Origin of the sequence: Microvirga aerophila (assembly GCF_003332305.1) — a bacterium.
GTDB lineage: Bacteria > Pseudomonadota > Alphaproteobacteria > Rhizobiales > Beijerinckiaceae > Microvirga > Microvirga aerophila.
On record NZ_QOIO01000017.1, the window covers coordinates 1 to 111,061 of the forward strand.

105 protein-coding genes, 3 pseudogenes and 1 riboswitch are annotated in these 111,061 nt (G+C 65.2%); of the genes and pseudogenes, 47 read left to right on the forward strand and 61 right to left on the reverse strand.

Annotation, left to right across the window (positions count from 1 at the left end; translation table 11 throughout):
- On the reverse strand, window positions 1-241 hold a 241-nt coding region (locus DRB19_RS11145; RefSeq protein WP_245439419.1), incomplete at its 3' end, for an IS630 transposase-related protein.
- A 77-nt stretch (window positions 242-318) separates the two neighbouring features.
- Between DRB19_RS11145 and DRB19_RS31085 the strand changes: the two are divergent.
- Window positions 319-540, forward strand: a pseudogene (locus DRB19_RS31085) (amidohydrolase); the annotation flags it as partial.
- A gap of 139 nt (window positions 541-679) precedes the next feature.
- Here DRB19_RS31085 and DRB19_RS11155 read toward each other — a convergent pair.
- From DRB19_RS11155 to DRB19_RS11175, 5 genes are all read right to left on the reverse strand, one after another.
- A complete protein-coding gene (locus DRB19_RS11155) occupies window positions 680-1,933 on the reverse strand; it encodes a DUF305 domain-containing protein (protein ID WP_174799930.1) in 1,254 nt (417 codons plus the stop codon).
- 81 nt (window positions 1,934-2,014) lie between these two features.
- Window positions 2,015-2,413, reverse strand: a complete 399-nt coding sequence (locus DRB19_RS11160; RefSeq protein ID WP_114186119.1) for a response regulator — start codon at window positions 2,411-2,413, stop codon at window positions 2,015-2,017.
- A gap of 104 nt (window positions 2,414-2,517) precedes the next feature.
- The gene (gene fixJ, locus DRB19_RS11165) at window positions 2,518-3,147 is read right to left on the reverse strand and encodes a response regulator FixJ (RefSeq protein WP_114186120.1); all 630 of its coding nucleotides are present in this window, start codon (window positions 3,145-3,147) and stop codon (window positions 2,518-2,520) included.
- Window positions 3,137-4,663, reverse strand: a complete 1,527-nt coding sequence (locus DRB19_RS11170; protein ID WP_114186121.1) for a PAS domain-containing sensor histidine kinase — start codon at window positions 4,661-4,663, stop codon at window positions 3,137-3,139. Before DRB19_RS11170 ends, fixJ begins: the two co-directional genes overlap by 11 nt.
- Window positions 4,664-5,465: 802 nt before the next feature.
- A protein-coding gene (locus DRB19_RS11175) for an IS5 family transposase (RefSeq protein WP_373867350.1) occupies window positions 5,466-6,235 on the reverse strand; the annotation gives its coding sequence in 2 pieces (ribosomal slippage) (window positions 5,466-5,917 and window positions 5,917-6,235; 771 coding nt in all).
- A gap of 926 nt (window positions 6,236-7,161) precedes the next feature.
- Between DRB19_RS11175 and DRB19_RS11180 the strand changes: the two genes are divergently transcribed.
- Window positions 7,162-7,572: a hypothetical protein gene (locus DRB19_RS11180; protein ID WP_114186122.1), complete on the forward strand. Its 411-nt coding sequence runs from the start codon at window positions 7,162-7,164 to the stop codon at window positions 7,570-7,572.
- 906 nt (window positions 7,573-8,478) lie between these two features.
- Here the strand turns inward: DRB19_RS11180 and DRB19_RS11185 are convergent.
- The 6 genes from DRB19_RS11185 to DRB19_RS11210 form a co-directional block, all read right to left on the reverse strand.
- A complete protein-coding gene (locus tag DRB19_RS11185) occupies window positions 8,479-9,552 on the reverse strand; it encodes an ATP-binding protein (RefSeq protein WP_114186123.1) in 1,074 nt (357 codons plus the stop codon).
- 18 nt (window positions 9,553-9,570) lie between these two features.
- Complete coding sequence (locus tag DRB19_RS11190; RefSeq protein ID WP_162815652.1) at window positions 9,571-11,340, reverse strand: DDE-type integrase/transposase/recombinase; 1,770 nt, start codon at window positions 11,338-11,340, stop codon at window positions 9,571-9,573.
- A 627-nt stretch (window positions 11,341-11,967) separates the two neighbouring features.
- Window positions 11,968-12,705, reverse strand: a complete 738-nt coding sequence (locus DRB19_RS11195) for a TnsA endonuclease N-terminal domain-containing protein (RefSeq protein WP_162815653.1) — start codon at window positions 12,703-12,705, stop codon at window positions 11,968-11,970.
- Window positions 12,706-14,319: 1,614 nt separating this feature from the next.
- Window positions 14,320-15,339, reverse strand: coding sequence for a hypothetical protein (locus DRB19_RS11200; RefSeq protein WP_114186126.1), 1,020 nt, complete (start codon window positions 15,337-15,339; stop codon window positions 14,320-14,322).
- Window positions 15,336-16,424, reverse strand: coding sequence for a hypothetical protein (locus tag DRB19_RS11205; protein ID WP_114186127.1), 1,089 nt, complete (start codon window positions 16,422-16,424; stop codon window positions 15,336-15,338). Before DRB19_RS11205 ends, DRB19_RS11200 begins: the two co-directional genes overlap by 4 nt.
- Window positions 16,425-16,689: 265 nt before the next feature.
- A complete protein-coding gene (locus tag DRB19_RS11210; protein ID WP_162815654.1) occupies window positions 16,690-17,547 on the reverse strand; it encodes an AAA family ATPase in 858 nt (285 codons plus the stop codon).
- A 416-nt stretch (window positions 17,548-17,963) separates the two neighbouring features.
- On the opposite strand from DRB19_RS11210, the gene DRB19_RS11215 reads away from it, so the two are divergent.
- A complete protein-coding gene (locus DRB19_RS11215) occupies window positions 17,964-18,290 on the forward strand; it encodes a hypothetical protein (RefSeq protein ID WP_147021703.1) in 327 nt (108 codons plus the stop codon).
- 18 nt (window positions 18,291-18,308) lie between these two features.
- Here DRB19_RS11215 and DRB19_RS11220 read toward each other — a convergent pair whose 3' ends face one another.
- Entirely contained in the window at window positions 18,309-18,656 is a 348-nt protein-coding gene (locus DRB19_RS11220; RefSeq protein WP_114186130.1) for a DUF6634 family protein, read from the reverse strand.
- Window positions 18,657-18,820: 164 nt separating this feature from the next.
- Complete coding sequence (locus tag DRB19_RS11225) at window positions 18,821-19,150, reverse strand: DUF6634 family protein (RefSeq protein ID WP_162815655.1); 330 nt, start codon at window positions 19,148-19,150, stop codon at window positions 18,821-18,823.
- A gap of 174 nt (window positions 19,151-19,324) precedes the next feature.
- Between DRB19_RS11225 and DRB19_RS29885 the strand changes: the two genes are divergently transcribed.
- A complete protein-coding gene (locus tag DRB19_RS29885) occupies window positions 19,325-19,567 on the forward strand; it encodes a helix-turn-helix domain-containing protein (protein WP_162815656.1) in 243 nt (80 codons plus the stop codon).
- Window positions 19,568-19,829: 262 nt separating this feature from the next.
- Here the strand turns inward: DRB19_RS29885 and DRB19_RS31480 are convergent, their stop codons facing one another.
- The 8 genes from DRB19_RS31480 to DRB19_RS11260 all read right to left on the reverse strand — a co-directional run bounded on the left by DRB19_RS31480 (window position 19,830) and on the right by DRB19_RS11260 (window position 23,645).
- Window positions 19,830-19,958: a hypothetical protein gene (locus DRB19_RS31480; RefSeq protein WP_276330606.1), complete on the reverse strand. Its 129-nt coding sequence runs from the start codon at window positions 19,956-19,958 to the stop codon at window positions 19,830-19,832.
- 157 nt (window positions 19,959-20,115) lie between these two features.
- Window positions 20,116-20,499, reverse strand: a complete 384-nt coding sequence (locus DRB19_RS11240) for a GGDEF domain-containing protein (protein ID WP_245439421.1) — start codon at window positions 20,497-20,499, stop codon at window positions 20,116-20,118.
- Window positions 20,500-20,503: 4 nt separating this feature from the next.
- Window positions 20,504-20,710 (reverse strand): hypothetical protein, encoded by a 207-nt coding sequence (locus DRB19_RS11245; RefSeq protein WP_114186135.1) that lies wholly within the window; start codon window positions 20,708-20,710, stop codon window positions 20,504-20,506.
- Window positions 20,711-20,759: 49 nt separating this feature from the next.
- On the reverse strand, window positions 20,760-21,614 hold the full coding sequence (locus tag DRB19_RS11250; RefSeq protein WP_114186136.1) for a universal stress protein: 855 nt from the start codon (window positions 21,612-21,614) through the stop codon (window positions 20,760-20,762).
- Between the two features lie 87 nt (window positions 21,615-21,701).
- The gene (locus DRB19_RS29890; RefSeq protein ID WP_162815657.1) at window positions 21,702-21,872 is read right to left on the reverse strand and encodes a hypothetical protein; all 171 of its coding nucleotides are present in this window, start codon (window positions 21,870-21,872) and stop codon (window positions 21,702-21,704) included.
- A 192-nt stretch (window positions 21,873-22,064) separates the two neighbouring features.
- Window positions 22,065-22,376 (reverse strand): GreA/GreB family elongation factor, encoded by a 312-nt coding sequence (locus tag DRB19_RS29895; RefSeq protein WP_147021705.1) that lies wholly within the window; start codon window positions 22,374-22,376, stop codon window positions 22,065-22,067.
- 14 nt (window positions 22,377-22,390) lie between these two features.
- Window positions 22,391-22,945 carry a GreA/GreB family elongation factor gene (locus DRB19_RS11255; protein WP_114186203.1) on the reverse strand — a complete coding sequence of 185 codons (555 nt, stop codon included), beginning with the start codon at window positions 22,943-22,945 and terminating at the stop codon, window positions 22,391-22,393.
- A gap of 460 nt (window positions 22,946-23,405) precedes the next feature.
- Window positions 23,406-23,645, reverse strand: a complete 240-nt coding sequence (locus DRB19_RS11260) for a hypothetical protein (RefSeq protein WP_114186137.1) — start codon at window positions 23,643-23,645, stop codon at window positions 23,406-23,408.
- 307 nt (window positions 23,646-23,952) lie between these two features.
- On the opposite strand from DRB19_RS11260, the gene DRB19_RS11265 reads away from it, so the two are divergent.
- Window positions 23,953-24,894 (forward strand): LysR substrate-binding domain-containing protein, encoded by a 942-nt coding sequence (locus tag DRB19_RS11265; RefSeq protein WP_245439423.1) that lies wholly within the window; start codon window positions 23,953-23,955, stop codon window positions 24,892-24,894.
- 89 nt (window positions 24,895-24,983) lie between these two features.
- Here DRB19_RS11265 and DRB19_RS11270 read toward each other — a convergent pair.
- Window positions 24,984-26,435, reverse strand: a pseudogene (locus tag DRB19_RS11270) (homospermidine synthase).
- Between the two features lie 956 nt (window positions 26,436-27,391).
- Here DRB19_RS11270 and DRB19_RS11280 point away from each other — a divergent pair.
- From DRB19_RS11280 to DRB19_RS11295, 4 genes are all read left to right on the forward strand, one after another.
- Entirely contained in the window at window positions 27,392-27,997 is a 606-nt protein-coding gene (locus DRB19_RS11280) for a hypothetical protein (protein WP_114186139.1), read from the forward strand.
- Between the two features lie 17 nt (window positions 27,998-28,014).
- Window positions 28,015-28,464 (forward strand): DUF421 domain-containing protein, encoded by a 450-nt coding sequence (locus DRB19_RS11285; RefSeq protein WP_114186140.1) that lies wholly within the window; start codon window positions 28,015-28,017, stop codon window positions 28,462-28,464.
- 152 nt (window positions 28,465-28,616) lie between these two features.
- Window positions 28,617-29,390, forward strand: coding sequence for an ankyrin repeat domain-containing protein (locus DRB19_RS11290; RefSeq protein WP_245439425.1), 774 nt, complete (start codon window positions 28,617-28,619; stop codon window positions 29,388-29,390).
- A gap of 261 nt (window positions 29,391-29,651) precedes the next feature.
- Entirely contained in the window at window positions 29,652-30,584 is a 933-nt protein-coding gene (locus DRB19_RS11295) for a LysR family transcriptional regulator (RefSeq protein ID WP_114186141.1), read from the forward strand.
- Between the two features lie 49 nt (window positions 30,585-30,633).
- On the opposite strand, the gene ctaD (DRB19_RS11300) is transcribed toward DRB19_RS11295, so the two are convergent.
- Window positions 30,634-32,259 carry a cytochrome c oxidase subunit I gene (gene ctaD / locus DRB19_RS11300; RefSeq protein WP_245439427.1) on the reverse strand — a complete coding sequence of 542 codons (1,626 nt, stop codon included), beginning with the start codon at window positions 32,257-32,259 and terminating at the stop codon, window positions 30,634-30,636.
- Between the two features lie 460 nt (window positions 32,260-32,719).
- Between ctaD (DRB19_RS11300) and DRB19_RS11305 the strand changes: the two genes are divergently transcribed.
- The 11 genes from DRB19_RS11305 to DRB19_RS11350 all read left to right on the forward strand — a co-directional run bounded on the left by DRB19_RS11305 (window position 32,720) and on the right by DRB19_RS11350 (window position 41,491).
- Window positions 32,720-33,016, forward strand: a complete 297-nt coding sequence (locus DRB19_RS11305) for a hypothetical protein (protein WP_174799931.1) — start codon at window positions 32,720-32,722, stop codon at window positions 33,014-33,016.
- Between the two features lie 99 nt (window positions 33,017-33,115).
- Window positions 33,116-33,262, forward strand: coding sequence for a hypothetical protein (locus tag DRB19_RS31090; RefSeq protein ID WP_245439429.1), 147 nt, complete (start codon window positions 33,116-33,118; stop codon window positions 33,260-33,262).
- Window positions 33,259-33,450: a carboxymuconolactone decarboxylase family protein gene (locus DRB19_RS31095; protein ID WP_245439430.1), complete on the forward strand. Its 192-nt coding sequence runs from the start codon at window positions 33,259-33,261 to the stop codon at window positions 33,448-33,450. The genes DRB19_RS31090 and DRB19_RS31095 overlap by 4 nt, the downstream gene beginning before the upstream one ends.
- Window positions 33,451-33,605: 155 nt before the next feature.
- The gene (locus DRB19_RS11315; RefSeq protein ID WP_114186142.1) at window positions 33,606-34,298 is read left to right on the forward strand and encodes a CBS domain-containing protein; all 693 of its coding nucleotides are present in this window, start codon (window positions 33,606-33,608) and stop codon (window positions 34,296-34,298) included.
- 100 nt (window positions 34,299-34,398) lie between these two features.
- Window positions 34,399-36,885: a vitamin K epoxide reductase family protein gene (locus DRB19_RS11320; protein ID WP_114186143.1), complete on the forward strand. Its 2,487-nt coding sequence runs from the start codon at window positions 34,399-34,401 to the stop codon at window positions 36,883-36,885.
- A gap of 114 nt (window positions 36,886-36,999) precedes the next feature.
- Window positions 37,000-37,419 (forward strand): DUF5602 domain-containing protein, encoded by a 420-nt coding sequence (locus DRB19_RS11325; protein ID WP_114186144.1) that lies wholly within the window; start codon window positions 37,000-37,002, stop codon window positions 37,417-37,419.
- Window positions 37,419-37,946, forward strand: coding sequence for a plastocyanin/azurin family copper-binding protein (locus DRB19_RS11330; RefSeq protein ID WP_114186145.1), 528 nt, complete (start codon window positions 37,419-37,421; stop codon window positions 37,944-37,946). Before DRB19_RS11325 ends, DRB19_RS11330 begins: the two co-directional genes overlap by 1 nt.
- An 89-nt stretch (window positions 37,947-38,035) precedes the next feature.
- Window positions 38,036-39,838 (forward strand): family 1 glycosylhydrolase, encoded by a 1,803-nt coding sequence (locus tag DRB19_RS11335; RefSeq protein WP_245439432.1) that lies wholly within the window; start codon window positions 38,036-38,038, stop codon window positions 39,836-39,838.
- A complete protein-coding gene (locus tag DRB19_RS11340; protein WP_114186146.1) occupies window positions 39,831-40,379 on the forward strand; it encodes a hypothetical protein in 549 nt (182 codons plus the stop codon). Before DRB19_RS11335 ends, DRB19_RS11340 begins: the two co-directional genes overlap by 8 nt.
- Before the next feature lie 84 nt (window positions 40,380-40,463).
- Window positions 40,464-40,904: a PAS domain-containing protein gene (locus DRB19_RS11345; RefSeq protein ID WP_114186147.1), complete on the forward strand. Its 441-nt coding sequence runs from the start codon at window positions 40,464-40,466 to the stop codon at window positions 40,902-40,904.
- Window positions 40,905-40,909: 5 nt separating this feature from the next.
- Window positions 40,910-41,491: a DUF488 domain-containing protein gene (locus DRB19_RS11350; RefSeq protein ID WP_114186148.1), complete on the forward strand. Its 582-nt coding sequence runs from the start codon at window positions 40,910-40,912 to the stop codon at window positions 41,489-41,491.
- On the opposite strand, the gene DRB19_RS11355 is transcribed toward DRB19_RS11350, so the two are convergent.
- Window positions 41,425-41,910 (reverse strand): nucleoside deaminase, encoded by a 486-nt coding sequence (locus DRB19_RS11355; protein ID WP_114186149.1) that lies wholly within the window; start codon window positions 41,908-41,910, stop codon window positions 41,425-41,427. The two genes, DRB19_RS11350 and DRB19_RS11355, sit on opposite strands and share 67 nt — an antisense overlap.
- A 14-nt stretch (window positions 41,911-41,924) precedes the next feature.
- Between DRB19_RS11355 and DRB19_RS30590 the strand changes: the two genes are divergently transcribed.
- Window positions 41,925-42,092, forward strand: a complete 168-nt coding sequence (locus tag DRB19_RS30590; RefSeq protein ID WP_170148919.1) for a hypothetical protein — start codon at window positions 41,925-41,927, stop codon at window positions 42,090-42,092.
- Here the strand turns inward: DRB19_RS30590 and DRB19_RS11360 are convergent.
- Window positions 42,070-42,879 (reverse strand): pseudouridine synthase, encoded by an 810-nt coding sequence (locus DRB19_RS11360; protein ID WP_114186150.1) that lies wholly within the window; start codon window positions 42,877-42,879, stop codon window positions 42,070-42,072. The two genes, DRB19_RS30590 and DRB19_RS11360, sit on opposite strands and share 23 nt — an antisense overlap.
- An 18-nt stretch (window positions 42,880-42,897) precedes the next feature.
- The gene (locus DRB19_RS11365) at window positions 42,898-44,160 is read right to left on the reverse strand and encodes a Glu/Leu/Phe/Val family dehydrogenase (protein WP_210207465.1); all 1,263 of its coding nucleotides are present in this window, start codon (window positions 44,158-44,160) and stop codon (window positions 42,898-42,900) included.
- 445 nt (window positions 44,161-44,605) lie between these two features.
- On the opposite strand from DRB19_RS11365, the gene DRB19_RS11370 reads away from it, so the two are divergent.
- On the forward strand, window positions 44,606-45,052 hold the full coding sequence (locus tag DRB19_RS11370; protein ID WP_114186208.1) for a GreA/GreB family elongation factor: 447 nt from the start codon (window positions 44,606-44,608) through the stop codon (window positions 45,050-45,052).
- Window positions 45,053-45,069: 17 nt separating this feature from the next.
- Window positions 45,070-45,504, forward strand: coding sequence for a GreA/GreB family elongation factor (locus tag DRB19_RS11375; RefSeq protein ID WP_114186152.1), 435 nt, complete (start codon window positions 45,070-45,072; stop codon window positions 45,502-45,504).
- A 383-nt stretch (window positions 45,505-45,887) separates the two neighbouring features.
- Here the strand turns inward: DRB19_RS11375 and rnk are convergent, their stop codons facing one another.
- Together rnk and DRB19_RS11390 are read right to left on the reverse strand one after the other, a co-directional pair.
- Window positions 45,888-46,316 carry a nucleoside diphosphate kinase regulator gene (gene rnk / locus DRB19_RS11380; RefSeq protein WP_114186153.1) on the reverse strand — a complete coding sequence of 143 codons (429 nt, stop codon included), beginning with the start codon at window positions 46,314-46,316 and terminating at the stop codon, window positions 45,888-45,890.
- A gap of 583 nt (window positions 46,317-46,899) precedes the next feature.
- Window positions 46,900-47,424: a PTS sugar transporter subunit IIA gene (locus tag DRB19_RS11390; protein ID WP_162815658.1), complete on the reverse strand. Its 525-nt coding sequence runs from the start codon at window positions 47,422-47,424 to the stop codon at window positions 46,900-46,902.
- A 520-nt stretch (window positions 47,425-47,944) separates the two neighbouring features.
- Between DRB19_RS11390 and DRB19_RS11395 the strand changes: the two genes are divergently transcribed.
- From DRB19_RS11395 to DRB19_RS11430, 7 genes are all read left to right on the forward strand, one after another.
- Window positions 47,945-48,172, forward strand: coding sequence for a hypothetical protein (locus DRB19_RS11395; RefSeq protein ID WP_114186156.1), 228 nt, complete (start codon window positions 47,945-47,947; stop codon window positions 48,170-48,172).
- A gap of 395 nt (window positions 48,173-48,567) precedes the next feature.
- Window positions 48,568-49,467 carry a CBS domain-containing protein gene (locus DRB19_RS11400; RefSeq protein WP_114186157.1) on the forward strand — a complete coding sequence of 300 codons (900 nt, stop codon included), beginning with the start codon at window positions 48,568-48,570 and terminating at the stop codon, window positions 49,465-49,467.
- 370 nt (window positions 49,468-49,837) lie between these two features.
- Window positions 49,838-50,203, forward strand: coding sequence for an HPF/RaiA family ribosome-associated protein (locus tag DRB19_RS11410; RefSeq protein WP_114186159.1), 366 nt, complete (start codon window positions 49,838-49,840; stop codon window positions 50,201-50,203).
- A 227-nt stretch (window positions 50,204-50,430) separates the two neighbouring features.
- Complete coding sequence (locus DRB19_RS11415; RefSeq protein ID WP_245439434.1) at window positions 50,431-51,132, forward strand: L,D-transpeptidase; 702 nt, start codon at window positions 50,431-50,433, stop codon at window positions 51,130-51,132.
- A gap of 50 nt (window positions 51,133-51,182) precedes the next feature.
- A riboswitch (glycine riboswitch) is annotated at window positions 51,183-51,271 on the forward strand.
- Between the two features lie 473 nt (window positions 51,272-51,744).
- Window positions 51,745-54,162, forward strand: a complete 2,418-nt coding sequence (locus tag DRB19_RS11420) for a penicillin-binding protein 1A (protein WP_114186160.1) — start codon at window positions 51,745-51,747, stop codon at window positions 54,160-54,162.
- A gap of 34 nt (window positions 54,163-54,196) precedes the next feature.
- Window positions 54,197-54,841 (forward strand): trimeric intracellular cation channel family protein, encoded by a 645-nt coding sequence (locus DRB19_RS11425; protein WP_114186161.1) that lies wholly within the window; start codon window positions 54,197-54,199, stop codon window positions 54,839-54,841.
- A 215-nt stretch (window positions 54,842-55,056) separates the two neighbouring features.
- Window positions 55,057-55,455, forward strand: a complete 399-nt coding sequence (locus DRB19_RS11430) for a DUF305 domain-containing protein (RefSeq protein ID WP_245439435.1) — start codon at window positions 55,057-55,059, stop codon at window positions 55,453-55,455.
- A 70-nt stretch (window positions 55,456-55,525) separates the two neighbouring features.
- Here DRB19_RS11430 and DRB19_RS11435 read toward each other — a convergent pair whose 3' ends face one another.
- Entirely contained in the window at window positions 55,526-55,942 is a 417-nt protein-coding gene (locus DRB19_RS11435) for a DUF3830 family protein (protein ID WP_114186162.1), read from the reverse strand.
- Between the two features lie 107 nt (window positions 55,943-56,049).
- Here DRB19_RS11435 and DRB19_RS11440 point away from each other — a divergent pair, with 107 nt between their 5' ends.
- Complete coding sequence (locus tag DRB19_RS11440) at window positions 56,050-56,931, forward strand: YihY/virulence factor BrkB family protein (RefSeq protein ID WP_162815659.1); 882 nt, start codon at window positions 56,050-56,052, stop codon at window positions 56,929-56,931.
- A 16-nt stretch (window positions 56,932-56,947) separates the two neighbouring features.
- On the opposite strand, the gene DRB19_RS11445 is transcribed toward DRB19_RS11440, so the two are convergent.
- On the reverse strand, window positions 56,948-57,205 hold the full coding sequence (locus tag DRB19_RS11445) for a hypothetical protein (RefSeq protein WP_147021706.1): 258 nt from the start codon (window positions 57,203-57,205) through the stop codon (window positions 56,948-56,950).
- A 127-nt stretch (window positions 57,206-57,332) separates the two neighbouring features.
- Between DRB19_RS11445 and DRB19_RS11450 the strand changes: the two genes are divergently transcribed.
- Window positions 57,333-58,367, forward strand: coding sequence for a YihY/virulence factor BrkB family protein (locus DRB19_RS11450; RefSeq protein ID WP_114186165.1), 1,035 nt, complete (start codon window positions 57,333-57,335; stop codon window positions 58,365-58,367).
- 57 nt (window positions 58,368-58,424) lie between these two features.
- Here the strand turns inward: DRB19_RS11450 and cls are convergent, their stop codons facing one another.
- From cls to DRB19_RS11465, 3 genes are read right to left on the reverse strand one after another with little or no spacing between them, the layout of a single operon-like run.
- Entirely contained in the window at window positions 58,425-59,906 is a 1,482-nt protein-coding gene (gene cls / locus DRB19_RS11455) for a cardiolipin synthase (protein WP_114186166.1), read from the reverse strand.
- Between the two features lie 37 nt (window positions 59,907-59,943).
- Entirely contained in the window at window positions 59,944-63,084 is a 3,141-nt protein-coding gene (locus DRB19_RS11460) for an efflux RND transporter permease subunit (RefSeq protein WP_114186167.1), read from the reverse strand.
- A gap of 25 nt (window positions 63,085-63,109) precedes the next feature.
- The gene (locus DRB19_RS11465; RefSeq protein ID WP_114186168.1) at window positions 63,110-64,297 is read right to left on the reverse strand and encodes an efflux RND transporter periplasmic adaptor subunit; all 1,188 of its coding nucleotides are present in this window, start codon (window positions 64,295-64,297) and stop codon (window positions 63,110-63,112) included.
- A gap of 240 nt (window positions 64,298-64,537) precedes the next feature.
- Between DRB19_RS11465 and DRB19_RS11470 the strand changes: the two genes are divergently transcribed.
- The 3 genes from DRB19_RS11470 (at window position 64,538) to DRB19_RS11480 (ending at window position 68,031) form a co-directional block, all read left to right on the forward strand.
- Window positions 64,538-65,152 carry a DedA family protein gene (locus DRB19_RS11470; RefSeq protein WP_114186169.1) on the forward strand — a complete coding sequence of 205 codons (615 nt, stop codon included), beginning with the start codon at window positions 64,538-64,540 and terminating at the stop codon, window positions 65,150-65,152.
- Window positions 65,153-65,288: 136 nt separating this feature from the next.
- Window positions 65,289-67,274, forward strand: coding sequence for a beta-glucuronidase (uidA, locus tag DRB19_RS11475; protein WP_114186170.1), 1,986 nt, complete (start codon window positions 65,289-65,291; stop codon window positions 67,272-67,274).
- A gap of 256 nt (window positions 67,275-67,530) precedes the next feature.
- Window positions 67,531-68,031 carry a PRC-barrel domain-containing protein gene (locus DRB19_RS11480; protein ID WP_245439437.1) on the forward strand — a complete coding sequence of 167 codons (501 nt, stop codon included), beginning with the start codon at window positions 67,531-67,533 and terminating at the stop codon, window positions 68,029-68,031.
- 219 nt (window positions 68,032-68,250) lie between these two features.
- Here the strand turns inward: DRB19_RS11480 and DRB19_RS11485 are convergent, their stop codons facing one another.
- The 3 genes from DRB19_RS11485 to DRB19_RS11495 all read right to left on the reverse strand — a co-directional run bounded on the left by DRB19_RS11485 (window position 68,251) and on the right by DRB19_RS11495 (window position 72,029).
- Window positions 68,251-69,807: a Do family serine endopeptidase gene (locus tag DRB19_RS11485; RefSeq protein WP_114186172.1), complete on the reverse strand. Its 1,557-nt coding sequence runs from the start codon at window positions 69,805-69,807 to the stop codon at window positions 68,251-68,253.
- 233 nt (window positions 69,808-70,040) lie between these two features.
- Window positions 70,041-71,324, reverse strand: coding sequence for a DUF2254 domain-containing protein (locus tag DRB19_RS11490; RefSeq protein ID WP_114186173.1), 1,284 nt, complete (start codon window positions 71,322-71,324; stop codon window positions 70,041-70,043).
- Window positions 71,325-71,414: 90 nt separating this feature from the next.
- Entirely contained in the window at window positions 71,415-72,029 is a 615-nt protein-coding gene (locus DRB19_RS11495) for a Dps family protein (RefSeq protein ID WP_114186174.1), read from the reverse strand.
- Window positions 72,030-72,204: 175 nt separating this feature from the next.
- On the opposite strand from DRB19_RS11495, the gene DRB19_RS11500 reads away from it, so the two are divergent.
- Together DRB19_RS11500 and DRB19_RS11505 are read left to right on the forward strand one after the other, a co-directional pair.
- Window positions 72,205-73,119 (forward strand): VOC family protein, encoded by a 915-nt coding sequence (locus DRB19_RS11500; RefSeq protein WP_114186175.1) that lies wholly within the window; start codon window positions 72,205-72,207, stop codon window positions 73,117-73,119.
- Between the two features lie 122 nt (window positions 73,120-73,241).
- Window positions 73,242-73,814, forward strand: a complete 573-nt coding sequence (locus DRB19_RS11505) for an NADPH-dependent FMN reductase (protein ID WP_114186176.1) — start codon at window positions 73,242-73,244, stop codon at window positions 73,812-73,814.
- Between the two features lie 49 nt (window positions 73,815-73,863).
- On the opposite strand, the gene DRB19_RS11510 is transcribed toward DRB19_RS11505, so the two are convergent.
- From DRB19_RS11510 to DRB19_RS11570, 13 genes are all read right to left on the reverse strand, one after another.
- On the reverse strand, window positions 73,864-75,663 hold the full coding sequence (locus tag DRB19_RS11510) for a SulP family inorganic anion transporter (RefSeq protein ID WP_114186177.1): 1,800 nt from the start codon (window positions 75,661-75,663) through the stop codon (window positions 73,864-73,866).
- 63 nt (window positions 75,664-75,726) lie between these two features.
- Window positions 75,727-76,302: a DUF421 domain-containing protein gene (locus tag DRB19_RS11515; protein ID WP_114186178.1), complete on the reverse strand. Its 576-nt coding sequence runs from the start codon at window positions 76,300-76,302 to the stop codon at window positions 75,727-75,729.
- A complete protein-coding gene (locus tag DRB19_RS11520) occupies window positions 76,299-78,023 on the reverse strand; it encodes a sulfatase-like hydrolase/transferase (protein WP_210207466.1) in 1,725 nt (574 codons plus the stop codon). The genes DRB19_RS11515 and DRB19_RS11520 overlap by 4 nt, the downstream gene beginning before the upstream one ends.
- An 18-nt stretch (window positions 78,024-78,041) precedes the next feature.
- Entirely contained in the window at window positions 78,042-78,938 is an 897-nt protein-coding gene (locus tag DRB19_RS11525; RefSeq protein ID WP_114186180.1) for a bile acid:sodium symporter family protein, read from the reverse strand.
- Window positions 78,939-79,059: 121 nt separating this feature from the next.
- A complete protein-coding gene (locus tag DRB19_RS11530) occupies window positions 79,060-79,995 on the reverse strand; it encodes a formylglycine-generating enzyme family protein (protein ID WP_245439439.1) in 936 nt (311 codons plus the stop codon).
- The gene (locus tag DRB19_RS11535; RefSeq protein ID WP_114186181.1) at window positions 79,992-80,930 is read right to left on the reverse strand and encodes a cytochrome c oxidase assembly protein; all 939 of its coding nucleotides are present in this window, start codon (window positions 80,928-80,930) and stop codon (window positions 79,992-79,994) included. The genes DRB19_RS11530 and DRB19_RS11535 overlap by 4 nt, the downstream gene beginning before the upstream one ends.
- Complete coding sequence (locus DRB19_RS11540; protein ID WP_114186182.1) at window positions 80,921-81,316, reverse strand: hypothetical protein; 396 nt, start codon at window positions 81,314-81,316, stop codon at window positions 80,921-80,923. The genes DRB19_RS11535 and DRB19_RS11540 overlap by 10 nt, the downstream gene beginning before the upstream one ends.
- Complete coding sequence (gene ctaD, locus DRB19_RS11545) at window positions 81,303-83,873, reverse strand: cytochrome c oxidase subunit I (protein ID WP_114186183.1); 2,571 nt, start codon at window positions 83,871-83,873, stop codon at window positions 81,303-81,305. Before ctaD (DRB19_RS11545) ends, DRB19_RS11540 begins: the two co-directional genes overlap by 14 nt.
- Window positions 83,870-84,850, reverse strand: coding sequence for a cytochrome c oxidase subunit II (coxB, locus tag DRB19_RS11550; RefSeq protein WP_114186184.1), 981 nt, complete (start codon window positions 84,848-84,850; stop codon window positions 83,870-83,872). The genes ctaD (DRB19_RS11545) and coxB overlap by 4 nt, the downstream gene beginning before the upstream one ends.
- Window positions 84,840-85,247: a c-type cytochrome gene (locus tag DRB19_RS11555; protein ID WP_114186185.1), complete on the reverse strand. Its 408-nt coding sequence runs from the start codon at window positions 85,245-85,247 to the stop codon at window positions 84,840-84,842. The genes coxB and DRB19_RS11555 overlap by 11 nt, the downstream gene beginning before the upstream one ends.
- The gene (locus tag DRB19_RS11560; RefSeq protein ID WP_114186186.1) at window positions 85,244-86,719 is read right to left on the reverse strand and encodes a c-type cytochrome; all 1,476 of its coding nucleotides are present in this window, start codon (window positions 86,717-86,719) and stop codon (window positions 85,244-85,246) included. The genes DRB19_RS11555 and DRB19_RS11560 overlap by 4 nt, the downstream gene beginning before the upstream one ends.
- Before the next feature lie 33 nt (window positions 86,720-86,752).
- Window positions 86,753-88,408 (reverse strand): GMC family oxidoreductase, encoded by a 1,656-nt coding sequence (locus DRB19_RS11565; protein WP_114186187.1) that lies wholly within the window; start codon window positions 88,406-88,408, stop codon window positions 86,753-86,755.
- Between the two features lie 10 nt (window positions 88,409-88,418).
- Window positions 88,419-88,937, reverse strand: a complete 519-nt coding sequence (locus tag DRB19_RS11570; RefSeq protein WP_114186188.1) for a sugar dehydrogenase complex small subunit — start codon at window positions 88,935-88,937, stop codon at window positions 88,419-88,421.
- A 440-nt stretch (window positions 88,938-89,377) separates the two neighbouring features.
- On the opposite strand from DRB19_RS11570, the gene DRB19_RS11575 reads away from it, so the two are divergent.
- The gene (locus tag DRB19_RS11575; protein ID WP_308494273.1) at window positions 89,378-90,778 is read left to right on the forward strand and encodes an amidohydrolase; all 1,401 of its coding nucleotides are present in this window, start codon (window positions 89,378-89,380) and stop codon (window positions 90,776-90,778) included.
- A 55-nt stretch (window positions 90,779-90,833) separates the two neighbouring features.
- A complete protein-coding gene (locus DRB19_RS11580; RefSeq protein WP_245439441.1) occupies window positions 90,834-92,231 on the forward strand; it encodes a PQQ-dependent sugar dehydrogenase in 1,398 nt (465 codons plus the stop codon).
- A 46-nt stretch (window positions 92,232-92,277) separates the two neighbouring features.
- On the opposite strand, the gene DRB19_RS11585 is transcribed toward DRB19_RS11580, so the two are convergent.
- Both DRB19_RS11585 and DRB19_RS11590 read right to left on the reverse strand, forming a co-directional pair.
- Window positions 92,278-93,585 (reverse strand): porin, encoded by a 1,308-nt coding sequence (locus DRB19_RS11585; protein ID WP_114186190.1) that lies wholly within the window; start codon window positions 93,583-93,585, stop codon window positions 92,278-92,280.
- A gap of 228 nt (window positions 93,586-93,813) precedes the next feature.
- The gene (locus DRB19_RS11590; protein ID WP_114186191.1) at window positions 93,814-94,764 is read right to left on the reverse strand and encodes an ABC transporter ATP-binding protein; all 951 of its coding nucleotides are present in this window, start codon (window positions 94,762-94,764) and stop codon (window positions 93,814-93,816) included.
- A 340-nt stretch (window positions 94,765-95,104) separates the two neighbouring features.
- On the opposite strand from DRB19_RS11590, the gene DRB19_RS30750 reads away from it, so the two are divergent.
- Both DRB19_RS30750 and DRB19_RS11595 read left to right on the forward strand, forming a co-directional pair.
- Window positions 95,105-95,434, forward strand: coding sequence for a hypothetical protein (locus DRB19_RS30750; protein ID WP_210207467.1), 330 nt, complete (start codon window positions 95,105-95,107; stop codon window positions 95,432-95,434).
- Window positions 95,435-95,494: 60 nt separating this feature from the next.
- Window positions 95,495-96,667, forward strand: coding sequence for a hypothetical protein (locus tag DRB19_RS11595; protein WP_210207468.1), 1,173 nt, complete (start codon window positions 95,495-95,497; stop codon window positions 96,665-96,667).
- A gap of 92 nt (window positions 96,668-96,759) precedes the next feature.
- Here DRB19_RS11595 and DRB19_RS11600 read toward each other — a convergent pair whose 3' ends face one another.
- The 6 genes from DRB19_RS11600 to DRB19_RS11625 all read right to left on the reverse strand — a co-directional run bounded on the left by DRB19_RS11600 (window position 96,760) and on the right by DRB19_RS11625 (window position 102,357).
- Window positions 96,760-97,869, reverse strand: coding sequence for a S1C family serine protease (locus DRB19_RS11600; RefSeq protein ID WP_114186192.1), 1,110 nt, complete (start codon window positions 97,867-97,869; stop codon window positions 96,760-96,762).
- A 70-nt stretch (window positions 97,870-97,939) separates the two neighbouring features.
- On the reverse strand, window positions 97,940-98,605 hold the full coding sequence (locus DRB19_RS11605) for a TetR/AcrR family transcriptional regulator (RefSeq protein WP_162815660.1): 666 nt from the start codon (window positions 98,603-98,605) through the stop codon (window positions 97,940-97,942).
- A gap of 49 nt (window positions 98,606-98,654) precedes the next feature.
- Window positions 98,655-99,092 (reverse strand): DUF1269 domain-containing protein, encoded by a 438-nt coding sequence (locus DRB19_RS11610; RefSeq protein ID WP_114186194.1) that lies wholly within the window; start codon window positions 99,090-99,092, stop codon window positions 98,655-98,657.
- Window positions 99,093-99,168: 76 nt separating this feature from the next.
- The gene (ftsH, locus tag DRB19_RS11615) at window positions 99,169-101,106 is read right to left on the reverse strand and encodes an ATP-dependent zinc metalloprotease FtsH (RefSeq protein ID WP_114186195.1); all 1,938 of its coding nucleotides are present in this window, start codon (window positions 101,104-101,106) and stop codon (window positions 99,169-99,171) included.
- Window positions 101,107-101,191: 85 nt separating this feature from the next.
- Complete coding sequence (locus DRB19_RS11620; protein ID WP_162815661.1) at window positions 101,192-101,758, reverse strand: HdeD family acid-resistance protein; 567 nt, start codon at window positions 101,756-101,758, stop codon at window positions 101,192-101,194.
- A gap of 59 nt (window positions 101,759-101,817) precedes the next feature.
- Window positions 101,818-102,357: an SDR family NAD(P)-dependent oxidoreductase gene (locus DRB19_RS11625; protein ID WP_210207469.1), complete on the reverse strand. Its 540-nt coding sequence runs from the start codon at window positions 102,355-102,357 to the stop codon at window positions 101,818-101,820.
- Here DRB19_RS11625 and DRB19_RS11630 point away from each other — a divergent pair.
- From DRB19_RS11630 to DRB19_RS29900, 4 genes are all read left to right on the forward strand, one after another.
- Window positions 102,356-102,925: a TetR/AcrR family transcriptional regulator gene (locus DRB19_RS11630; RefSeq protein WP_114186197.1), complete on the forward strand. Its 570-nt coding sequence runs from the start codon at window positions 102,356-102,358 to the stop codon at window positions 102,923-102,925. The genes DRB19_RS11625 and DRB19_RS11630 overlap by 2 nt on opposite strands.
- A gap of 248 nt (window positions 102,926-103,173) precedes the next feature.
- Window positions 103,174-104,223, forward strand: coding sequence for a phosphate ABC transporter substrate-binding protein PstS (pstS, locus tag DRB19_RS11635; RefSeq protein ID WP_114186198.1), 1,050 nt, complete (start codon window positions 103,174-103,176; stop codon window positions 104,221-104,223).
- Between the two features lie 39 nt (window positions 104,224-104,262).
- On the forward strand, window positions 104,263-105,390 hold the full coding sequence (locus tag DRB19_RS11640; protein ID WP_162815662.1) for an AI-2E family transporter: 1,128 nt from the start codon (window positions 104,263-104,265) through the stop codon (window positions 105,388-105,390).
- Between the two features lie 306 nt (window positions 105,391-105,696).
- Window positions 105,697-105,861: a hypothetical protein gene (locus DRB19_RS29900; protein WP_162815663.1), complete on the forward strand. Its 165-nt coding sequence runs from the start codon at window positions 105,697-105,699 to the stop codon at window positions 105,859-105,861.
- A gap of 335 nt (window positions 105,862-106,196) precedes the next feature.
- Here the strand turns inward: DRB19_RS29900 and DRB19_RS11645 are convergent, their stop codons facing one another.
- Window positions 106,197-107,336 carry an AI-2E family transporter gene (locus tag DRB19_RS11645; protein WP_162815664.1) on the reverse strand — a complete coding sequence of 380 codons (1,140 nt, stop codon included), beginning with the start codon at window positions 107,334-107,336 and terminating at the stop codon, window positions 106,197-106,199.
- Between the two features lie 265 nt (window positions 107,337-107,601).
- Here DRB19_RS11645 and DRB19_RS11650 point away from each other — a divergent pair, with 265 nt between their 5' ends.
- Together DRB19_RS11650 and DRB19_RS11655 are read left to right on the forward strand one after the other, a co-directional pair.
- Window positions 107,602-108,174 (forward strand): NADPH-dependent FMN reductase, encoded by a 573-nt coding sequence (locus tag DRB19_RS11650; protein WP_114186201.1) that lies wholly within the window; start codon window positions 107,602-107,604, stop codon window positions 108,172-108,174.
- 411 nt (window positions 108,175-108,585) lie between these two features.
- Window positions 108,586-109,434: a YsnF/AvaK domain-containing protein gene (locus tag DRB19_RS11655; RefSeq protein WP_114186213.1), complete on the forward strand. Its 849-nt coding sequence runs from the start codon at window positions 108,586-108,588 to the stop codon at window positions 109,432-109,434.
- Window positions 109,435-109,494: 60 nt separating this feature from the next.
- Here the strand turns inward: DRB19_RS11655 and DRB19_RS11660 are convergent, their stop codons facing one another.
- Window positions 109,495-109,983 carry a YsnF/AvaK domain-containing protein gene (locus DRB19_RS11660; RefSeq protein WP_114186202.1) on the reverse strand — a complete coding sequence of 163 codons (489 nt, stop codon included), beginning with the start codon at window positions 109,981-109,983 and terminating at the stop codon, window positions 109,495-109,497.
- 571 nt (window positions 109,984-110,554) lie between these two features.
- A pseudogene (locus DRB19_RS11665) lies at window positions 110,555-110,908 on the reverse strand (haloacid dehalogenase); the annotation flags it as partial.
- Between the last annotated feature and the right edge of the window lie 153 nt (window positions 110,909-111,061).

Sequence of the window (111,061 nt, forward strand, 5' to 3'; positions counted from 1 at the left end):
TGGCGGGGTGTGCCTCGACGGCTTGGATCAGGAAGGTCTCATAAGGCACCAGTTTGCCACCTCCCGGCGGACGGCCTTGGCGGGCGGGCGCCGGCGAGCCGAACCGCCGCTGGCGCTGCATCAGCTTGATGGCACAGCTGTCCCTGACGCCAAAGTGGCGGGCCGCCGTCCGGCAGGAATGGCCCGCCTCGACGAAGGCTGCAACCCGCATACGAAGATCGAGAGAATAGCAGTGACCCATGATCCACCTCCCGTCCGACGAAGTGAATCACAGATCACATCAACCCAGAACCCTAAGAGTCGAATTTCCAGTCCGATGCTTTAGAAGACGAACGTGTCCACTATGACCGTGGCAATCTCCCTTTCCGCGCTTCGGAAGATTTCGGGCGCATCGGCGCAACTGCGCCGTCGGCGATGTTTTTCCTCGGTGCGGGGGAAAATCATGCAAGCCTGCACAATCCCGGTTATGACTTCCCGGACGAATTGATCGGCATCGGCGCCCGCGTGTTCATGCGAACCCTACGAAACCTGTTGGGATGACGCATCTTCGGCAATGCGCGAGTGGGTCAAGCGAGTTCCTGCCGTTGTCAAGCGTTCACGCATACGAGTAAATCGAAAAAGCGAGCAGCTAGGCTGCTCGCTTTTTCGCTGTCGGATTAAAGGTCGTACTCGCTGGTCCCTAGTGGTGACTGTGCGATCCGGTCCTGTTCGAGCCAACCGCTCCTCCGCTTTCACCCGGGGCTGCTGGGCCATGGGGATGCTCGGGATCGTGAGAATGGGTGCTGATCTCACTGGTCGGCGAAGCGTACTCCCCGTTGGCTCCATAGATGGTGCCGTGTAGCCCCCAGTATCCGGATACGAGCACCACCAAAGCCACGGCGAGACCAGCAGGTACCGTCACGAGATTGCCGATCTTCGGCATGGCGCCGCGAAACTTCACCATGGACGCGGCTCTTGCATCGCGGCAGGGGTCGGCAGCGATCAGGAACAACACCGCCATGATCAGGGCATGTCCCACGAGGTCGATACGTCCGAACGGATAGACAGCGGTGAAGAAGATCACGAGCAGGGACACAGCCGAGAGGCGGCGTACGAGCGGCGTCCAGAGCAGGCCGAACCCGAGGGTGAACTCCGAGACGCCTGCCATCGGGATGAACACGTCCCGCGGCATTCCGAAGGTCAGGAAGGGCTTTTCCTCGACAAGCGGATAGAACCAGTTCGGGTAGGCGAACTTCTCGAGGCTCGACCACATGAGCGCAATGGCGACACCCCAGCGCAGGACAAGGAACCGGCGAGCACGCCACTTTGGATTGTCGGTGGAGGCCAGAACGAGGTAGCCGGCAACGCCGACGCCGAGCGCGAGATAGTCGAGAAGGTGGAAGAGATCGTAGTCACGCAGCGCCACCACCCACAGGGCAATGATGCCCCCTGCGGCGATCGGCATGGTCCGACGGGAGAAGACACAGGCGGCGATGAGCAGCTGCGCCCAGGAAATCACCTCGGAATTCGTCTTCAGGTCCGGGGTCAGGTAAACGCCGCCCACGGCGAAAATTGCGACGAAGAACGCCCCGAACGTCACTCGCATGAAATCATCGGAACGGCTCCAGAGAGGAGATGTCGCCTTGTCGAGAACGCTCAGGGCGCCTTGGCCGACAGGTCTGCGCTCAAGCATGACCGTTGCGATGAAAAAGCCCAGCACGAGGAGGATGCCGGTCCAGAACCACGGGTTTGTCAACGTTGCGGCGACCGGCTGGGGGGCCGCGCCGACGATGTAGGGGGCGAACCACTTCACATGAGCCTCAGCCGGCGCAGAGCTGGCCAGAGCTCCGCCAGCCAGGGTTATAAGACCCATCGCGGCGCGCCCGAGTGGAAATCTTTTGCTTTTCTGTGGCTCACGCGGCGCACGGCCGATCGTGGCGAGCGGGGTATGCATCGTATCCTCGTCGTCTGCTGATGTTCTTGACGGGGTGAGGAATACGCCGGGCCAGACGACGGGGACATTCAGATCATCCCCCTAAGGGGTTTCCCGGAGGTCCGCCGGCACGGTCGCCAGGGCGAGGTGGATGCTGTCCAGGAGACGACCGTCCTGGAGTGGCTTTTCAAGCACGGTCTGAAAGGCAGGGCATGGAGCCTTCCCGCGCAAACGGTGGTTGGCTCGGGACGTGATGAGAATAGCCGGATAGCGGATTTGGCGCTGCCGAAGCTGTCGGACGAGTTCGATCCCGTCCATTCCAGCCACGGCGTCGTCAATCACCAGGCATCCGTGCCGGGGCAAATCCGCCTCCGCCAGGATCTCGGCCGCCCCCTTGTAGAGGCGCACGGACAGGCCTTCGAGCTCAAGGGCGAATTTCAATGAATTTCGGACCGCGTCATCGTCATCCACGACAAGGACGGGCCCAGCATGTTGGGACATGGTAGCGGCCTCATGGGCATCCGGGGTTATGGCGTCACACAGACACTTCGCCTTTTGCCCTAATATGCATGTGGCCCCCGTGGCCCCCAACTCCGGGAATGTCCTTAAGAAGCCCCTGTCCCGTTCACACCCTCAACCAGCAGGGCCATACGGACCAGCTCGGACAGGCTCCTCGCCTGCATCTTCGACATGACGTTCGCCCGATAGATTTCCACGGTGCGTGGGCTGATCCCGAGATCGAACGCGATCACCTTATTGGCCTTGCCGGCAACCAACCCGTCGAGAACTTGGCGCTCGCGCTCGGACAGAGAGTCTAGACGGGCCTGCGCCTGTAAGAGTTCCGGCGTCTGGTGCAGGTTCCTGTCCTGCCGGAGCAAGGCGGAGCGCACCGCCGCCAGGAAGACCTCGTCTTTAAACGGCTTCTCGATGAAATCGACCGCGCCCTCCTTCATGGCCTCAACAGCCATGGGCACATCCGCATGACCGGTCATCACGATCACCGGAAGGATGCTTCCGCGCGCCTTGAGCCGGCGCAGGAACTCCATGCCGTCGATGCCGGGCATGCGCACATCAGTGACGATGCAACCCGCTTCGACGTCCTTCACCTCGTCGAGGAAAGCAGTGGCGGATTCGTGCAGGCGAACAGCAAGCCCATCGGACGCCAGAAGGAACGCCAACGACTTTCGCACAGCGACGTCATCGTCAACCACATGAACGACCGCATCATTCGGCATGCGCCATCTCCTCTCTGTTGACGGCCCTGAGGGTGAACCGGAACGTGGTTCCCTCCCCTGGCGGCGAAACCGCCTGGATCTTGCCGCCGTGGGACTCCACGATGGTTCGGCAGATGGATAACCCGACTCCCATGCCGTGTTTCTTGGTGGTCATGAAGGGCTGGAACAGGTGAGCTGCTATCTCCGGCGCGATGCCCGGCCCGGTATCCCGTACGCTCACTTCCACCAGCCCGTCCTCCACAGCCTTGGTCGCCACCACAAGTTCCCGGCGCGGCTGGTCCTGCATCGCCTCGATGGCATTGCGGATCAGGTTGAGAAGCACCTGCTGGACCTGAATGCGATCGGCGAGAACGAAAGCTGCGACGGGATCGAAATCGAAAGCCACCCGAATGCCGCGCTCCTTGGCGCCCACAAGAGCAAGCGCGCTCGCCTCTTCGATGAGCTTCGGCAGGCTTTCAATGTGGCGCTCGCTTTCACCACGAGCAACAAACTCGCGCAGATGTCGGATGACCTGCCCAGCGCGCAGGGCCTGATCGGCGGCCTCGTTGACCGCCTCGCGCAGCATCGGGACGGTTTCCCCCTCCATGCGCTCGAGAATGCGGCGGCATCCCTTGAGGTAGTTGGAGATAGCCGTCAGCGGCTGGTTGATTTCGTGCGCAAGTGTCGAGGCCATTTCACCCAGCGCCGTAAACCGCGACATGTGAACCAGTTCGGACTGAAGTTCCTGCAGTCGGGTTTCTGTCTGCTGCCGCTCCGTCAGGTCGCGAATAAAACCAGTGAAGTAGCGCTCGCCGCTGGAATGCATCTCGCCAACGGCCAGCTCCATAGGAAAAGTTGACCCGTCCTTGCGCTGGCCCACCACCACGCGGCCGATGCCGATGATCCTGCGTTCGCCGGTCCTGAGATAGCGCTGCATGTAGGCGTCATGCTGGTCCCGGTAGGGATTGGGCATCAGAATCTTCACGTTCTCGCCGATCACCTCGTTGGGCTCATAGCCAAACAGACGCATGGCGGTCGTACTGAAGGACTGGATCCGCGCCTGCTCGTCGATCACCACCATGGCGTCCGGCACGGTCTCCAGAATGGATCGAAGATGCGCCTCGCGGGACTTCAGGGCCTCTTCGGCCAGAACCCGCTCCGTCACGTCGCGGATCACCATGGCATAACCATTGGCCTCGCCGGCGTGGCCGGCAAACGGTGTAATGGTCAGGTGAGCCGTGAAAACCGTACCGTTCTTGCGCACGCAAGAGGTCTGGATCTCATAGCGGCCCGTCCGACACGCTGTGTCCAGTTCCTGCCCGGGCGCATCCTGGCCGGCATAAAGCATGGAAAAGTGACGGCCCACGGCTTCATCCTTGCGCCAGCCATGAATCCGCTCCGCACCCGTATTCCAGCTTGTGATGCGCCCTGCGCTATCGAGGACAAGCAGGGCAATATCCGCGACCGCTTCGACCAAAAGCTCCGCATCGACGGCCTGAGAATCGGGACGGTCTGCCGGATGAGTCGTATCGGTCATCGCATTTCCAGAGACAGCTATGGCTCGCATCATGCCTGTTCAGCGGGAAACAGGTAGGGCGGGACCCATCGGAACGCAATTGCCTATCAAAATTCCCTGGTCCGCGCGAAGATTCAGTCAGGCTGTCGCCGTCGGCCGAAGTGTCATTCACATGTCGGGTTCGAGCAGCACAGGTTGGTGGTCGGAGGCATGAGGCTGGTGATCGTAGCCGATCCTTGGCAACCCTAGATGGACTTCCCGAAAGGGGGCAGCGCGTGGATAGATCCGGCGGCCGGGTCCGAGTAGGCTCAGGACAGAAGGCCGGAAACACCCGAAGGAAGCGAAGCTGCTAATCCCTGTCGGACGCCATCAAGACTGATCCACTCAAGCCTATGAAATCTCAAAACTTTCTCGTGCTAATCTGATTCTTTTAGTGTCGCACGAATACTTAGGAAATACTCTGCCTGCCGCTACAACTGATTCACACCTCCTATCTAATTGAAATTAATGGGGAATCAGACCTGCGAAAGCAAGTCTTTTCAAAAGCATCGTTCCGCAGCCATCGACCATTGTGACGTGAGTGATTAATCGGGCCAGACGCTCAGTCCGAAACGCATCGTAAGTTCGATGAAAATGAGATCGGGACATGCGACGCCCCCAATCTCCTCTATCTCTGCGGATACGGCAGAGAAGTGCATGCCGGTCTAATTCCGGATCTCCCCGCAGAGCATCCGCCGCTTGCTCCGGTTCCGGATTAAATTCTTTAGATACGATCGCGAATAGTGCCATACGGCGCAATCAATCCTGAACCGTCTAGGGCGTGTCATCGCTTAATCCAATCGAGTGTAGCGGCGAGGCAGAGAATGCCCATGAAGGATGAGGCAGTCTTTTCGTAGCGAGTCGCAACGGCTCGCCATTCCTTAAATCTGGCCCAGAGCCGCTCGACAACATTGCGGTTGTTGTAGATCCACTCGGGGCATGCCACCGGCGCCTCATGGCGCTGCGGCGGGATAGCGGGGCGTGCGCCGATACTCCAGATGTGCTCACGAAAGTCATGGCTGGTGTAGTCGCGATCTCCGACCACCCACGTTGGCACACCCGGCAGTTGCTCGAGCAGCGGGATGGCATGGGGCAGTTCACGCGCCTGCCCAGGCGCGATCCGAAACGCGATGGCGCGTCCGAGACCGTCAGCGATCACGCAGGCCTTGGTGCCATAGCCGCCACGAGAGCGGCCAAGGGCTTCACGATCATCTCGCTCAGCTTGAGAGTTCCTTATCGGCGAGCCCCGGCCGCTTTCTGGTGGGCCCGCACGCTCGTACCATCGAGAAACACCATGCCGAGCTTGATCCCACATTCCTGAACAAGATGCAGCAAGCGTTCCCAGACGCCCGATCGTGCCCAGCGGATGAAGATCTGGGCGGCGCGCCACCAGGGGCCCAGCTCCCCCGGGACAGCCCGCCCCTTGGCTCCGTTCTGATGCCGCCACAGGATGGCCGAAAGGGTGCGCCGCAGGTCCTGCGGTGGGGTCTTGCCTTTCGGCCGGCACGCTTCAATCAGGGGCTCCAGAAGAGCCCATTGTCCGTCGCTGAGCATTGCTCCTCCTCATCCTGGAGGAGCAAAACGCAAGCCGATCCAATCAGTTCAAGCGATAACACGCCCTAGCCTGCGACCATGGAAATATCCTGATAGGATGCGAAGGAGTTTTGTGCGCATCTATGCCTCTGCTCCTCCCTCGAGCGGAGCCAACCTCAGCCTCGCTAGAGAGCATAGACAATCAGGTTATGTACCTAGACTTAGTGCGCCCTCTTCCTGCGTTTAGTCCGGCAACATGTCTCCGACGCTAATTCAGTCAGTAACGCTTCCGCCTCTTCTCGACTCCAAACAGCTCTACCACGTTTCGTTGTCCGATACGGCTTCAATCTCGTATGGAAAAAGCGCCGGACACTGCGGACATCGACCCCAGCAGCGTGCGCTATCTCACCGGTCAACATGAATCTGCGACCGAACTCCTCCACGCTTGCGCGCAACGGACGACGAAGGCCGTTCGACAGCCTAACGAACTCAATGAGCCCTTGATCGAGCAATGAATTGATCATTTCAGAACCTACATTGAGATACTCGCATGCTGAGATTGTCGTTATCGTTGACAATTCTGTCGACCCGCCCGGATTCTTGAATGCCGCTGAAGCCAGCATTTCCTCTACTGAATTCTTCTTCACAAGGACTCGACTAACTAAAACGGTGCGTGAATCAAGTACGCCTTCCACCCTGATAGATCCGGCAAGAAGAGCCGCAAGAGCGGGAATCCAAGGCTTCGGAACTTGTCTCATGCCCTTGACGCATTCTGCAAGGGGAGTGCAGCCACGCGGCCGAACGGACACTAACGGCCCAAGACTGGTCAACTTCTGGCAGAACTTTTCCGTCTCCGACCGGCGGAACCAAGTTCCACGTCCAGCCATCACCGCCGCAGGTCCACTCGCCAACCTGAGTTCACCCATCTTTGCAAGTGTCACCAAGACATGTTCCGGGAGCCCAGTCTTTGCAGTAACATCTCGGCGTTCTTCAAGTCCATTTCGCTCTTCGTTCCAAGCCAGAACTTGGTCCGCCTTCAAGAATACAGGCGATCTCATATTGTTTGGTGCGCGCAAGATCTCAAGCTCAGCTACACTGAAGAGGCGCTTCAATACACATGGGTGTATGTTGCAGCGGTCGGCTGCCTGCCGAAGCGTAAGAAACCCAGCATGCTCTCCACGGGATCGACGATCCGGGCCACGCATTACAATGTCGGTAATCGATCCATAGTAGTTCCGTATCGCATCATCGAGGAGCGCACGAACTTGAGGTGGATTGGCTCTATTGAACCGGAACTTGAACAGCGGGCCAATGTCCCTAAAGACGCCATACACCCCCGTGCGCCTGACCTGATCTGAGCGCAATCGATCGCAAAGCGAGTAAAACGATCGCGGCCAGCCCAGTACTACTCGTGCGCCTCTCGCAAGATCTGATGCACTCCATCCCGTGAAATCGTTCGCTTTCACCGTGCGCCGCGAGAAGCCACCAAGTACCTCATCCTTCACTAGGTAAGAAAAGCGGATGCAAAGGTCCAAAAGATCAGTGTTGCTCCAGTCCGACAAACGTTCGGGGACCAAGCAACGAACCGCTGCGCGGACCTCTGGGTCTGGGTCTACGAGGCCGGCAGCGAACGCACAAGGTTCTTGATCCTCCTCCGCGACGCGTTCAGCCGTGAAGTCACGGAGATCGGCTCCGCAGTGCTCGCACAACTCCGGCATGTGAGGATGGCGCCAACCCAAATAGCGTCCGCATTCCGGATTTTGGCATCGATCAACGAGACAGCCCATTGTCCCCCGATCGAACACGAAGGGGCGAAGCTCCCACATCGCGCGGTGATAAGGTCGCAATGCCAGGGCAGCCGGCGATACTCGCCGGCGGCGGCTTTCTCGGTATGACGCGGGCAGGGGTGTGCTGAAGAACTGGATAAAGGGTGTGTCCCTCCCCTCGAATTCAGTGCTTCGGTACATCCGCCTCTCAACCTCCTCAACGGGGATGTCCAGGAGTCGGGCAAGATCCGGAGCGCGATGCTGGTGGATGATCGGCAACGTCTCCGGTCGTAATGTGTTAATCCGAGCGAGTGTTACGGGTCGCTTGCGCTTAGGCACCATATGATGGGCGCACACGCGCGCGAAATGCCCTAGCAGGCTTTCGTCCCGCTCAGGCGACAGGGGAAACGGAAATGGCTTGATCGGATCATTGCGTCCGCTTCCGGTGCCATCACTCGAAGTAAGCGCAGGAAGGTCGAGTTCAGTCCAAACGGACATTTACTGCCTCCGGATGAGTTTGCTGGGACCGTTCCTAAATGGGTTGGTTTTGCAGACATTAAGTGGGATGGCCCATCCCGCCGTGGCGAGCGCGAGATCTTCACGAGTGATAATCTCGCGCTCGGTCTCAGGGTTAGCCGCAACCCGGCGCGCCATCGGCTCGATCGCATGTCGGACGAGCTTCGAGATCACTCCCGTGTTCGAGCCGGTCACGCCCTCCCACGTTTCCATCGATACCTCCGCGAAACACGCCGGGAGATCGTCCGCTAAAAAGCCGGATTTGCCCTTCGTGATGCCTTTGCGCGCGCAGGCGTCGTCGAGTTTGCCAATGTATCCAAGCATCAAGGTTGACCCCTCATCGGTGGATACGTCGGCAGGGTAGATCAGGATTGGCGGGCGACATCGATTGCGGATCTCCCGAGACATACAGAAGGATGCCAGCAGTTCCTCGGTACCAATGGCAATGATGGCGAACTGCGCGCGGTTCGCGACCGACTTGAGCGTTCGCAGCAAATAAACCGTGTGATTGCTGGCGCTCTCGTCTCGCTTCACGATATTGTGCATCTCATCAATGAACACGATGTCAGTCGGGCGGAGCGTTGCAAAGTGTTCCATTCTGGTGCGCTTCTCCTCCACTGTTCCGTCTTCGGGGAAGTTGCATCCAAACCCCTTGAGGAGATCGGAGAAGAATGTCTTGAGCACCGTCCCAGGTCGGAGTTCGGCGTATACCGCTGGGACCGTCTTGTCTGTATGGCCTTCGCGGCGGCGGATGCACTCGACGAAAGTCTGTGCGTTCGTCGTCTTTCCCATTCCGGACTGGGCAATCACTGGCTGGATCAACGCGGGATATTTGGCGAGCCCCTCTCCGGCTGCAACGCCACGCTTGCGCAGATAGAATCTCGCCCTCGCTACCTCGTCCCGCATCGTCTCGAACGTCTGGTGCGCCTCAACGAGTCGAGGGTGCATGAAGCAGATAGTCTCGAAAGTAGCCTGAAGTTCTCCGATTTGGCGCCGCAGTTCGCGCTCCTTCGGTTCCATGATCACATCATCGATATCGATGTCGAGAAAGTCCATTCGGGTTTCCTTCTCTTATTACTCTCTACTTGGACACCCGCCGCGATTAGGCATGAGAGTATTGAGCCCATTCCTGCCATTACGTGCTGGCTCCGAAACTTGCGTATCCTCTGGGGTTGCTCTTGCTGTGCTCCCCCACCCGGGACCAAGATTGTTCATGAAGGCCTCAGGATCTGGGACCTTCAGCAAGGTGTCCCAATCCTTCTGCGGACGTTGGGCTGGGCTATTATCACCGGCTGGGTCGGGCTGATCACACTGCTTAGCCTTGATCGCAGCCTGCACCTTCTTATGCCGTATCGCCGCCTTTTGTGCCTGTGCTGCCTTCTTGCTACGGTGTTGTTTGGGCGGACGGCCCCGGTCTTCCCGCTGGCGATCAAGATCGACTGGGAGGGCCAATGGCCGGGCACGTCCGTCAACGGATGACGGGGCTTCCTCGAACTTGACGATGTTTCGCTGGAGCATACCCAGGTCAGCGAGTTTTTCGCGTAGACGATGCTGGTTCAAACGAGCCTCGACCTGACGCGCGGGGACAGCCTTCTCCATCATCCTGCAAAGTTCATTGCGCGTGCGGGCCCGATCAGCGGGCGAATGGAACGCCTTGTTCGCGGCCTTGTTGGCGGCCTTCATGGCCTCATAGACGTCCTCTGGCAGATCCCGCACGTACTCAGCATGATCGGCAGCAGCGTTGATTGTCACGAACCGGTTGCGCCCTTCGACGTATAGATTGAAGTGGTCAATGTTCTCGGGGTCAATCGTGCCCCACAGGCCGCTGGCCTTCGCACTCCCGGCCTTCCGTTGGCTACAAATTGGCTCACCACGCGCCAGTTCCGGAAGGAGCCAGTTCACGATTGATTGGTCGTGATAGCGGACGCCGTTGCAGACGAGCCCGGCCTTGTCGAGGGTGATGTCTTTCTTAACCCGTCCCAAAGCTGCCTTGAGGTAGGCAATGTTGTCGACCACCGGGATATGGCGTCCTTCCGTCTCCTCACGCCAAGCCTGAAGTGGGGCCTTGCCGATCGCAGGATGCGGTTCCATTTGGTACACATCGCAGATCGCTTTGAAGAGATTGGCCTCGAATTCCTCAGTCGATGCCGTCTTCGTCTTGGACGGGTCATAACCCCAACGGCGCAGAATGTGGGCAGGCAGTGGTACGCTCCCCGCCGACCGGTGGAAGCACAACTTATTGATGGTGTCGAAGATCTTCTCCCCGATCGCTTTGGCCTGGGGATTTCGCTTGCGCGGCCATTCCACGCCAGTTCCTATCAACTTCATCCCTTGTCGGAATGACGGTCCCTTGTGCGCCCATTCATGGTCTACGACAATCCGAGTGGCCTTTCCATACGCCTCCATCCCGTTTTCGAGATGGGCGAACTTGTCCTTAATCCAGTTCTTGGGCTGGTTGATGCGCATGACAAGCTCGGTGGCGGTCGACGTGCACGGCCGTCGATAGGTTACGAAGCATGCCAGGATTATCCGGGTGAAGACATCGATCGCCAAGGTCACCCAGGGGCGGCCTCGAACCAATTTTCGTACTGGATCGTAAATCACCCAAGCGTCTGACTTGGTGTGATCGAAAATGACGATCTCGAGCGGCTTCGTGGCGATCAGGCCTTCACCGACAGCATGCCATCTCTCCACCGCCCTCGCCCCGCCCCACTTGGTCATCCAGGTGTCGTAGCACTCAACTTCCTTGATCTTCTTGCGAATGGCGGTATCGCTCGGGCGCTGGCGCTTTCGAGCCTTCCTATTGGTCCGTTTCCGCCGGGCATCGAGATAGTCGAAGACCACATTGATGCGGTTGACTGCCTGCTCGGGCGTACGGGTGTCGAGCGACCAGTACCAAAGCGCCGCTGTTTTCAGAGCCTTGTGGTATCCGCCGTCCCGGCGTGGCGCCCGCTTTCCCTTCCCCCTCCGATCGATCATTTCCTCGGGCGGGCGGTGTCCCAGGACGCCACGTTCACGCGCCCAGCGCGCGACCGATACGCCACCCGGAATCCAGTAGCTGTACATCCTGAAATCCGGGCGCTGCGACACTTTCCGGACCCAGCGGTCCATGGCAGCCTTGCTTTGCGACGTGTGCTTTGGCTCGGCGTCCCAGGCGTCCAAGTAGGCTTTCCTGACCGCCTCGTCCGGCTTCATAGGGCCCGGCCTCGGGTCCTCGCGTCCCGCTTTGCGAGCACGGTGGCCTTTGCCTTCGAATGGGAGCCGGCGTAATCTTCCCTCCTCGTGCGCCTTCTCGATCGCCTCCCACGACGTCGGCGGCAGTTCAAGACGGTTAGTCCCTTCATGACGCAACACGTACGTTCTTTCTCCAGGGCGCAACTCCTCGACTATCAGGGTTTCGGAAGCGCGCCCGTCCTCACTTGTGAACTCAATTCGGTCACCTGCTTCGAGAATGTGAAAACGCGTCATGGCTTACCTCGCCGGAGGGTTCTCAGGTCGTTCGATCTTCCTGTGAAGCGGCCTATGGCCCGGCCGTGATGACGCGAGTGTCCGGGGAACGAGGGTGACGATGTTGTCGAAGCAGAAGGGCAGGCGTAAGTCGATCTCGACGATGCGTCGCACCATCATTGCCTTTAACAAGGCGAACCCGCGTTGCCACCCGCCCAGCGTCTTGGCGGCCGCACCGAGTGTCGTTGCTCCGCCAACGGCTTCTATGTGCGATCGCACGGCAAGCATATCAGCCAAGGGTACGGCGAGCTTCCCGTCGTCGTGCATATCCCGTATGTTCCGAAAGACGACTTTCGGCAGGTGAATGTCACTTTCCTCAAGGATCTTGAACGTCCAGCCGAGCCCCTCGCAGACATAGCGCGCGAGGTCCAGTTTGAGCTCGTAGCGTGGATCTCTCGCTATTTCCTCCCTGTGCTTCTTGATTTCGGTAATCTGAACACTTCCATCGGCTCGATCCTCGTAGACATCCGGGATGTACTCATACGTTTCGTCATCGACGGCGATCTCGATCCTGAGCGGCTGGGCAAGAAACCACACGACGGCCGTATCGGTTTCGCACACCCACATGTAGTCTCGCTCCAGCCGGCTTTCCCATGGCAGGCTCCAGCCCGACTTAACAGATGGATACTCCCCGGTCCAAACCGTGTTGCGCAATCCGATGATCGTCCGGATTGGGCCGCCGTCATCGGAGACGTAGATCATGGCGAGTTGCCGAAGCATCGAGTTCCAACTCGTGGGACGGTACTGAGACATGACATCCCTCGCTCACGTCGCTGTACAGGCAGAGTATCCGCGAAGAACGAGCGCGGCCTCCATCCAGGTCGGGGTCGGCTAGCGTTGCGTCGGTCGTGAGAGCACGGGGTTGATCAGCGATCGTGCGCGGTGCCCCGCGTTGGACTTAGCAAGATCGCGGACGAGCGACTGTGTGTCGTATTCTGATTGCGTCTTTGGGCCGAGCCACGTATCCGCGGTAAGCCAAGCAGATGATGCGTTGTGGGGCGACGCCATGGTGCAGCTTCTCGAGTTCATCGTCATATAGCCCGCACTGTCGATGAGTGAAACTCGGACGGCTCCTATTGTCCTAGAGATCGGATCTATTCGCGCTTCCACGCATGGTCGAAACACACGCTTCCCAATGCGTAGCAGGAGATCGGACGCTTCTGTAGCGATTTCGTCCTGAAGCACTTGGACTCCTCTGCTCGCGATCTTCACATCTGGGCCGTTGTCCACATCCCAGTTCCTATAGTTTCTGCCAAGTCGCGACCTGCGGGCCGATGAAGCGGCCTCGGGGCAGCGCGTGTTTCCATCACCGGGATTATCGCATCGTTTCTGTCTAGCCGTTGCTAAGAAACCGCCTGAAGTCATCCGATCGATATGAGACATAAAAGGGCTCCAATACAATCGCCTAAGTGGGCCGGAATTTCACACGGTTTTCGTGCTGCCTGTCGCTTAGGTCTCCGTACTCAAGTTTCCAAAGCAATTGCACAGTGTTGCTCAAATAAGGGCCCCGTGGTCCGACTGGGCGCCTGACCACAACTCTTGCGTCACTCTATGGGTAGGCTATTCCTCGGTATCGAGAAAGCGCTTTTGTAGGTTATAGCCACTCATCTGTCCGCAGCGTCCAGTGTACGGCGCGTAGTCAGTGGCTTATAGGCGGTCTATCTGTGCAACCCTGCTTTGAACTATATGCGTGAATAGAAGGACATGATCCTCGCTCTTCGATAAGGAGGAGCTTAAACTTAAAGTTCGCGTTGGCTAATTCTGGATTAAATTCCGGAACCAGTATGTGACCTTGGCAATATGTTCGTAGGCTTGGCCATGGCTAGATTCGGTCTTGCGGAGTCCTTCGGGCCTGTCACGCGTGCAATCCTTGTTTTAGGAATGACAGCCTACAGGAATCCCTTAAGTGCTTCGGGAGTTCTTTTCCGCATATTCGGTGACCAAGCACCTCGATAGTAGTTTTTAGCAGTAAATAACGTTGCGCTCGACGCAACGAGACGCGGCGGAATGCCGCACTCAATGGTAAATGAAGCGCACCTTCATAGACAGGCGAAGGTCGTTGATCAGATCAGATGACAGCAACTAATGAGAACCGCTTAACGAACGGATACTTGGTATCAGATCCCTTTGACGGCACTTACTGATCCGATGCACCCATAGTGTTCCTGAGGAGCTACGCTGGAAACGGGATGGGAAAACGAAATCATGGCTCCCCCGGCGTCTTCCTTTGATGATCCATCCCAGGAAAATAGGGAGCGGCAATGATCGCGAGCGCGATGAGAAGCACCGCCGAATAAGGTGGCCTAACAGACCTTATCACTCCGCTCCGTGGCTCCTTGCACAATCAAGAACGGCGTCCCGCCGCCCTGCCCGAAGGGCTTCCCATGGGGTGTCTCCGTCCATTACGCTGTCCGGTGTCAGGAACCATTCCAGTCGCATCCAGGAAGCCCTGATCGGCATGGCGGAGAGGATCTTGCGCATGTCCAGGATTGTCGTCGGGTTTTTCAACTGAAACGCCGGGTAAACCGTGCGGCCGTCCATGTCGACAGCAATCAGGTCGCCCGCCTCCGTGTACCGCCGCAACTCTGGAAGGCTCACGCCGAGCCAGTCGGCCACCAAATCCTCTTCCAACACGCCGCCGGCCTGTCGGATCAGCCACTGCTTGCGCTCGGCGGCATCACAATGCTTAGTTGAATTATCGCGGTAGCTCTGCCGCAGCAACATCTTCGGTGGCTCCTCTCCGCTTAGGAACCTTACTATCGCCCGACCATGCCACAGGGCAGTCTCGACGGACGACTCAAGACGCTCCGGCCGAGTATGGTCCGACAGCGGCACGAATGCGTCATCGGTTGCTAGCGCGGCGAGCCAGCCCAGCGCCGCCCAAGCGAGCGTGAGATCAATCAGTGTCGGCTCCGGTGACATCTCGGCGGATGCCGCGAGGGCTGTTGCCGCATTGCAGGCGAGTGTGATCATGCTCGCGCGCTGCCCGAGGGCTGCCGCGTAGACGCTGCACCGCAGCTTCCCCTCATGGTCGTCCTCGGGCAGCGCGAGCATGAGCATGTCGATGCTCTGGGCTAGCTTTGCACCGAAAACACTGGAGCCTTCCAAGTCGTTGAGCAGCTCCTGAAATGGAAGGACCGCCCGGCGCTCAGGTGTGTCGAGCCGCTCAAGACGGCCGATCTCGCTCTTGACCCACTCAAGGACGTCCTCACGGATGTTGTTCTCAAAGAAGGGCATGAGGCGCAGCAGTTCGTCGGCAGACGGGATCGCCCGTCCGGCCAGGATGTCGCCCTGGCGGGTGTCGCAGGCACGGATTTCACCCATTCGATCTGTCATGGGCCACTCCTCGTTGGAGGCATACGCATGAACTCGACGAGCATCTGCCCATAGTGTCTCGCGGTATCTTCCGGCGCGTCGAAACGGATAGGTCTCGGTTGGCCCGCCAGCGCTGGGTCACCTGCCGCCACCTCGGCCAGCCAGCCCAGCGCCGTGGCGATCAGTTGATAGTCGGCCTTGGGCGGCGATTCGGCCTCGGCTGGAACCAAAGCAAGTGAGACTGCCGTGCTCGCAATGTCGACTTTGGCCTCCCTCACCCCGAGCGCCGCCCGGTAATAGCTGCACCGAAGCCACCCCTCGTGATAGGCCGTGGGAAACGCGAGCATCAGCCGATCAACGATTGGACGCAAATCCCACTGGGTTGAGGTTCGAATGCTTGCCACCTGTCGCAAGTGCCGGGCGTGATGGATGATCGACGCTTCGCAGTCATTCCAGTCGTCGGGTTTGTATCCGTCACGTTCGATGCCACCCAGCAAGCGCCCGGCGTAATGGCGCATGTCCTCGTGGAGGCTACCTTTGAAGAAGGGCATCCCGCGCAGGAGTTCGACGGCCTCGGGCCATGCCCTTCCCACGAGAATGTCCCTCATGCGTTCCGGAGGATCGTTCGCTTGCGGCGGAATGGAAGCCGGGTGTCGTACGAGGCTATCAGCCTCCACGGGTGCCGCTTGGCGATCGGTACCCGTGTCGGCATCCAGATCAGCCGACCCGCCGGGCGTCCATCGGCTTTCCTCATCCGTCGGGAGCGGATGTGCCCCGAGCCTGCTCAGATACACCCGGCAGCGGCGCTTCTCGGTGAGCGCCCAAGGCGGCAGGGCATCCACCACTTGGAGAACAAGCCCGACCAAGTGCTCGTCAGCCGTGCGGGGATCCCTCGCGCCATCCCGCAACGAACGGAGCGCCATGAGGTATCCTGGACGGTTCCAGCTTGGGTCCGGCTCCTCCGCCTTTCGCCGCAACATGCGCTCCACCCAGATGCACATATCGGCGCGGATGCTGTCCCAGTAGAAGGGCAATCCGGCTTCGAGTTCCAAGGCTTTTGGGAGCCTTCGCCCCGCCCGGATGTCCCTAATGATTCTGCCGTTCATGGAGCCTCCCTTACGACACCCAAGGCCTGATCCCCGTAAACCGCCCCCTGAGGTCCACCGGGACGTTGCGAGCACGACAGTGTCCGAGCGCATGGATAGGCCTCGGACATGATCCAGATGCTGGACGTGCGGCTCACGCGTTCAATCCCGGGGATCAGCAAATGCTCCGAGGCCGCGCCAACCAGGCAGGCTGTCGGGAACCGCGCTTTGCTCCGGATGTCATAACCGGGCCATGCATTTGTCCCCGTGCGCGCCGTGACCGAGGTCAGTGCCTCACGTCCCTGCTCGCCAGAACAACCTCGATCAGCCTTCGCAGCTTGCGCAATGAACCGCCCGGCCATGCCTTCATCACGGCTTCGATTTCGATCCCGTCCAGCGAGCTGCCCCAGCGGCGATCCAATCCTTGCTCGGCCAGGATGTCGGTGATGATCTGGCGGCAGAGGATCGGCAGGTGCTCGGGTCCAGGCTCTGGAAACGGAATCACTCGGCAGCGGTCCCGGAGCGGGGCCGAGAGTCCCTCAAGAGAGTTGGCTGTCATCAGCCATGTGACGTGGGAAAGGTCACATGGCGCCTGTACATAGGGATCGTGAAAGCGGGACGCCGTCTCCCGTTCCAGGAACGCGAGAAGTGCATCATGGACCTGACCGTTGTGGCGGGAGGTCCCGACCTTCTCGATCTCGTCCAGGATCGCACCCGGTCCTGCGGCCTTGTAGCGTGTGATGAGGGCAACCGGGAGAGACGGTTCGCCGGTCGACCATCGACGGGGAGTGCCAGCGAAGGAGCCATCCGAAACCCCGCCGCATGGAATCAGGTCGTGGGGCAGATTGAGAACCCTCATGAGGCGGGTCGTGAAGCGGGACTTGCCGCATCCAGGAGAGCCGACAAGGATAGTCGGGCGGATCTGGACATGGGATCGGAGCGCGACGTCCCGAAGGACGTCGTCGATCACGTCTGCTGCATACGGGAACTCCGCCCTCAACGTTGCGCGAGCCGCTTGGAGATCAGGCATCGGAACCAGGGGCAAGGCCTTTCCGGTGAGTCCCTCGAGCTCCTTCGCGACCTTCTTCCCTTCCCCTGTGTTCGCGTTGCCGACGTGGCTGAAAATGACGGCTGATGTTGACATGGCGACTTCCGAGCGGCCCGTCGGGGGTGAGGCTCCCGGGGCCTTCGCAGGTTCGTTCGCCGGGAGCTTTCCGCTTGCGGTCTCCCCCCATCCGTCATGGCGAGCAGTGTCTGGAGTGCTTGGTGCTCCACGAACTCGGTGAGCAATTGCCCATAGCGGTTGACCAATGTCGCTGGCTCGCCCCGGCATGGCACCCGGATCTCACGTCCAAGATAAGCGTACTCAGGATCGGATGTTGCGTAGAAGAGCCAACCCAGTGCGGCCTTGACCATTTTGAGGGCGGTTGCCCGCTCGTCAGGGTACGACTCCAGCGTAGTGGCCATTAGGACTGTATCGCGGGCGAGTGCGAACACGGCGCGATGGTCACCAAGGTGCGCGAGATAGATCCGACACCGCAGTCGCCAGGAGCGGACGCCGTGTGGCAGACTGGCTTTGGCGTCCTCAAGGACGTCCGTCAGCGCCCTGACTTCGTCCGCTCCGGCACATACGGTGAGTTGCTCCAGACCGTTGATGACTGCGGCGAAGTGGGGGTGGTCTGCCCTACGACGCAATCGAGGCATCAGCCGCTCGGCAAAGGCCTGCATGTCCTGCTGGATGTCGTCGCCAAGGAACGGCATCCCCTCGAGAAGTTCTTGCTCCGTCGGCAGGTGAAGGCCTGCCAGAGCGGCTTTCCGCCTCCGCTCGAAATGCCTCTGGTCACGATCTGGACGGTGACTAGGATCCCGGGATGGCATGTGTGCTGACATGGCGAATGCTGCTTTTCAGGACGGACTGATAGGGGCCAGCGGACTTCCGAGGCGGTACCAGCCCGCGAGGCCCCTTACCCAACCTTGCTGTTCAGCGAAGATCCAAAGATCCGGCATTTCCCTGAGGGTTTCGCCTTTTGGAAGGAACAGATCGTCAGTCGAGTCGGCCATGATCCTCAGGGATGGCGTGGATTTGATCTCGATGCTCCAATTGTTGAGGATAGGAGCCTCAGCCAGCTCCTGGGCAGTGGGTCCACGCCCATCCTGAATTGCTCGGAGAACCGCACTAAGGTGTTCGAGCCCATCGATCAGCCGGGCAACGGCGTCCCGGCCCAAGATCCGATCCTTGAGGATTACGAACATCAAGTCCCTCCTATGGTCTGAAGCGGCGTCTGCCGGAAAAGATGTGCGGGACGGCTGGGGTACAGCCATGCAGTGGGCTCACTCGTCGGGACGATAAATCAGGGTTTCGTGCGCTGAGATGAGTGGCTCCCAGCGGAGCGGGCGCACCCGTCACACCCTGTGTGTCACTTTCGGAGCTTCTCCGGCTGCCCGAGACGGTACCAGCGCTCCAGCGTCAGTACCCAGCCTCGCGGCTCGGCAAGGACCCAGAGATCCGTCGAACAGAAGCCGAGATACTTCTCCGGCAGATTGCCCGCCACACGCCCGAACAGGACTTTTGCGGGTACGAATTCCGTGGCCCAGTTTTCTATGACCGGGGCGCTGGCGAGGTCGTCCTCGGTCGGACCGGCGCCTGCATGGATCGCCCTCAGGTTCGCGGCGAGGCGCTCGAGACGATCGGCCGTCAGGAGCATTCTGTCCATGTCAGTGAATCCATCGCCTTCAAGTTCGAACATGCGACGCCTCCAAGGCTCGATAGAATCGAATCCTTGGGTCTGTATACGTCCGCGACGGCGTCCTGTCTATCGAAATGTCCGTTCAATGGACACGAAGCTGGTCAGATAGGACACGAAATGGCTAGAAAAGGACAATTGTTGACAAGCTCGCGTTGGCGCTGCCGATGTGACAGGATGCTCGCCACGCCCAAGCTCCTCAAAGCAGCCCGTAACCTGCTTGGCCTTACCCTTGATCAAGTTGGAAAAGCCGCTGGCTTGAGTGGCAAGACCGTCGCTCGCGTCGAGGCAGGCGGAAAAAGGACGACCATCGATGCTGCTGAGGCGATCCAAGCCGTGTACGAGAGGAGAGGCGTCCAGTTTCTTCAGGAGACCGGGGAATACGGCGAGGGCCTACGCCTTCCCAAGAAGCCCAAGTGACATTCGCGCGCCCTCTGCTGGATAGTCTCGCGGTCGCCGTCACAAGCACGGGACGGCCTCTTCCGTCAGCGCAGTTCGATCTGCCTGAGGCGAGAGCTCATCCCAGCCGGACTGTTCCCCGACATTCGTTACGATTTCCATTGCCGTAGGCCGGGCCTGCCTGTCACAGGCCCGGCCGACGTGGCCGAGCTTGCGCTCAAGTCTGGCAGGATTGAGGCAATCGGGCTCCGTCCCCGCCATCCACAGTGCTGGAGCGACAGCATCACACCCACTTCCCGGCCCCGAGCAGGCGCATGGAGTTCGCCGTGACCAGCACTGTCGCCCCCGTATCCGACAGGATCGCGGGCCAGAGTCCCGTCAGGCCCAGGTGACGGACCACGGCCGTCGGCATGGACGATCTACGCCATACTGCCCAGGAGCGATCCCGCCCAAAAGGAGGTAGGGCGTTGGTTAGCATGGATTCCAGGCTTGCTGGAGGTGCTTGCGCCATGTGAGAAGCGGATGTCATGGCCGGCATTGCGTCCGTGGCCACTTGGCAATCGGCGTCCTCAGCGCTCTCCGTCGAAACCGACCTTGGTGCGGTTCCGCCCCTCCTCCTTGGCCGCGTACAGCCCCCGGTCCGCCCGGCGCAGGATTGAGCTGCGATCGTCGTCCGGCAGCGCCTCGGTGACACCTGCGCTGAACGTGCAGGGCAGCTCAAGCTCACCGTGCCCCAGAACCGCCGGAGGGAAGCCCTCCCGGATGCGATCGATGATGCGCGGGGCATCGTCGAGACTGACCTCGGGCAGCAGCAGCAGGAACTCCTCCCCACCCATGCGGCCCAGATGATCCTGGGCCCGCACCCTCCCCCGGCAGAACCGCGCGAAATGCTTGAGGACGTCGTCGCCCGCCTCGTGCCCGTGCGCATCGTTGATGGCCAGGCCTGGAAGCACAGGACTAGGCCGAGACCGCCAGAACAGGCGGGAACAACAGGGCGAAAGGATCCTTCCATGAGCCGACAAGCCCGCTCATGGCGGATGCATAGGCGATGAGCAGGAACGACTGCGACGTGAGCAACGAGTTGAGGCGGCTCGACAAGAGATCGCTCTGGAACTTGATCTCACCGCGATAGAACTTCAGCAGTTCACGTTTGTCCTCAGGCATGATTGGCTCTCCTGCGGAATCTGGTGGAACGCCGAGGCCATTGTCCTTGTCATCGAAGCGGCGGGACGGCGAGGATGTCGACGTCGAGGGACCGCAAGACCTCCTCGGTCACGCTCCCGAGCAGCGCCTTGGCGATTCCCGATCGGCCGTGTGTTCCGATGATCAGGATGTCAGGGTTCAGTTGCTCGACAGCCTTGGAGATCACCTCGAACGGCGCGCCCTCCTCGATGTGCATAGACTGTCCTCGATCATCGAGTCCGTTCACCTCCAGGAACGCGGTCAGTTCCTTGGTGGCCCGCAGGCGCTCATCGGCCACGTGCCCGTCGATGGTGTCCTGGCTCAGCCCGGCATAGAACATCTGCCCTTTCGCCAGCGGCTGGAAGGCATGAACGAGCGCAAGCCGGGCGCCACCGAGCAGCCCCAGGACCCTGCTGGTCCTGATGGCGTTCACGGACGGCTCGGACAGGGCAATGGCGGCCATCGCCGTCCGGTAGGGCCGATCCACCTCCCTGTTCACCATCAGGACCGGGAACGGACCCGTGCGGATCACGCGCTCGATGGTCGTCCCGATAAGGATGTCGCGCAGGAGTTGCTTGCGGTGGGCTCCCATGACGACGAGGTCCGCGCCCGTCGATGCGGCCGCGCGCACGATGCCGTCGAACGGGTCGCCCTCAACGACGAGCGCGCGCGACCGGAGCCCACACAGTTCGGGAATCGCACCGGTCTGCTCGCCGAGGATCCGTCCGGCCTCGCGGCTTTCGAGCGCCACCAGGTCCGACGGCTGGTCATCGTCCACGACGTGCACGAGGGTGAGATCGGCGCCGCTGTCCCGCGCCAGCAGGCCCGCTCGCCGCAGGGCCCGTTGTGAGCGGGTCGAGAAGTCCGTCGCTGCGAGGATGTGCATGGGTTCGTCTCCTGTGGGTTCGAATGTCCGGAGCTTTCACGCAACCTCAACCGGGTTCCCGCATCCCGCTTTCCGGATCGGTCTCCCCTACCCGATCTGGTCAATCACTTGCTTCCGGATCTCCTCCCGCGTCAGCGGGCTGGGTTGCGGCGCCCATGCCGGAATCACGGCTGCCTTTGCCTCGGGCGGCCGATGGATGTCCAACCTCTTGGTGGCCGGGATCTTGCTGGCGACCGGGATCTTGTTTCCGTCTTTCATTCTTCTTCTCCTTTGGCGCTTCGGGGCGAGTCCCTGCGGCGTGTTTTCGTTGTGGACTCAGGCGTTGAGGCCGGCCATTCGCTCGGGCTGGAAATGCACCCGTCGCACCCTCCGCCCGTTGGCCCCTGCCATTCCACCGACAGGCCGATGAGGGCCGCACCAACCTGTCTCAAAACCGAGACCCGTCCGGTGTCAGGGGTGCTCCTCGCCCGGATACACCAGCGTGATGCGACGAATCTCGCCCATCACATTGTCCAGGTATTCTATCTTCGAATGCATCGTCACGACATCCGGGCGGATCGCACCGGGTGTCACGATCTCCGCACGCTCGAGTTCTTCCGCCGCATCTCGGCGGCCGTGTCGACTTGGCTGTTCACGCCTGCGGTCGCGATCCACATCAGCCGGTCGTAATCCATGGCAGATATGGTGATAGGGGGCAGGTCCACCTGTTCCATTGCCTTGTCCGATATGACTCTGCGCCTGGCCGCCGTCGCGGCCAGGCATTTTGGCTCCTCTGATCAGGACCGTCCGCAGACGATCACCGAGACCGGATCGCTGGCCGGAAAGGTCTCCATCAGGGCATCATCAAGTCGACGCTCAAGATCCTCCCTCGAATTGCCATGCCCAGCGCCGGACGGATCGGGGCCATTCCGGGCAGGTTCCGCGTCATCCGGCAGAAGCCTGAACTGGACATCCTCCACCACGACCTCGTGCAATGGCCCGTCTTGTCCCGTCCGGAACGGCATGCGGTCGCCCACGCGAAGGCCGAGCAGTGCGATCCCCAAGGGCGTCAGCACCGACAGTTCGGCACCCGGCCAGAGCAGGTCCTGCGGATGGACTAGGACGTGGGCGTTCGGCCGTCCGCCGTCGATCCTGTAGGTGACCTTCGCATTGGTCGAGACCACGTCGTCCGGCAGCGCGTCGGGATGGCAGAGCGAAGCCCGCCGCAGCTCCGACATCAGGAACTCGCGATTGGGCCTGCGCCGATTGTGCTCCATGGCCGCGACGGACATGAGGCGGTTGTAGTCGTGCGTCGCGATGGTGACGCGCGGCAAGTCAATGGCTGTGTTCATGGAATCCTCCTTTGCGGCCCCGACCCGGGTCAGCGGAAGCGCCGCCTTGGGCAAACTGCCGCCCTCACCCGTAATCGGGCTTGCTGAATTCGACTGTGCGGGATGTGTCATGACCCCGAACGACGGCGGCGCGAGGCGCCTGCCCCGGTTCGGGGTTCAGCGGCCTGCGAGGAGGCGGCCTCCGCGGAGGAAGAGGATGTGATGCGAACTAATCATGACAATATCAAAGTAAGCATCAGAAGATGAGATTCAAGCCCGGTGATGCCGAGGGAGCATTCGGGATTGGTTCCTCCCTGTTGATTTCGCCTTTGCCTGGACGAAAGCTCCGATCGCCATCCTCTCATCAGGTGGCCGGAAGCCATGGGGCGCGGATCCGAGAACCCGCGCCCCAATTGCCTCATATGGGAGGGAAATGCGCGCAAGTCGTCGGCGCGCGCATCCCGCTCATGCTTCCCAGCCGTTACTTGACGGCTCCGACAATGCTGCCCGTGTCGGCACAAGCGACCGGCACGCGGGAATTGGTCGTGCTGTCGTACACCGTCCGGCAAGGCACGCCGTCCACGAACATGATCTCGTGGGGAGCCGCATAGGGGAACAGGGAGCCTGGTGTGCCCTGAATCGGGTTGGGCTGCGCTATGACCGGACTGATCGATCCAAGGGCCATGAGACCGGCGCCCGCAAGCATGGCAATACGTTTCATCTCTGCATTTCTCCTTTCTCTGGTGAATCACACCTGTTTAGGCAGGTTGTGATAATGCAATGCGCACTTGGCGATGGTCGACCAAGGCACATCCACACAAAACGTGAGCAACGTAGAAACTCAATACTGCACAAAACCCACGTTGTAGCCCATCGAAGTCTGTTCACGATGGTATTCGATGTCGGCATCGGGTGTGAACCGCGCCGCGTCGTTGCTACTCCCCTGGAGATGGGCATCGGGCCTCCATAGGACAAATCGATTGTTTCAATGGTCCCGATAGGCTATGCCGATCTGGTGGACAGCGGGTATGTCGATGAACCTTCGCGATCTCCGCTACATCCTGGCCATCGCCGAGCACGGCCATTTCGGTCGGGCGGCCAAGGCCTGCCACGTCAGCCAGCCGACGCTCAGCGGTCAGGTGCGCCGCCTCGAGGATTACCTTGGCGTTGCGATCTTCGAGCGGCGGACGCGCAGCGTCGTGCCAACGGAGGTCGGCCGACGCATCCTCGATCATGCCCGGCAGGCCCTCGCCCATGCCGATGCCATCGAGGGCGAGGCGCGCGCGGCGCGCGACCCCTTCGCGGGTCCGTTGCGCCTCGGGGTCATTCCGACGGTCGGTCCCTATCTCATGCCGCTCGTGTTGAGGCCCCTGCGCGCCCGGCACCCGATGCTTTCGGTCGAGCTGTGGGAGGATGTCACCGACGATCTCATCGAGCGCCTGCGCGACGGCACCCTCGACGGCATCCTCGTGGGGACGGAGGTGCCGGGGGCCGACCTCGCCTCGGTTCCCCTCTTCGAGGAACCCTTCCTGGCGGTGCTTCCGGCCACGCACCCTCTCGCGCATGCGGGACGGCTCGAAGGACGCGATCTCGCTCCTGACATGCTGGTCCTGGCCGACCCGCACTGCCTGCGCGATCAGACGCTTGCTGCCTGCGGAGGCCATGACGCGCGTGCCCGCGCCCTGCGGGCCGCAAGCCTGGAGACGCTCGTCAACATGGTGGCGGCCGAGTACGGCACGATGGTGATCCCGATGCTCGCGGCCCGCGTGTCCGCGGTGCGCGACGTGGTCGTCCGGCCGCTCGTCGGCGGGGTCGGCCGCACCGTTCGCCTCGTTAGCCGCAAGAGCTTCCAGCGCGGCCCCGCCCTCGATGCGGTGGCGGACGTGATCCGCGAAGCCGCGAACAACGCCATGGTCGAGTTCCTGGATGTGCTCTCCGCGCGCCCTGGCTCCGAGGGCAACGCATCCTGAATGGGCTTCCGTCGCCGGCTTTCATGTCGACATGATCCGGCACAGCCACCTGCCGGATCACGCCTTGGCATGCAGACGTGGAACGACCGCTAGCCGACGAGGACGTTCCGGAACTGCCACGGGTCGGAGGCGTCGATGTCCTCGGGGAAGAAGCCGGGGCGGTTGGCGAGCGGCGTCCAGTCCGTGTAGACGCCGACGACCGACCCCAGGTAGGGCATCTGCACCTCGAGGCAGCGGCGGAAGTCGATGTCGTCCGCTTCCACGATCCCGGCATTGGGGTTCTCCAGCGCCCACACCATGCCGGCGAGCACCGCGGACGTCACCTGGAGGCCGGTGGCATTCTGGTAAGGCGCGAGCTTGCGCGTCTCCTCGATGGAGAGCTGCGAGCCGTACCAATAGGCGTTCTTGCCGTGGCCGTAGAGCAGCACGCCGAGTTCGTCGATGCCGTCGATGATCTCGTCCTCCGTCAGGATGTGGTGCTTCCCTTGGAACTGTCCGGCATTGCCGAACATCTCGTGCATCGAGAGCACGGCGTCGTTCGCCGGGTGATAGGCGTAGTGGCACGTCGGGCGGTAGGTGACCTTTTCGCCCTCGCGCACGGTGAAGTAGTCCGCGATCGAGATCGACTCGTTGTGGGTGACGAGGAAGCCGTATTGCGGGCCAGGCGTGGGGCACCAGGTGCGCACCCGCGTGTTTGCGCCGGGCTGGAGCAGGTAGATCGCGGCGCCGCAGCCCAGGTCATGTGTGCGGCCGTTCTCCGGCATCCAGGTCTCGTGCGTGCCCCAGCCGAGTTAGGCCGGCTGCAAGCCCTCCGAGACGAAGCCCTCCACGGACCAGGTGTTGACGAAGGTGCCCATGGGCTTCGGGTGTTCGGCGCGCTGGGTGTCGCGCTCGGCGATGTGGATGCCCTTCACGCCCACGCGCTGCATGAGGCGCGCCCAGTCCTCGCGCGACTTCGGCTCCTCGTGTTCGAGGCCGATCTCCTTGGCGACATTGAGGAGCGCCTGCTTCACGAACCAGGACACCATGCCGGGATTGGCGCCGCAGCAGTTCACCGCCGTGGGGCCGCCCGGCGACCTGCGGCAGGCCTCGAGGATGATCTCACGCAGGGCGTAATTGGTGCGTGCCTCCGGCCCTGCGCTCCTGTCGAAGTAGAAGCCGGCCCAGGGCTCCGCCACGGTGTCGACGTAGAGCGCACCGAGCTCGCGGCAGAGTTCCATGATGTCGCGCGAGGAGGTGTCCACCGAGACGTTCACGCAGAAGCCCTGCCCGCAGCCTTCCGTCAGGAGCGGCGTGAGGATCTCGCGGTAATTGTCCGGCGTCAGCGCCTTGTTGATGAGGGTCACGCCGCGCACGTCGAGCATGCCGCGGTCCGTGTCGACGGGATCGATGACCGTGAAGCGGTTCCTGTCGAACTCGAAGTGCCGTTCGATCAGGGGCAGCATGCCCTTGCCGATCGAGCCGAAGCCGATCATCACGATCGGGCCGGTGATGCGGCCATGGATGGGCGAGTGGTCATTCCTGGTTTCGGTTGTGTCCATGGGGGTTCACTTGGCCACGCGAGAGGTGGCGGAAAGGTTTCAGTGGGGATGGCCACGACAGTGGGCATCGACGGATGGAGTTGTCTGGAGGTGACCCATTCACGCGCGCCTGACGGCCGGATTGAGGCTGGTTGGTCGACCCGCCGTTGCCCAATCCCGATGCAACCTCGAACCCCTGATCGGCAACATGCCCGCTGGACCCGACCGCGCCGCAAGCTTGGTTGCCGGACAGGTCAGGTGGAGGTGTCGGTTGGCCTGAGCACGGTCAGGTGCCGCTGCGAACCGGACGCCGGAGCGATCGATGCTGCTGGATGGGACGGGCAGGCGCCCTTGGTCCCCGAGCTCGGATGCGTGTTGAGCTCGGGGCTAATTGCCCGCGATCAGATTCCCTGCTCGGTGCAGGCCGCGACAGAATGGTACGAAGCTCAGCATGATGGATGGTTCATGCTCAACTTTGGCCCCGGTGTCAAATGACCGGAGTTCAGCGATGCGATCCCATTCCGATGTGGTCAACCGCCTTTCGAGATCATTTCCTTGAGACAATCGGCAAACCCGCGCGTGTGAGAATCCAGGTGCCCATCGGCCAAATGGTAACCTTGCTTCCTGCACTCCAGATGCCTTGGGAGCCCGCAATCCCCATAGCCTGGAACCTGGGTGGCGGACTGCGGCCAAACGCCGATCCTTCCCCGTCCGAGTTGAACTCCAGGAGCTGGGCTCCATGTTGATGGGATCATGTTCGAACCTTTGTCGCAGAAACGATACCTGACCCGCGCCGGGAGCCTCCAAACGGGCTCATAACCCGGCTGGGGAGGTGTGCCTCATAGGCCCTCCCAGCCGGGCGGACATGCTCTCTCCAACACCATGATCAATCCGGTGCCTGCCCGCAGTCCGGCGGCCCCTGTCATCCCTGGTGGGTCCCGCCGCTCAGCGCCGCGCGGGAGGCCATGTGAGGTCAGATGGACATTCCACAGGATGAACTGGCCGCCACGGCCAGCGACGACGCGCGGGCAAGCGCTCCAAGCCGAAATCCCAAGCCCGGGAACGGGCGCCATCAACCAGGTGAAGCCCCTCGTCGCATCGAGGTCGACGAGGACATGGCCTGGCAGCGGCGGACGTGGGCCATCCAAAGGATCGGTTGGTTCGCCCTGGGCGTCCTCGTCCTGGCCGCGCTGACCGGCGTCTTCGGCTATGGCGCGCTGAGCTGGCAGCAGGCGAGTGATCCGGCTGGCCTCGTGCGCATCGACTACGAACGCTTCCAGCGCCAAGGCTCCGAATTCACCCTGCGGGTGGACATTGAGCCCGAAGCGACAACTGGCGATGCCGTCCCACTTCGCGTGAGCGGCAGCTTCCTCGATGCGGTCGAAGTAAAGGGGATCGTTCCCGAGCCACGGGGGGCCAAGAGCCTCGGCGCCGACGTCGAGTACGTCATCCCGGTAGCGCAGCCGAGGCAAGGAGCCACGATCCGTTTCGCGCTGAAGATGCGGGAGGTCGGCTCCCACACGGCCGAGATCGGCCTGACCGGGCGCGAGCCGGCCCGCTTCACCCAGTTCGTCTACCCTTAGCCCGTGGAGCCACGATCATGGACTCGGTATTCAGAGCCGCCTTTATCTATTTCTTCCTGCTGATCGTGTTCCGCATCGCAGGCCGCCGCACGCTGTCCGAGATGACGACGTTCGACTTCGTCCTGCTGCTGATCATCGGCGAGGCGACCGAGCCGGTGCTGCTCGGCGAGGACCCGTCGGTCGTGCACGCCGCCCTCGTGATCATCACGCTGCTGTTCATCAACATCGCCATGTCGCTGATCAAGAGCCGCTGGAAGACCATGGAGAAGCTCATGGACGGCGTGCCGACGATCATCGTCGAGCATGGCCGCCTCATGCAGGAGCGCATGCGCACGGCGCGCGTGAGCCGGGACGACGTGATGGAGGCCGCGCGCCGCATGCACGGCATCGAGCGGCTGGATCAGATCAAGTACGCCATCGTCGAGGTCAGCGGCGGCATCACCATCGTGCCCCAGGCGAATGGGTAGGTCCGCCATGAGATCGATGTACAGGATCCTCTATCGCCCGCTGCCACGGGCGTTGCGGCGACGGCCTCCGACCACCGCTGAGGACGTCAGGAAGGCCGTGCGATGGCATGCCGGCCTGGCGATCGTCGTCGCCGGTTTCGCACTGGCGCTCTATGTCCATTACCTATAGCGGGACTCGCCTGAAGTCCGGCGTCCGCCGGGGCGGTCCCAACACGCGGAAGGGGAAAATGGTGCGGGTCATGGCCAGTCTTTTCACGCTCGTCGGCTTCGTGGGAGCCCTGTCCGGGGCCGCAGCCATCGCGCAGACGCCGCCTGCTCCGGCCGAGCTCTCGGCCTACCGTGGCCTGCACGCGGCCGCAGCCCGAGGCTCGGACGAGGACATCCGGCGCCTGGCCCAGGCGGGCGCCGACCTCAACACCCGCGACGGCAACGGGCGCACGCCGCTGCATGTGGCGGCGTTCCAGGGGCACGGGGCGGCAGCCCGGGTTCTGATATCCCTCGGGGCGGACCCCGCCCTGCTCGACAACCAGCGCTATGACGCCGTGACCATCGCGGCGGTCAGGGACGACGTGCCGACGCTGAAGGCGCTGCTCGCCGCCGGCGCCAGCGCGAAGCTGGTCACCAGCGTCTACGACGGCACGGCGCTGATCGCCGCGGCCCATCTCGGCCACGACGGCATTGTCCGCGAGCTCATCCGCGCCGGCGCGCCGCTCGACCACGTCAACAACCTGGGCTGGACTGCCCTGATCGAGGCGGTGGTCCTCGGGGATGGCGGCCACCGCCACACGCAAACCGTGCGCGTCCTCCTCGAAGCGGGCGCCGATCCCCGGATTTCCGACAGAAACGGGGCGACGCCCCTTCAGCTCGCGCAGGCCCGCGGGTACACGGGCATGGTGTCCCTGTTGCAAAGGCCCCTACCTCGGTAGAGCCGTGGACTTCCCTGCCGAAGGCCATATCCTTGCCGGATCATGTTGAGCTTGCCGACATTCAGACGCGGCTTGCATCGCGCAGGTAACCTGATCGCGGGCACTTAGCCCCGGGCTCATTCGGCCGCAGCCGCAGCCGAGCTCGGGGCCTCTACAAGCAACCGGAGTTTCTCCGGACTTCCCGGCCGTCCCGACGGCCGATGCTGCGGCGGCTGCCCCACATCAATCCCGTGCATCTCCAGGCCCGTGAAGGATGCCACCATGGACATCGAACTCGCCCGCACATTTCTGGCCATCGTCGAGGCCGGAAGCTTCGTCCGCGCCGCGGAGCGGCTGAACGTGACGCAAACCACCGTCAGCGCCCGCGTCCGTTCGCTTGAGGACCAGCTCCGGCGCCCGGTCTTCCTGCGCAACAAGGCAGGGGTGACCCTGACCGCGGCCGGAGAGCAGTTTCTGCGGTTCGCGCCGACCCTGGTGCAGGTTTGGGAGCGGGCCCGCCATCAGGTCGCGCTTCCGGTCGGGCGTCGGGCGGTCCTCGCCGCGGGCGGTGAGCTGGCGCTCTGGAACCCGCTTCTCCTGAACTGGATGGTGTGGATGAGGCGGAGCGCCCCCGACATTGCCCTCCAGACCCAGGTCGGCCTGTCGGATGACATGTTGCGCCAGGTTGCCAACGGGGTGCTCGACCTGGCGGTGGTGTACTCGCCCCGCCAATGGCCGGGGCTGAAGGCTGAGATGCTCATGGAGGAGAGGCTCGTCCTGGTCACGACCGATCCATCAACAGCCGGCGTGTCCGATCCGGATTACGTGTATGTCGATTGGGGCGCGGACTTCGCGGCCCATCATGGCCTGAATTACCCGCAGTTCTCCAACCCCGGCCTGTCCATCGGCCTGGGGCCGCTCGGGCTGGACTACATCGTGCATGTCGGTGGAACCGGCTACTTCCGGAAACGCGTGGCCCAGCCCTATCTGGCCGACGGCCGATTGCATGTGGTTCCGCATACGCCGGAATTCACGCTTTGCGCTTACGCGGTCCACTCGGAGAACGCCGAGAGCGAGGATCTGGAGACCGCGCTTGAGGGGCTGCGTGAGGCCGCCCGCGCGGACGAGGCGCCGAGCCCAAACCATCGGGTACAGGCGGAACCGAGAGCGGGAAGGTCTGGCGTCGGTCTTGGGGCATCCGTCCCCGCGGAATGAATGCGGAGCCGCCGCATCTCATTGACCGTAAGGGTGGTGCCCACGCCTGTCAGTGATGGGTGTCGATCACCCGAGGCAGCGTGTTGAACTGATGGAATGGCGGCGGTGAGGACAGGGTCCATTCCAGCGTCGTCGCACCAACGCCCCAAGGGTTGTCGCCGGTCTGCTCCTTGCGCCTGAATGCATCGATCACGCCATACATGGAGACGAACAGGCCGGCGAAGAAGATGTAGGCGCCGATGGAGGACACCATGTTCCAGCCTGCGAACGCGTCCGGGTAGTCCGCGTAGCGGCGCGGCATGCCGGAGAGGCCGAGGAAGTGCTGCGGGAAGAACAGCACGTTGGAGCCGATGAAGGCGATCCAGAAGTGCAGCTTGCCGATGCGCTCCGAATAGATATAGCCGGTGATCTTCGGAAACCAGTAGTAGATGCCGGCAAAGATCCCGAACACGGCACCGAGCGACAGCACGTAGTGGAAGTGCGCCACCACGTAGTAGGTGTCGTGCATGTAGCGGTCGATGGGAGCGTTCGCGAGCACGACGCCAGTGACGCCGCCCACCGTGAACACGAAGATGAAGCCTACCGCCCACTGCATGGCCGCCGTGAAGCGGATGGAGCCGCCCCACATGGTGGCGATCCACGAGAAGATCTTCACGCCGGTCGGCACCGCGATCACCATGGTGGCGAACACGAAATAGGCCTGGGTCTGAAGCGAGAGGCCGACCGTGTACATGTGGTGCGCCCACACCACGCTGCCGACCACGCCAATGGCCGCCATGGCGTAGGCCATGCCGAGATAACCGAAGATCGGCTTCTTGGAGAAGGTGGAGATGATGTGGCTGACGATGCCGAAGGCCGGCAGGATCATGATGTACACTTCGGGGTGGCCGAAGAACCAGAACAGGTGCTGGTACAGAATCGGATCGCCGCCGCCCGAGGGGTCGAAGAAGGTCGTGCCGAAGTTGCGGTCCGTGAGCAGCATCGTGATCGCACCCGCGAGCACGGGAAGGGTGATCAGGAGCAGGAACGCGGTCACCAGCATGGCCCAGGCGAACAGCGGCATCTTGTGCAGCGTCATGCCCGGAGCGCGCATGTTGAGGATCGTGGTGATGAAGTTGATCGCACCCAAAATCGAGCCGGCACCGGCAAGATGCAGGGCAAGGATGCCGAAATCAAACGCCGGGCCAGGGTGGCCGACCGTCGAAAGCGGCGGGTAGGCGGTCCAGCCGCCGCCGAAGCCGAGTGAGCCCGGGGCGCCCTCGGAGAACAAGGACAGAATCATCAGGCCGAAGGCCGCCACGAGCAGCCAGAACGAGATGTTGTTCATCCGCGGGAAGGCCATGTCGGGCGCGCCGATCATCAGCGGCACGAACCAGTTGCCGAACCCACCGATCAGGACCGGCATGATGACGAAGAACACCATGATGAGGCCGTGGCCCGTCACGAAGACGTTGTAGGCCTGCGGGTTGGAGAAGAACTGGAGGCCGGGTTCCTGGAGTTCCAGGCGCATGCCGATGGACAGCAGGCCGCCGATGATGCCGGCCACGAAGCCGAAGATCAGGTAGAGGCTTCCGATGTCCTTGTGGTTCGTCGAGTAGAACCACCGACGCCAGAACGTCGGTTGATCGCCATGTCCGCCAGCGTGCAGCATGCTCTGGCCAACCCTGTCATCCATGCCTTCGGCCTCCAACCGACCAAACGATCAGGCAATGACCAAGTTCTGGCAAACGCATTTTCCTGCTGGATATCAGCAAAGGTTTTGCATGATGTTGCGCCAGACGGACGAAGGCCTACGGCCCGCATCGCAGGAACATGAACTCCAAAGATCTTAATCATACAGAGCAAACAATTTCGTTTGCCTGCCTCCCAGGCAAGGAAGAGGATCGTTGCACCACCCTGCTGGATCGCCCCTTACCGGGATGAGTACCACCCGGGGACCGGTACAGCCGCACGAGACGATGGAGGATGATGATGAAGCCCGCCAGAACACCACCGTCTGCGGCCGTCTCCGCCGACAACACGCACGAACGATGGCTGACCGTCAGCCTCCTCGCTGGCTTGCTGGCCCTGCTCGCCTGGTGCGTCATTGCACTTTAGGCACGGGGCGGGATCACCAAAACCGGAGGGCTTTGAACATGTGCCACTACAATCTGTTCCGCCATGCCGACCGCACTGAACTCATCTGCGCCGTTCCGGAGGTGCGGCCCGTGCCTGCCTTCATCACGGGGCCGCCATGGAGCTTCGTCGGGCGTGTGGGGGACCATGCCGACGTCTCGTCGGGATTCGATCATCAGTCGGCTGAGGTGAGCGTCAACTACAACGGTTTCTACCTCTTCCAACTGATCAACGCTTCGGATCTCAAGGCCTGGGTCGATCGGAACCACAAGGAACGGCCAAGGGAGATCCAGCCGCTCCGGATGGTTGCCGGCTGAATCGAGGCAGAGCGGTGATCGACTGCGGGAGCCCTGCGGTGCCACGGCTCATCTGCCGCTAGTCTTCGGCAAGGCACCTTACTCTAGCAGGAGGCCAATATGGTTGGTCAGCTTTATCCGGAACCATCGGCCGAGCTGGCACACAGGCGCCAGGAGCTTGCGCCCGACATGCAGGCAGCATTCGACGTGTTCGGCCGCCAAGTGTTCACCCCCCCGGTGCCCTGGACACCAAGACGAAGCAGTTGATTGCCGTTGCCGTTGCCCATGTCACCCAGTGCCGTTACTGCATACACGGGCACACAAAGGCCGCTCAGCGGGCCGGGGCCACGGCGCAGGAGCTGATGGAGGCGGTCTGGGTGGCCGCCGAGATGCGGGCCGGCGGAGCCTTTGCCCACGCCAGCCTCATGATCGCTTCCTTGTCCGAAGATCGGTAGGCAGTCAAAGTGCAAAGAAAGTGATTTGAACCTGCAAATCTATTCGTTTGTCACGCACCCTGTCTGCCCATACCGTCTTTCCTGTCGACCGATGGCGCCGACGATCGGCATACCTGCACAGGCCTCTCGTCAGCGCGCACCCAGAGGAGTCCGGGATGCTCACCGCCGCGGATGTCATGACAACTGGAGTCATCACGGTCACGCCCGAGACGGCAATCCATGAGATCGCCAAGTTGCTCTGCGACCACCATATCAGCGGCGTTCCGGTGATCGGAGACGAAGAACAACTTCTCGGCATCGTCAGCGAAGGCGATCTGATCGGGCATGCCCGATTGGCCGGGGAACAGCGCCGATCCTGGTGGCAGACTTTCCTCAGCGGTCCCATGGCGCTGGCTCAGCACTACGCAAAATCACATGGTCGGGCGGCCAGCGACGTCATGACGGAAAATGTGGTCACGGTGGTGGAGACCACGTCGGTTGCCGACACGGCCCGCGCCCTGGAGCAACACCGGATCAAGCGTGTCCCGGTGTTGCGGGACGGGAAGTTCGTCGGCATCGTGACCAGAAGCAACCTGCTCCAGGTGCTGGCAACCACCGACGTGTCGAAGCCGATGAACGTTGCCGACCGCATCATCCGCGAGCGGCTGAACGACGAACTTGAGGACCAGCCCTGGGCATGCCTCCCGTCGATGAACATCGTCGTCGAGAATGGCGTCGTTCACCTGTTCGGCATTGTGCAATCGGAGGAGGAGCGACACGCAATCCGCCTCGCGGCAGAAAACCAGGCCGGCGTGAAGGCGGTGGAGGATCACCTCTCGATCGTGCCTGCGACCGCCTACGTCTTTTGAGCAGCCGAGTGGCTGCCGGAGTGAAACCACGAGGTCACGCAAGCCAGAGTGATGAATCGGCGATGATGAAGGATCTTCAGCGTTGCATGGCAGCCATTTATTGACCTCGTCCGCGGATCAGAGGCCCATCGTCCTCATCACAGGCGCAACCGGCAATCTGGGCCGCTCGCTGGGCAGGGTGTTCGGCCGCGACTATCGGACCGTGGGTCTCGACCGTGTCGCCGAGGGGTCTGACTTCCCGGTCATCCCGGTCGACTTCACGTCCGACGCATCAATGGAGTTGGCGTTCCGCAAGTTCCGCGACGCCTTCGGGGTGCGCATCGCCAGCGTCATCCACCTCGTCGCCTATTTTGACTTCACCGGCGAGGATCACCCCCTCTACCAGTCCGTCACGGTCGAGGGCACCCGCCGCCTGCTGCGCGCCCTGCAAGGATTCGAAGTCGAGCAGTTCATCTATGCGAGCACGATGCTGGTGCACGCGCCGTGCCGTCCCGGCGAGCGGATCGACGAACGGCAGCCGATTGATCCGCGCTGGGCCTACCCCAGGTCAAAGGCCGCGGCCGAAGACGTGATCCGGAGGGAGCACGGGCCGATCCCCTATGTCATCCTGAGGCTGGCCGGCGTCTATGACGGGCACACGACGGTGCCCACGATGGCCCAGCAGATGGCGCGGGTCTACGAACGGAACTTCCAGAGCCACTTCTACTCCGGCAGCACGCTCGTGGGCCAGTCCATGCTCCACCGGGCGGACATGCTCGATGCCTTCCGTCGTACGGTGGACCGTCGCGCCGCATTGCCGCCCAGCGCCGAGATCCTGATCGGCGAACCTGATGCCATGGGGTACGAGGCGCTCCAGGACGAGCTCGGCCGCCTGCTTCACGGGGAGGACAACTGGCCGACGCTGCGCCTGCCAAAGGTCGTCGCCGCCGCCGGAGCCTGGGCGCAGGACGAGCTGGAGCCGGTCATCCCTGACCTGATCGACGGAGGCGAGGAGCCGTTCATCAAGCCCTTCATGATCGCCATGGCCGATGATCACTATGCCCTCGACATCGGACGGGCCCGCGAGCTCCTCGGATGGGAACCCCGGCACCGGCTGAAGGACGAATTGCCAGGGCTTGCCGCGGCCCTCAAGGCGGACCCGGCCGGATGGTACAAGGCGAACGGGGTCACACCCCCGGCCTGGCTGAGCGAGGCAGCCGATCTCGGCAGGAACCCGGAGGAGCTGAGCACCCGGCACACCGCCAAGATCGAGTCCGAGCATCGCGCCAACCGCTGGGCCCATTTCGCCAACATGGGACTCGGCACCTGGCTCATCACCCAGCCGGTGCTGATCGACGTCCCGGAGCCGCTCCTGCGCTGGAGCGAATTCCTTCTCGGCTGTGCCCTCGTCGTGTTCGCGGCGGCGGCCCTGTCCTGGCGGGCGCAGTGGGCCCGTTGGATTTGTGCGGGCATTGGCGCAGCCGTGATGGCGATGCCCTTCCTGTTCTCGACACAAAGTGCCGCCGCCTATCTCTCCGACACGCTTGTCGGCTTCCTGATCTTCGGCTTTGCCGTTTGCACGAAGCCCGAACCCGGCTCCTCAGCCGTCGCCGCGCTCACCGGGCCTGTCGTGCCGCCGGGCTGGAGCTACAACCCATCCAGTTGGGTGCAGCGCCTGCCGATCATCATCCTGGCGCTCGTCGGCCTCTATGTCTCGCGCTACCTGGCGGCCTACCAGCTCGGTCACGTCCCCGATGTCTGGGATCCCTTCTTCTCCGGTTCGCCTTCCGATCCCCAGAACGGAACGGAGGAGATCATCACCTCCCCGCTCTCGACGGCATGGCCGGTGTCCGATGCCGCGCTGGGCGGCTACACCTACCTGCTGGAGATCCTCACCGGTCTGGTCGGCTCGCGATGCCGCTGGCGCACCATGCCCTGGCTGGTGATCCTCTTCGGCCTGATGATCGCGCCCCTGGGTGTCATCTCGATTGTGTTCATCATCATCCAGCCGATCGTCATCGGGACCTGGAGCATCATCGCCCTGATCGGCGCCGCCGCGATCCTAGTCCAGATCCCCTATTCGCTCGACGAAATGATCGCGACGTTCCAGTTCATGCGCCGCCGGATGAAGAGGGGCCGGAACGCGCTGCGCGTGTTCCTCCTGGGCGACACCGACGACATGGACGAGACGCGTGTTTCCGATCCGAAGGCCGACGAATTCGACAGGCCACCCGGCGCCGTGATCAAGGACATGGTGGGCGGCGGGGTCAGCCTGCCGTGGAACCTTGCCCTCTCGGGGCTGGTCGGCTTGTCCCTGCTGTTCACGCGGGTCACGCTCGGGGCAGAAGGCGGCATGGCGAACTCCGATCATCTGATCGGCTCGCTCGTCCTGACGGTGATCTCCCTTGCCGCGGCTGAAGTCGCAAGGCCGTTGCGGTTTCTCAACATCCCGCTTGGGCTCGCGCTGTTTGCCACCCCGTTCATCTACGGGGCAAGCATGACGGCAACCGTCGCCAGCGTCGCGTGCGGGGCCGCCCTTGTGGCACTCAGCATCCGCCGTGGCCCGATCCGGCAGCAGTACGGATCCTGGAGCCGATTGGTGGTGTAGCGGAATGACGAGCCCGGCGGCGCGGTTGCCTCTGCCGGGAACCTTTTGGGGCTGCTCCCATCCAATCGGCACGCATGGACGGGAAATGTATCCCGCGCGTCAACGGAGGATGCCATGAGGATTGTTGTTGCCACCCTCGCTATTGCTGCCGCATTCGCCATGCCGGCGCTGGCCGCCGACCAGGTCGAGAAGGCGCCGCCGACAGGCGCCTACAAGAAGGTTAGCGACCTCGTGAAGCTGCCCGACTTCCTGCCGGGACTTGGCCAGCTCTATGTGGATCCCAAGACCCTGCCGGCAGGCCCGTTCCTGGCCTATAACCGCGACGGACGGCTCGTCAGCACCGTCTACATGCTGCCCGTCGAAGACCTCACCAACAAGGACAAGCGTTTCGACGATCTCGCCGCGCCCGGCGGCAAGGTCAACCATGTGGACGTCTACTTCAACGCCGGTCATCCGGGCGTGGAGAAGCCTCACGCCCACGTCGTGCTCTGGCACGTGCCCAGGGCCGATGAGACCCGGGTGGCGGCGAAGTGATGGTCTCGCGCAGGTACATCCTGCGGATCGGCGGGGGACTCCTCGCCGGTCTCCTCCTGCCCCGGCTCCCGCTCGCCGCAGAGGCGGTCGAGATCCGGATGCAGGGCAACGCGGATGGCTCGCATGTCTGGTTCGATCCGGTCGGCCTGCGCGTCGAAACGGGTCAAACGATCCGCTGGATCAACCTGGATCCTGGGAACTCCCATACGGCGACGGCCTACCACCCGAAGAACTTCGAGCGTCCCTTGCGCATCCCTGGAGGGGCCGAGCCCTGGGACTCGGACTACCTGCTGCCGAACGAGACCTTCTCGATCACCCTTGCCGTGGAGGGCGTCTACGACTTCTACTGCGTCCCGCACGAGCATGCCGGCATGGTCGGGCGGATCATCGTCGGCCAACCTGGCAGATTCCCCGCTGCCGACCTGTCGGTACAAGCGACCGGCGGGGAGCCCATTCCTGAGATTGCTCTCCGCGCTTTCCCGTCCGTCGACGAGATCATGCGCCAAGGCGTCGTCAGGCCCGCATAGATGCCGCCTCCGACAGCGGCGGGAACATTCCGGGCTCCCGCCCGTCCAATGATCAGCCACCGAGGCCCGCAGGCCTAGATGAGGGCGCTATGATCCGCTCGGTTGCCTACTCAAAGGCGGTTCTCGCCGGCATGGCGGGCGCCATCGCCTGGGAGGTCGTCGCCCGGCTGCTGATCCGGGCCGGCGTGCCCTACTTTGACCTTGTCATGACGCTCGGGACCCTGGTTCTTCCCAACGCGAGCCCATGGGCATCCTGGCTGGCCGGCATGTCGGTCCACCTGATGGTCGGCGCGATCTGGGCCGTTTTCTATGCCTACTTCTTCTGGTCCGTCCTGCCGCTGCGCCCGGTCCTCCAAGGGCTCGTGTTCGCCTTCGTCCCGATGCCGCTTGCGATCCTCATCATGCATCCGCAGTTCGATCTGATGCACCCGCTCGTGCAAAGCGGCGAGTTGCCCTCATCAGGGCTGTTTGGGTTGGGCGGCGGAATGCACGAGCCGCTCTCCATCGCCGCTGGCCACCTGACCTGGGGCGCCGTGCTCGGCCTGCTCTATACCCGGCCTGTCGGCTACCCGGTGAACCGGCGACCAGCCCTGAATGCCCGGCTTGGCAGGTCACACCTCCCTGTCAGTTCGTCCCCTGCTCCGGTCGAGCACAGGTTCATGTTCGCGACCGGCATCGAGTGCAGTTACCCCACCCTGGACGGCGGGCGCTGGCGCATGGATCAGATGGCGGCCTGCGGTCACTATCGCCACTGGCGCACCGACCTCCAGCTCGTGCGGGATGTGGGCCTGCGCTATCTGCGCTACGGCCCTCCCCTGCACCTGATCCATCGCGGCCCCGGCCAGTATGACTGGACATTCCTGGATGAGGTCTCCGCCGAGATGCAGCGGCTCGGCATCGTGCCAATCATGGACCTGTGCCACTTCGGCCTGCCCGACTGGCTCCAGAACTTCCAGAACCCGGAGGTGCCGCAGGCGCTCGCTGACTACGCCAGAGCTTTTGCCCGGCGCTATCCATGGGTGCGCTTCTACACCCCCGTGAACGAGATGTATGTCTGCGCCAAGCTCAGCGCTCTCGAGGGGCTGTGGAACGAACAGTGCCGGGACGAGCGCGCCTTCGTCACGGCTGTGCGCCACCTCGCCAAGGCCAGCGTGCTGATGATGCAAGCGATTGCGCAAGAGCGCCCGGATGCCGTGTTCGTCAACAGCGAGAGCGGCGAGTTCTATCAGCCCTGCTGCCCCGATCCCGCGATCCGTCACATCGCCGCGTTCGAGAACGAGCGGCGCTTCCTGCCGCTGGATCTCCTCTATGCCCGTCCCGTGCACGAGGACACGCGCGCCTACCTCCGCCACCATGGCATGCCCGATGAGGAATACGCCTGGTTCATGCAGCAGGACATGTGCCGGCGGTCGATCCTCGGGGTCGACTACTACGAATGGAACGAGAAGCTCATCGACAGCGACGGTCATGCGCAAGCCCTGGGCGAGCTGTTCGGATGGTACGCCGTTGCCGGCCAATACTACCAGCGCTATCGGCGGCCGATGATGCACACCGAGACCAATCGCATGGATGCGCGCGACGGGCCGCGCTGGCTCTGGCGGCAGTGGCACAACGTGCAACTCATCCGCCAGACAGACGTGCCAGTGGTAGGCTTCACCTGGTACTCGCTCACCGATCAGGTCGACTGGGACATCGCGCAGCGGGAGCCGCTCGGCAACGTCAATCCGGTCGGCCTGTTCGACCTCAACCGGGATCCGCGGATGGTCGGCTTGGCCTATCAGCACCTCGTGCGCCTCTTCGGCGCGGATCTCGAGGGGGCTCCATCCGTCGAGGCGGTGCTGGAAGAAGCCTCGAAGATCATGGACCGGACAGCGAGGAGGCTCCATGCTTAGGATGCTCCAAGCCCATGGGCTCGATGCCGGCCCAACCCAACGGCCGCTTCTGGCGGGTGCCATCGCTGGTGGGATCGCCACGGCTCCGGCCCTCGCGGTCCTCGCCGGGTTCCAGTCCCTCGATGCGCCTGCCCGGGCAATCGGCGCAACGGCATTCGCGGCGGCCCTCGCCTACGCCGGCCTGATGCTCGTCGGCGGAAGCCTGTACGGCTGGCTGTTCCAGCGCGCCGCCAACGATGTGCGGGGCGGTTGGCTCTTCGGGATGGCCTATGGCTTCGTCCTCTGGATGCTGGGGCCGGTCCCGCTGCTGCAATGGCTGCCGGACCAGCCGATCCTGCGCGGCTACCCCGCTGCCGGACTGCTGCTGGCCGAACTGCTCTGGGGCCTTGCCGTGGGGCTGGTGTTCCCACGGGTCCACCGCCATCTCCACGTGGACCTGGAGAACCGCTCACGCTTGGCGTCCCTCTGCCCGGGACCGGAGGCGGCGGCCCAGACGCAGGTGCTTCGGACGCTCCAGCCACCTGGGCGCCAGTCGCACTGAAAGAACCTATGGGCCGCAACAGGAGCTTGGCCATGCAAACGGCAGCGGTCGCGACAACGGGATTGGACAGCAAGGGAGGCCTGAATGGACATGTCCCGGCTCGTGGCTGACGCCATTCTCTCCGCTGCCGCCGATGCCGTGGTGGCGACGGACCCCGACGGGATTATCCGGGTGTGGAACCCCGGTGCCGAGCGGATCTTCGGCCATCGCGCCGCCGAGGCGCTCGGGCAGTCGCTCGATCTCATCATCCCCGAGCGCCTGCGTGCGCGGCATTGGGAGGGGTTCCGCCGCGTGATGGCCTCCGGCGAGAGCCTCTTCGGCGCGGGCGACCTCCTGTCGGTGCCGGGCCTCCGCAAGGACGGGCAGCGCATCTCTTTGGAGTTCACCATCGTGCCGCTCAAGGACGAGCAAGGACAGATGCACGGCCTCGCCGCAGTCATGCGCGACGTGACCAGCCGCTTTGAGGAGATCAGAGGCCTCAAGCAAAAGCTGGCGGAAGCAACCGTACCCCCGAGCCCCCACTGACCAGCATGGCAAACCCGTTCTACACCATCGGGCACTCGACACGCTCCATTCCGGAGTTCGTCGAGCTTCTGCGCGAGGCGAACGTCCGCCTCGTGGTGGATGTCCGGACCATTCCGCGCTCCCGGACGAACCCGCAGTTCAACCGCGATGCCCTACCGGAGAGCCTTGCCAGCTATCAGATCGGGTACGAACACATTGCCGAGCTCGGCGGGCTGCGCGGCAGGCAGCGCTCAGCCGAGCCCTCTCCCAACGGCTTCTGGGAGAACACGAGCTTCCGGAACTATGCCGACTACGCCCTTACGGGCCGCTTCCGGGAGGGGATCGATCGCCTGACCGACCTCGGCGGCTGGAGCGTCACGGCGATCATGTGCGCCGAAGCGGTGTGGTGGCGCTGCCACCGCCGGATTATCGCCGACTACCTGCTCGCCTCCGGCCGCGCCGTGTTCCACATCCTCGGGCCAGGCAAGATCGAGCCGGCGTCGATGACACCCGTAGCCCGTTTGACGACTGCTGGGATTGTCTACGCGGGCCTGCCGGAGCCGGACCCACCGAGAGGCGCCGGGGTGGCGTCCCGCCACAAGTCGTAAAGATCGTCCTCCTCAGGACGGACGGGCACATAGGCGATCCTGACCGACTGCTCCGTTAGCGGCTTTGCCAGTTCGGCATAAATGGCCGCCGTCGACAGGCCATACGGCTCGCCATCCTGGTTGGAATAGGCGTGGGTCACTTCGCGGATGCCCGCAAGATACACAGCCGAAAGGCACATCGGGCAGGGATGACCGCTGGCGTAGATCACACAGCCGTCGAGGCGCGGGCTGCCGAGTGCCCGGCTCGCGGCGCGGATCGCGTGGAGCTCGGCATGGGTGGTCGGGTCCTGCGTCATACGGATTTCGTTGACGCCCGTGGCGATGATGGCACCGTCCTTGACGAGGACCGCGCCGAATGGGCGGCCGCCCCTGTTGGATTCCCCCGGCCCCCATCCTAATTCTAGGGAATCCTGGCACATAGCTGAGGGTGCTCATGAACCCGACTGAATCCCACTGGAACTATGAAGCCGTCCAAGCCCTGATTGCCCTGGTCAAGGAGGGCGTGCCCGCCTCGCTGATCAGCCTCAAGTTGAAGCGCCCGATCAGCGAGGTCCGGGCCAAGATCGACGATCTGGGGCTTACGCCTCCCCCAGAGACCTAAGCAGGCCCGGCACGGCGCGAGCCGGCACATCCAGCATCGCCTTCTCGCTCGGCGCGAGATGCCGGGCCGCGCCCCTTGGCAGATCCCCCAACCGCACCCCGCCCACTTCGATGCGCACGAGGCGGAGCACGTTCGCTCCGACCGCACCGAGCAGGCGTCGGATCTGGCGGTTCCTGCCTTCGCTCAGGACCACCTCAAGCCATGCATTGCGGGTACCAACACGGAGCAGGCTCGCTGATTTGGCAATCAGGCGCTCTCCGTCGAGCACCATGCCCGCCTCGAGCCGCTCCAGCATGCCCTCGTCCGGCAAGCGGTCGACCTGGACGTGGTAGACCTTCTCGACGTTCGACGCGGGATCCAGCACGCGCTGCGCCCAGCGCGTGTCGTTGGTCAGGAGCAGCAGGCCCTCGCTCGCCTTGTCGAGGCGGCCCACGGGCGCGACGAACGGAAGGTCGAGTCCTTCCAGACAGTCATAGACCGTCGCCCGCTCCTCTGGATCGTCCCGGGTCGTGACCAGGCCGCGCGGCTTGTTGAGCATCAGGTACACCTTGCGCTCGGACATGATCGGCTCGCCATCGACGGTGATGCGGGCGCGTCCAGGATCGACGCGGGCCGCCACGGTGCGGATCGCCCGGCCGTCGACGCGCACGCGCCCCTCGGCAATCAGGGCCTCGGCTTGCGTGCGGGAGCAGAACCCGAGCTTCGACAGGGCGCGCGGCAGGCTGACCACGGCGCCGTTTTGACGCCGCGGCCCACCCGCACCCCGCAATCGGGGCGGTGGTTTCATGATGGTTCGTCCCGGACGTCAGCTCGCGAAGAACTGCTGCGTGCCGTGCGCCTCGATGGCGCACGCGAGCCGCGAGAGCGCATGCACGTAGGCGGCGCTGCGCAGGGTGATTCCCTTGTCCCGGGCGAGAACCCAGATGGCGTCCCCTTCCCGCTCCATCATCGTCTTCAGCCGCGCATGCACGTCCTCGACCGGCCAGTAGTATCCCCCTCGGTTCTGCACCCACTCGAAGTACGAGACGGTGACGCCGCCCGCGTTCGCAAGGATGTCCGGAAGAACGACGATGTTCTTGGTGGCTAGGATCTCATCGGCCTCGGGCGTGAGCGGGCCATTGGCGAGTTCGAGGATGACACGGGCCTTCACGCTGGCGGCATTGCCCTCGTGGATCATGTCCTCCAGGGCGGCCGGAACGAGCAGCTCGCAATCGACCGAGACCAGATCGTCGGCCGGGAGGATGGAGACGCCGTCAGAACCGGCAAGGCCAGTCACGGATTCCCGCCGCTTGGCAGCCATCAGCTTTTCGACATCGAGGCCCGACGGGTTGTGGACCGCTCCCTTCGAGTCCGAGACCGTCACGATCCTGTAGCCGTCGGCGGCGAACAGCCGCGCGATGTTCTGGCCGGCATTGCCGAAGCCCTGGATGGCCACCCGGGCACCGGACTCCAGCCCGAGCTGTTGGGCCAGACGCTGGACGAGGTAGTAGCCGCCACGGGCGGTCGCATCGTCGCGCCCGAGCGAGCCGCCGAGCGCGATGGGCTTGCCCGTGATCACGGCCGGCGTCGCCTCGCCGACGATGGAGGCATACTCGTCGGCCATCCAGCCCATGATCATGGAGCTGGTGTAGACGTCGGGCGCCGGGATGTCTCGGTCGGGACCGATGATCTTGGAGAAGGCCTGCACGTAGGCGCGCGAGAGGCGCTCCAGTTCGGCCTTCGACAGGGTGTGTGGATCGACCTGCACGGCGCCCTTGCCGCCGCCATACGGCAGGTTCATCACCGCGCACTTGAAGGTCATCCAGAAGGCGAGCGTTTCCACCTCCTCCATGGTCGAGGCTGGGTGGAAGCGGATGCCGCCCTTGGTCGGGCCGCGGGTGTCGTCATAGCGGCATCGCCAAGCCATGAAGGATTTGCGCGAGCCGTCGTCCATGCGGATCATCAGACGGACCTTCGTGGTCTCTCGCGGGTACTTCAACTTTTCGAGAACGTCCGCGTCGAGGGCGAGGTGCCGGGCTGCTTCGTCAAGGCGCGTCAGGGCCTGGTCCAGCATGGAGGCTGCATGCAATTGATCTCACTCCTGTGTCGGTGATGCAGTTGAGGCAGGTTGTCGTTCGGAAGCCTTAATGGCGGCTTCCCTGCCGCAGCGCAATATGCCGACGAAGGCTGCGTCCATTCGCTGATCCTGCTGAACGCCTCCTCCCTTGGCGTGAACGCCTGCGTCGCGCGCAGGCTTGCATTCGCCGGAGGCATGGCTATCTTATGGACGTCATGAACACGGTCGTGAAAAACCTTCGTCTCTTTGCGCACGCGGGTTGCCTCAAAGCAGGCAGGTGACCCCCGAGACCCGGCTGGATCGCTTTGGTCGCCGGCGCTTGGGGGACATGAAGTCTTACTCCATCCATCGCCGAGCGGTTGCATGCGCCACCTCGCGCATGTCGGGCCGACATGTCCGGCCTATCTTCGGATGCGCAGGCGCGCTCCCGCAGGAGGACCGACCACAGGAGATGTTCATGAACGCGCCGTGCCAACCTCCGCCGATCACCATCGCGACCTGCGACTACAACCGCCTGCTGGTCACGGCGACGATCCAGCAGGAGCACAACCCTCGGGCCTCCGACTTCCTGCTCGAGGAGCTGCGTCGCGCCACGGTCTGCCATCCGTCTGCGCTGCCGGAGGATGTCGTGTCGACGAACTGCCGCGTGATCTTTCGCATCGACGACGAGCCGAAGTCGCGAGCACACCTCCTCGTCCATCCCGACGACTTGATATCACCCGGCTCGGAGATCTCCGTCACCACGCCGCTGGGAACGGCGCTCCTGGGCCTGCGCGTCGGCGACCGCATGCCGTTCGTGGAGGATGGCACGCTCCATGAGGTGGTCGTGGAAGGCATCGGCCTTCGCTTCCTGGACGACGGCACGGCAATCACGCGCACTCCAGGCAGCATTTGGTGGGTTTGAGGCGAGTGGAGGACACGATGATCAAGCAAGAGGCCCTTCCGCCCGTGATGATCTCGACGGGCGACTACGACCGGCTCGCCTTTCTCGCATCGTTCGGCCTGAACTTCCAGCAGGACCGGCCTGCGGCGGCGATGCTCGCCAACGAGTTGCTCCGGGCGACGGTCGTGACGCCATGCGCCATGCCCCCATTCGTGGCCACGATGCACTCGCGACTGGAGTTCCGCGACGACGTCACATGGAGTGTCCGGTGCGCGACGCTTGTTTTCCCCGACGGCGATGATGGTGAGGCCGATCGCGTCTCCGTGCTGTCGCCCGAAGGCGCGGCGTTGATCGGCCTGAGCGAGGGCCAGTCGATCATGTGGCGGACGCCCAAAGGATGGCGCAGCGTCACGCTGCTGCGAGTGCTCCATCAGCAGCACGGACGCTCCGTCGAGCCGTGGCAGGAACTGTAATGAGGTGGCTCCCGGAGCATCGGAAACGATGAGCCAGGTGCCTTCTTCCATCGTGCTCATCCTGGCCTGCTTCCTTGTCTACCAAGCAGCCATGGGTTCGGGATTCCCACAGCACCCTGGCGATCACAACGTTCGGGAGTGAGCGTTCGAGGGCCTGTGCGGAACCGCATCGACATCGGTGGCCGGGCGGCCCCAGGAGGGGATCGATGCCGGAGCGTATCATTGAGATCAGCTTCCTGCGAGCCTTGGACCCCCTCGGAGGCAACGCGCAGAACGGCATCGACAACTCTTTCGATGCCGGGCGTTTCCGCAGCGACCACTTGGCCGAAGCCGCCGGACGCAATGCCGTCACCTTCCGGCTGATCGTCCCAGCGCGTGCGCGCCTACGCGGACTGGGGCTCTGGGACGGCCGGTTCCAACACTTTCAGCACCGTCAGGCGCTTCGTCTCCCCGGTGCGCGTGGTCCAATCAATCGATTTGCCGACGGGAAGCCCGATCAGGGCGGTCCCGATCGGCGTGAGCACCGAGATAAGTCCCTTCGAGATATCGGCCTCGTTCGGGTACACGAGGGTAACCGTCTGTACACGCCCCGTCATGTCGTCGCGGAAGTCGACCTCGCAGCCCATGCGGACGGTGCCGATGGTATGACGGTCCGTGGTGAGCACATGCGCGCGGTCGAGTTCCTCCGAAAGCCCGGCTGCGACCTCGGGCATGGTGTGCGCGGCCGCGTTGGCGAGAAGCGAGAGCTTCTCGTGGTCGGCGGCGGTCAGGATGATGCGGGGCTTGGCGCCGCCGACGGCTTTCTTGGTCATGGGATGTCTCCTGTTCTATTGGGGACGACGGCAGGTTCAGGCTGCCGACGGACCGGGATCATTGTCGTCGTCATTCGTTGGCGGATTTGGGACCTGCTCCGTCGCAGGGCGTCGCCGCGGCCTCAGCCGGACCACCTTTCCATCCGACGTCTCCGCATCCTGCGACGCGGGTTCCGATGACGGATCGAACAGGGACTGATGCATGGCACGGCCTCCTCTGCTTTCAGCGTGCCTCTGGGCAATCGCTGACCTAAGCATCTGCACCAGGAGGTTGGCCGTGGGACGTCCAGAATCCGGACGTGCTTCGTCCGTCCGCAGGCTGCGCTCTTGGCCTCCGGCTTGAACGGGTTTTCGCTCCGTCATGCGGAACATGCGCTTGAAAAAGTATTGAAGCATACCGCGGCACCGGATGCGCCAGCACCCGGCCTCACAAGATGTCCGAAGGTTTAAGGATCTTGCGCTCCCCGAACTCGGGGTGCGGACGCACGTCGAGCTCGGGGCTACTTGCCCGCGATGAGGTTGCCTGCCCGGTGCAGGCCGCGATGGAATTGTGCGAAGCTCAACATAATGTCCTTAAGCTGGCTCACATCGACCCGATTGTCAAACCGCACGAGTGCGGTGTGGCGGAATGTCCGGTTTCAGGTTTCTCACCGAGCTCACGCCACGTGTCGCTCGTCAGCATGATGTGGATGGCCTCCGCATCCTTCGCAGACCTGAGACGCGCTGCGACTTCGTGGTCGCGCAAGCACCGCGCCACGCAAGCCATGGCCCGCAGATGTGTCGGATCATCGCCACCAGGACTCAGTAGTAGGAACACGAGATCGGCAGGGATGTTGTCCGCCGCGCCGAAGTCCTGCGCGGGCCTGAGGCGCGCGAAGACGCCGGCGGCTTGCTCAAGGCCAAGGATTGCGGCGTGGGGAATGGCGACGCCGCGGCCGAGGCCAAAGCAGGACGTCTTGCCGCGTTCCAGAACCGCATCGCGGACAAGCTCATGGTCCAGCGCTGCGCTGTCCGCCGCGATGCGGGTGAGTTCGTTGACGACGCGCCAGACGTCGCGTGCGCTCAAGCGCGAAATCACATGCTCAGGCGTGACCAGGGATGCCATCATGGTGGGTGCCATCATCAATGCCGGCCCCGGCTGTGCGGGCCGCCTTATGCTTCCGGAGAACGGGGCATCGACAGTCGACCCGCGGCGGCGCTGCCGCGCCACCGGGGGCTCATGAGCCCGTTTGAAGAAGTCCTTTCCGGAACAGCATGCGCTGCATAAGAAGGCGTGTGTTCATGACATGATGGCAACGCCCGCCAGCGAGGTAAGTTCAGGCCCGCACCGGAGGCTATCCTTAAGGGTTCGCATACCGTGTATGGCATGCGAGCGTCCCGAGCATGGACTCCGCCCCGTCCAGGAGGCGCGATTGCCGACCCATGGCAACTGTCCGTCGGACGCGTCCCGGGCCGGCACCCCGACGTCAGCGCATCATGACGCTGAAGGCGCAGGGCCCGGATTAGAGCACCATCGCAACTCGCCTGGGCTTGAGTTCCTGCACCGCGGGCCGAATCGCGCGGGAGCACGCTCGGCAATTGGGCGACTAAGTCCCATCGAGGTCGGCTACCAAGTGAAGGAAAGCAATATGTCCAGTCATTCGCAACGTTTGTCGGGACTGGACAACCATGGTTTCACGGACGTGGAAGTCGAGGCGCTGGCGCGCGAACCGTTCGAGCGGGCCTCCCGCGACGACACCTTCGATGATCTCAGACGGCGCACCGCGTTCAATCGGCAGGATGCGGGCAGGCTCCGGCATTGGATCAGGGCCGCGCATGCCCTGTTGAAGGAGGGGCGAACGGTTCGTCCTCGATGATCGCCCCGACGGTTGTCCGCGTGGCGTACCATCCCGTGACCTTGCCGGACATGCCTTCGTCGCAGGCGCGCCGTCCGTGCGTCGCAGATGCGCGGATGTCGTCCCATAAACATCGCGAAGCATTCGCCGAAGCTTGATTTCAAGGATCCAGTGCTTACCTCAAGGGTGTCATGATTATGCTGCTTCACTTCCAAAACTCCCGCGCGGGTCGCCTCCAACCAGGCCACTGAACCCCGAAGGCCGGCCTGCCCCATCGCGGCAGCCCGCCATTCGGGGCCATGACGTTTCCTGAACAATCATCGGACACACGGTGCCCCTTCAGGGGCCGGCGCGGCATGCGCCCTGTCAGGACCGTCCTTCAGATTCTGCATGCTGCGCCGCGCGGAGGAGAAGTCATGACCGCAAGCTATCGCCGCTCGACCGAGCCGCTGTCGCCGCACCTGCTGCCATCGTTGGCCCTTGGTCAATCTCCCGTTCCGGATGGCGACGGACGCATCACGCCGTTGCCGTGGCGCCTGAGGCGGGAGGCCCTTGGCCGCTCGACACCCGGCAAGTCCCACGGACAGGGCCGCAGGTCTCAGCATCCGCCCGCAGGCGAGGCACCGCCGCTGCTCACCGTCGCGGATGTGATGACGCGCGACGTGGTCTCCGTCTCGACGGCCACTCCGGTGAGCGAGATCGCCGGCGCGCTGTCCGGCAAGAGGATCAGCGCCGTGCCGGTGGTCGGGGTGGATGGAAGTCTCCTCGGCATCGTCAGCGAGTCCGACCTGATCCGCCGGGCCGAGATCGGAACCCAGCGCAGGCGGTCCTTGTGGCGCAGGGTATTTGCCGATGCAAGTGCGGAGGCGTCCGACTACGTCCGGGCTCACGGCAGGAAGGCGCGGCACGTCATGACATTGGAGGTCGTCACGGTCACTGAGGACATGACGCTCGCGGAAGTCGCTGACTTGATGGAGAGGCGACGTCTCAAGCGGCTTCCCGTCGTTCGCGGCAATCGTCTTGTCGGCATCGTCAGCCGCAGCGACCTCGTCAGGGCCGTGGCACGCCATCGCGTCCCCTCGTTCGCGAACCCTGCCACGGACGACACCATCCTGCGGGACCTGTCGGCACGCGTGGAGGCGCTGTCCCCATCGCCCCGGCTCATCAACGTCTCGGTGCATCGGGGCAACGCTGACATTGCCGGACTCGTAGAATCGGCGGCTGAGCGGGAGGCGATCCTCGTCGCGGCCGAGAACACGCCCGGGATCCGCTCGATCCAGGACCGGATGATCCTGCGACCTCGCTCCGTTTCCTGATCCGGAGGACGATCCGATGACGCGCTTTCGCGCAACCTTGATGGCGGCCATCCTGTTCGGTGGCGTGTGCCTGATGCTCGGGACTCTCGGAGCGATGATGATCGAGTCAGGGAGGATTCTCTCGATCTACGGCGTCGCTGTTATCGGCTTCGCCGCATGGGTTTGCCGGGAAACGTACCAAGGGAGCCGAGCAGGACAAGGCGAGCCGAGCCCCAGGCGATCATTGCCATGAGGAGCATGGCCCCTTCCGCCTTCACTTCTCACCCGTGATCGACGATCCGGTGAGCGCCGCGGGCCTCGTGGAGCCTTGAGCCTCTGACCGCCCCTGTCCTCCCTCTGATCCAGGACACGTTTGACCAAGGAGAAGCCAATGACACTCACCAGGAAGCCTCCCATAGCCGTGCAGAGTTCAACCGTGGAATTGGGCACCGCGCTCCCCGAGTACGCCCGGACCCGCGTCCAGCAGGTGGCGGGCAAGTATTTCGGCGACCTGAGCGGAGCGGCGGTTTACTTCAGCCGCGAAGGGGCCTCGTACCGCTGCACCGTCAACATGCAGATGGGATCCCTCAGGATCGTGACGGGCGAGGCGGTCGGGCCGGACTGCCACCGAGCCTTCGACGGGGCGCTCGGGAAGGCCGCCAAGCAACTCCGGCGCCTGAAGCGTGCCTTGCGGGATGACAAGCCGTTCAAGCTGGACAAGGACGCACTGCTGCGCGAGGGACTGCGCGGAACCTGATGACCATGGGGCCGGCCTGAGAGAACTTCCGCTGACCCGCAACGCAAGGACTCGGTCTCCGCCCCCGGCGGCTGTCCCTCCGGTTCGTCCCAGGGGCGGCATCCCGACGTTGATGCGAACGGGCAACACCGAACGACCCTCGCCTCCCCTATCCGGTCGTGTCACACCCTGGCCATAAAGGTGCCGCGAGTGGGGCACGGTCCCATCGACCCGAAAGGAGAACAAGATTGTCGTTATCCCTCACCCGGCGGGCGCTGCTCGCCGGACTGCCTCTCTCGCTCACCGCCTGCGTCTCGGCCGGGCGCACCGCCAATCCTTCCAAACCCGCCGTCGATCCTACCATCGCCGCCATGTACGCCTCCCTGACCGATGAGCCGCACCTGGTGCCGGCCGTCGACGTCAGCCGGGTTCCTCCGCAATACGTCCGGCGGGTCGTCGCCTTCCAGGGTCCCGAGCATCCCGGGAGCCTCGTCGTGGATCCCTCGCGGCGGTTCCTCTACCTCGTCCAGGAGGACGGGACGGCGCTGCGCTACGGCTGCGGCGTCGGCAAGGCCGGCTTCGACTACCAGGGGAGCGCGGTCATCGGGCGCAAGGCGCACTGGCCGCGCTGGACCCCCACGCCCAACATGATCAAGCTCGAGCCGGAGCGCTACGGCCCATACGCTGGCGGCGTGGAGGGCGGCCTCAAAAGTCCGCTCGGCGCGCGGGCGCTGTACCTCTACCGCGACGGCCGTGACACCCTCTACCGCATCCACGGCACGCACGAACCCGACACCATCGGCCACTCGGTCTCCAGCGGGTGCATCCGCCTGTTCAACCAGGACATCGTCGACCTGCACCGCCGGGTGCCCGTGGGCACCAGCGTCACGGTGCTGGAGGCCGATGCAGAGGACCGGACCGTGCCGGACGGATCCCCTGTAGGGGTATGAACGCACACCTGAACAACACAATTCTGCCACAAATTACGGTAGATTGACCTCAGCAATGAGCGGGAGAGAGCCAGCGTGCTGGCCGCCGAAGGAGCAACTGCCCCGGAAACTCTCAGGCACCCAGAACCGCTTCGTTGCCCAACACTCTGAAAAGTGGAGCATCCCGCTCCCGCCCATGGTGAAAGTCGCGGCTGCCCTGCGCATCCCGACGAAACTCTCAGGCCAATGACAGAGGGGGCTCCTTCCGCGGCATCGCCCGCGGACCATGACGGAGCCTGACGAATGCCCTTCCCCCAGATGCCCGCAAGCCATGATGCGTCCCGTTCGCCACGCCGGCCGACGAGGAATCCGTCGCTCCGGATCCGGCCGCGCCCGGGTCGCTGACGCGCCGCGACCCATCCCCGAACATCACTCGACCGTTTCCGCGACAGGACTCGCGTCGCTGACGCACGCCCTGGCGCATCCCGTGATGCGTGAACGATCACGGCTACCCGTCCCCACGGGCGGTCGCAGGCGGTGGTGCTGACGGGGGTTCACCATAGGTCTTCCTTCGTCATCGAGCGGGTGCCTTTGCGCGAACGCAAGGACTCGCCCAAACCACGTGTGCCCGCGATGCGCTTCGTTCTCCGTTTCTCCGGCTTTGCCATGGCCCTGGCCTCGCTCGTCCTCGTCAGCGGCTCGCTGGCGGTCGGAATCCTGCTCTGGCATCTCTCCGCCGACCTGCCCGACCACGCCGAACTCGCGCGCTACGAGCCTGCGGTGACGACGCGCCTGCATGCCGCCGACGGCAGGATCATCGCCGAATACGCGCGCCAGAACCGTCTGTACCTTCCCCTGGCGGCCGTGCCACAGCGGATCGTCGCCGCCTTCCTGTCGGCGGAGGACCGACACTTCTACGGGCACAACGGCATCGACCCCAGGGGCATCGGCCGTGCCTTGCTGGCCAACCTCGCCAGCGACGCGGGCCGACCGCAGGGCGCCTCGACCATCACGCAGCAGGTCGCCAAGAACCTGCTGCTGTCGCGCGAGCAGACCTACAGCCGCAAGATCAAGGAGATCCTCCTCGCCTTCCGGATCGAGGAGACCTTCAGCAAGAACCGCATCCTCGAGCTGTACCTCAACGAGATCTACTTCGGCATGGGCCACTACGGCGTCGCCGCGGCCGCGCTGGGCTACTTCGACAAGTCCGTGCACGAGCTGAGCCTCGCCGAAGCCGCCTATCTCGCGGCCTTGCCGAAGGGGCCGAACAACTACCACCCCTTGCGCCAGCCTGAGGCGGCGATGGCCCGCCGCAACTGGGTGCTGGAGCGCATGGCCGCCAACGGCTACATCGCGCAGCACGAGGCCGACGTGGCGATGGAGGAGGCGCTCGTCATCAATCCGCGCTCGGTGTCCCCGCACGAGACCCAGGCCGGCTACTTCGCCGAGGAGGTCCGGCGCGAGCTCGCCAACCGCTACGGCGAGGCGGCGCTCTACGAGGGCGGCCTTTCCGTGCGCACGACGCTCGACGCGAAGATGCAGGCCTCGGCCCGCAAGAGCCTCGTCGACGGCCTGGTCCGCTTCGACGAAGCCCGGGGCTGGCGCGGAACCGAGACGCGGCTTGTCTCTGTCGAGGGCGATTGGGGCTTTCAACTCGCCGAACTGCCGGCGCTTGAGGACATCCGCCCGTGGCAGCAGGCCGTCGTTCTCTCGGTCGACGCCAAGAGCGCGCGGATCGGCCTGCGGCCGGAAAGAGACGTTGCAGGGGCCGTCGAGGCCGCCCGCCGCACGGGACGGATCACGGGCAATGGCATCCGCTGGACGGGCAAGGGCCGCGTGGGCGATGTCCTGCGGGTCGGTGACGTCATCCATGTCGAGCCGACCGGGAAGGGGGCGAACGAGTATCGGCTGCGGCAGCTTCCCGAGGTCTCCGGAGCGTTGGTCGCGCTCGAGCCGGACACCGGGCGCATTCGCGCCATGGTGGGCGGCTTCTCGTTCAGCCAGAACGAGTTCAACCGCGTCACCCAAGCCTGGCGCCAGCCCGGCTCCACGTTCAAGGCCATCGTCTACGCGGCGGCCCTGGACAGCGGCTACACTCCGTCCAGCCTCGTTCTCGATGCGCCCCTGTCCATCAACCAGGGCGTGGGGCAGGCACCCTGGTCCCCGGGCAACTACAACGGCCGTTATGACGGTCCATCCACGCTCCGCATGGGGCTGGAGCGCTCCAAGAACGTGATGACGGTCCGGTTGGCTCGCGACGTCGGCATGCCGCTCGTCGCCGACTATGCCCGCCGCCTCGGCGTCCAGGACGACCTGCCGCCCCTGCTCGCGATGGCGCTGGGGTCCGGCGAGACGACGGTGCTGCGGATGACGACCGCCTACGCGATGTTCGTCAACGGCGGCCGCTACATCCGTCCCACCCTGATCGAGCACATCCAGGATCGGCATGGGGAGACCATCTTCCGGCATGATCGGCGGTCATGCTCCGGCTGCTCCGCCTCCTCCTGGCGCAACCAAAACGTTCCCAGGCTTGCTGATAAGGTGGAGCAGGTCATCGATCCGCTGACCGCCTACCAGGTGACCTCCCTTCTGGAGGGCGTCGTCGAGCGCACGCTGCCGCGGGTGTTCTCCGGCTTCGATCGGCCGCTCGCCGGCAAGACCGGAACAACGAACGACGCCAAGGACCTATGGTTCGTCGGCTCGACGCCGGAACTCGCCGTCGGCGTGTTCCTCGGCTACGACCGTCCCCGCTCGCTCGGCACGTCGGCCTACGGCTCCGGGCACGCCGCGCCCATCGTCCGCGCCTTCCTGGAGCGCGCGCTGGCAGGCAAGCCACGTACTGCCTTCCGCGTTCCGGCCGGCATCAAGCTGATCCCGGTCAACCCCTACACGGGCGGGCGCAGCGGTCCCGGGTCTGGCGCGATCCTGGAGGCGTTCAAGCCGGGCACCGAGCCGCCGATCGCGGAGCCTCCCGCGATCGCTGACGCGATGCCGGCCGACGTCCCGTCCCGGGAGGCTTATTCCCCTCCCAGGTCCACCTACTTCCAATGACGATGACCTGCCCTTCCTGACGGGAACGTGAGAGATGTTCGACACTTTTGCCGCCCTGCTCGACTGGTTCGGGATCGTGGTCTTCGCCACCACCGGGGCGCTCGTCGCCTCACGCAAGCAGATGGACCTGGTCGGCTTCGTGCTGCTCGGCACCGCGACCGGGATCGGCGGCGGGACGATCCGCGACACCCTCATCAACGCGCTGCCGGTCTTCTGGGTGCGGGAGCCGGCCTACCTGGTCACATGCGTGCTGGTCTCCTGCGCGACGTTCTTCCTCGCCCATATTCCGCAGTCGCGCCTCAAGGTCCTCTTGTGGTGCGATGCCGTCGGCATGGCCCTGTTCGCGGTGACCGGGGCAGAGAAGGCGCTGCTGGCCGATGCGGGGCCCATCGTGGCCGTCGCGATGGGCGTGGTCACCGCCACCTTCGGCGGCATCGTCAGGGATATCCTCGGCGGCGAAAGCCCGGTCATCCTCAGCCGCGAGATCTATGTGTCGGCGGCGCTGGGCGGGGCGGCGATCTTCGTTGCCCTGGCCATGGCGGGCGTTCCGCGCGAGTGCGCGCTGGCCGGCGGTTTCCTGGTTGGGCTTGCCATCAGGGCGGCGGCGCTGCGGTGGGACTGGTCCCTGCCACGCTATCGGTCGCGGCCCGGGCGCACGCGGGAAGAGATCGATCCTTGACCGCCGGGGTTGTGCAGGCGCTTCCGCAGGCATCGTTCCAGGCACTCCAAGGCCGCGCCCCAGATGCCAGTGACCATGCCTGTCGTCATGTGCGGAGCGGCCAGGAACCTGCCTTGTCCGAGAGCGGTTGTCACGTGCAGGACTGTACAACCGCCCGCCGGAAATTGCCGCAGGGCCTCGGTCGGTCCCACGGCCCATGCCGGCGGGAGGATACGATGATGATGGATCGGGTTCTCCCCGTTGTGATCGTGCTCGCCGCGACGGCGGCCTGGATCCCTTGGGCCCGGCAGGAGCGGATGCGAGAGCCCACGGGCGGTGGCCAGATGCCCGTTCCGTCAGCCGACCTCCCGGGAGAGTGCCTGGCCGGGGCGCAGGCCGACGGCCGGAAGCCGATGATGGTGGGCACCATGGTGAAGGATCCCGACGTGGCGTTCATCTGCGGGATGATCCCGCACCATCAGGCCGCCCTCGACATGGCCCAGGTCGTGCTGAAGTCCGGGGATGACCCGGAGGCCAGGACGTTCGCGGAGCGAGTGATCCGGGATCGGGGCCGCGAGAGCGCCGAGATGAAGGACTGGCTCAAGAAGCACGCCGAGACGGCGGGCCGACGGTAAAGCGGCAACGGGTTCGCTCCGGCCGGGCTGCACAGGGCCTTGCTGCCTGCTCAAGCATATTCGGCAGGGTTCATTCGAGACGCTCGAACAGGATGTCCTGGGCGCCCTCCCAGAGGACCTTGGTGCCGAGCGCAAGGAGATTCTCCTGCCCCTTGCTGATCGTCAGGAAATGATTGCCTGCAAGCTGGCCCATCCTGCTCGCGAACCGGACCCCGCCGTAAGCCAGAAGCAGTTCGGTCTCGCTGAAGCCGCCGGGATACAGGAGGAACTGGCCGGGTGCCGGATAGCTTGTCGCGTTCTCGAAGCCGAGGCCGAAGTCGGTGCTGCCGAGAGGGATCCAGCAGCCCTCCCCGCTCCAGCGCACGTGAATGATCCGCTGCTCGTAGGGAAGCAGGCTCAGGAACCGTTCGCAGGTCTTCGGTGCGGCCTCCTGCTCAAGTCTCGCTTCGAAATCGAAGGGTCCGGCCTTGATGTGCAGGAGGGTCATCGGTGTTTCTCCGTCACGAAACCGCTGGCGCCCAGTCAAGCGCGTGGCTCTTCCACTGTTCCAACGGCATCCTCTAACCAGCATGGTCGATTCGCGGACCGAGCGCGTTGGCCCACAGCCGACAACCAGATGAGGCACTCATTCGCGCCCTGTTCCGCATACTCAAGCGCACCGGCTATCGCGCCTACGATGACGACGTCACGACGATCGCCTCGGGCGTGGCGTTCTTCGTTGTTCTCGCGGTCTTCCCGGGGATCGCCGCCATCGTCGGGCTCTATAGCCTGTTTGCCGGACCAAGGCTGGGGGATGTCCTTCAGGGGGCCCTGCCGAGCGTGCTTCCGGATTACGCGGTGCAGGTCATCTCCCGCCAGATCAGTTACATGGTGACCACTGGCGCCGCGGACGCCGAGCAGCTCGGCGTCGCTTCGGTTTTCGGGGCGGCCACGCTCCTGTTGGGCATCAACCGGGGCACTGCGGCGCTGTTCCGCGGCTTGAATTTTGTTTACGGCCGCAAGGACACGCGCGGCCTCCTGAAATTCCTCGCCACGTCGTTCGCCTTCACCATCGGAGGCATCGCCTTCCTGTTCTTCGCCGTTGCGGCGGTGGTGCTGTTTCCTGGCCTTCTGCGGATGGTGGGACTTGAGGCGACGACGGTGCATGTCGTCGATCTGCTCCGCTGGCCTGCCATCCTCGTGGTGGTCGCGGCAGCGCTGGCAGTCGTCTATCGCTTCGGGCCGGACCGGGACACCATGGACTGGCGCTGGATCGCGTTCGGAAGCGCCGCCGCGTCCATCCTCTGGGTCTGTGCCTCGCTGCTGTTCTCGTGGGCCATGTCGTGGCTTGGCACCCTGGATGAGCTTTATGGAGCGGTCGGCGCCATGATCGGGTTCATGCTGTGGATCTGGTTGTCCGTCACGGTCGTGCTGATCGGGGCCGAGCTCGACGCGAGCGGCATGGAAATGGAGAAGGACCGCGGCTTCACCCGCTGACAAGCACCGCCGTTCCTCAGGAAACTGTCCGACTGACGACCCGCGCGACGACAAAAAGGATCGAGACGCCAAACGTCACCAGTGCGATGCCGCGCCAGCGATGGCTGCGCCGCTCCCAAACCGGTGGCATGTTCCACTCGTCAGGGCGCGCACTATCCAGGAGGATCCTGAACTTCCGGTGCGCGTCCCAGGCGATCCCGAGCGCGACGAGCGAGGCCCACGCCAGGACGGTCGCGGCAGTCCACAGCAGTTCTTCGCCAATCCAACCCGCCACGCCTTTTCTCGCATGCAAAAGGAGCCAGGAGCCCGGTATCAGGGTTAACGCGGAAAGGCCACGAGCGTCGCGTTGGCCAGGCAAGGGCCTGCCGAACTCATAGTCCGCTGGACCGCAAGGATGCCGCATGATTGAGCATGGCGAAGACTGGCGCTCCAAACTCGAAGAGGAGGCCGATCCCGGCGTGCTCCCGGACGACCTCGCCCATGCCCGCGAGCCTGGACGTGGACGCGAGGCGAACACCCCCGGGGAAATCTCGGCCCGCGGCTGGAAGGACATCCTCTGGCGCGTGCTCTGGCAGATCCCGGATGACCGCATCCTGTCCACCTCGGGCGGGGTCGCATTCTTCGCCCTGCTGGCCGTCTTTCCGGCGATTGCCACGATCGTGTCGCTCTATGGCCTCTTTGCCGATGCCGGTATAATTCGGGGACACCTGTCCCTTCTGGCCGGCATTCTTCCCAGCGGCGTGCTGGAGTTGATCGGCGGGCAGATCTCGCTGATCGTCACCCAGAGCAACGACACGCTTGGCGTGGCCTTCATCATCGGCTTTCTGGTGGCGCTGTGGAGCGCGAACTCGGGGGTGGCCGCCCTCTTCGATGCCCTCAACGTCGTTTATGGCGAGAAGGAGAAGCGCAGCCTGCTGCGCTTCTACGCCACGACGTTCCTGATCACGCTGGGCATGATCGGTTTCGTCATACTGGCCATCAGTGCAGTGGTGGTCGCACCCGTTGTGCTCACGTTCATGGGCTTCGCCACCCCGGCCGAACGGCTCCTTGCCGTCCTGCGCTGGCCGATCCTTCTCGCGGTCGTGGCCGTGTGGCTGGCCGTCATCTACCGCTACGGCCCGAGCCGCCGCGATCCGAAGTGGCGCTGGGTGACCTGGGGCAGCGTCATCGCGGCCGTGCTCTGGCTTGCGGCCTCGATGCTGTTCTCCTGGTATGTCGCCAACTTCGACAGCTACAACAGGACCTATGGATCGCTCGGGGCCGGGGTCGGCTTCATGGTGTGGATCTGGCTGTCGGTGGTGATCGTTCTGCTCGGGGCCGAGCTCAATGCCGAGACGGAGCACCAGACGGCCCGGGACAGCACTGAAGGGACGCCGAAGCCGCTGGGCGCTCGCGGCGCCAACATGGCGGATCATGTCGGTGCATCGCACGCCTGACGCAGGCGGGACACCGCAGCCACAGTTGCCCCAAGCCTTTGGCGCCGGCCTTCAGCCCTACAGCAGGGGCGAGAGCAGCCGCGCCGTGGAGTCGCGCAACCGCTTGAGGAGCGGGCTGCGCCGATACCCGGCAGCATCGAACGGGTAGCAGTTGGTGAGATCGCGCTCGAACGCCGCCTCCAGCTCCTGCGCGAGCCGCGCGTCGTAGATCACGCCATTGAGCTCGTAGTTGATGCTGAAGCTGCGGATGTCGAGGTTGGCCGAGCCGATCGAGCAGACCTCGCCGTCGATGCTGAGCGTCTTGGCATGCAGGTAGCCTTTTCCGTACATGTGGACCTGCGCTCCGGCCGCTGCGACTTCGGCCAGGTAGGTGTTGGCGGCCCAGTACGGCGTCTGGTTCAGCCCCTCGCCACGGTCGCTCACCATCACGTCGACCGCGACGCCGGCCAAGGCCGCCGCCCCAAGCGCCTCCGCGATGGTGGCATCGAGGATGAAGAAGGGCGTCTGAAGGCGCACGTGATGCTGGGCCGACGTGATCATGGCGAAGTAAAGCTGACGGATCGCGCGCCACTCCGAGTCCGGGCCCGAGGTCAGGATCTGCACCGGCACGTGGCCATCAACGGCACCCGCATCCCCGGCCTCGACAGCAGGCGCTTCATTCCCGAGCGACGGAAACCGTTCCGCCGCGAAGAGGTCCTCGCCCGTCGCGTTGTACCAGTCGACGAGGAACACCACCTGCAACACCGCCGCCGCCTCCCCTTCGAGGCGCACCTGCGTGTCCCGCCAGTGGTCGAAGGTAGGTCCGCCATCGATGTGCTCCTGGGCGATGTTCATCCCGCCCGTGTAGCCAACCCGCCCGTCGATCACTGCGATCTTGCGGTGGTTGCGGTAGGAGACCGTGTGCAGCCAGTAAAGTGCCGACACCGGGGCTGATTTCACGCCGCCCTGGCCGAGTTCGCGTTTGTAGCGGCGGGTGAGGCGGAACAACGATCCGAACGGGTCATAAAGCAAGCGCACCTCGACGCCATGGGCGGCCCGCTCGGTCAGGATCGCCTTGAGCTCGCGGGTGAAGGCGTCGTCGGCCCAGGTGTAGAACTGGAGGTAGATCGTGCGCTGCGCCTGCCTCAGATCCTCCATCAGGCTGGGGTAGAACGTGGATGCGTTTTGCTGGATCGCGACCCGGTTGCGCGTGGTCAGGGCGGAATGGGAGTTGCGCCGCACCAGCGACATCAGCCGCCTGCGAACCGGGCTTTGCTCCTCAAGGCTGCCGATCTCGGCATCCTGGCGTGCTAGGAGTTGCTCGATCAGAGGGGCGGCCGTCCCCTCCAGGTTCTGGCGCGCGAGCTTTCTCTGCCGGCTGAAGGCCTTGCGGTCGCGTCCGAACAGGACATAGATGGCAAGGCCGATGACGGGCAGGAGCAGGAACAGCAGCATCCAAGCGAGCGTCGCTTGGGGACGGCGGTTCTCCAGAAGGATGTAGACGCCGGTGAGCAGCGCATAGGCTGCGAAGAACCAGCCGAGGGCCACGGTCCAGGTCATCCTGTCCTTCTTCTCCCATCAGGCAGCGGACACGGTGCTACTCCCCGGCGGGCGTGGGGGCGGGAGCCGGAGCGGCCGTTTCCGCCCGCTTCCTTGTGCGCGTCACCAGCCGGAAGAACAGCGGCACGAACAGGACCGCCACGAACGTCGCCGCCAGCATGCCGCCGATCACGCCGGTGCCAATCGAGTGGCGGCTGGCCGAGCTGGCGCCGCTTGCAAGGGCCAGCGGCACCACGCCGAGAATGAAGGCCAGCGAGGTCATGACGATGGGGCGGAAGCGCAACCGCGCAGCCTCCAGGGCGGCGTCGTAGACGCTTTCCCCTGCCCTGTGGCGCTCGGCCGCCACCTCGACGATCAGGATCGCGTTCTTGGCCGAAAGCCCGATCAGGGTGACGATACCGACCTGGAAGTAGATGTCGTTCTCGATCCCGCGCAGCCAGATCGCCAGGATAGCCCCGAACACCGCGAACGGCACTGCCGTGATCACCGCGAGCGGCAGCGACCAGCGCTCGTACTGCGCCGCCAGGATCAGGAACACCATCACGAGGCCGAACAGGAAGCCCTGCGCGCCCGTCCCGGCCGATTGCAGCTCCTGGAAGGCCGAGCCCGTCCAGCCGATGGAGTAGTCCGACGACAGGGTCTGCGCCACCACCTGCTCCATGGCCGCGATGGCCTGCCCCGAGGAGAAGCCCGGGGCCGGGTTGCCCTGGATCTTCGCGGCCGGGAAGACGTTGAAGCGGTCGACCACGTCGGGGCCGACGGTGCGGGTGACGGAGACCAGGACGCTGAGCGGAACCATGGCGTTGTTGGCGGAGCGCACGAACACGTGTTGCAGGTCGTTGGGCGATGTCCGGAACTCGGCCTCCGACGACAGGCTCACCCGATAGGTGCGCCCGAACAGGGTGAAGTCGTTGACGTAAAGGCTGCCGAACGTGCTCTGCATGGTGTCGAAGATGCTCGTGATCGGCACGCCGAGCGCCTTCGCCTTCTCCCGGTCGACATCGAGGCTGTACTGCGGCGTGCCCGTGTTGAAGGTGGTGGACACGCCGGCCAGCTCAGGCCGCTGGCCTGCGGCCTGGATCACCTGCTGGGCCGCCTGCGCCAGGTTCTCCAGGCTGCCGCCGGAGCGGTCCTGGAGGTAGAACTCGAAGCCGCCCGTGGTGCTCAGGCCCATGATCGGCGGCGGATTGAAGCCGATCACGACCCCATCGCGGAAATTGGCGTTGAGGGCCGCGAAGGCGGGGGCGAGGTTGCGCGCGTCAAGCCGCGGATCGGTGCGCTCCGACCAATCCGTAAGGGAGACGAAGGACACCCCGGCATTGGTCTTCAGCGCACCGGAAAGGAGGTCGAATCCGGCGATCGTGACCACGCTCTCGACGGCCGGGTGCTGCATCGCGCCGTCCGTGACCTGCTCCGTAATCTTTGTCGTCCGGTCCAGGGAAGCGGCCGGAGGCAGCATCGTCACCAGGAAGACGGAGCCTTGATCCTCGGCCGGCACGAGCGCGCTGGGCACGCGCTGGAACAGCCACCAGGTCGCGCCGAGCATCAGCGCGACGACGGCGAGCGCAACCACCGCATGACGCAGGAAGAAGGCGGTGCCGCCGATGAAGCGCCGCGTGAGCCAATCGAAGCCCCGGTTGAACACGCGGAACGGCAGCCAGGGTTCGCCATGCCCCTGCTTGAGCATCAGCGCGCACAGGGCCGGCGTCAGGGTGAGCGCCACGATGCCGGACACCACCACCGAGACGGCAATCGTGATCGCGAACTGCCGGTACAGCTCGCCCGCCAGGCCGCCGAGGAACGACACCGGGACGAACACGGCGCACAGCACCAGCACGATGGCCACCAGAGGCCCGCTCACCTCCTGCATGGCCTGGATCGCCGCCTCGCGGGGCGGTTTGCCTTCCGTCGTCATGATGCGCTCGACGTTCTCCAGCACGATGATCGCGTCGTCGACCACGATGCCGATGGCGAGGATCAGGCCGAACAGGGTGAGCAGGTTGATCGAGAAGCCGAGCAGGTACATGCCCGCAAACGCCCCGATGATGGAGACCGGCACGGCCAGGACGGGAATGAAGGTCGCGCGCCAGTTTTGCAGGAACACGAAGACGACCACCACCACAAGGACGATGGCCTCGATGAAGGTCGCGATCACCGCCTCGATCGAGGCATTGATGAAGAGCGTCGTGTTGAACGGCACGTCGTGGCGGATCCCGTCGGGGAAGCGCCGGGCGAGCCGCTCCATGGTGGCGTCGACGGCCGCAGAGACATCCAGTGCGTTGGCGTCCGGCTGGAGATAGATGCCGATGGGAACTGTCGGGGCGCCGTTGAGGGTGGCGACGGTCGAGTAGTTCAGGGAACCCAGTTCCACACGGGCGACGTCCTTGAGGCGCAAGGATGCGCCGTTCTCGTCCGAGCGCAGGATGATCTGCTCGAACTCGCGCGGATCGGCGAGGCGGCCCCTGGTGGTCGCCGAGTAGGTGAAGGCTTGCTCGCCTGGCATCGGCTCCTCGGCGAAGCGCCCGGCCGCGAACTGGGCGTTCTGCTCGCGGATGGCGGCGGCTATGTCGCCCGGGGTGAGACCATACTGAGCGACCTTGTCGGGCCTGAGCCAGATGCGCATCGAGTAGTCCGAGGCGCCGAAGAGCGAGGCGTCGCCGACCCCGGGGACGCGCCGCAACTCGTCGATGACGTTCACCAGGGCATAGTTGGAGATGTAGATCGTGTCGTAGCGGCGGTCGGGCGACGACAGGGCCACGATCTGAAGGATCGAGGACGACCGCTTGGTGGCCGTGACGCCCTGCCGCCGCACCTCCTCGGGCAGCACGGCCAACGCGCGCTGGACCCGGTTGTTGACGTTGATCGTCGCCTGGTCGGCGTCGGTGCCGGTCTGGAAATACACGGACAGGTTCATGGTGCCTGTGCCGGTCGAGGTGGACTGCATGTAGATCATGCCCTCGACGCCGTTGATCTGTTGCTCCAGGGGAGCGGCCACGGTCTCGGCGATGGTCTGGGCGCTTGCCCCTGGATAGGTGGCCGAGACCACGACTTGGGGCGGGACGATCTCGGGATACTGCGCGACCGGCAGGATCCGCATCGCGAGGAGCCCGGCCAGCAGAATGACGATGGAGAGGACCGAGGCGAAGATCGGGCGGTCGATGAAGAACCGTGAGAACATGGCCGCGCTCCTCTCCTGCCGGCGCTCAGCCGGGTGGTTTCGAGGCCTGGGCAGGCTGTGGTCCGACGGAGACCGGCGCCGGCCTCACGGGCTGTCCCGGGCGGACGCGGATCACGCCGTCGACGATGATGCGTTCGCCGCCGCTCAATCCCTCCGGCACCACCCATCCCGCCGCGACCTCGGGGCCGAGGCGGATCGGACGGACCTGGGCGACATCGTTCCCGCCGAGGACGTAGACCGAGGGGCCTTGGGGGCCCTGGCTCACCGCCTGGCGCGGGATGACGATGGCGTTCGGGAGCGTGTTGCCGAGGATGCGCACCCGGACGAACTGGCCCGGCAGGAGGATGCCCTCCGGGTTCGGGAAGATGGCCCGCGCCTGGACCGTGCCGGTCTGTGGATCAACCCGCTGGGCGGCGGTGTCAATCCTGCCGCGCTGGGGATAAACCGTTTCCTGTGCATGGAGCAGCTCGACGCTCAGATCGTTCGCAGTGATCGGCTTCTCGCGTTGCGTGTTGAGTGCCCGGAAGCCTTGGACCTGCCCGATGGTGAAGGAGAAGTCCACATAGGCCGGATCGAGCTGGCTGATGATGGTGAGGAGCGTCTGCTGCGCCAGGATGAGCGAGCCGATCGGGGGTGATTGCAGCGCCGTGACGCCGCTGGCGGGCGCCGCCACCGTGGTGTAGTCCAGATTAAGCCTGGCTCCCTCAAGCTCCGCTTGAGCGAGGCTGACGCCAGCACGGGCCTGGTCGCGCTGGGCGCGGGCTTCGTCGAGCAGCACGTCGGTCGAGACACCACGGCGAAAAAGCTCCTCGGTGCGGTTGAAGTTCTCCTCGGCCTGGCGCAGCGTCGCCTGCGCCTGTTGCAACTGCGCCTGCGCCCGGTCCAGGGCGACCTGGTAGGTGGCCGGGTCGATGCGGAACAGGACCTGCCCCTGCGTGACGCGTGACCCTTCCTCGTATTCCCGCTTGAGCAGAAGGCCGCCGACCCGAGGGCGCACCTCGACATCGCGGAAGCCGGCGATGCGGCCGGCGAATTCCTCCGGGTACGGCACCTCGGCCGGCCGGGCCACGATGATGCCAACCTCGGGCGGAGGGCGTGCAGGCTCAGATGCGGTCTGGGGCGCGGTCGGCTCCTCGGTGCGGAGCACGAAGAAGTACAAACCCGCGGCGAGGGCCAAGCCGATCACGGCGATGAGGAGGATGCGCCTGGCCACGTTGCCCTCCGGGCCAGAATGGGCAACCTGTCCTGAACGGACGCCCTCCAGCTCAAGCCATGAACAACCCGCGCATGGGACAGGTTCCGCGCCAAACCGCGCACTGATCGAAATTGCCTTCGCACTAAACCGCTGATGCCGCTGCGATCATCGGCCTGCCGGGCGGAACCTCACGGGGCATCCGGGATTGTCACGGATCGCTCCATCCCGATGGCATTGTTGCGGTCAGGAGCCAATCCAATGTTCGACTGGATCACGGGCTTCGTGGTGCGGAGCGGCTATGTCGGCGTCTGCCTGCTCATGCTGGCCGAGAACATCGTCCCGCCGATCCCATCAGAGATCATCATGCCGCTGGCGGGCTTCACGGCCGCGCGCGGCCAGCTCAGCCTCGTCCTCGTGATCCTCGCCGGCACGGTCGGATCCCTCCTCGGAGCCGCCTTCTGGTACTACGTCGGGCGACGGCTCGGCTCGGAGCGCCTGAAGCATCTGGCAGCGCGGCATGGCCGCTGGCTGACCCTTGCGCCCGATGATGTCGACCGTGCCGACGACTGGTTTCGTCGGCACGGGGCCAAGGCCGTTTTCTTCGGCCGCGTCATCCCGACCGTGCGGACACTGATCTCGGTGCCGGCCGGCATCGCCGGCATGCCGCTCCCACAGTTTCTGGCATGGTCCGTCCTCGGCACCAGCCTCTGGACTGCGCTGCTCGCCGGTGCCGGGTATCTGCTCCAGAGCCAGTACGAGCGCGTGGCCGACTACCTCAACCCGGTGTCGACCGTCGTCGTGGTGCTGATCGTCGGCTGGTATCTCTACCGGGTCGTGACCTTCCGGCCCGCCGGCCGGGAGGCGGCAAAGTAAAATAAATTACGGGGTATAGACAGGGTCGAATCCCCGAGGGAATGGTTGTCGAGCGCAGGCTTCCGCGCCACCCGTCATGTTTCCCTGAGTACAAACCTACATTGCCTGTCGAGCAACCCCGCTTGAGGAGTGTGACATGAAGCATCCGTCCACGCAGATCGGCGATCCAGGACAAACGGCGGCACAGGCGGCGGCAGTGAACCGGCGCGATCTCCTGCTCGCCTCCACCATCGCGGGAGCTGCATCGCTCGTCGGTGGTCACGCTGCTGCCCAAACGCAACCCGGCACGCCCCCTCCCCAACCGACGCCGCAGGGCGAACCCAGTGGCCTGCTCTACCCGCAGCAGAACCGGCTCCGGAACGTAATGGACCTCTCCGGCTTGTGGGAGTTCCAGCTCGATCCCCGTGAGGAGGGCCAGGCGCAGGGCTGGTTCAGCGCCCTGCCGGCTCCGCGCCAGATCCCGGTGCCATGCAGTTGGAACGACCTGTTCGACGATGCCAAGAACTACCTGGATCTTGCCTGGTACCTGCACCGGGTGTGGGTGCCCTCAGGCTGGCAGGGCCAGCGCGTGTTCCTCCGCGTCGGCTCGGCCAACTACGCCGCCAGGGTCTGGGTCAACGGCACCCTCGTGACTGAGCATCAAGGCGGCCACCTGCCGTTCGCGGCCGAGGTCACGAGACAGTTGGCCTGGGACCGGGAGACGGTGATCGCCATCGCGGTCGAGAACAAGCAATTGGTGGAGCGCGTGCCGCCGGGACCCGGACCCGGCGGGGGTGGTGTGGCCGGCGTCGCAGGCTGGTACCCGGCCACCACCTACGACTTCTTCCCCTATGCGGGCCTGCACCGGCAGGTGTGGCTCTACTCGGTTCCGGCGGCGGCGCACATCGACGACATCACCACCGTCCCGGCCATCGACGGCAGCGATGGTGTCGTCACCGTCAAGGTGGCTGCGGCCGGCGGGTACGCGGGTACCGGCAAGGTGCGGCTCGATGCCATCGAGGCCGACCTGCAATTCCGCTCCGGCGTTGCCGAGGCCACCCTGCGCGTGCCTTCCGCCCGGCTCTGGAGCCCGCAGGACCCGCACCTCTACCCGCTGACGGTCACCCTGACCGAGGGCCAGCGCGTCACCGATGCCTACAGCCTCGACATCGGCATCCGCACGGTGGCGGTGCGCGGCGACCAGCTCCTGCTCAACGGGCAGCCGATCAAGCTCACGGGGTTCGGCAAGCATGAGGACTTTCCGCTCAGCGGGCGCGCCCTCAACCTGCCGATGTGGATCCGGGACTACGAGCTGCTGAAGTGGGTTGGCGCCAACTCGTATCGGGCGTCGCACTACCCTTACGCCGAGGAGGCGATGCAGCTCGCCGACCGGATGGGCTTTCTGGTGATCAACGAGATCCCCGCCGTTGGCCTCAACTTCGAGAATCCGGAGGAGCTGACGGCGCAGCACCTCGCACAGTGCCAGAAACAGTTGCGCGAGCTGATTGCGCGGGACAAGAACCATCCGAGCACGATCATGTGGTGCGTGTCCAATGAACCCATGAGCGGCCCCCCGCTTGGCGCGGCTCCGCCCGTGCCGGCAGCCGTCGCGTCCGGGACGCGGTTCTTCCGCCAGATGTATGATGAGGCCCGCCGGCTCGACGGAACGCGGCCCGTGACGCTCGTCAGGGTGCAGGGCGGAACGATGGAGTGGCTCGGGATCTTCGATGTTGCTTGCGTGAACGCCTACTATGGCTGGTACACCGAGCCAGGCCAGCTCGATCTGGCGCAGCAGGCCTTGGCGCGGGATCTCGATGAGGTCCACAGGACCTGGGGCAAGCCCGTCATCGTCACGGAATTCGGTACCGACACCCTGCCCGGCACCCACAACCAGCCGCCCGAGATGTGGACCGAGGAGTATCAGGTCGAGTTCATCCGCCGCTATCTCGACGTTGCGGCCCGGCGGCCCTTCATGGTCGGCATGCACATCTGGAACTTCGCCGACTTCAAGACCGGTCAGGGCACGATGCGGGCGGGCGCGATGAACCACAAGGGCGTGTTCACCCGCGACCGCCGGCCGAAGATGGCCGCGCATTTCCTGCGCGAGCGCTGGGCCGGCAAGGACGGCCGGAAAGGGCTGTGAGGATGGCGGCAGACCGCCGGGGCTGGGCGAAGGCTTGGCGCGGCCAATGGGATCACTTAAAGGCCGCGAGCGCAGAAACAGCCGACCGCGCCATGAGCTCATCTCAGTTGGTAAGAACCGATGTTTGGCGGTCGGTCAGATCCGTTCTGGAACAGAGCCTGTTCCGGCTTTGTTGACGAGTGTGCGTGGGAGACCAACTCACGGGCTCTAATGCGGCGATCCCGCCGCTCTCCCGGCACGGCCCCGGAGCATGACCATGAAACCGCACACGATAGTCAGCGCCGTTGTTCTTTGTGCAGTCAGCAGCTTTGCATATGCGCAAGGCGCACCCGCAACGACTTCTCCCGCCCAGACGGCCCCTGCCCCAAGCTCCTCCGCTCAGCCATCGACGGCGACGCAGCCGGGCGCGGACTCGGGCATTCAGATGGGCGAGGCCGCGCCTCCCGTGATCGTTCGTTTCGTGACCATAAAGCCGGCCCATACCCTGTCCTCAAGGCTGGTCGGAACAGACGTCTACAACAACCAGAACGAAACCGTCGGTGAGATAGAGGATCTCGTCATCGAAAACGGAAAGACGATCACCGGTGTCGTTGTCAGCGCTGGCGGTTTTCTGGGGTTGGGCGAGCACTACGTCCTGATCGAACCGTCGAGCATCGTGCTCAGCCAGAAGGACGGCTCGATGAAGGCGTTCATCAACACGACGAAAGAGACACTCAAGGGGGCGCCACCCTTCAGCTATACGAAAAAGAAATCATAAAGCTGGACGGTCCAAGGCGGCAGGCAATGGGCTACCACATTGCCACCAAGTTGCCCTTCTTGGATTTGATCATCGGCTGGTACCTCTACCTGATCGTCGGTGGATCAACGATCTCTCCTTCACCGTGAAACAAGGAGTCCTGCTTGAGGGAGCAGGGCTTCGGTTCGGAATGGGTTGCAGGCTGCACATGCAGCCTGCAACCGCGTTGGGGAGCGACCGTTAGGCGGCAGGAACCTGAACCGCGACGAAGCGGGTGTTCCCCTTGCTCTCGACGAGGAACAGCACGCTCTTCCTGCCGTCCTTGTGGCTGGACTCAAGCGCAGCCTTTACATCGGCAGGCGTCCGGACCGATTGGCCCGCGACCTCCTTGATCACGTCACCGATGCTGACGCCCTTCTGGGCTGCCGGGCTGTCCGGCTCCACGCCGACGACGGCAACACCCGCCTTGCCACCACCTGCCGGGGCGAGGTTCAGCCCGAGCGTACCCGTCTCGGTGCCTTGCTTCGGGTCCGTCGCAGCCGCGGCGGTGCCCGACATCCTGGCGATCGTCACCGGGACTTCCTGCCTCTTGCCGTCACGCCAGACTTGCAGGTTGGCGGTCGACCCGGCGCCCAGCGAGGCGACCATCCGTGACAGGTCGCGCGCATCCTTCATCGGCTTGCCGTTCACCGAGATGATGACGTCGCCCGTCCTGATGCCGGCCTTGGCTGCGGGGCCGCCCTCCTCGACCCGGGCCACGATGGCGCCCTCGCTCCTGTCGAGTCCGACGCTGGCGGCGATGTCCTTGGTCACGGGCTGGATCTGGACACCTACGAAGCCTCGCTCCACGGTGCCCTTCTCCCGGAGCTGGTCCACCACGTTGCGCACGGTCTCGGAGGGGATCGCGAAGGCGATGCCGACGTTGCCGCCGGACGGCGAGGCGATCGCGATGTTCACGCCCACGACCTGGCCCTTCTGGTTGAAGGTGGGCCCGCCGGAGTTGCCGCGGTTCACCGGCGCGTCGATCTGGAGGAAGTCGTCATAAGGGCCGGCGCCGATGTCGCGCGCGCTGGCCGAGACGATGCCCGCCGTCACGGTGCCGCCGAGGCCGAACGGGTTGCCAACGGCAAGGACCCAGTCGCCGACGCGCGGGGCTTCCGGCGCGAACTCGACGTACTTGAACGGTCCACCTTGCTCGACCTTGAGCAGGGCGAGATCGGTCTTCGGATCGGTGCCGACGATCTTGGCCGGGAAGGTGCGGCCGTCATCCATGAGCACATCGACCTCGGAGCTCTTGTCGATCACGTGGTTGTTGGTCACGAGGTAGCCATCGGCCGAGATGAAGAAGCCGGATCCCTGTGAGGTGCCCTGCTGCGGGCTCGGCCGTCCGAAGCGACGCTCTTCACCATTCTGGCCTCCCTCGCCGCGGAAGCGCTTGAAGAACTCCTGGAGGCGATGATCGTCGGGGAGATCGAAGCCCGGCAGATTGAAATCGGGGAGGTTGAAGTTGGGACCGGCCTGCCGATCGCTGCTGGCCTGCGCCTCCTTGGCCTCGCTGCCCTTGGCACGCACGGACACGACGGCGGGCTTCACCCGCTCGACGACGTCGGCGAAGGAAGGGACGGTCGAGGCTGCGGCAACGGCCGTTTGCGGCGCCTGCGCCAAGGCCGGCGGAACGGTGGCTCCGACCGTCCCGGCGACGGTCGCCAGCGCCAGCGCACCCAGGAGGGCGGCTCGGGTCGTGCGGAGGCGGCCGCCGCGCGGCGCCTCATGCGAGGTGGGATCGTGGTGAGTCATTGCTGTATTCTCCATCAGCCCATCGGGCATCTGCCATGCGGAAGAGATGGGGTGTGATGCGTGGAGGCGGCCTTACGGGGATGTGAAGTCTTCGTAACTTTCGGCTGCATCGGATGCCTTGCAGGGCGAGGATGCGTACGCTGCCGGGACAAGGGGTCGCACGCCATCGCCTGCAATGTCGCAGGCCTTCCGCACGCCTGCCTGCTGCATCGGCATCATCGTCGAGGCCGGCCTCAAGGGCGATGGTTGACCGCGGCCCGCGCCCGCTCGATCCGCTCCAGGATGGCCGCCTCATCGCTCGGCGCGAAGCCTGCCCCGCGGGCGGTCTCCTCCACCTTCCCGAGTTGCCGCAACACCGCCTCGCGGTGCGGTGCGGTCCAGACGACCGGCGCGAGTTGTCCCAGGACATCGGCGATGCCGATCAGCACGGCAGGAATACCGCGTCCGGCCTGCCGGATCGCATCGAAGGCTGCGTCCGTCAGTCCATTGATGTCGGACCGATTGGCGACGACCCGCACCACGCCGGTCCCGTCACGGAGTTCCGCCGGCTGACCCGAGCGCCGGAAGACCTCCTCCAGGGCCCCGCCCAGATGACCGATGACCGCAATGGCGGTGAAGGGGTCGTTGATCCCCGTCGAGAGCGCGCGCAGCCCGATCTCGACGAGCTGGCGGATATGGTATTCGAGATCCTGCGCCGGGCTGCGCTCCGTCCCGATGACGAAGGCGGCGCGAACCGCATCGACCTCGGCCTCATCGAGGGGCGGGCCCGCCTGGACGACGACATGCTCGCCGTTCCTCATGACGAAGTGCCCGGCCCTCACATTCACCTGGAACACCGCACGGTTCCGGCAGGCGACGGAGACGAGCTCTTCGTAGTCGATCGTCTGGACATAGCCGCTCTTCCCGACGGCGATCATGCGTCGGTCGGACTCCAAATCCCCTGCGCCCTCGGGCAGCATCTCGTGGATGTTCTTGCGCAGACCCCCGGAGACCTGCTCGACGATGTTGTCGGCGATGATCCAGCGGGCGACCTTGTCGACGTAGAACATCAGGGCGAACAGGCAGAGGACGGTGAGGACCCCGCCGACCGTCACCGCAAGCCGCGGCACCCCCGTGCTGCCGCGAGCCTCGTCCAGGCTGCCGAGCACCACGAGAAGGTAGAGGATCGTGCCGATGAACAGCCCGAGCGCCACCTGAAGCAGCCGGTCGGCCAGCAAGGTCGTGACCAGCCGCGGCCCAAGTTGGTTGGCGGCGAGCGGCAGGATGATGAAGGTCATCGACACGACGAGCGACGTCATCGTCATGTGCCCGGTCAGCAGGCTCGAGAGAAGGCCCCGGGCGGTGGCGGCGTCGCCGCCGAAGAGCCAGCGGAACTCGCGGTCGGCAAACGTCGAAGCGAGAAGCGGTGCGGCGGCGACGAGGCCATAGGCGAGGAGCAGCGCCAGGACGCCCATGACCATCGGGACGACCCAAAGCTTCTGCCGCAGGAGGATGAGGAAATTCAGGATGCGGTTCATGGGACACGGAGCCAAGGGGCGATGAAGGCCTGTTCTTCCCGGAGCAGTCGCGCCGGCAGATGAGGAACCTTCAGCCGGCCGGGCTCACGCTCAGCGTCCAGAGATCCGTGCTCCACGACTGGCCTCGAACAGGAACCAGATGCGTTCCTCGGCCTGGTCGATGAACTCCTCGAGCAGGCTCTCGGTCGCGACGTCGTCATGATCGTCGCACAGGTCGTGCGTCTGCCGCATGAAGGCGGCCAGTTGCCTGTTGTCGTCCAGCAGCTCGGCGAGCATGTCGGTCGGCTCGACATAACTGGCGTCATTGTCGGCAAGCCGTTGCAGGCGTCCGATGTGGCCGATCGAGCGCAGGGTGGTTCCACCGACCTTGCGGGCCCGCTCCGCAAGTGGGTCGGTCATGGCGAAGACCTCGGCGGCCTGTTCGTCAAACATCCGGTGATAGTCACGGAAGTGCGGCCCGCTGACGTGCCAGTGGAAGTTCTTCGTCTTGAGGTAAAGCGCAAGGCTGTCGGCGAGAAGCGTGGTCAGCGCCGCCGCGATTTCCTCGGTGGCTTGCGGCGACAGAAAGGTCGGGGTTTCGAGCTGGGGCAAGGGGCGGCTCTTGCGCTCCGCCACGATGTTGGCCGCGCCTTTTGTCCTAGCGGCGTCCTTTGTCCTCGTGGACTTTGCCTTGGTGGATTTGCGTGAGGAGGGAGCCTTGGCCATGCGCGATCTCCGCTGTTGGATCGACACCTTGCGATCTGGTTCTGAAGGCGAAGGGAATTCCAGGCATCGCAGGCTGAACCCATGTGATCCTGACATGTTCCAAGCACCCCGGATGCCACCCGACGTGCGCTGGCGCGTTGACCCTGACACGACAATGTTCACGAGGAGAACGCTCATGACTGGATCCGGAGCCTCCCCGGCCGGCGGTCCCGTCAACCAATCCACCCAAGCCCGTGGCCCTACCCCCGGCGTCACGTCGGCCGGGGCTCCCATGCGGATCGGCACGGTGGCCCTGACGGTGCGCGATCTCGACGCGGTCAGCCGCTTCTACCAGCAGGTGATCGGCCTCACCCCAGTGGAGAGTCGTCCCGGCCTTGCCCGCTTGGGCGTGGGCGAAACGGTGCTGCTGGAGCTGCGCCATGACCCGGCCGCTCCGGTCGCCAGCCCCCGGGCCGCACGCCTCTTCCACACGGCCTTTCTCGTGCCGAGCCGGACGGGCCTGGCGCAGTGGCTGCTCCACGCGGCCGAACTGGGTGTTCCCCTCCAGGGTGCGTCGGACCACCTCGTCAGTGAGGCGATCTATCTTGCCGACCCGGAGGGCAACGGCATCGAGGTCTATTGGGATCGGCCGAGCGAGACATGGACCTGGCGCGACGGCATGGTCGAAATGGCCACCCTGGCGCTCGACCTCGATGGCCTCGCGGCGACCGCCAGGACCCGCGACTGGTCGGGACTGCCTTCCGGCTCCTGCATCGGCCATGTCCATCTCCAGGTCGGGGCGCTGGAGCCGGCCGAGGGCTTCTACGCCGGCCTGCTCGGGCTTGAGGTGGTGTGCCGCTACCCCGGCGCGACCTTCCTCGGGTCGGGCGGCTATCACCACCACATCGGGACCAACATCTGGAACAGCAGCGGCGCACCGGTGCGCACGGGGCCGACAACCGGACTGGCGGATGTCGAGATCGTCACCGATGCGGGCACGCTCGACACCGTGCGTTCCCGCCTGTCGCCGGAGCAGTCCACCGAGCTCGGCCAGACCAGGCTGCCGCTGCGCGACCCGTGGGGCACGTCCGTCACGCTCGTGGCCGGCTGAACGGCGGACGCCTGCCAAGTGGGTCCAACCCACAAAGGGGCAACCTCCTCATCGAAAAGGGTTGCTATGGGGGCTCAACCAAGTCGGTTCCGTTCCGGATCCGTCGAACCAAGGAGCGTCCCATGACCACGTTCAAGGTCGGCTATCTCATTGGCAGCCTTGCCAAGGACTCGATCAACCGCAAGCTGGCCGCGGCGCTGGTCCGTGTGGCCCCGGAGCACCTCACGTTCACCGAGATCCCGATCAGGGACCTGCCGCTCTACAGCTACGACTACGATGCCGATTACCCGCCGATGGCGAAAGCATTCAAGGACGCCATCGCATCGGTGGATGCGGTGCTGTTCGTGACGCCCGAATACAATCGTTCGATCCCGGGTGCGCTGAAGAACGCCATCGACTGGGCCAGCCGCCCCTACGGCCAGAACTCGTTCACGCGCAAGCCTTCGGCGGTGATCGGCACCTCGCCGGGCGCCATCGGCACGGCAGTCGGGCAGCAGCACCTGCGCAGCGTGCTCGGCTTTTGCAACTCGCCGCAGATGAACGCACCGGAAGCCTACATCCAGTTCACGCCCGGGCTGATCACCGATGACGGCGAGGTGACGAATGAATCCACGGCCGAGTTCCTCACGAACTACATGACGGAGTTCCACCAGTTCATCGTGCGGGTCTACACCGCCCTGCCGCGGGACGCCTGAGGTTCCGCCCCTGAGGCCTCAAGAAGGACAACGGTTGCAAAGGGCGCGATCACCCCTGCGCGCCCTGATCGTCGTCACCGTCGGGTCCTGCTCCCGGATCGCGGTCCACCAGCCAGGCCCGCGCGTCGGCGACGGCCTTCCGCGTTGCCTCCAGCCGAACGGATGTGGCCTCGTAAACCTGCACGGGCCCGCTGAGGTGGAGCTTGCCCGCGCGGACGAGCTGGTCATGCACATCCTCGTTGATGCCGCTGAGGTACAGCCGCCCGTTCACCTCCATCAGCTTGTCGGCATAATTGGCCAGCACCTCCATCAGGGTCGCGCCGGCGGTGCTGAGGCTGCGCAATCGCAACACCACCACCGGGCTTTGCGCGTCCTGCGGGCGTGGCAGCAGCCGTTCCAGCGTCCTGGCGCCGGCGTAGAACAGGTGTCCGTAGACATCGATCACCGTCACTTCATGGGATGGCAGCCGCGTGGGAGCATCGTGCTCCTCGATCTCGCCGTCGGACCGCTTCACCAGCCGGACCAGAGAGACGTCGGTCGAGGACCGGCTCACGTAAAGCAGCGCTGACAGCAGCACCCCGATCCCGACCGCGGCCTGCACGGACAGAAACAAGGCAGCCAGGAAGGTGGCGCCCCCGGCGAGCCGGGACGGCCAGCCGGCGCTCCAGACAGCGCGGATTTCGCTCGGCTTGAGGCTGCTGGTGCCGGCGAGGACCAGCAGCGCGCCGAGCGCGGGCATCGCGATGGCGGACACCAAGCCGGGGACGAGCATGACGATCAGCGCCATGCACACGCCGGCGAGGACTACCGCCCAGCGCGACTGGGCTCCGTAGATCACGTTGAGCGCGGTCGCGCTGAGCGAGCCACCGACCGGCAGGCCGTTGAAAAATCCCGTCGCGGCATTGGCCACGCCCTGGGCGACGAAGTCGCGCGAGGTGCTGCGGCGCGCTCCATCCGGATTGGGTACGCTCTGGCTCACCCCCGCCCCCTGGACGAGGATGACCACGGCCACCGCGAGTGCCCCTGTGGTCACATCGAACGTGATGCTGGACAGCGCAGGCAGCACCGGCATCGGGATGCCGCTCGGGATCTCGCCGATGTCCCTCACGACCTCGACGTCACCGAGGTCGAACAGGGCCACGATCACGGACGGGACCGCAATGGCCACCAGTCTGCCGAGGTTGCTCAAGGGCGTGCGCGGCAGCACCACGGCCAGCACCAGAGTGAGCACCGCCAGGGCCAGCGACACCAGGTTGATCTCCGCAACGTGGAGCAGCAGGTTGACCGTCTGCGTGATCCGGTTGCTGCCGGCCGCCTCATAGCCGGTGACCACAGGAAGCTGGTTGAGGATCAGCAGCACCGAGACGCCGCTCAGGAAACCCATGGTGACCGAATAGGACACGAAGCGGATCAGCTTCCCGAACTTCAGGAGCCCGAACACGATCTGGAAGACCCCGACCAGGATCACCATGACGGCAAGCGCGGCGGCACGCGCCTCGCCCTCCAGCCCGCCGAGGGCCTCGCTCGCTGATAGCGAGGCCGCGGCGGTGGTGGTGATCATCATGAGCTGGGTGCTGGAGAACAGCCCTCCCGCCGCCGCGCCCGCCATGGTGGCGTACAGGCCGTAGATGGGATTGACGCCCACCAGCACGCCATTCGCCATCCCGTCAGGCACGTTGCTGATCGCGCTGCTCAACCCGGCGAGCCCATCCCGGCGCAGGGATGCCCAGCCCGGCAGCTTCGGCCAGCGGTGGTTGGCCACTGCGTCCCGCAATTCGCCCAGCCCCGGCTGGTTGACCTCGGCTCCTTGCTCGGGCGGGTCATCGGTCTCGACGGATGCTCCCGCCATTCCCTAGGGCTCTCCTGGCACTACCGAATGATGGCCGCTCGCCCGTCTCCTGAAGGCGGCAGGCTATTCGAGCTTGATGCGGATGCTTTTGACGCCGTCCTCAACCGAGACGTCCAGGATCTTGGGCTCGGTCTTGAACGGGACGATGCTGATCTTTCCGTTGCGCTCCATGTACGCACGCTTGATCCTGGACGGATCGGGATCACCGACCTGAAGCCGGAGGGACTGCTTCAGGTCGTTGGCCGACAGCTTGGCCTCCCGCAGCCCGCCCTCCTGGATCTCGCCGTCCTTGATCAGCAGACGGGGCTCTCCCTTGACGAGGGTTCCGAACGAGGTGTGGGCCGCCAGGGTCGCGAAGAGCCAATGCAGGGCGAGCAGCGCGGCGCTCGCCATGATCGTGGGCAGGAAGGGGGCCGAGCCATTGATCGCCCGGCTCATGATGGAGCCGAGCATGATCGCGACGATGACGTCGAAGGCGCTGGCCTTGCTCAGGAAGCGCTTGCTTGCCAGCCGCACCAGAACCAGCATGACGGCGTAGATGGCAATGGCGCGGAGCGCCATCTGCACGGAGCTGACGTCCCCAATGTCGAGACCCAGTCCGAGAAGGAGCTGAGCCTCATTCACGATGGACTGCATCATGTTGGCCCTGCCTTCTCCGCGGCCTCGCGATGCACGACCTCGCGAGTGCCGAACATGTCGAGGTCGAACGGGCAGCGGTCGTCGCCGATCTCGTGCCGCACCAGCGCGTGCAATTTGCCGAGCATGCGCTGCACGAGCTCCGGGTCATGGCGCGGATGGTCGGGATGGGCGAGGTTCTCCAGTTCGCCGGGATCGCTCTCCAGGTCGTAGAGGGCGACATCGGCGGAGGCATGGAGTTCATCGAGCGTCGCGGGGTTGGCGTATTCCTGCGGGCTGAACCAGCGCACGAGCTTGTGGCGGCCATCGGACACGGCGCGGAAATAGGCCCGCCGGGTGAAGTCCGGGGCCCCATGCAGCCGCCCCGCCTCCCGCATGAGCGCCGCGCTGTCGTGCTGCCCGTCCTGCTCGTTCGAGGGCTCGCTTCCCAGGCTGGTCAGCATCTTCAGCGCCCCCGAGACCGACCACTGGGTGTCGAGGGCGTTCAGCGCGTCCCAGCAGACCATGGCACCGTCGCCCGGTGCCCGGGCGCTGCCGCGCGGACCGTCCTGCCCGGGATCGAGCATCACGGCCTTGAGGCTGCGGCCCTTGAGGTGCGGGTAGCGGCTTTGGATCTCCTCGTCGCTGAGGCCGGCGAAGGCCAGCAGCGTCGGGGCGAGGTCGAGGTGCGAGCCGACCGCCGCCGTGCGCCGCCCCTGCGGCCCGCCGGGCGCGCAGACCGTCAGGTTGACGATGGCCGCCTCCTCGAAGGGGATGTTGGCCTTCTGCGTGAGGCGGTGCGCGCCGTTCATCTCGCCGTGGTCGCCGGTGAAGATCACCACGGTGTTCCGCCACAGGTCCAGCCTATCGAGGGCTGCGACCACCTGGTTGAACTGCGCGTCCACCAGGCGCATGCAGTTGACGAGGTAGTTGCGGTGCTTGCGCCAGAGGTCCCGGCGCTCGTCCGGGATGTGGCCGTAGTTGAGGTCGACGTATTCCTTGTAGTACCGCACGCCCGGCGGCTGGAGGGCGTAGTCGTCCTCGAAGTTGTCCGGCAGGGCGACATCCCACTCCTGCTCGAACCAGCCGAGCTGCTGCACCGTGGTCTGGACCCCCGCCGCCAGCCCTTCGGGACCCGGCTGCTGGCAGGGGTCAGTTTGCAGGAACATCACGTCATGGGGGTTGATCAGGCTGCACACCAGCAGCCAGGGCCGGTCGACCTGGGAGGCCCTATGTTCCAGCCAGTCCACGGTCTCGAACGCAATGGTGCCGTCCAGTTGCTCGCCCTCCAGCGGGGCGCCGAACGTGTCCCCCCATTGCTGGTAGTCGGAGAAGCCGTAACGCTCCAGCCCGTCCTCGCGGTGGGGCACCTCGGACAGGTGCCACTTGCCCTTGAAGGCGGTGTGGTAGCCCTGGTCGCGCAGCATGTGCCCGATGGTGGGGATCGCGTGCGTGAGCTCGCCGGTCCAGGCGAAGTTGGTGTTGTCCCACAGGCCGGTGTGGATGGCGTGAACTCCGGTCCACATGGTGGCGCGCGAGGGCGTGCACATCGGCACGGTGCAGTACTGCCGGTCGAAGCTCACGCCCTGCGCCTCCAGGCGCCGCATCGCCGGCAACGGCACCGAGTCCGGCACCTGCATGTGGGTCTGCCACTGGTCCATGCACAGGACCAGGATGTTCGGCCGCGCAGGCTTCGGGCTGTCCGCGGAGGCGGTGGTCTGGGTCGTGTCCTGGGTCGTCATCATGCTGCTCCTCGCTGCGCCTCACGCGGGCGGCGATTTCTCCCGCAGGGCCGCGCTCCCGCGCTCTCCTTCCGCCTGCCCCTGCTGACGCCTGCCCAGCGCCCATGCGCCAGGGAACAGGGCGGCCAGGGATACAATCGACGTGACCACCACCATGACGAGGACGTCCGGATCGTCGAAGCTCTGCGTCGCGACCACCGTGGCCGCCGCCACGTTGCGCTGGGCCGTGGCGAGCGCGATCACCTCGCGCTCGCGGGGATCGACCCCGCCCAGCAGGTAGCCCAAGGCGAAGGCGCCGCCGATCACCAGAACCGCCGCCGCGATGGCACCCGTGCCGAAGACGCCCAGGATCGCCCGGAAGTTGGCGAGGAAGGTCAGCGCCACCAATGCCACCAGCGCGATGCTCGACACCCTGTTCGAGATCGGCCGCAGGCGGTCGGCCAATCGCTCGAGGCGGGCATCGATGAACAAGCCGGCTCCGAGCGGCAGGAGCATGGTCAGGATGAGCGGCATGGCAATGGACGCTGCGCTCACCGTGGCCTCCGGGGCCACGAACGGGACCACGATGGGCATGTAGATGATCGTGCCCACCAGCAGCAGCACCAGCACCCCTGCCCCGAACGCGGTGTCGCCCTTGGCGAGCTGCGTCAGCTTGATCAGGAACGGGGCACCGGCCGCCGTGGCCACCAGCATCAAGCCGACCTGTACCGACTGGTCGAGCGGCAGAAGCCGCGCCACGGCATAGGCCAGCAGCGGAACCAGGACGAAGTTCGCGGCATGCGTCAGGAGGACGCCACGCAAGTCGCGCAGCGGGTCCATGATCTCCCGAAGGGTGTAGCTGAGGCCGACGGCGAGCATGCTGGTGACGCTGAAGACCAGCACCGCGACGTCCAGGAGGCTCGGGAGCAGCTCGGCCATGGCGCCAGCCTCTTACGGGGCCGCGACCCGGCGCGCCCGGCAATGGCGTATGAACAACGTTTGCCTCATGACGGTTCCGTATCACGAAGCCCCCGAAACCAGCACTGCCGCGACTGATCCGTCAATTCCGAACCAGGCAGCGGAAGCCGATGTGACAGGCCGAAGTCTCAACCGTTTGGGGTTGCCGCGCCGCCGGCCGGTAGCGGAGGCAGTAATTGGGCGCGCACAGGTGCGAGCCGCCCTTGAGCACCTTGCTTGGGATGTTGGCGGCGGGCTGGCCCACGACATGGCCCGACTCCGGCGACAGGACGCGCGGATTGCGCGGGATGCAGCACGCCTTGGCAGCCGCTTCGGGGTGTCGTGTGAAATAGTCGGCCGTCCACTCCCACACGTTGCCCGCCATGTCGTACAGCCCATAACCATTGGCCGGGAACGCGCCGACCGGAGAGGCACCCTCGTAGCCGTCGGTCGCGAGGTTCTGCCACGGGAACTCGCCCTGCCAGGTATTGGCGAGCATGCGCCCGTCCGGCGCAAACTCGTCACCCCACACGTAAGTGGCACCCTCCAACCCGCCGCGGGCGGCGAACTCCCACTCCGCCTCGGTCGGGAGCGTCCTCCCTGCCCAGGCGGCATAGGCCTCGGCATCCTCATGGGCAACGTGCACCACGGGATGGCGGTCACGGCCGGCGAGTGTGCTCCCCGGCTCTTCCGGATGTCTCCAGCACGCACCCGGCACATAGGCCCACCAGGACCGGGGGTCGTCGAGGTCGACGCGGTGCGGCGGGCGTCGGAACACGAGCGAACCCGGGACCAGCAGCGCCGGGTCGACACCGGGGTAGTCCCCGGGATCCGGCGCCCGCTCGGCCAGGGGGACGTAGCCGGTGGCATCGATGAAGCGGGCGAACTCGGCATTGGTCACCGGATGCTCGTCCATCCAGAAGCCGTCGACCGTGACGCGGTGGGCCGGCCGCTCCTCGGGATAGAAGGCGTCGGAGCCCATCAGGAACGTGCCGCCCGGCACCCGGACCATGCCTTCCCGGATCCGGACCACCGTCATCTCAGGCCGCGCAGCGGCTTGGCAGCGCCGTCGACCCGACCGCCTTGCGGGAAGGGGTGATCCATGGGCGTGATGAGCCGGGCGGCCAGCCCGAGGCAGGCGCCGAAGTAGACGAGGCCCATGGGCACCCACATGAGGAGACCTGCGAGTTGCTGATCGTCGAGGGCGGTCAGCCCCCAAGGTGCCGTGAGTCCCTCATACCAGCCATAAAGCGGACGACGCGCCATCGTGATGAGCCCGCCCAGCAGCCCGCCATGCATCAGCGTCGCGAAGGCCGCCGCCAGGGCCAGGCCGATGCGTTCCCCCGAGCGCGCCTCCAAGACCACCCGCCAGAACAGGAGCGCCGTGCCGAAGAAGGTGGCGTGCTCCAGCGTGTGCAGCCATTCCCGCTCCACCGCCGCCTCGAACAGCGCCGGCGCATGCCAGATCCACAGCGCCAGCCCGTGCAGCGTCGCCGCCGGGAACGGGCGCGACAGCCAGAGTCCTGCCTTGGCGAGGGGCCGCCACGTGAGGGCCGCGATGCTGCCCCTGCTCCAGCCCGGCGGAAGCGCCCAGGCGAACGCGACGCCCGGCTTGCCGAGGAGAAGCAGCACGGGTGCGATGGTCACCAGCAGTCCGTGCTGCGCCATGTGCGCGGACAGCAGGGTGCCGCCGAGCCGATCGAGCGGCGAGACGAGCGCAATGACGAGAACGGCCAGGCCGAGCACGAACGCGGCCATGTGCGCGCGCCCGATGCCACGCCAAAGGCCGGCCCGCGCCCAGAGCCGCCGCGTGCCGCGCCGATACCCCCAGGCTGCGGCCAGCAGAAGGCCGAGCACCCACGGATCGAAGCTCCACGCGCGCAAGAAGGCATCGGGCGGCACCGGATCGGGGCCGTGCGCCAGGACGGGCAATGCCCCCGCCACCAGGGCGAGAAGGAGCACGGTCACGCGCATACGGGCACCAGCAGGATGGGGAAGAGTTGCCACACGATGCCGACGGTGGCGATCCCGCTGTTGCCGATGGTGAGCACCATCCGGAAGCGCTGGTCCGGGAGATCGCGGTATTGCCGATGGCGCCAGACGGCATGACCGACGACAACGGCGGTTGCCACGACGGTCAACGCCACGAGCACGGCCAGGAAGGTCGTGCGGGTGCCCTCTCCCGCCGCCCCGAGCCCCAGCACGCAGGCGACCGCCGCTCCGACGTAGACTGCCAGGAAGTGCACCGCCCAGACGAAGTGCCCGAAGGCCGGGTCGAGCAGCCGGCGCAGCGTCCCCGTCCTGGAATGCGGTTCGACCTCATCATCAAGCTCACCATCATCAAGCTCAAGAGATGACATGGGGGAACCCCGCGATCATCAGGAGGACGAGCACCGTCACCGGCGCGGTGAAGCGCCACCACAGCAGGCAGATCCGCAGCGTCAGGCAGCGCCAGGAGTTGATCATGCCGAGGTGAAGGCGCACGGTGCACCAGAGCGCCATGCCCGCGCCCATGACGAGGTGCAGGCCCATGGTGCCGACCAGCGTCCACACCGCCGCGCCGTAGCTGTGACGCGTCGGGTCGATGCCGAGTCCCCGCAGCCAGAACCATCCCGCCACCGCGGCGCCGATGGCCAGCACCGCGCTCGCGCCCAGGCAGAGGGTCGTATCGCGCCGCCGCTCGCGCTGGTTCATCCGGTCGGCGGTCTCGAACAGGATGAACGCGGCGATGACGGCGGCCGAGAGCAGGACGGGAGCAAGGAATCCTGGGATCTGCGAGCCGTCGGGAGGCCAGGACCCCGGCCGGGCGGTCCAGAGGAAGAGATAGGCGAAGGCGAACGAGGCGACGACCGCCGCATCCGAGATCAGGAGCACCACCATCCCCCACCAGCCGACGCTCCGGCTGCCGTTGGTGTAGAGAGGCAGGGCCACGCCCCGGCCGGCATCCGCCAGGCCGCGCGGCGCCAACCTGTCCATCGACCAGAGCCAGTAGAGATAGGCCCCGGCGGCGACGGCGCCCGCTGCCAAGGCGATGGCCGTGATCTTGAGCGTTCCGGCCGCAAGGGCGATGGCGGTCGCGGCCGCGGCCAGGAAGGCGGTCCAGCCGGGTCCCGGCAGGCGGATGATCTGCTCCGGCTCGCCGGTGATCGGCCCGGTGACCAGCGCCTCGCGCTCCCGTGTCGGGGCATCGGGGAGGAAACCGCGGCCTCCGATCTCATCCTCCTTCAGCCCCTCCTGCTCCCAGACGGGATAGCGCGAGCGGATCGGCATGATGCTGCGGAAGCCGTAATCCGCCCCGTGCGACAGCCATTCGAGCGAGGGCGCATCCCACGGGTTGTAGCCCGCCTCCGGCCCAGAGCGGCGGTGCCGGATGAAATCGATGAGAAACACCAGCACGCCCGCGGCAAAGACGAAGGAGAACACCGACGAGATCAGGTTGAGCCAGTTCCACCCGACGTCGTCGGGAAAGGTGTAGACGCGCCGCGGCATGCCGCGCAGGCCGGTGATGTGCATCGGGAAGAAGGCGGCGTTGAAGCCGACGAACATCAGCCAGAACGCCCATCGCCCAAGCCGCTCGGACAGCATCCTGCCGGTGACCAGGGGCGTCCAGTAGTAGAGCGCGGCGAAGACCGGGAATACCATGCCGCCGATGAGCACGTAGTGGAAATGCGCCACCACGAAGTAGGTGTCGTGCACCTGCCAGTCATACGGCACCGCCGCCACCATCACGCCGGTCAGGCCGCCGACCGTGAAGATGAACAGGAAGCCGAGGATGAACAGCAGCGGCACCCGCAGCACCGGCTTGCCGTCCCAGAGCGTCGCGATCCAGGCGAAGACCTGGATGCCCATCGGGATCGCGATGGCGGAGCTCGCGGCCGAGAAGAAGGCCAGCGACAGCACGGGAAGGCCCGTGGCGTACATGTGATGCACCCAGAGCCCGAAGCTCAGGAACCCGATCGAGATCGCGGCCAGCGCGAGCCAGGTGTAGCCCACCAGCTTGGCCCGGGCGAAGGTCGGCAGCATCATCGACACCATGCCGGCCGCCGGCAGGAAGATGATGTAGACCTCGGGGTGGCCGAAGAGCCAGAACAGGTGCTGCCACAGCAGCGGGTCGCCGCCTTTCGTGGCGTCGTAGAACGGCATGCCGAAGGCCCGTTCCAGTTCGAGCAGGATGTCGGCCGCGATCACCGCCGGCATGCCGATCATGATCATCCCGGCGGTGACCAGCATGTACCAGGCCAGGATCGGCATCCGGCCCAGGGTCATGCCGGGTGCGCGGGTCTTGAGGATGCCCACGACGAGCTCGACGGCCGCGGCCACGGCGGCGATCTCCACGAAGCCGAGTCCGAGCACCCAGACGTCCGTGTTGATCCCGGGTGAGTATTTCGGTCCGGTGAGCGGCGGATACATGAACCAGCCGCCGTCGGGGGCGATGTTGAAGAACAGGCTGGCGAAGACGAGCGTCCCACCGAGGGCGTAGCACCAGTAGCCGAGGGCGGAGAGCCGCGGGAACGGCATGTCGCGGGTGCCGAGCAGGGCCGGCAGCAGCAGGACCCCGAATGCTTCGACGATGGGCACAGCGAACAGGAACATCATCACGGTGCCGTGCATCGTGAAGAACTGGTTGTAGGTGCCGGCGTCCAGGAACGCGAGGCCGGGATAGGCGAGTTGGATGCGCATGAGCAGCGAGAGCACGCCCGCGCCGAGGAAGAACAGGAAGCCCGTCGCGATGTAGAGAACGCCGAGATGGGTGTTGTTGACCTCCGTGACGAAGGCGAACCGCTTCGGCAGCGCCCAGACGGCCTCCAAACGCTCGAGGCCGTCCCGTCCGCTCGACTGCGGGAAGAGCACGGGCGCGACGCGTGGCGCAAGCTCACCCGTTGGCTGCGGTCCGGGAGAATCCAGCGTGAGCGTCATTTGAGCGACTCCAAGTAGGCGGCGAGCGCCCGCAGTTGCGGCCCCTCGAGCTGGTCGTATGACGGCATTGCGTTGCCGGGCTTGAGGTGCTGGGCACTGGCGATCCAGCCGGCGATGTTGCCGACGCCGCCCGGCACGGTGCCCGCCCCGAGCGTCCGGCGGGATCCGACCTGCGTCAGGTCCGGCCCGAGCCGAGCCTCGGACAGTCCGCGCACGGCATGGCAGGCACCGCAGCCGAGGCTGACGAAGAGATCCCGGCCCTGACGCAACTCAGGAGTCTCAGGTTGCCCAGTGGGCTGCGATGCCCGAGCCAGCCAGGCGTCGAACTCCGGCCGCGGCACGGCGATGACATCGAAGGCCATGAGCGCGTGCTGGAGCCCGCAATACTCGGCGCACTGGCCGCGGTAGACACCGGGCCGGTCGGCCTGGAGCACCATGCGGTTGACCCGGCCCGGGATCATGTCGGTCTTGCCGGCAAGGCTCGGGACCCAGAAGCTGTGGATGACATCGGCGGCGTGCAGGAACAGCTCGACCGGCTCGCCGACCGGAACGTGCAGCTCGTTCGCCGCGGCCCCCCCTCGGGATCCGTCGGGTCGGCGGTACGCCACGTCCCACCAGTAGACATAGCCGATCACATCGATGGAGACCTGCTGCGGCGTGGTGGCCGCGCGGGTCTCGTGGCCGACGGTCATCACGTAGGGGACCAGCGCGGTCAGGGTCAGCAGGGGCAGCGCGACGCCGCCGCCCCAAAGGAAGAGGTTGCGGTTCACCGACCGCTCGCGCGGGCGCAGGAACGGCACGAGCATGAGCGCCGTCACCAGCAGCGTCACGAGCGTCGCCCCGACATACATGATGATCCCGAGCCGGTGCAGCGACGCCGCGGAGGGGCCTGCGGGGTCAAGGGCGGACTGTGGTCCGCCGCACGCGGTCAGCGACAGCGCCACCAGGATGAGGATCAGTCGCGGGTCACGACCCATCGGGCGCCTCCAGGGTGTAGAGATAGGCCGCGATGTCCCTCGCCTGCTCGGTCGTGAGCCCGACGTTCGGCATCCCGGTCTGGGGCGCGAGCGCCGGCGGGTCCTGGAGAAAGGCGACGAGCACGCCCGGCTTGTTCGGCAGGTGCCCGGCAATCAGGCTTCGTCCGGCCATACCGGCGAGCGGCGGACCGACATTGCCCTTCGGGAAGCGGACATCGGGGATGGCGTGGCAGGCGGCGCAGCCATAGGAGCCGCCTGCGACGAGCGCGAGCCCCCGGGTAGGATCGCCTTCGTCCACGTGCTTGGTGTTGAGAGGCTTGGGTGCAAGATCGCATCCGGCCATGGGCAGGAGCATTAGGGCGATGGCCATTCTTGCGAGGTTCAGGACATGGCTCATGGCGTCAGCCCCGCGAGGTAGGCGGACACCGCGCGGATGTCCTCGTCGGTCATCCGGCGCGCCACGCGGCCCATGAGGTCGTGGGGATCGTTGCGGCGCCTGCCTGCCTGCCAATCCCGCATCTGGCCCTCGTTGTAGGCGCTGGGCTGGACCACGGACGGATAGACCGGATTGAAGCCGCCGCCCGTCGGGCCGTGACAGTCGGCGCAGGCCTGCACGCCGCGCTCCGGCACGCCGCGGTCGTACACCGTCTTGCCTGCTTCAATGAGTGGCGTGTCCGTTGCGCTCAACTGGACGACAGGCGACTGGGGCGGCAGCCCGGCATAGTACAGGGCCAGGGAATGGTTGTCCGTCGCGCTGAGCTGCTGCGCGATGGGACTCATGGCCCCGTTCGGCCGCACTCCCGAGGCGTAGTCGGCCATCTGCTTGGCGAAGTAGGTTGGATCGAGGCCCGACAGCCGCGGGAAGCCGGAACCGGCATCACCCTGCCCCTGGAGACCGTGGCAGCCGAAGCAGGTGACCGCGGCCCCGCCCGGCCCGCCGCCGACCACGATGAGTTGGCCGTGCGCCGCCGTGGGTTCGCCCTGCCCCGACCATTCCATCCGCGAGCGCTGAATGTCCTCGGGCGTGAGCTTGGCCAGGGCGGGATCGCCGAACTGCCTGACGACGAAGTTCACGAGTTCGGCCAGTTCGCCGTCCGACAGGCCGCCGACCACCCCCTTCGTGCCGTCGAAGCTCTGCATGAAGACCGTGCCGCCCTTGACGTGGCGCTCCACGCCGTCCAGCAGCGCCGCCACCAGGTTGGTGCGGCGGCCGACGGCGGAGTTGTGGAACATCGACGGGAAGAGCCCGTTGGGCGATCCGGCACCGTCGGCGCCATGGCAACTGGCGCAGGCGATGTTGTACAGGGCTGGCCCTGATCGAGCCTGGCTGGGATCCCCCGGCACGCCGGGGCGCAGCAGCGCCGGGTCTGCCATCAGCTTCCCGCCCCGCTCGCTCGCTGGAACCTGATCGGCCGGATCGCGGTGGGCGGGCTGGCGCGCGAGCCAGTCGACCAGCGCGTAGAGATCAGCATCGGGCTTGTCCTGAAGCGCCTCGACGATGGGCGCCATGGGTCCGCCCGCCTGCCCCCGGCCCGGCGCATTGCCGTGGCGCAGGTAGCGGACGACGTCGTCGCGCGACCAGACCCCGATGCCGCTCACCCGGTCGGGCGTGATGTTCGGTCCGAGCCAGCGGCCCAACTGCACGCCCGACAGCAACGGCCCGTTGGCAGGGGTATGGCAGCCGATGCAGACATTGGCGGCCATGAACTCCTGATTGGGGGCTGGAGCATTGGGGGCTTGAGCTGCCGCCGGCCCGCTCCCGGCCAGACGTCCCACCGAACCGCTCAAGCCTGTGATGACGACCGTCAGAGTGGCGGCGAGTGTGGCCAGGACGGTGGGGCGGGAACTGATCTTGCGGCAGGCTGTCATCCCGGCTCTCCATCAAGCCTGGCGTGTCATCGGCTATGTCTTCGCGATCTGGTCGGCCGTGCGGAACGCCAGCGCCAGGGCCGTCAGGGTCGGGTTGACCGTGGCGCCGGTCGGCATGATCCCCGTCCCGGCGATGAACAGGTTCTCGTGATCGTGCGCGCGGCCGAAGCCGTCCACGACCGAGTCCTTCGGGTCGTCGCCCATGCTCACCGTGCCCATGATGTGCTGGTTGTTGGCGTACTCGCGCTCGGGCGTGAAGCGCAGGTTGGTGCCGCCCATGAGCTCCGCAATGCGGGTGTATTCCCGCTTCGCGACCTCCATGCACCTGTGGAGGTAGTCGCCGAGGGCAAAGTGCACCTGCGGCTTGGGCAGGCCGAGCTCGTCCTTCTGGTCGCTCAGCACCACCCGGTTGTCGGGGTGCGGCAGGACCTCGGGTACGTTCTTGACGTTGCACTGGTGCGCCGCGCGGTAGCGCAACTGCTTCTCGAACTCGGGCCCGTAGACGCCGGCGGTGATCAGGTCCTCGGCGGCCGAGCGCACCTGCGAGATGTTGGTGAAGTCGAGGCGGAACGCGGCGTATTCGGAGCGGAACGGCCCGTCCCGGAAGGTGTTGATCGACGCCGGGCTCTGTGGGCCGCGTCCCAGCCACAGCTCGTCCTCCGCGTCGAAGGTCAGCGAGCTGCTCGGATGGTCCATGAGGTTGCGGCCGACCATACCCGAGCCGTTGGCGATGCCGGTGGGGTACTTGTCGCTCACCGACATCAGCAGCAGCTTCGGGCTTTCGATGCCGTTAGCGGCGAGGACGAAGCTCTTGCCGGTCACGCGGTGTGAGGTCCGGTCCGGATCGAAGTAATGCACCGCGGCGATCCGCCCGGCGGGATCGTGCTCGATGCGGTAGACCACGGCGTTGGCCAGGAGCCTCGCGCCGGCCGCCTCCGCTGACGCAGCGGCAAGGCCACCATGGTACTGCGCGTCCACCGGACAGATCGGCTGGCAGTTGTTGGCGCCGCAGCACGGGGGCCGTCCGTCATAGGCCCGGCTGTTGCGCGCGGTCGTGTTGGCCACCACCGGATAGCCGCCCGGCTCCAGCCGCTCGCGGAACCGACGCATGGCCCACGGCTCGGCCACCGGCTCCATCGGGAACGGCTTCGTGCGCGGCGAGCCGGTGTTCGGCGCTCCCGACACGCCGGTCCGTTCTTCGCCCTCCTGGTAGTACGGGTCGAGTTCGTCGTAGGTCACGGGCCAGTCCTTGCCGACCCCGTACAGCGTCTTGATCCGGAAGTCGTTCGGCAGCAGGCGCCACATGTGCGCCGCCCAGTGCCAGGTCGTGCCACCGACGACGCGGATGTACTCGGCCGGATAGGGGGTCGGCCCGGCCTGCACCAGATAGCCGTTGCCTTTCTCGTTCGATCCCTGCCGGGCGACATTGGGCTTGTCCTGGTCCGTGGCGGAGCCCCAGTCCGCCTCGTAGGTCGGGTGCGGCGCCCACCGGGACGGTGGATAGGGCGCCATCCAGTCGCCCTTGCGCGGGGCGTTGCGGTAGTAGAGGACGAGCTGGTTGCGGGTGACGCGCGGCCCCGCCTCGAGGATCAGGACCGACGCCCCTGTCCTGGCGAGACGCTCCGCCACCAGGGATCCGCAGATCCCGGAGCCGATCACGACGATGTCGGCCGAAAGCTCGTGGGACATCCGGCCCTCCCTAGGCGGGTTGATCCATCCAACTGCCGTAGCTGCCGTAGCAGTAGCTCGGCGGGTTCAGCCGGTCGGCGACGGCCACGTGCATCAGGCTGGTCTCGAAGGTGACGCAACGGGCGCGCTCGGCCTCGCCGACGATGCCGGTGTACCAGGCCTTGACGATGTTGCGCGGCATGGCGGCCAGCGGAGACTGCTCCGCATCGAGCGTGGATTGCAGTTGGATCGGGTCGATCTTGCGCTGGTCCATGAAGGAGCGCAACGCCTGGACATCGGCCGCAAAGCCGGGCGCGTCGGCTATGAGGGCCTCATAGAGGCGCGAAGCCTGATCAGCGTCGAGGCTGGGCCGACCTGTGAGAATTTGTGCAACCGCCATGAACGCATCGCGTGCGCCGGCGTCGGCCGGCTGGGCGATGGCCGACGGAACATACGAGAAGAGGTATGTGGCTGTGAGGCCGATCAGAACCCCGCGTCTGTCAGGATCCGGCCCGTCGTGCCCGCCAAGGGAAGCGTTTGGCTCGTCCATGAACCCTCCTCAATCAATGCGGGGAGGATCTTGCAGGGAACGATCCGCCCGTTGACGCAGAACCAAGGAAAGACGCCAGCTACGCACGTTCATCGGGCATTGGGTCCGGAAGGACCACAGCAGGGACATTTCGCACGCTCAAGCGGCGGGCAACACGGGTGTCAGACAACCGGCCGGGAGGGGGTTTTGTTCCTGTCGCTGCGTCGGCGAAGCACGAACGGAAGATCGAGGGAGGCCGCATGTCCAGGCACTTTGCACGCCCGAGAAGCCCACGGGGCGCGTCACCGCAACATGGCTCACAGGCCCGGCTCCAGGCGGATCCCGCACCGATCCTCCGAACGGCGGCTCAAAGAGGAACTGAGCCTGACGGAGGAACCACGTCCCCGGAAGGGCGTTTTAGGGTTCCAAGCCGATGGCACCCGAGGCACCTGAGGAGAACCATGATGGTCATCAGGAAGCGCCGTTCCACCTCCGCACTATCCCTGTCCTTCGCAACCGTGGTCACCTTGGCGGCCCTTCCCCTGTCAGGGCCTGTGTTCGGACAGGGCACCGGGCAGCGAAGTCCGACGAGCAGCCAAGCAGCGCTCCCAGGCCCCTCGGGTGACCTGCTTGCAAAGCTCGAGGGCGTCTACAAGGACATTCACGCCAACCCTGAACTCTCCATGCAGGAGCGACGCACCGCCGGCATTGCCGCCAACTGGCTCCGCGAGCAGGGATACGAGGTCACGGAGGGCTTGGGCGGCACCGGCGTCGTCGGGCTTCTTCGCAACGGCGAGGGCGCCACGGTCCTGCTGCGGGCCGACATGGACGCTCTTCCGATGAGCGAGAACACGGGTCTCCCCTACGCGAGCACCAAGACCGGCACCGACCCCTCGTCCGGCCGGAAGACCGGGATCGCGCATTCCTGCGGGCACGACATGCACGTGACTTGGCTGATGGGCGCGACGCAGATCCTTGCGGCGAACAAGGACAAATGGCGCGGCACCGTGATCGCCGTGTTCCAGCCCGGGGAGGAGACTGGCGAGGGGGCTCGCGCGATGGTCGAGGACGGGCTGACGAAGCGGTTCCCGAAACCGACCGTGGCCCTGGCCTCGCATGTGCTCCCCTTCCCGGCGGACAAGGCATTCATCCGCCCCGGCCTCATGCTGTCCCAGAGCGACAGCCTGCGGGTGACCCTGTTCGGCCGCGGCGGCCACGGCTCGTCCCCGGAGTCGACCACAGATCCGGTGGTGATGGCGGCGGCGACGGTGATGCGGCTCCAGACCGTGGTCTCGCGCGAGATCGGCATGACGGACAACGCCGTGGTCTCGGTCGGGTCCGTGCAAGCCGGGTCGAGTGCGAACATCATCCCGAACGAGTCCGTGCTCCAGCTCAACATCCGGACGTTCAACGATCAGGTGCGTGGCCAGGTCCTCTCGTCGATCAAGCGCATCGTCAACGGCGAGGCGACGACGTCAGGCGCTCCGAAGCCGCCCGAGATCACCACGCTCGCCGGTGAGTTTCCCCTGACCGTCAACGACGAGGATGCGACGCGGAAGGTGGCGGACGCCTTGCGACAGCGCCTGGGATCCGAGCGGGTGGGGCCGGCCAGTCCTGCCTCGGCCAGCGAGGACTTCACCGTCATCCCCCGCGCCTGGGGGGACGTGCCCTCGGTGTACTGGATCGTCGGAGGCGTCGAGCCGCAAAAATATGCCGAAGCGGAGAGGACCGGCAGCCTGAACAAGCTGCCGTCGAACCACTCCCCCGAGTTCGCGCCCGTGATCAACCCCACGCTGCGCACGGGCATTGAGGGGATGCTAGCGGCGGCTGGCGTCTGGCTGACGCCCCCCGGTGCCAAGTAGGCCCCGGGGGTTGAGTGCATTCCATAACGCACCCCGTTGTACCGGAGAGTAAACGTTGGTCAGTCCCGGCAAGGGGAGCTTTTTTGGGGAGGCAGTGGTGCGCGCCGCAGCGATCCTGACGAGTCTTCCACTGGCATTCGTTTTGCTGGCACCCCTGCACGCCCAGGAGGTGCGGACCGGGGCCGATGCCTTCGGGACCTGGCAGAGGGATGCCCCCGGCGTGGGCCGACACATCAGGCCCGCCGACCTGCCGCCGCCGAGCCATCACCAAAATGACCCCGAGGCGCCAGATTTCGAACGGCTGCCGAAGGTCGTCGATGCCCCGCAAGGCAAGATGCCGGACGTGCCGCAGGGCTTCACCGTGCAGGTGGTCGCCCGGGACCTGAACAAGCCCCGCGTCATCCGCATCGCCCCCAACGGCGACGTCTTCGTGGCCGAAAGCGGCAGCGGACGGGTCCTGGTCTTCGCCGCCGAGGCGGCGAGGGGCGGGTCGGCGATCCCCCAGGTCTTCGCGGAGAACCTGGATCGGCCCTTCGGCATCATTTTCTATCCGCAGGCCGAACCCCGCTATGTCTATGTGGCGGCGGCCAATCAGGTCGTCCGCTACCCGTACCGCAGCGGCGACCGCAAGGCGAGGGGGCCGGCCGAGGTCATCATCGCGGACATCCCCACCAAGCGGCACTGGACCCGCGACCTGGCGGTCTCCCGGGATGGCCAACGGCTCTTCGTCTCCATCGGCTCGGCCTCCAATGTCGCCGCCGGGATGCCGAACAAATCGCCAGAGGAGACCAAGTCCTTCGAGAAGACGCACGGTCTCGGCGCCGCCTGGGGCGAGGAGGAGAACCGCGCCGTGGTGCGCGTGTTCGACCCGGAAGGCGGCAGCGTCCGCAATTTTGCGACTGGGTTGCGCAACTGCTCCGGCATGGCCATTCAGCCCGGCACCGACACCCTGTGGTGCACGGGCAACGAACGCGACCACCTCGGCCCCAACCTGGTGCCGGATTTCCTGACCACCGTGCGCGAAGGCGGATTCTACGGCTGGCCCTGGTACTACACGGGCGGCAACGAGGATCCGGCCCACGCCGGCGAGCGCCCCGACCTGAAGGACAAGGTCCTCGTGCCCGACGTGTTGCTCCAGCCGCATTCGTCCACGATGCAGATCGCGTTCTACGACGCGGACGCATTCCCGGCCGAGTACCACGGCGATGCCTTCGCGACGATGCGCGGGTCGTGGAACCGGGAGGACAGGACCGGCTACAAGGTGGTGCGTGCCCGCATAAGGGACGGCAAGCCGACCGGGGTCTATGAGGACTTCATGACCGGGTTCGTGCTGGACAAGGACACCGTCTGGGGGCGGCCGACGGGTCTCGCGGTTGCGCCGGACGGCACCCTGCTGGTCAGCGATGACGCCAACGGCACGATCTTTCGGGTGGCGTACGGAGGATCGAAGTAGCCGACATCACCCGCCGCTCTCAGCCTCAGGGGCCGGGCGGCGGGGTTCAAAAGTCCCGCTGAACGCGCAGACGGGCCTCCACGACATCGGCCGAGCCGATGAGGCGGCCGGACACGGGATCGTTGTCCACGAACACCCGGCCGCGCGGGTCGACATGGCGATAGAACGCCTCGACGCCCAAGTAGAGGCCGCTCACGGGCAGCCAGCCGAGATTGCTGCCAATCCGCCAGTCGGTGGTGTCCGGGAACCCGAGCGTGCCGCCCGCCGCTGTGGTGACGATGCTGCCGCCCGGGTACTCGACCACGCCATAGGAGCCGAACACCACCTGCCGGATCTGCGGTGTCCAGTAGTGCACGAACCGAGCCGCTGCGGCCCAACCCCTGGAGCGGCGCGCCCGTCCTAGGGCATCCACATAAGCGTCGGTCTGGCCGAGGTCGATCTCCTTGATCGAGGTGTCGCCGAAGCCAACATAGCTCAGCGCTCCCTCCGCATAGACGGCCTGGAGCCAGAACTGGTCCTCCTCCGCCAGCATGGGCAAGTCAACCTGAAGGCCAGCTTGCACGGCAAACCCATACTCGGTGTTGACGAACGGAGTGGGACCGGATCCCGGGACCAGATTGTCGCTTCGGATCTGGTGCAGCGCCGCCGAGAGCTGGGCCTTGCCCCAGTCCGGCTCCCATAGCAGTTGTCCGACGAGATCGGGAACGCGCGCGCCGGCGCTGGTGAATCCCTCGCCAGGAAAGCCCAGGCCATTCGGAGCGGCGAACTGTCGCCGCTCGATGGAATCCTCCAGCGACAGCGTCGCCGACAGGTCGGAGCCGAACATGGCGGTGTAGGCCAGCACATTGGTCTTGAGGTCGGAGACAGTGACAGCAGCGAAGTTCTCGTCGTTGGTGTAGAAATCAAAGAACGACTGCAACCGGCCCGCGGTCAGCCCGCCGAACTGGACGTAGGCCTCTTCGAGGCTCGTCGTATCCGGCCCGTAGTTGCCCGTGTTGCGGGTGAGCTCATAGCGCATCTTGGCCCTCAGCAGGCCGTGGTCCGTCCGGGTGCGGGCGTCGAGGTCGATGCGGCCGCGGGCGCGGGAGCCGACCGCGTCGTCCGCGCGGGTGCCTGGGTCCAAATAACGGAATTCAGCTCGGACCCGGCCGCCGATCCGCAGGCAGGTATCGGTGCCCGGGATGGTGAAGAAGCCGGCGCGATGCGTGAAGCAGGCGCTCACATAGTCGGCCGGAGCAGCACCTTTGGCCGGCAGATTAGCCGCCTGCGGGTCCGCCGGGACCAGGCATCCGCCAAGGAGCAAGGCGGAGGCGGATAACCCTCTGCGGGTCTCTCGGAACAACCCCATCGCCATCACGCATCGCCATTCCGTGGTTGTCACCAGCACCGATCAAGCATTGACGGTGCCGGGGCAAGCGCATGCTTGCCCCGGCCATCCCGGCTGGCAAATACCCCATTCGGGGAGAATCCCCCACAAACGCCAGTGGGCGACAGCACACGGTACGAAAGCATGGCAGCGGCAAGTCAGTCCGGAACGGACAAAACGCTCGCAGAAAGCCGCAGCCGTGGCTGCCACACCACGCTAAATCCACTCGGCGATCTTTCGATGGTGGACACTGGCTTGGGAGGCGCTGCGGTAGAAGACCGTCAACTGACGCGCGGGATCCGACAGGCGTTCGAAGCCTGACATGAAGGCAACAACGGTCCCGATCGTTGTTGCCCCTTGCGTCACCAGATAGCCACCGACCAACAAGGCACCCAAGGGTGCCAAGGCATTGAGCAGGTTCATGGCCGTTTTTCCGGCGAACTTCAGCAGGTAAATCCGCATCCGATTGTCGTAGATGCCGCCGATCTCCTCGTGATCCCTGTGCCCCGCAAGGTCTCCCGCCGAAGCGACGCGACTGCCCAGCCGCCGCAGAAGGTCGACCCGCGTCGCCACCAATGGATTGATCGCGTGCTGGACGCGAACGGCGATCAGGACCTGTGGGACCAGCAGCGCCAACCCCACTGCCATGATCAACGGCTCCACGAAGGCCAGGTAGCCGATGATGAACACGAGCGTCGCGACTTGAACCACCGCCTCGGACAGACCCTCGCCGACAAACCCGCCAACGTGCTCGATTTCCGAGCCGATGATCGATACTGCCCGACCGCTGGTGTCCGACCCCGCCGTGCCATGCCTGCCCTCCTGGACACAAGAGAGGTGCTCGCGTGAGTTGCGGATCGCACTCTCGCTGATCCACCCCTGATACAGTTTCAGGCCGAACTTGAGTCCGCTCTGGCCAAGGATGACGATGAGATAGACGCCGCCCAGCGTCAGAAGGACGCGAACGTCAGCGTCGCTGATGCCACGATTGACGATCTGCCGCTGGAGCTCAAGCGGGATCGTGCTGAGCACCGCGATCAGGAGCGCAATCCCGCACAGCCCGATTTGATGCCGGCCGCTCATGAACCGGATATAGCTTGGAAGCGACTTCGCGGGTGCGTCGTCCCCGGTCCTTTCGATCGTCAGAGGTGGTGGGGGATATTTCATCGCAATTCCATCCGGTCGAGGTCACTGGCCTGGGCGACGTCGGGGCAAGACCAACCCGATCGCACAGGAGAGGGCCGGCTTGGTGCTACGCTTCAGAGAACGCATCCGCTGGCGAAAGGTCACGATCCGCTCGGACCCGCAGAACCGTGATCGCCGCAGCATCTCTGACGGCAGGTTCCTGAGCCATGCCCGACGCGATCCCTTCCGGTTGCGGATCCCATTTGCGCCGGAACAGCAGTAGGGGTGATCCATTGTCTTAGCTAACCTTCCGTGGAGACGGGCGATGTGCGGGGATTGGCTGAATTGTTTTTCCGCTGGCGTTGTTTTCGCATCCGCGGCGATGACATTCGGAGGTCCGGCCGTGGCCCAGACCATCTCCCTGATGCCGGCCGACCTGCCGAAGATCGGCACCGTCGATGAGCGCTACCAGTCGTACAACGTCGAGATGCTCGAGGTTACCGGCGGCAAGTTCTGGCGGCCCTACGGCCCGGAGCTCGAAGCCGCCCTGCGCCAGCCCGCTCCGGCCCCTGCGGCATCGAGCGGCGACACGCCGTCCGGCATGAACCCGGCCCTGTACGAGTATCGGCCGCCCCTCGACCTCACCAACGCCCGGCTGCGCAAGCTGGCCGCCGCCCTCGGGCCCGCCTATGTCCGGGTCAGCGGAACCTAGGCCAACACCACCTACTTCCCCGAGGCCGAGCAAGCCCCGGCCAAGCCACCGCCCGGGTTCATGGGCGTCCTGTCCCAGCAGCAATGGAAGGGCGTGGTCGACTTCGCCAAGGCGGTGGACGCAGGAATCGTCACGTCGTTCGCCACCGGGGTGGGCACCCGCGACGCCGCCGGTGTCTGGACGCCCGACCTGGCCAAGCGGTGGCTCGACTTCACCCACGCGGCGGGCGGCCGCATCGCGGCGGCGGAGTGGATGAACGAGCCAACCGTCGCCGCCATGGGCGGGGCCCCCCAGGGCTACGACGCGGCCGCGTACGGGCGCGACTTCAAGATCTTCCACGCCTTCGCCAGGCAGGCGGCGCCCGACATGCTGATCCTCGGTCCAGGCTCGGTGGGCGAGTCGACGGGCGACTGGGCCGTCGCCGCCGGCTACGGCAGCGACGTCCTGCTGAAGGCGCGCGACCTGGTGGCCGCCGTCCAACCCGCCCGCGTCGACGGGTTCTCGTACCACCATTATGGAGCCGTCTCACGGCGCTGCATCTCGACGGGGCCGCGGACGCAGACCACGCCCGAGGCGGCCCTCACGGAGGATTGGCTCGGACGCACCGACCGGACGCTCGCCTTCTATCGGCAAGTCCGCAACGAGTTCGAACCGGGCAAGCCGTTCTGGAACACGGAGACGGCCGACGCGGCCTGCGGCGGGAACCCGTGGGCCAACACCTTCCTCGACACCTTCCGCTACCTCGACCAGCTCGGCCGCCTCGCCAGGCAGGAGGTCAGGGTCGTGGCCCACAATACGCTGGTGGCGAGCGACTATGGATTGCTGAATGACAAGACCCTGGAGCCGAAGCCCAGCTATTGGGCGGCGCTGCTGTGGCGTCGGCTGATGGGTCCCACGGTGCTGGAGTCGGGCGTCCCCGTCCAGGACGGTCTGCATCTCTACGCGCACTGCCTGCGCGGCTCGCCCGGCGGCGTGGCGCTCCTCGCCATCAACAACAGCCGGACGCGACCGACGTCGATCAGCCTTCCCGCGGGGGCGGACCGATACACGCTCTCGGCGGAGCAACTCGAAAGTCCGAGCGTTCGCCTGAATGGGCAGGAACTCCGGCTCGGCAGCAATGATCAACTGCCCGATCTGCAAGGCAGTCGCATCCCGTCCGGTCCTGTCGAACTCGCACCGGCAAGCATCACCTTCCTGGCCCTGGCCGAGGCCGGAAACGGAAACTGTCGATAGCCACAGGTCCTGAATGTGCTATGTGGCGGGGTCCGATGGGATGGTCGGTCCCGTCGGTGGCCGATTTGTCCTGGGCCACTGGAGCGGCTTGCTCATGGCCGCGTTGCCGCCGACGTTCCGGCTCCGATGTCCGCAATGGCAACGTCAACCGTTTGGGAGCGGCCGTCCCGCAGGATGATGAGGGCGACCGAGCCGCCCACCCCCGTCCGCTCCAGCCGATCGGTCAGATCCGCCAGCCGTCGCACGGGAGCGTCATTCACGCCGACGATGACGTCGCCGATGATGCCAACCCTCGGATCGACGCCACGCAGCCCGGCTCGATCGGCAGGCGAACCCGGCACCACCCCTGCCACGATCACGCCGTCCACCCCGAGCTGGGCCGTCAGCGTCTCGTCTCCCGCGAGAATGCCGATGCCCGGCGTCGGCACCCGGCCGTTACGGATCAGCTCCGGAACGACCCGGTTGACCACGTCCACCGGAACGGCGAACCCGATGCCGGCGTTCGCGCCGGAGGGCGAGAAGATGGCGGTGTTGACGCCAATGAGGCGGCCGGCGGAATCGAGCAAGGGTCCGCCCGAATTGCCGGGGTTGATGGCGGCATCGGTCTGGATGACGTCGGCGACCTCGCGCCCGCCGCTGGTGGGCAGGCGCCGCTTGAGGGCGCTGACGACGCCGGTGGTGAGCGACTGGTCGAGCCCGAACGGATTGCCGATCGCATAGGCGGCCTGGCCCACCTTGAGGTCGGCCGAGGTTCCTACGGCGATGGGTTCTGGCAGGCGCCCGCGCCCATTGAGGCGCAGCACGGCGAGATCGTAGTTCGGGGCCCGCCCGACGACCTCGCCCGGAAGAACCGCCCCGGATGCGAGACGGACCGCAAAGGAACTCCCCTCCCCGACCACATGGTCATTGGTCACGACATGGCCTGCTGCATCCCAGACGAACCCGGTGCCCGACGCGGCGGGTCCTGAGTCCTGAAGCCGTCCGCTTCCACGCGGGAGCGCCACGACCTGGACCACGGACGGCGCAACCGTCTCGAAAACACGGATGGTCGAGCGCTCGAACTCGGCCAGGTCGCCGCGCGGCGCGGGCGGCCGCGGCTCGCGCGCGGAGAACAGGTAATGGGTCACGTAAGGCTGGGCGACCAGGAGCGCGAGGAGGACCGCGATCGTCACCGTTGCCACCCGCGTCAGTCGATGTTGCATGGCTGGAGATCTCCGGCGGCTTCGACCAGCCTCCCTCATGGCCATTCCGACGACCGATGCGGGTTGCTGGCTAGACTGCCAATACGTTTGCCATGACGCTCTGTTCCAGGGCGTCCCGAAAGTGATCCACGCTCCCGGCAGCCTCCAAGAACCGTGCGATCAGCGGCCGGATCGCCATCGACGTGGAAATCGACGTCACAAGGAGGAAGAACAGCATCTCCGGATCCTGCGGGCGGATGACGCCGGCCGCGATGGCCTCGCGGATGAGCGGCATCAGCAGGTCGTGGTGGGGTCTGATGAGATGCTCGTACAGATAGTCGCGGCGCTCGCCGGCCTGATGCATCTCCTGGCTCACCAGCATGCCAAGCTCAGGCATGTCGCTGTTGACTTGGATGAGGCGGCGCAGCGCGTGACGGACCCGGTCAGCGAGATCGGAAACCTCCGCCGAAGCAGTGCCACCCTCTCCTGCTGTTAGCCGCCGTGCGGCCAGGCTGTCCACGACGGCTTTCCAGAGACCAAGCTTGGAGCCGAAGTGATGCGCGATCAGGGCGACGTCAACGCCGGCATCAGCCGCGATCCGGCGCAGGTTCGTGCCCTCGTAGCCGCCCTGGGCAAACGCCCTCAGTGCCGCCCGCAGGATCTCGTCCTGCTTGGGGTTCTCTGACCTGCGGGGCCGTCCCCGCCCGCGCCGTGCAGCCTGTGTCATGGCCGTTGGTGCTTCGGCGTTGATCGGCATGTCACTGCTCCAAGCGGGCTTGGTTGGTATCTTCGCCTGGGCACGCGGGCTAGACATGCACGACCATGCCGCCCATCGCCTGCATCCGCTCGGTGAATGCCAGGATTCCATCCTCGGTGATTTCCGTCACGAGCGCCGCCTGCCCGATGGGCAACTGACGCGAAACCCGGTCGACGAACGCCGTGGCGGCCTGACGGTGGATGAGGTCGGCTCCGCGTCCGACCAGCGCTCCTCCGGCGGCCCCGATCGCCGCCCCGACGGGGCCGCCGGCCGCGCCCGCGATCCCGCCGATCAGCGCGGTCACCACGGTGGCGAGGGCCCCGTCGGCTGTCTTCTCCGTGACCAGCCATTGGCCGGACGGTTCCTTGACCACGACGGCCATGCCAGACGGCGCGATGCCGCCCTCGGCATGCAGGGCGCTCAAAGCCCGCGCTCCCTCGGAGGCCTGTGCCGGATCGGGAAAGATCACGGCCACGAATTGACCCATCACTACCTCCTGCCGTTTCGACCAATCGCGAGTCACGTCCAACCGCAGCCGCCGGGCGTGTGATCACTGGAATCCCTTACGTGCGGGCCCCACCGCGCTCCTGCCTTGCGGAGCGGGAGCCTGAACGGTCCTGCGGCTCCTGTTCAACTTGGACAACGGTCCGGTCCGCCGGTTGGGGTCCGCCCGTCGAAACCAAGTGCAGCAGCTCGGCCTCGTCCAGAGTCTCCTTCTCCAGCAGCCGCCGGGCCGTCGTCTCGAGCAGGGCGCGACGCTCGGTCAGCAACCCGATCGTCCGATCCATCGCCCTTTGGACGATGTCGCGGACCTCGTCGTCGATCGCCGTCGCAGTCTCGTCAGAGTAGGAGCGTTCGCGCGTGCCGTTGCCGAGCGGGTTCGGGCTCAGGAAGGAGCGTTCGTCCTTCTCCAGCGCCACGTTCCCGAGTTTCTCCGACATGCCGTAGCGGGTCACCATGGAGCGCGCGATGTCGGTCACTTGGGCGAGATCGTTCGCGGCCCCGGTGGAGAGATGGCCGAACACGACCAACTCCGCGCCGCGTCCGCCGAGCAGCACCGCCATCTTGTTCTCCAGCTCCTCGCGGGTCATCAGGAAGCGGTCCTCGGTCGGCCGTTGGATCGTGTAGCCCAGGGCGCCGATGCCGCGGGGGATGATCGAGACCTTGTGCACCGGATCGATGCCGGGCAGCGCCAGCGCGACGAGCGCATGTCCCATCTCGTGGTAGGCCACGACCTCGCGCTCCTTCGGATTGAGCAGCCGGTTGCGCTTCTCCAGGCCGGCCACGATGCGCTCGATGGCGTTGTTGAAGTCCGCCATCGTGACCGCGTCGGCCCCGCGGCGGGTGGCGAGCAGCGCCGCCTCGTTGACGAGGTTGGCCAGATCGGCGCCGGTGAAGCCGGGCGTCAGCGCCGCCACCTTCTCTGCGTCGGCGTCCGGGGCGAGCTTGATCTTGCTGGCATGCACCTTCAGGATCTGGATCCGGCCCTTCTTGTCGGGCCGGTCCACCAGCACCTGACGGTCGAAGCGCCCGGCGCGCAGCAGCGCCGGATCGAGGATCTCGGGCCGGTTCGTGGCGGCAAGCAGGACCAGACCCGTGCGGGAGTCGAAGCCATCGAGCTCGACCAGAAGCTGGTTGAGGGTCTGTTCCTTCTCGTCGTGGCCTCCAGCCAGGCCGCCGAGGCCGCGGGCGCGGCCAAGGGCGTCCAACTCGTCGATGAAGATGATGGCCGGCGCCTTCTCGCGTGCCTGCTGGAACAGGTCGCGCACGCGGGCGGCGCCGACGCCGACGAACATCTCGACGAACTCGGAGCCGGAGATGGAGAAGAACGGCACCTTGGCCTCGCCGGCCACCGCCTTGGCGAGCAGGGTCTTGCCGGTGCCGGGCGGGCCGACCAGGAGCACGCCCTTGGGCATGCGCCCGCCGAGACGGCCGTACTGCTCCGGGTTCTTCAGGAAATCGACGACTTCGCGCAGCTCGTCCTTGGCCTCGTCGACGCCGGCCACGTCGTCGAAGCGCACGCCGGTGTCGGATTCGACATAGACCTTGGCCTTGCTCTTGCCGATCTGCATCAGCCCACCGCCCAAGCCGCCTTTCCCAGCCATCCGGCGCATCAGAAAGGCCCAGAGGCCGAAGAAGACGAGGACGGGCAGGACCCAGGACAGGATGTCCCGGAGGAACGTGCTTTCGACCTGCCCGGTGTACTTGACCCCATACGGCTGGAGCTCCTGCGCGAAGCCGGGATCGACGCGGGTGGTGGAGAACAGCGTCTGGCCGCTTGGCAGCGGCTCCTTCAACTTTCCTTGGATGAAGTTGTCGGAGATGCCGATCTCGGCGACCTTGCCGCCCTGGAGGAGGCCCTGGAACTCGCTGTAGGGGATGGTGGCGATCTGCCCGGCCGTTCCGAAGAGGTACTGGATGACCAGGATGCCGAGGATCGCCGCGAGCCAGTACCAGGTGTTGAACTGCGTGTTCTTGGTGAACTGCGGGTTCTGGGCCATGGGAACCTCCTGAGCCGGTGCCTGCGGACACGTGGCCGATGTTGCGAAACGTTCAGCCGGGACCACGGGTCCGTCGGCCGGCCTCTCAACGATCCGGCTTGAGCGAGAACCCGAACGCGACCGCCGCGATGCCTTGGGCGACCAGATCCGCCGCGAACAGCGTGGCGAGCAGCCCCGCATGATCCACGGGCCAGCCCATGGCGACCGCCACTCCCGCCGTGAGGGTGAAGCCGCCGGACAGGGCCAGCCACCGCCACCCCGCCTGGGGCCGAAGCCGGAGGCTGGTCCACATCCGCAGGATCGCGGAGGCCCCCAGGGCGAGCACGACGCCGACGGCCGACGCCGGACTGGCCACGGAGGGATCGTAAATCACGACGAGGCCGGCAACCCCGTACAGGACGCCGCTGAGGAGCCACGGATAAAAACCACGCCAGCCGACCACCAGCATGGCATGCAGGAGCTGAGCCAGCGCGCCCAAGGCCATCATGGCACCGATGAAGCGGACCGGCGGCGCGGCACCGAGGAACAGATTGGCGACGGCCAGGGCACCCAGTGCGACAAGGGCGGCACCGACGACGGACAAGGCCCACTTGGGGTAAACCTGATCTCGTGCCATCGCGGCATCCAGGTTGGGATGGAGAGATCTCATCATACCTTTTCCTTGCATGGTCGGGAACACGAACACGATATTCAACACTTGCTGATTTGATGTTACCGCCAGCGGATGCAAGGACTGGGGCGCTTCCGTCGCACCTCGCCGTCCCAGGAGATCCCAAGGTCCTTCAGGTCGACCTGAAGGACCTTCTCCCAGGCGTCGGGATCGAGTTCGGCGGTCGGTGCCGTCGGGCCGGCGATGCCGGCATTGTTGATCAGGACGTCGATGCCGCCCAACGCCTGCGCCGCCTCCGCCACCATACGCTCGATCTGCTCGCGCCGGGAGACGTCGCAGAGTCCGGTGGCCAGTCTGGGGAGCTCCTCTGCCAACTCGGCGAGGCCGGCGCCGTCGATGTCGCAGACGAACACCTGGCTCCATTGGCGGCGAAGGCCTGTGCCATCTCCCGTCCGATACCGAAAGCCTCCGCCGTGATCAGAACCCGCTGCTCCATGACGATCTCCTTGCCATGGTGCACGTTGACCGTTCGGCCGAAGGAAGGATCGTTCCGGCGCCACCTGACGAACGTGTGTCCCGTCCTGATCTAGGTCAGGTCGCCCCGCCGGATAGGCTTGCTGGACAGGGGGTTCCCCGACCATGACGACACGTCCTGACCCTACACCGTCATCCACCCGCGACCGCATCCTCGATGCGGCTCAGGATCTCATCTGCACCGGAGGCGTAGGGGGCTTCACGCTCGATGCCGTTGCCCGCTTGGCGGGCGTCAGCAAGGGCGGGCTCCTGTATCATTTCAGCTCCAAGGACAGCCTGATCTCCGGCCTGCATCGGCGGCTGGCGCAACATCTCGAGGGCCGGCTTCGGGACGCGGAACGTCGGGGAATTCCGGTCCTATCCGCCTTCATCCGTGAGCTCCGCCAGGACTACGAATCCGGCGGACGGCGCTTTACCCCGTTGCTGTTGTCCCACGAGCAACAGGGTCCGTTCCGGGAGTTGCAAACCCTCATGACGGGCCTGTTGCGGCGAAGCGCCGTCTCCGACAATCAGGACGGAGCCTTGCTCCTGTTTGCCTCGCTCGGGGTGGTCCTCACGAGCCTCACGCGAATACCCGACCTGAAACCTGAACAGGCCACTCACCTCTTCGATCAGATGGAGGCTACGGCAGAGGCGGTTCCGGCGCGGCCTCTTGCGGGGTCCAAGACCCCATGATCCAGCCGTCATTGCGTCCATCACCCCTGGACCTGCTGCGCCTCGGGGTCAGGTAGCATCCAGGCAGTTGAACCTCCCTGGCGAGACAGCCAGCATCGGAGCCACCGCCTTGTTGACGGTCCCGACGAGAGTCCATCCCCCGGCGTTGTAGCTTTTTCCGATCTCCCGCGTTCATGGATTGAAGGGCCGACCTCCAGCCTTCCTGTCTTGGTGGTCGGGGATCCCCGTGTGGACCGTGGGAGGGTTTCATGAACCGTTGGTCCCATGCCGTTGCGGTTGGACTGGTCCTCGCGACGGCCGCGTGCTCGGATCGTCCGGCTGCGATCACGGGCGCCGGCGCGACCTTCCCGTTCCCGCTCTATGCCCGGTGGGCGGAGGCCTACTACGGAGAGACCCAAACCAGGGTCAACTACCAGCCCATCGGCTCGAGCGCCGGCATCCGCCAGATCCGGACAGGGACGGTGGACTTCGGCGCAACGGACGCGCCCTTGACGGGCGAGGAGCTTCGGAAGGACGGCCTTGTCCAGTTCCCGGTCGTCATCGGTGGGATCGTCCCGATCTACAACATCGAGGGTGTTCCGGCGGGTCAACTGAAGCTGACGGGCGAGATCCTCGCCGACATCTTCAACGCCAGGATCACCCGGTGGAACGATGCCAGGATCATCCAGGTCAACCAGGGGGTGACGCTGCCCGACGCGGCGATCGCCCCGGTCTATCGCTCCGATGGCTCCGGCACGACCGACGTGTTCACCACCTACCTGTCGCAGGCGTCCGAGGCGTGGAAGGGCGGCCCCGGCGCCGGCGCTTCGGTGCAATGGCCGATCGGCCAGGGCGGCAAGGGCAATGAGGGCGTCGCCGCGCTCGTCAAGCAGGTGTCGAACTCCATCGGCTACGTCGAGTATGCCTACGCCAAGCAGACCCAGATCCCGGTTGCCCAGCTCTGGAATGCCGCTGGACGGTTCATCGCGCCCGACGCAAAGACGTTTCAGGCCGCGGCGGCCGGAGCGGATTGGAAGCCGGCTTCCGGCTTCGGCATTTCGCTGACCAACCAGCCCGGGGAGGAGGCCTGGCCGATCACGTCGCCGACCTTCATCCTGGTCCACAAGGCCCCGGAGAAGCCCGGGCAGGTGGTCGAGGTGCTGAGGTTCTTCGACTGGGCCTTCAGCAAGGGCGACCCGACGGCCGTCGAGCTCGATTACGTCCCGCTGCCCAACCCAGTGAAGGACCTTGTCCGCGCCACCTGGCAGAACGAGGTCAAGGACAAGTCGGGCCAGCCCTTGCTCAAGAAACCGTCCTGACGCCGTTTCCCGGGAATGACACTCTCTGGCGAGGCTGAGATGGAAGCAAGACACCCGCCACCTGAACCGATCCTGTTGCCCTCACGCCGGGTCGTGCGGAGACACGGCCCCCGCAAGCCGACCCCGATCCGGATCTCCACCACCACCTGGCGGCTGATCCTGGTTGGCCTGGTCGCCCTGCTGGCGCTGGCCCTGTGGGCGGTGCCTGTGGTGCCTGCCGTGGCCTTGGCCGGCTTCGCGGTGGCCCTGGTGCTGTCCTTCCCGGTCCACCTGTTCAAGCAGGCCGTTCCGCGCGGCCTGGCCATTCTGTTCTCGTTCCTGATCCTGCTCGCCGTGTTGCTTCTGCTGGCCTACATCCTCCTGCCCCTGATCGTGTCCCAGGCGGGCGCCCTCGTGGCGGCCTTGCCCAACTTGGTGCAGAACCTCGAGCAGTACCTGGTGCGGGCGCTCCAGGCGCTGGATGCCCGTGACCTGCTGCCCGACACGCCGGAGGCGGTCGCGGGGCGCCTGCTCACGGACATCCGGGACAGCCTCGGCGTGATTGCCAACAACGTGCTCGGCCACACGGTGGGGATCCTCTTCGGCACCTTCAGTTGGGCGCTGACCCTGTTTGCGGTGGTCTTCATCGCCGCGTCGCTGCTGGCCAACGTACGCTCGTTCAAGGCCGCCTATCTCACCAGCGTGCCGGGCCACTACCGCCACGATGCCCTGGAGTTCTGGGATGCGCTCGGCCATGCCCTCTCGCGCTATCTCGGCGGACTTGCCTTGGTGCTGGCCATCCAGGGCGGGCTGTCCGCGGCGGCGCTGTTCCTGATCGGAGTGCCCTATGCGCTGGCGCTGGGTGCATGGGTGTCGATCACGGCGGTCATTCCCTACCTCGGCGCCTGGATCGGAGCCATTCCGGCGCTGCTGGTGGCCTTCTCCATCTCGCCGACGGCGGCCGTGCTGACCGGAATTCTCTTCCTGGCGATCCAGCAGTTGGAGGGCAATGTTCTGACGCCCCGCATTCAGGCACAGACCATCAAGGTTCCCTCGGTGCTAGTCTTCCTCGGTGTCCTGGCCGGCGGATCCCTGGCCGGGATCACCGGCATCCTCCTCGCCGTCCCGACTCTGGCGACGCTGCGCGTGATCTTCGACTTCTTCCGCGTCCGACTTCGGACCGAATAGAGACAGGTTCTCGGCTGATCCCTAAGAGAAGCAAGGCTCCGCGAGTGAGGTCAAACATCGGGAATGTGGATGGTCTGAAAGCGCTTGACCTCAAATCACCGAACAGGGAAGAACCCGATGAAAATCGTTCGTAACTTGGCACGGCATGGCACTCATGGCTTGTGTCGCTGTCTTGGACAGGTGGAACTCGCCTCGCATCGTTCGCGTTGGTGTCGAACTGCGCCGTCATCAATCAAGGGACTGACTTCAAGAGTTCAAGATCCAGTGACCTTGGTTTGAACATCTGAACCTCAGAGAGAGGACGCCATGGCAGCAGATCACGAACCGCGTGGCTCCAACACGATTGGCTCGACCGCAGAACTGCAACAGAGCGCTACACCCAACGTGCGCCGAAGGTCCAACTGGGGCTTCGCCATCACGATGCTCGGGGCCATTGTCGTCATTGCTGCACTTGCATGGGGCTTGACCTGACACCTGGTCGAATGACGTCCTTTTGATCACTTCTGCTTCGTGCATCAGGAGAAATGATCGCTAGCGGCATAGATCCGGTCGTCGACAGCAGTCCCTGCGGAACAATGCACCTTGCATGCAACGGACGATGCTTACCCATATCATCCTTGATGCTCAACCTGCTGGGGAAATCGACGCGTGGGCCGGGTCGGAGCCTGTTCTCGTGGTCGGCACGCGGAACTCCGTCTATGGCCTTTGTGCAATCTTCGCCCGACCCATGCATGGCCCGCCGGCGAGCATCTTGTTCGCAGGAGCGCCTGGCTCTGCCAGATCGAGGGCGTGCCAGCACATCGTATTCAAGTCCTCCTGGTGGTGGGATCCAGCATTCTGCCGCTGGTGTCGTCCTCCTCACCGGGAACGGCGGTCTCCTCCCCGAGCATCTGGCGGACCCACAGCTTCTTCACCAGGACCATGAGGGTGACGGTCAGCGGCACGGCCAGGAAGACGCCCGGCAAGCCAAACACGAGCCCGAACACCACGATGGCGAACAGCACCACTGCCGGCGGCAGGGAAACCGCCCGTTGCTGGATGAACGGCGTGATCACGTTGCCCTCAAGCTGCTGGATCGCCACAACAGCCCCGAGCGTCCACAGCGCCGTGTTCAGGTCCGTGGCGAGGGCGAAGACCATGGCCGGGATGGCCCCCAGGATGGGACCCAGATAGGGAACGAAGTTGGTGGCGCCGGCAATGAGGCCCAGCGCCAGCGGCGATGGCAGGCCGATCCACCAGTAGGCCAGCCCCGACACCACCCCAACCAAGGTCATGGCCACGAGCTGCCCGGCGAACCACAGACGCAGCGCATTGCCGCTCACGTTCATGGCGTCGAGGATGCGGTCGTGCTGGCTCCGGGGCAGAAGCTGAATCGCGCCACGCCGATATAGCGTCGGATCGGCGGCCAGATAGATGGCGGCCACCACGACAAGCGCGAGGTTGGCCAGGGCGCCGATCACGGTGGAGCCAAGGCCGGCCAGCCGGGACAGGAGGCTGCCTGAGCTCGAGGCGATGGCCTCTTCAAGCTGCGCGCTCGCGTTGCTGATGTCCAGCCGCGCCCCGGCGGCGTTGATGGCCTGCGGGAGCTTCTCGACCACCTGCGTGATCTGGCCGCCGATCTGGGCGCCGAACATGCCGAGAAAGCCGACAACAAGCACTGCGGCCAGAACCACCGTGACGGTGAGGGACCAGCGCTGCGGGACCGGGGTGTACCGCGTCATCAGGTCGGCGAGGAAACTGAGCAACACCGCCAGCAGGATCGCGGCGAAGATCAGCAGCAGGATGTCCGAGATGAGCCAGAGAAAGTAGGCGAGCCCGATGACCGCCAGCGTGATCACAACCCGCCGTCCATGCTCCCAATCCTGATGAAAACCGTCATGGCCGAAGGTGGCCCATGCGGGTCGGGTGGGACGTGGCGCTTTGGCAGGCACGACCGGGTCTGTCACGTTCCGGGCCTTTCCCGATGGAGGGTGCCTTCGAGCAGACGCCTCACCTGCCACGAGGTTCCGCACGCTGCACGTCCGGACGATCAGGGAGGCTGGGAATTCCTCGCCCTGTGGATCGTCGGCCGTCGATGAGGTGCCCCATGATGATCGCTCACACGCATCCCCGACGGGACGTGCATGGCGGAACAATCCGCCGGGATCGTGCGCTTTCCTCTATCCGCGCGATGGCTGCAAGAGGTTGCCAACCCGTTCATAGGAGAGTGCGATGACCACGTTCAAGGTCGGCTATCTCATTGGCAGCCTTGCCAAGGAGTCGATCAACCGCAAGCTCGCCACGGCGCTGACGCGCATCGCTCCGGAGCACCTCTCGTTCACCGAGATCCCGATCCGGGATCTGCCGCTCTACAGCTACGACTACGATGCTGATTACCCGCCGGTGGCGCGCGCGTTCAAGGACGCCATCGCCGGAGTCGATGCGGTGCTGTTCGTCACGCCCGAGTACAACCGCTCGATACCAGGCGCGCTCAAGAACGCCATCGACTGGGCCAGCCGCCCCTATGGCCAGAACTCATTCACGCGCAAGCCCTCGGCGGTGATCGGCACCTCGCCGGGAGCCATCGGCACCGCCGTGGGGCAGCAGCACCTGCGCAGCGTGCTCGGCTTCTGCAACTCGCCGCAGATGAATGCGCCGGAGGCGTACATCCAGTTCACGCCCGGGCTGATCACCGACCAAGGTGACGTCACCAACGCGTCCACGGCCGAGTTCCTGCGCATGTACATGGCGGAGTTCCACCAGTTCATCGTGCGGGTCTACACCGCCCTGCCGCGGGACGCCTGAGATTTTACTCTTCAGGGCAGCAGGCGGCGCGCAGAAGCGATGGGTACTCCGTACGAGGGTTCCGCTCAGGCCCGTTGCAGGTCCGCGCGCATCGGTTCCCGGATCGAGACGTCGCGCGGTGCACTGAGAAGCTCCGGAAGGGCCTGGTGCCAGGCCTCACGGTAGGGTCGCTTGAAGCTGGATCTCCAAAACATCCTCGTGGCTCTCCCACGAAGTCGGTGCCGTTGATGGGGCAGCCACTGCCGTCATGGATCATGATCGGGCATAGCCCGTCGGCTCCAGGGAACCGAAATCCTGACGGCACATTGGTAGGTTCTCGGGCTGAGCCGTTGCCTGTATGGCCTGAACATGTCGGGCTTGGCCAACGTAACGAACAGGTTCGATTGCTACAACGTTGCAGGAGCCAACCTCATGTCCAAGACCGTCACGTGCCTCTACCAGGACCAACAGAAAGCCAGCGAGATCGTCAGCCGCCTCGAGCAGGCCGACATCTCGCGCGGTGACATCAGCTTCTACTCAACTCCTTCCGACAACCTCATCGACGACCTGGAGGACGCGGGGGTGCCGCGCTCCGATGCCCACGCCTATGCGGAAGGTGTCCGCCGCGGCGCTTCGCTCGTCACCGTGGAATGCGATGAGGACGAGGTCGACCGGGTGGTCGGCATTCTCGACGGCGAGGGCATCCTCGACCTGGACGAGCAACAGACGGCCTGGCGCTCCGAGGGATGGCAGGGCTACGACGCCTCCACCTCGGGCAGCACGGCCGGGCTCGGCAGTGCGACGGCAGGGATGGCCAGCGGCCTCACGGGAACCTCGGATACGACACGCGCTCAGAGTGACAGGACCGATGGGACCGGACGGGACGAGGTGATCCCAGTGGTCGAGGAGGAGCTGCATGTCGGCAAGCGCGAGGTCGGCCACGGCCGGGTGCGCATCCAGTCGCGCGTGGTGGAGCGCCCGGTGCAGGAACAGGTCGATCTGCGTGAGGAGCGCGTTCACGTGGAGCGCCGACCCGTCGACCGTCCTTTGAGCGAGGGCGATGCCGCCTTCCGCGACCGCACCATCGAGGCCGAGGAACGCCGCGAGGAGGCCGTGGTCTCCAAGGAGGCGCGGGTGACGGAAGAGGTTGTCGTCCGCAAGGACGTGGAGGAGCGCACCGAGACCGTGTCCGACACCGTGCGCAAGACGGAAGTCGACGTCGAGGACGAGCGCAACGTCCGGGCTACGGGCACCACGGACTCGACCGACCGTAAGCGCTGACCGCAATTCGGCCGAAGCCCGGCAACATGCTGGGCCTCGGTTCCTCGAACCGACCAAACGCTAGGTGGCCGGATCCTCGGAAACAGGGTCAGCAGGATCGGTGCGCTCGATGATGGCGCGCTGCTTGCGCAGGGTGACCGGCACCTCGACGGTCTCCTGTCCGACGCGGCGCCGGATGTGCAGCTCCTCCTTGAGCACCAGGCGCTTCTCGACCATGAGCACCTCCTCGAGCACCGGGATGATCGTCACGTCGCCGTCTGTCCTGATCTCGGGTGCGGTCTCGACCGCTTTGTCGATGGGCACGCGGGTGACCTCCACGGTCTCTCGCCGCACGTCTGCGTGAGCGAGCTCATCGACGGTGTCGGTGACCGTTTGCACGCGCATGCGTCCGGTCACGACCTGCCGTTTACCGACGGTCGTGGTCTCCTCGACGAGGGGAATGATCTCCTCGGCCACGGTGCGGGCGCCGCTCTCCGGTGCATCGTCCGGAACGGGGACATGCTCCTCATCGTGTGGCGGAACGCTCGAAGGCTGGGTTGGGTCGCCCATGGCTGCTCTCTGGTAAGCGAGGACCAACGGGTGCCCGTCGCGTCGGTTCCCCGTGCGGAGGACCGGGCATCCAACTCCAATGGCGGCTCGCGCCTGACGGAAAGTGCCAAACGTCATTGCTCTGTCACCAAGCAGGTCTAGGCGCCATTGCGGGCGCAACGGTGGGCAGCACGGATGCACTGGTGTCCACCTGCGCTCTCTAGCTGCAAGGGACTGAACCGACACCATGGAACCCGACGATCATCTCACGTCATGCCCGCGATGGTTCCCGATCTTCCTGTTCGGGATGGGCTGCATCAGTCTGGCTGCCAGCAAGGTCCTGACATGACGATGGCCGAGGAACCCGATGTCCTGCCCGCCGTCGTCCGGGGCATGGAACACCCGTCACGCAATGCCTGAGACGGGCACCGCCACGACCGCACCGTCAGACGATTGACAACAGGGCGCTGGGTCCGTGCGACAGGACCGTCGCCAGCAGGCTCAGGCACCGTTCCGGTACGGCTTGGTTCCGCCCTCCCTCCGGACTTGGCGAGGGGCCGCAGGGACTTCATTCGGGCAGATTGCGACACACTCACAACCGCACCGTTCGAAGCCGAATGGCATTGCCGATCACGCTGACCGACGACAACGCCATCGCCGCCGCCGCGATGATGGGCGAGAGCAGGACGCCGAAGACCGGATAAAGCACGCCTGCCGCCACCGGCACCCCAAGCGCGTTTTAGATGAAGGCGAAGAACAGGTTCTGACGGATGTTGCGCATGGTGGCCTGCGACAGCAGCCGTGCCCGTACGATCCCCGTCAGGTCTCCCTTGAGCAAGGTAACGCCCGCGCTCTCCATGGCGACATCCGTGCCGGTGCCCATGGCGATGCCCTCGTCCGAAGCCACGAGGGCGGGCGCATCGTTGACGCCGTCGCCGGTCATGGCCTGCCGCTCGGTCGCCGGTTCAACGTACGTGGCAGGCTCGGCCATGAACTTCGACTGGCAACCGGACGAGCAGAACTAGGTCGTGAACCCATAAAAGATCTTTTCTTTGCAGTGAGTTGATGATTCACCTCCCGGTCACGGGAGGATGTGATG

Coding starts and splice junctions, on each gene's coding strand:
- DRB19_RS11570 (WP_114186188.1), bottom strand. CDS start 88,937: ATGGACGAGCCAAACGCTTCCCTTGGCGGGCACGACGGGCCGGATCCT.
- DRB19_RS11500 (WP_114186175.1), top strand. CDS start 72,205: ATGACTGGATCCGGAGCCTCCCCGGCCGGCGGTCCCGTCAACCAATCC.
- fixJ (WP_114186120.1), bottom strand. CDS start 3,147: ATGCCGAATGATGCGGTCGTTCATGTGGTTGACGATGACGTCGCTGTG.
- DRB19_RS11660 (WP_114186202.1), bottom strand. CDS start 109,983: ATGGGCGACCCAACCCAGCCTTCGAGCGTTCCGCCACACGATGAGGAG.
- DRB19_RS11390 (WP_162815658.1), bottom strand. CDS start 47,424: ATGATGGCATCCCTGGTCACGCCTGAGCATGTGATTTCGCGCTTGAGC.
- DRB19_RS11435 (WP_114186162.1), bottom strand. CDS start 55,942: ATGACCCTCCTGCACATCAAGGCCGGACCCTTCGATTTCGAAGCGAGA.
- DRB19_RS11605 (WP_162815660.1), bottom strand. CDS start 98,605: ATGCCGATCAACGCCGAAGCACCAACGGCCATGACACAGGCTGCACGG.
- DRB19_RS11340 (WP_114186146.1), top strand. CDS start 39,831: ATGCTTAGGATGCTCCAAGCCCATGGGCTCGATGCCGGCCCAACCCAA.
- DRB19_RS11295 (WP_114186141.1), top strand. CDS start 29,652: ATGGACATCGAACTCGCCCGCACATTTCTGGCCATCGTCGAGGCCGGA.
- DRB19_RS11620 (WP_162815661.1), bottom strand. CDS start 101,758: ATGATGAGATCTCTCCATCCCAACCTGGATGCCGCGATGGCACGAGAT.
- coxB (WP_114186184.1), bottom strand. CDS start 84,850: ATGGGTCGTGACCCGCGACTGATCCTCATCCTGGTGGCGCTGTCGCTG.
- DRB19_RS11160 (WP_114186119.1), bottom strand. CDS start 2,413: ATGTCCCAACATGCTGGGCCCGTCCTTGTCGTGGATGACGATGACGCG.
- DRB19_RS11470 (WP_114186169.1), top strand. CDS start 64,538: ATGTTCGACTGGATCACGGGCTTCGTGGTGCGGAGCGGCTATGTCGGC.
- DRB19_RS11345 (WP_114186147.1), top strand. CDS start 40,464: ATGGACATGTCCCGGCTCGTGGCTGACGCCATTCTCTCCGCTGCCGCC.
- DRB19_RS11225 (WP_162815655.1), bottom strand. CDS start 19,150: ATGTTCGAACTTGAAGGCGATGGATTCACTGACATGGACAGAATGCTC.
- pstS (WP_114186198.1), top strand. CDS start 103,174: ATGAACCGTTGGTCCCATGCCGTTGCGGTTGGACTGGTCCTCGCGACG.
- DRB19_RS11350 (WP_114186148.1), top strand. CDS start 40,910: ATGGCAAACCCGTTCTACACCATCGGGCACTCGACACGCTCCATTCCG.
- DRB19_RS11205 (WP_114186127.1), bottom strand. CDS start 16,424: ATGAACGGCAGAATCATTAGGGACATCCGGGCGGGGCGAAGGCTCCCA.
- uidA (WP_114186170.1), top strand. CDS start 65,289: ATGAAGCATCCGTCCACGCAGATCGGCGATCCAGGACAAACGGCGGCA.
- DRB19_RS29885 (WP_162815656.1), top strand. CDS start 19,325: ATGCTCGCCACGCCCAAGCTCCTCAAAGCAGCCCGTAACCTGCTTGGC.
- DRB19_RS11585 (WP_114186190.1), bottom strand. CDS start 93,585: ATGGCGATGGGGTTGTTCCGAGAGACCCGCAGAGGGTTATCCGCCTCC.
- DRB19_RS11560 (WP_114186186.1), bottom strand. CDS start 86,719: ATGACAGCCTGCCGCAAGATCAGTTCCCGCCCCACCGTCCTGGCCACA.
- DRB19_RS11495 (WP_114186174.1), bottom strand. CDS start 72,029: ATGGCCAAGGCTCCCTCCTCACGCAAATCCACCAAGGCAAAGTCCACG.
- DRB19_RS11180 (WP_114186122.1), top strand. CDS start 7,162: ATGTTCCGGGAGCCCAGTCTTTGCAGTAACATCTCGGCGTTCTTCAAG.
- DRB19_RS11535 (WP_114186181.1), bottom strand. CDS start 80,930: ATGCGCGTGACCGTGCTCCTTCTCGCCCTGGTGGCGGGGGCATTGCCC.
- DRB19_RS11460 (WP_114186167.1), bottom strand. CDS start 63,084: ATGTTCTCACGGTTCTTCATCGACCGCCCGATCTTCGCCTCGGTCCTC.
- DRB19_RS11450 (WP_114186165.1), top strand. CDS start 57,333: ATGATTGAGCATGGCGAAGACTGGCGCTCCAAACTCGAAGAGGAGGCC.
- ftsH (WP_114186195.1), bottom strand. CDS start 101,106: ATGGCCCAGAACCCGCAGTTCACCAAGAACACGCAGTTCAACACCTGG.
- DRB19_RS11290 (WP_245439425.1), top strand. CDS start 28,617: ATGTCCATTACCTATAGCGGGACTCGCCTGAAGTCCGGCGTCCGCCGG.
- DRB19_RS30590 (WP_170148919.1), top strand. CDS start 41,925: ATGAACCCGACTGAATCCCACTGGAACTATGAAGCCGTCCAAGCCCTG.
- DRB19_RS11625 (WP_210207469.1), bottom strand. CDS start 102,357: ATGGTCGGGGAACCCCCTGTCCAGCAAGCCTATCCGGCGGGGCGACCT.
- DRB19_RS11220 (WP_114186130.1), bottom strand. CDS start 18,656: ATGTTCGTAATCCTCAAGGATCGGATCTTGGGCCGGGACGCCGTTGCC.
- DRB19_RS11610 (WP_114186194.1), bottom strand. CDS start 99,092: ATGGGTCAATTCGTGGCCGTGATCTTTCCCGATCCGGCACAGGCCTCC.
- DRB19_RS31480 (WP_276330606.1), bottom strand. CDS start 19,958: ATGCCGACGGCCGTGGTCCGTCACCTGGGCCTGACGGGACTCTGGCCC.
- DRB19_RS11600 (WP_114186192.1), bottom strand. CDS start 97,869: ATGCAACATCGACTGACGCGGGTGGCAACGGTGACGATCGCGGTCCTC.
- DRB19_RS11530 (WP_245439439.1), bottom strand. CDS start 79,995: ATGACGGTGGTCCGGATCCGGGAAGGCATGGTCCGGGTGCCGGGCGGC.
- DRB19_RS11400 (WP_114186157.1), top strand. CDS start 48,568: ATGACCGCAAGCTATCGCCGCTCGACCGAGCCGCTGTCGCCGCACCTG.
- DRB19_RS11335 (WP_245439432.1), top strand. CDS start 38,036: ATGATCCGCTCGGTTGCCTACTCAAAGGCGGTTCTCGCCGGCATGGCG.
- DRB19_RS11155 (WP_174799930.1), bottom strand. CDS start 1,933: ATGCATACCCCGCTCGCCACGATCGGCCGTGCGCCGCGTGAGCCACAG.
- DRB19_RS11260 (WP_114186137.1), bottom strand. CDS start 23,645: ATGAAACGTATTGCCATGCTTGCGGGCGCCGGTCTCATGGCCCTTGGA.
- DRB19_RS11650 (WP_114186201.1), top strand. CDS start 107,602: ATGACCACGTTCAAGGTCGGCTATCTCATTGGCAGCCTTGCCAAGGAG.
- DRB19_RS29900 (WP_162815663.1), top strand. CDS start 105,697: ATGGCAGCAGATCACGAACCGCGTGGCTCCAACACGATTGGCTCGACC.
- ctaD (WP_245439427.1), bottom strand. CDS start 32,259: ATGGATGACAGGGTTGGCCAGAGCATGCTGCACGCTGGCGGACATGGC.
- DRB19_RS30750 (WP_210207467.1), top strand. CDS start 95,105: ATGACATTCGGAGGTCCGGCCGTGGCCCAGACCATCTCCCTGATGCCG.
- DRB19_RS11360 (WP_114186150.1), bottom strand. CDS start 42,879: ATGAAACCACCGCCCCGATTGCGGGGTGCGGGTGGGCCGCGGCGTCAA.
- DRB19_RS11395 (WP_114186156.1), top strand. CDS start 47,945: ATGTCCAGTCATTCGCAACGTTTGTCGGGACTGGACAACCATGGTTTC.
- DRB19_RS11255 (WP_114186203.1), bottom strand. CDS start 22,945: ATGAACACAGCCATTGACTTGCCGCGCGTCACCATCGCGACGCACGAC.
- DRB19_RS11195 (WP_162815653.1), bottom strand. CDS start 12,705: ATGATCTACGTCTCCGATGACGGCGGCCCAATCCGGACGATCATCGGA.
- cls (WP_114186166.1), bottom strand. CDS start 59,906: ATGACCTGGACCGTGGCCCTCGGCTGGTTCTTCGCAGCCTATGCGCTG.
- DRB19_RS11280 (WP_114186139.1), top strand. CDS start 27,392: ATGGACATTCCACAGGATGAACTGGCCGCCACGGCCAGCGACGACGCG.
- DRB19_RS11185 (WP_114186123.1), bottom strand. CDS start 9,552: ATGGACTTTCTCGACATCGATATCGATGATGTGATCATGGAACCGAAG.
- DRB19_RS11485 (WP_114186172.1), bottom strand. CDS start 69,807: ATGACTCACCACGATCCCACCTCGCATGAGGCGCCGCGCGGCGGCCGC.
- DRB19_RS11170 (WP_114186121.1), bottom strand. CDS start 4,663: ATGACCGATACGACTCATCCGGCAGACCGTCCCGATTCTCAGGCCGTC.
- DRB19_RS11490 (WP_114186173.1), bottom strand. CDS start 71,324: ATGAACCGCATCCTGAATTTCCTCATCCTCCTGCGGCAGAAGCTTTGG.
- DRB19_RS29895 (WP_147021705.1), bottom strand. CDS start 22,376: ATGCCTGGCCGCGACGGCGGCCAGGCGCAGAGTCATATCGGACAAGGC.
- DRB19_RS29890 (WP_162815657.1), bottom strand. CDS start 21,872: ATGAAAGACGGAAACAAGATCCCGGTCGCCAGCAAGATCCCGGCCACC.
- DRB19_RS11330 (WP_114186145.1), top strand. CDS start 37,419: ATGGTCTCGCGCAGGTACATCCTGCGGATCGGCGGGGGACTCCTCGCC.
- DRB19_RS11555 (WP_114186185.1), bottom strand. CDS start 85,247: ATGAGCCATGTCCTGAACCTCGCAAGAATGGCCATCGCCCTAATGCTC.
- DRB19_RS11630 (WP_114186197.1), top strand. CDS start 102,356: ATGACGACACGTCCTGACCCTACACCGTCATCCACCCGCGACCGCATC.
- DRB19_RS11515 (WP_114186178.1), bottom strand. CDS start 76,302: ATGATGCAGTCCATCGTGAATGAGGCTCAGCTCCTTCTCGGACTGGGT.
- DRB19_RS11420 (WP_114186160.1), top strand. CDS start 51,745: ATGCGCTTCGTTCTCCGTTTCTCCGGCTTTGCCATGGCCCTGGCCTCG.
- DRB19_RS11565 (WP_114186187.1), bottom strand. CDS start 88,408: ATGTCCCACGAGCTTTCGGCCGACATCGTCGTGATCGGCTCCGGGATC.
- DRB19_RS11505 (WP_114186176.1), top strand. CDS start 73,242: ATGACCACGTTCAAGGTCGGCTATCTCATTGGCAGCCTTGCCAAGGAC.
- DRB19_RS11575 (WP_308494273.1), top strand. CDS start 89,378: ATGATGGTCATCAGGAAGCGCCGTTCCACCTCCGCACTATCCCTGTCC.
- ctaD (WP_114186183.1), bottom strand. CDS start 83,873: ATGACGCTCACGCTGGATTCTCCCGGACCGCAGCCAACGGGTGAGCTT.
- DRB19_RS11525 (WP_114186180.1), bottom strand. CDS start 78,938: ATGGCCGAGCTGCTCCCGAGCCTCCTGGACGTCGCGGTGCTGGTCTTC.
- DRB19_RS11200 (WP_114186126.1), bottom strand. CDS start 15,339: ATGACAGATCGAATGGGTGAAATCCGTGCCTGCGACACCCGCCAGGGC.
- DRB19_RS11540 (WP_114186182.1), bottom strand. CDS start 81,316: ATGTCATCTCTTGAGCTTGATGATGGTGAGCTTGATGATGAGGTCGAA.
- DRB19_RS11265 (WP_245439423.1), top strand. CDS start 23,953: ATGTCGATGAACCTTCGCGATCTCCGCTACATCCTGGCCATCGCCGAG.
- DRB19_RS11355 (WP_114186149.1), bottom strand. CDS start 41,910: ATGTGCCAGGATTCCCTAGAATTAGGATGGGGGCCGGGGGAATCCAAC.
- DRB19_RS11250 (WP_114186136.1), bottom strand. CDS start 21,614: ATGCACATCCTCGCAGCGACGGACTTCTCGACCCGCTCACAACGGGCC.
- DRB19_RS11305 (WP_174799931.1), top strand. CDS start 32,720: ATGTGCCACTACAATCTGTTCCGCCATGCCGACCGCACTGAACTCATC.
- DRB19_RS11245 (WP_114186135.1), bottom strand. CDS start 20,710: ATGCCTGAGGACAAACGTGAACTGCTGAAGTTCTATCGCGGTGAGATC.
- DRB19_RS31090 (WP_245439429.1), top strand. CDS start 33,116: ATGGTTGGTCAGCTTTATCCGGAACCATCGGCCGAGCTGGCACACAGG.
- DRB19_RS11325 (WP_114186144.1), top strand. CDS start 37,000: ATGAGGATTGTTGTTGCCACCCTCGCTATTGCTGCCGCATTCGCCATG.
- DRB19_RS11375 (WP_114186152.1), top strand. CDS start 45,070: ATGATCAAGCAAGAGGCCCTTCCGCCCGTGATGATCTCGACGGGCGAC.
- rnk (WP_114186153.1), bottom strand. CDS start 46,316: ATGACCAAGAAAGCCGTCGGCGGCGCCAAGCCCCGCATCATCCTGACC.
- DRB19_RS11315 (WP_114186142.1), top strand. CDS start 33,606: ATGCTCACCGCCGCGGATGTCATGACAACTGGAGTCATCACGGTCACG.
- DRB19_RS11425 (WP_114186161.1), top strand. CDS start 54,197: ATGTTCGACACTTTTGCCGCCCTGCTCGACTGGTTCGGGATCGTGGTC.
- DRB19_RS11370 (WP_114186208.1), top strand. CDS start 44,606: ATGAACGCGCCGTGCCAACCTCCGCCGATCACCATCGCGACCTGCGAC.
- DRB19_RS11510 (WP_114186177.1), bottom strand. CDS start 75,663: ATGGCGGGAGCATCCGTCGAGACCGATGACCCGCCCGAGCAAGGAGCC.
- DRB19_RS11520 (WP_210207466.1), bottom strand. CDS start 78,023: ATGATGACGACCCAGGACACGACCCAGACCACCGCCTCCGCGGACAGC.
- DRB19_RS11480 (WP_245439437.1), top strand. CDS start 67,531: ATGAAACCGCACACGATAGTCAGCGCCGTTGTTCTTTGTGCAGTCAGC.
- DRB19_RS11595 (WP_210207468.1), top strand. CDS start 95,495: ATGGGCGTCCTGTCCCAGCAGCAATGGAAGGGCGTGGTCGACTTCGCC.
- DRB19_RS11410 (WP_114186159.1), top strand. CDS start 49,838: ATGACACTCACCAGGAAGCCTCCCATAGCCGTGCAGAGTTCAACCGTG.
- DRB19_RS11590 (WP_114186191.1), bottom strand. CDS start 94,764: ATGAAATATCCCCCACCACCTCTGACGATCGAAAGGACCGGGGACGAC.
- DRB19_RS11210 (WP_162815654.1), bottom strand. CDS start 17,547: ATGTCAACATCAGCCGTCATTTTCAGCCACGTCGGCAACGCGAACACA.
- DRB19_RS11640 (WP_162815662.1), top strand. CDS start 104,263: ATGGAAGCAAGACACCCGCCACCTGAACCGATCCTGTTGCCCTCACGC.
- DRB19_RS11430 (WP_245439435.1), top strand. CDS start 55,057: ATGATGATGGATCGGGTTCTCCCCGTTGTGATCGTGCTCGCCGCGACG.
- DRB19_RS11655 (WP_114186213.1), top strand. CDS start 108,586: ATGTCCAAGACCGTCACGTGCCTCTACCAGGACCAACAGAAAGCCAGC.
- DRB19_RS11285 (WP_114186140.1), top strand. CDS start 28,015: ATGGACTCGGTATTCAGAGCCGCCTTTATCTATTTCTTCCTGCTGATC.